This window comes from Arcticibacter tournemirensis, assembly GCF_006716645.1.
Classification (GTDB): domain Bacteria; phylum Bacteroidota; class Bacteroidia; order Sphingobacteriales; family Sphingobacteriaceae; genus Arcticibacter; species Arcticibacter tournemirensis.
Genome location: NZ_VFPL01000002.1, coordinates 288358 through 403700, shown reverse-complemented (window position 1 = coordinate 403700; position 115343 = coordinate 288358). Strand labels below are relative to the sequence as shown.

Sequence of the window (115343 nt, the reverse complement as noted above, 5' to 3'; positions counted from 1 at the left end):
AATTTCTACAAATATTATTATCCAAACGGGTCTAACATTCATGGCTTAGCGAAGTTAACGACCGATAAGGAAGCTGATTTGTTATATTGGGGGCGAATTACTAAAGAGAAGGGAGCAGAGGACTTTTTGCTTTTAGTCCGAAACCTTAAAGTAGACTTTCCCGATTTACGGACTAGCATTATTGGCCCGGTAGAAGCGGAGTACTTAAAACGTCTGAAGGAGCGAATAGTGGAGTTAGGTTGTGAAAGAAATATCACCATAAAAGGATTTATACGAAGCAGTGACGATTTATACGCAGAGGTACTAAGATCTAGAATTCTCGTAATTCCAACTTATAATGACCGGTTTCCAACAGTGTTACGTGAGGGCGTTTGTCTAAAATTAGCGGTTGTAGCCTATTCTACAGGTAGTATCCCCGAATTTAACAAAGCTGATGAAAGGATTTTGCTTGCCAACCCAGGAGATATTAAGCAAATGACAACGCATGTGAGTAAGCTATTGACAGATGAAAGATACTTTGAAGATTTGACTAATAAGGCATTTGATTATGGTATGAGTGAATTTAGTATAGAGAATAATTGTGATAAACTTATTAATGCCTATAAGGATATTTTGAACAGAGAAATTAAGCTTAAAAATAATGTATAAAATACCGCTTTTTGATTTGAACTTTGATAGCCGGGAAGAGCAGGCAGTGATAGATGTTCTTCGTTCAAAGTGGATATCGACGGGACCGAAAACTATAGAGTTCGAGGAACGGTTTGCGAAATTATTAAATGTGGAACATGCAGTCGCTGTAGCAAATTGCACTGTTGCACTGCACTTAGCCTTAAAGTTAATAGGCATCAAAAGTAATGATGAAATTATTTGTCCTGCGCTCACTTTTGTGGCCACTGTGAACGCTATAAGATATTGCAATGCCATTCCTGTATTTGCAGATATAAGCAGTCTTGAAAATTTGACTATATCTCCAGAGGATATTGAAAGAAAAATAACAGATAGAACGAAAGCCATAATCGTAATGCACTATGGTGGGTTTGCATGCAATATGAATCCAATAATGGGCCTCGCCAGAAAGCATAACTTAAAGATTGTAGAAGATGCATGTCATGCACCTTTGTCTGAGTTTAATGGAAAGAAGCTAGGAACTATTGGAGATATAGGATGTTTTAGCTTTTTTTCTAATAAAAACATTAGCACAGGAGAAGGAGGCATGTTAGTAACAAACTCTAGTGAATACTATAACGAAGCAAAGTTGCTACGTTCTCATGGTATGACTTCAATGTCATACGAGAGAGCCAAAGGTCACTCTTCTGAATACGACGTTATAGAATTAGGGTTTAACTATCGTATGGATGATTTGAGAGCTGCAATCGGAATAATTCAATTGCAGAAGATCAAGGAAGACTTAACAAAAAGAGAACAGATACGGCACGAGTATGTGTCTCAATTAAGTGCAGTTGAAAGTATTATAATACCTTTTAAAGATAATAAAGAATTTTCATCAAACTACATTTTTCCTATCGTCTTAAAAGACTCGAACTTTAAAAAAAGAAATATGATACGCGAACAGTTATCTCAAAAAGGAATTCAAACTAGCGTTCATTATCCCTCGGTTCACAAATTTTCTATTTATAAGGATTTTTATACTAAGCTTTCTATAACAGAATATGTAGCAGATAGTATTATTACCTTGCCTATGTACTCTAAGTTGAGTAAAGACGAGGTTAGTTTTATTACTACGACTCTTAAAGAGATTTTATGATAAAAGAGATAATACTAATAGGTGCCTTTCATGAAATTATTGAAATGGCTGAAGATTTGAATATAAAAATCCTTGGCTTGATAGATAATAGGAAGAACGGAGAATACCGGGGGTATCCTGTTCTAGCAACTGATATGAATGCTGATAGCTTATCTGAAGAATTTAAACAGACCCCCCTTGTTATAACGCCAGATCAGCCTTCGGTGAGAATGAAATTGAGTGCGGCTTATACACATTATGGCTACCATTTTACAACATTAATAGCTAAAGAATGTAGAATTTCTAAAAGTGCGGAGTTAGGGAAAGGGGTAATAGCTCAGTCTGGGGTTAATATATCTGCTCAGGCAAGAATAGCTGATTTTGTTAAACTAAATACTAGCTGTAATATTATGCACGACACTGTTATCGGTAAGTATAGTACAGTAGCACCTAACGCTGTGGTCTTGGGAAATGTTAACGTTGGTGAATCTTGCTATATAGGCTCAAATTCCACAATATTGCCCAATGTTTCTATCTGTAACAACGTTATTATTGGAGCTGGAGCGGTTGTTACTAAAGATATTGATGTTCCTGGTGTTTTCATTGGTTTGCCAGCAAGAAAAAGACAATAGGATTGCTCGGTTGTTAAATACCTCTGATCAAATGTAATGTAATACAATAAATTTAATAATGGAAGTATCGGAATCGTTAAAAGATATAGTAATCTCATCTAACAGTACTCTCTTGTTTTCTTTAAAAAAAATGGATGAGATAAGGAAAAAACTTCTCCTTGTTTTCGACCAAAATAAGTATCTCGGATTGCTGTCAATTGGAGATTTACAAAGATCAATAATTAGTAGTGTAGATCTAGGTACTCCGATACATAAAATAATTAGAAAAGACTATATTTCCGTTAAACCTAACACTTCGATAGAAGATGTAAAAAAATTAATGCTTTCGATTAGAGCCGAATTTATGCCTGTTGTCACTGACGGGGGAGAGCTTTTGGAAGTACATTTTTGGGAGGACCTATTTGGATCTTTTGAAGATGCTCCTGTTAAGCAATTTAAATTGCCAATCGTTATAATGGCGGGTGGATTCGGTACGCGGTTGAAACCATTGACGAATGTTTTACCTAAGCCGCTTCTGCCTATAGGTAAAAAAACAATATTAGAAGAGATCTTTGACCGATTTGGAAAACATGGTTGTGATCAGTTTTTTATCTCTGTTAATTATAAAGCGGACCTGATAGAGTATTATTTGAGAAGCCAGAATTTGCCTTATTCCTTGGAATTCTTTAAAGAGGAGAAACCATTAGGAACTGCCGGTAGCTTGACCTTATTAAAAGGTAAGATTGATCAAACTTTTGTCGTAAGTAATTGTGATATATTGATAGACCAAGACTATTCTGAAATTTTGGATTATCATAAGAACTGCGGGAATGAAATTACTATTATCGCTGCATTGAAACATTATCCAATTCCTTATGGGATTATTAAAACAGGGGAGAATGGCAAATTGATAGATTTAAAGGAGAAGCCGGAGTTGACATTCAAAATAAATAGTGGTATGTATATTTTAGAGTCACATTTATTAGATGAGATACCGGAAAACGAGTTCTTTCATATTACACAGTTGGTTGAAAAAATTAAAAATAGAAACGGTAATATCGGAGTTTTTCCGGTTACGGAGAAATCATGGAAAGACGTGGGGTTATTAAGTGAATATATAGATTTATTGAAGCAATGTTAGCTGTGATTCAGCGTCACAGGGAACAATAGATTTGTATCTTGAAAAGAATATCGGCATATCCATTAGCCTCTATATCAATAGGAAAAGTGTCCACAGGAAAAGTGTCCACGGATACGATGATTGCGTCTTGTATACTTCTCACTATTTTCTTTATTTCCGATGATACTGTGACTTTTGGCACAAATCGGAATCAAGCTTTTATTGTTTTTCGCTATATTGTTTATGTTATTCTTTCAATATTTTTATTTGCCCTTTTAAATTGTAGAAGACGAGTGGTTCTATATTCTAGAAAAGAACTGATCTCGATAGGCTTGTTATTGTCATCATTTTTAACCACTGTTGTAATCAATATTGATTTTAGACCCGGGTATTTGCTACAATTGTTAACAGTACTTTTCGCTATGTTGATTGTTAAATATCTGGAATTTGGGCGATTTATTACTTATTATAGTCTTATTATATATTTCTTATCGGTTATTTCTTTAATAGTCTTTGTCATATCCCTAATTTCTCCAGGTCTTTTAATGGTATTTCCAACAACTGTTAATTTTGGCGGGACGGAGTTTATTAATCTTTTTTTGTGTTCCGTATTTAAGGAAACTACGGTTTTTAGAAATACAAGTATCTTTAGAGAACCGGGAGTATATACTATATATCTTTTATTTGGCTTAATTATAGAGTTTTTTTTAAAGGAAAGGCCTGATAGAAAGCGCTTAACTGCTTGTTCTGCGGCCCTAATTACCACCTTTTCCACCTCTGGTATATTTGTTTTTGCGGTGGTTGCTATGGGTTTTATGTTTAAAGAGAATAAAATGAGGAATTATATATCAATATTGGTCTTTCTATCGCTGGTAGCAGGGGTACTTATATTAGTACCGGGTATATCAAATCAATTTTTTTCAAAACTCAGTCCTGATTCATCTGACTACTTTAGCACTATAGCACGGCTCTCCTCATTTATTATACCCCTTGAAATTTTTGTAAATAATCCTTTAGCTGGGGTGGGCCTTACTAACTTTGTTACGCTCTATTCAGTTTATTCAATGAAATTGTTTAATATATACATAGATCCTGCGAGTGCCTCCACTAATACAATTGTTAATACTTTTGCGATTTTTGGACTGTTTTATGGAGCTTTATTGATGTACTCAATGTTACAACTGTCTCGACGAATAGGTCGGGCTACGGGCTTAAACGTTATAGTTTTAATTGCATTTTTGATGATATTAAGTAGTCAGGATCTAAGGTATTCATTATTTATGAATGTTTTATTTATGTATGGGTTGCTGAATAGAAGTGTGTGGAGGTCATCTAGTTTATGACGCCAATTTTCTTAACGAGCCTGTTCCCAAACGAATTGAGAACAGAAATATTAAAGAACAGTAAGGGGCCTATTGCAAACGCAAATGATTCTTTGCAATGGGCATATTTGAAAGGAATTTCAGATTTTCACCAGGACTGCAGAGTGATAAGCTCTCCTAATATAGGTGCATTTCCTTTTAAATATAGGTCACCTTATTTTAAGGGTGGGGAGTTTGACGCTGGTTTTGTACGCTATGGAAGATGTGTAGGGTTTTTAAACTTAGTGGCAATAAAACATTTTAGTCGGTTTCTTAATATCAGGAGAGTATTGCATGGGTGGATAAAACAGACTAAAGGAGAGATGGTGATTGTAGTGTATGATTTACATCCACCTTTTTTGATGGCTGCCTTGTTGGCAAAGAAGTCTTACCCCAATGCAAAAATCTGTCTTATTGTTCCGGATTTGTATGATTTTACAGGTAACCCTAAGAATTTGTTGTATCATTTTTGGGGTGTGTTTGAGAAGTGGATGCTAAATATGTGTATTCCAAGTGTTGATGCCTACGTGTTGATTAGTAAGCATATGAAGGATAGGTTGCCTATAAACAAAAAACCTTATATTATTATAGAAGGTATTTACAATCCTCAGAAGGCAGAGGTGGTGGAGGTGGATAAAAAAGCAAAGGACATGAAAACAGTATTTTATTCAGGAGCACTTAATGCTCGCAACGGGATACTATTTCTGGTCAAGTCCTTCAAGTTAATTAAACAAGACAACTACCGATTACTGATTTGTGGAGACGGAGAGAGCCGAGAGGAAATTAAATCGGAAGCTTTAAAGGATAAAAGAATTATTTACAAAGGTCAGGTACCTAGGGGGGAGGCTATGAAGCTTCAAAGGAGTTCTACTTTGTTGGTTAGTCCCAGACTTCCAGATAACGAATTCACTAAATACTCGTTCCCTTCCAAGATAATAGAATATCTTGCTTCAGGCGTACCAACCTTAATGTATAAACTAGAAGGTATTCCTGATGAATATTACGACCATTGTTATTCCCTTGATGATACTTCTATTTCGTCGTTGGCAGACAAGATAGAAAGTATTTGTCAACAAAGTAAAGAAGTTCTGAGTGCTAAAGGAAGAAGTGCTCAAAAGTTCGTTTATCAAAATAAGAATCCTCATGTGCAAGTTGATAAAATGGTAAAAATGGTATATAAATTGTTTGAACAGTGATGAGAGTATTAATCAATGTTTCGAATTTACGTTTTGGGGGTGGAAAAACAGTCGGACTGAATATCTTAACTTATTATTTAAATAATAGCAAAATAAGACAGTTGCTGATTATTGCACCATCATCATGTGGATATGAGTATCTTAAAGACTCTTATCCTAAAGCCAGATTTGTGTTTTTATCAAGGATCTTTAATTGTTCATTTTTAAAGGTTTTAACAAATTATGTGATATTACCTTTTTTGTCGGTTACCTCTAAATGCGACTTTGTGCTGAGCTTAGGAAATATAGCGTTTCCAGTATTTAATAGGCCCCAATTTTTACTCATTCATCAATCATTTTTGGCATATCCAGATAGTTTGGTATGGGATCGAGTACGATTGGACGATAAATCATTTTACATTTATTTAAGGCGTATGATAAAGTTTATTAAGATAAATTTGAGATATGCATCTGTAATAGGAGTTCAAACTGAGACAATGCGATCAAGAATAAGTGGATTGTATGATATCCCCAAAGATCGTATTTTGGTCATTCCTAATGCCGTTTCCTTTAATTGTATGAAAAGTGATATAGTAAAGGAAGACACGCCTAGTAACCAAATACGTCTTCTCTTTTTAAGCAAGTATTACCCTCACAAAAATTTTGAGATATTATTTGAGCTGGCGAAAAGAGTGAAAGAGTTCAGTTTGCCTATTCATATTACGATTACAATTGAAAAAACTGAAAATTCAGGAAGTATGAGGTTTTTAGAGATGGTTGACAAACTGGATCTTAATTTTTTTATAACTAATATTGGTAATGTGGCAATAGACGATATCGAAAGAGTATATAAAGAGCACGATGGATTGTTTCTTCCTACGCTTTTGGAGTCGTTTTCAGGCACTTATATTGAATCAATGTTTTTTGGTAAACCGATATTCACGAGCAAGATGGATTTTGCTGTTGATGTTTGTAAGGATGCTGCATTCTATTTCGATCCATTCGATCCTCTAGATATCTTAAATGTTGTATCTGAAGCATTTGCCAATCCGGAATTAATTGATTTAAAAGTAGGGCTTGGTAGAGGGTATGCGATGGATGCAAAGTCGTGGAATGATATAGGGCACTTTATAGATGAAAGAATACTTAAATTGTAAGAGATAGACTTCAATTAAAATAATATGTTTCAAAATAAAATACTTCTAATTACAGGCGGCACGGGATCCTTTGGAAATGCTGTGCTAAATCGCTTCCTTCATACTGATCATTTCCGCGAAATCCGAATATTCAGCCGAGATGAGAAAAAGCAGGACGATATGCGTAACCAGCTTAGAAATGAAAAGGTCAAGTTCTATATTGGTGATGTTCGCGACTTTAACAGCATTAACAGCGCTATGAGTGGAGTGGATTACGTTTTTCACGCAGCAGCATTAAAACAGGTTCCCTCTTGTGAATTCTTTCCGTTGGAGGCTACTAAAACAAATGTTTTTGGCACCAAGAATACAATTGATGCTGCGATAGCAAACAACGTAAAGAAAGTAATTTGCTTAAGTACTGACAAGGCAGCTTACCCCATCAATGCGATGGGCATTTCTAAAGCACTAATGGAAAAAGTCGCCATCGCCTCATCTAGGAATATTGATAATGGAATCACGACTGTTTGCCTTACAAGATACGGGAATGTGATGGCCTCACGGGGCTCTGTCATTCCTCTGTTTCTTAAACAGATTAAAGAAGGAGACGTCATTACTGTTACTGATCCTAATATGACCCGCTTTCTGATGTCTTTGGAGGATGCAGTAGAATTAGTATTGTTTGCTTTTGAGAATGGAAGACAGGGAGATTTATTTGTGAACAAGGCTCCAGCGGGCACAATTGGTAATCTGGCTAAGGCAATTAAGGAATTGTGTAATGCGGACACAGAAGTTAAAGTTATTGGGACTCGACATGGTGAGAAATTATACGAAACGTTGTGTACGCGGGAAGAGATGCTGAGATCTGAAGATATGGGGTCCTTTTATAGGATACCAGCTGATAATCGCAATCTTAATTATAACAAGTATTTCTCTGAAGGCCAAACAGATATCTCAAAGATAGAGGACTATCATTCACATAATACCGTTAGACTGGATATAGATGGACTTAAGAAATTGTTATCTAAACTTCCACTAATAAGGGAGCAGGTATTCGGTGAAAGTAATGTTGTACAATATCCTCACTAATGAAGTTAATGTATCCCCAAATTATAGATGGAGGTTCGCATTCTGACAGCAGGGGCACCCTGTGGTTCGTTAACGATTTTCACATTGATGAGGTGAAAAGATTCTATATTATTGAACACAGCGATCCTTTTGTTGTCCGTGCGTGGCAGGGTCACAAGCGAGAGCAAAAGTGGTTTTATGTGTTGGCTGGGAGTTTTAAAATTGTTCTGACAAGACCAGATAACTGGGACCAGCCTTCTCCTGCTCTAGATGTAATGGAATATACCTTGTCGAGTGAAGAGAGTCGGGTCCTTTATGTGCCTGGTGGATATGCCAATGGATTGAAAGCGACTGCAGCTAATTCGAAAATGATTGTTTTTTCTGATTTCACATTGGAACAATCTGGGAATGATAACTATAAATTTGATGAAAATATGTGGTTTGACTGGCATAAATAGTATAATGATGACTGATGTTAATTTGATATAATCATGATGCGAATTGGAATAACTGGTCAGGAGGGATTCATTGGGCAGCATTTATATAACACTTTAGGTCTTTATCCAAAGGAGTTCCTCAGAGTCGAATACCATCGTGATTTTTTTGATAGTGAGGAGAAACTAAACAAGTTCGTTTCAGAATGCGATGTTGTGGTTCACCTAGCAGCATTGAACCGGCATAATGATGCTCAGTTTATTTATGACACCAATAAAAAATTGGTCGAAAAGCTGATATCTTCTTTGACGTTCACAAGAAGCAAAGCTCATGTTTTGTTTTCTTCATCGTCCCAGGAAGAACATGATAACTTGTATGGAAGAAGTAAGAAAGAAGGCCGTCAGCTTTTAAGTAATTGGGCAGAAAACAATGGAGGCTGCTTTACAGGAATGGTTATTCCAAATGTATTCGGCCCCTTTTGTAAGCCTAATTATAATTCTTTTATTGCAACGTTTTGCCATAAGTTGACCCACAATGAACTGCCTAATATTGAGGTTGATAGTGATGTGAAGCTCATTTATATTGATGATCTCGTTAGCTTTATTCTTAAAAAGATAAGAGCGCGCGATGGAGCGGAAGTGGTAACCGTTCCTTATACCGAGAGACGAAAAGTTTCTGAATTTTTGGTATTGCTTGAAGACTATAAAATACAATACTTTCAATTAGGTATTATTCCGGCGTTAAACACCCCTTTTGAAATTAATTTGTTTAATACGTTTAGGTCTTATATAGATCACGACAGACACTTTCCTATAAAGTTTGCACTCCACGCTGATCAAAGAGGTAAATTTGTTGAGATAGTCAGGTTAAAGTCCGGCGGCCAAGTCTCCTTTTCGACCACTTTTCCTGGAGTCGTAAGAGGTAACCATTTTCATACCCGTAAGATTGAAAGGTTTTCAGTAATTAAGGGGGAAGCCTTAATTCAATTGAGGCAGATTGGTACCAATGAGGTACTGGACTTTTTTCTTTCTGGTGAAGAGCCTGCCTATGTGGACATGCCAATATGGTATACGCATAATATAAAGAATATAGGCACGGACGAACTTTACACACTCTTTTGGATTAATGAGTGCTTTGATCCAGCCAATCCTGACACCTATATGGAAAACGTATAATGTTGAATAGAGAACAGTAATGTACCGAATATGAGATCTAAACTAAAAGTAATGACGGTTGTGGGCACACGACCCGAAATAATTCGTCTTTCCCGTGTAATGGCTAAGCTTGATGAATCTGAAGCCATTGAGCATGTTATTGTACATACTGGACAGAATTACGACTATGAATTAAATCAAATCTTTTTTGATGATTTGAAGATTCGTAAGCCTGATTTCTTTTTGAATGCTGCTGGCGCAACGGCGGTAGAGACGATTGGTCAGATTTTGATCAAAATAGATTCTCTACTTGCATCGGAGGGTCCGGATGCTTTTTTAGTGCTCGGGGATACAAATAGTTGTTTATGCGCCATTCCCGCTAAGAAACGGCATATCCCCATCTTTCACATGGAAGCTGGCAACCGTTGTTTCGATCAAAGGGTGCCTGAAGAAACAAACCGTAAAATAGTCGATCATATTTCTGATATTAACTTACCCTATAGTGATATAGCGCGAGAATATCTGTTGAGAGAAGGATTGTCTCCAGATAGAATTATTAAGACAGGCTCTCCCATGTTCGAAGTACTAAATCATTACATGCCAGAGATAAAATCTTCAGATATATTACACCGTTTGAATCTTAAGGAGAATAATTTTTTTGTTGTTTCTTCTCACAGGGAAGAGAACATAAATAATGAAAAGAATTTTCAAAATTTTATTGATAGTCTTAACGTGATTGCAGAAGTGTACAACTTTCCAATTATAGTAAGCACTCACCCCCGCACACGGAAAATGATTGAATCAAGAAACCTCAATGTTAGTGAAAGGGTACAGTTTCTAAAGCCAATGGGTTTTGTTGATTTTAACGCCCTGCAAATGAAGGCTTTTGCAGTAATATCAGACAGCGGTACAATTTCTGAAGAATCTTCTATTATGAATTTTCCAGCGCTAAATATTAGAGAGGCGCACGAGCGGCCAGAGGCAATGGAGGAAGCATGCGTTATGATGGTGGGGCTAAATAAAGAACGTATTATGCACGGATTGGTTCAAATAACAGGTTTGGATCGAAGTCAAAGGGTGTTCAATCTAGTGAAAGATTATAGTGTGCCAAATGTATCTGATAAGGTAGTTCGAATTATTATTAGTTATGTCGACTATATTAAAAGGGTTGTCTGGTCGGAATAGAGAATAGGATGAGAAAGAAAGTTCTTATACACAGTCTTGTATTTAGTCCAGACGGGGTGTCAACTGCGTATCTTTATAATGATATAGCTGAAAGGTTCGCCGAATCGGGTTATGAGGTGGTCGTGCTAACAACTACACCGCACTATAATTTAGTTAAGGAAGAGTTGGTAAAGCAACCGCTTATTAAAAAATGGTTTGGACTATTCTATGAGAGTGATTTTAAAGGTATAAAGGTTCTTCACGTACCACAGAGGAAATTTAACAATACTCTGCTTAGAATAATAGGCTTTGCATATTGGCACGCGTTATCTCTTTTACTGGGATTGCTACAGAGCAATATCAGCCTTATTATTTCACCTTCACCTCCTTTAACATTGGGAGCAGTTAACATAATTATTGGAAAAATTAAAGGAGCTAAGGTTATTTATAATGTTCAAGAGATATATCCTGACCTCTTGATTAATTATAGCAAACTAAAACTTAAGCCGGTTATAACTCTTCTAAAAAAGTTGGAGCGTTTTGTTTACAATTACTCGGATGCTGTTACTACTATAGATAAAATCTTTTATAACACGCTAGCGCCACGATTTAAAGAGCCTTCCAAGCTTGTTATAATCCCTAATTTCGTAGACGTTGATTTATATAAGCCGTTACCATCGAGTAGCTTGTCCCTTTTAAACAAAAACTTATTTCCCCAGGACGAAAGAATTTTAAAAGTAATGTATGCTGGAAACATCGGGCATGCTCAAGACTGGAAGCCGCTTATTGAAGTTGCAAAACTTCTTATTGGCGATCCAATTGAGTTTTGGATTATTGGAGAAGGGGTTATGAAGAACCAGTTGCAATCAGAAATATTAGAGAATAAACTTTTAAATATTCATCTTATTCCATATCAGCCGCGGGAATATATGCCCGCCTTAATAGCTTATGCAGACATCCATTTTATCTTTATGTCTCCTGAAATGGAAGGACAAGGCTTCCCCTCTAAAGTATATTCTATTATGGCCTGTGCAAAGCCTTTATTGATTATTTCTGGTAAAGATACTCCAATTTTCAACTTCCTAAATTTAGTAAATTGTGCATTCCTTGTAAATGAGGGCTCAATGGAAGAAAAATGTTCTGCAATAGTCTATTTCTTAAGATCCTCATATGAGGATAAGTCCCATTTAATAACTTTAGGGGCTAATGGGTTCAGGGAAATTCAAGGTTGCTATACTAAAGCTTCAGTAACAAAGCAGTATGTAGATCTATCAGATAAATTGTTAAATATATAAATAAGTACCGGAAATTATTTCGTCATCTCCTGTAGCCATTTCCCTCTCGCGTACGTATTACCCTATAGTTTATTATGTATGTTATAGATTTTTTTTTAATTTAGCACTGTGAACCTTGTCCGAAGATCTATGAACCTAAAACATTAACCATGATTACATTTTTACTAGTATTTACATTTAGTCTGTTGGTTGTTGCTGTTTCTATAAGTCCTCTTATCACGATTGCGATAAAAAAGCGCCTTTTTGATGCTCCTTCGGAGTCGAGAAAAATCCATAAACGGATTATACCGAACATTGGCGGGCTAGCAATTTTTTCTGGATTTCTGTTGGCGGTTTCTCTTTTCATCAAAACTACCGACTTTTGGAATGCTAATTATCTGCTTGCTTCGGGTATTGTGATTTTTATAACGGGGCTTAAGGATGACATTATCGGGGTTGACCCCATGAAGAAATTTGCGGCTCAGTTTGCTGCGGCGTTTTTGATCACTATTTTGGGTGATATCCGGATTATGAACCTGGATGGCTTGCTGGGATTTCATCAGCTGTCGTATGCTTTTAGTATTGGTCTGAGCGTGTTTGTGATTGTTGGGATGATCAATGCGTTTAACCTGGTCGACGGGATTGATGGGTTGGCTGGCTTCCTGGGATTGATGACTTCGCTTACCTATGCTTGCTTATTTTACGCGGCTGGGTATAATGAGTGGGCTTGCATGTGTCTCGCTCTGGCGGGCGCTATTACCGGGTTCCTGATTCATAATATTTCGCCTGCTAAAATATTTATGGGCGACTGCGGGTCGCTGGTGCTTGGCTTCCTGATTGCTGTTTCGACTATTCAGTTTATTAATGTGGGCGGAGGAAAAGTTATAGAATTGGGATCTCTTTCGATTACTTCTGTTCCTGCATTGGCACTGGCTATTGTGGCGCTTCCGATATTTGATACTTTACGTGTTTTTACCATTCGTATTGTGAATCATCAGTCTCCTTTCAAAGCGGACAAGAACCATATGCATCACCGCATGCTGGCTTTGGGAATGAATCATATGCAGGCTACTGCAACGTTGGTTAGTGTTTCTCTGGTGTTTGTTATTACTGCTTTCTCTTTACAAAACATAGGTAATAATCAATTGGTAGCTACTTTGGTGCTGATGGTGATTGTGATGAACAGCGGTCTTTCGCTTTATCTGTTTAGCAAGAGGGTTGAGCTGGATGCGCAGGCTGCGAAAGAGGCAATGCTGGCTAAAGCAGATGTTAAACATCCTGCGGTTGTTTCAAAGTTAACACCAGAAGGTAAGGAATTTGCTGAGGAGATTTTGAAAAAGGTAAGCCCTAATTAAATAGAAAAGATCAGCTCTGTACTCAAACTTCTACTCTTTCTTTGAGGATATATTCTGAAAGCTCTTTAATGGGGTGCGACAGTACTTTACCCAGCTTTATATGATGTTTCTTGCAGATTGTTTCTAGTGTATCCCGAAAATGCCATGCTACTGAGCCTACAAAGTGACACGGAAAATGGCGGTGATCCGGATAGGGAATCAAGTGGGTGCGAATGAAGCTCTCCAGTCCTTCATTGATAAGGCTTTCTGTAAAGGGGTCGCTCCTGTGTTTGCTCAAAAAGGGTGTAAATGACGATAGCCAGATATTTGCAAGCGGCCTTTGATACACATTCTTTATAACTACCTCTTTATCGATATTGTAGGTTTCCTTAAAGTCTTTCTTTAGTGTCTTAGGCATTTTTCCGAACAGATAGCCTGTAATTAACTTTTTACCAAACCATGCGCCTGATCCTTCGTCTCCTAAAATGAAGCCTAATCCGTGTTTTCCATACTGTACTTCTTCACCATCGTAAAATGCAATATTAGAACCGGTTCCAAGTACGCACGTGAAACCCTGGCTGTGTCCGCAGGTGGCGTAAGCGGAGCCTACGGCGTCGTTCTCTACATTAATAAAAGCGTTTTTGAAAATCTGAGAAAGTCCGTTTGAAACCATCTCCCGCTTGTCGGGATTCGAGCATCCTTCGCCAAAGAAATATACTTCTTTAGCTTGCTCTGCATATTTTTTTATTTCGGAGTCCTGCGAGAAAATCCTGGTTATTTCACGTTCGTTTATGAAAAAAGGATTAATTCCTTTGGTTGTGAACTCAAGGGTGCCGGAGTCGCTATTGGTGATAATCCAATCTGTTTTTGAAGATCCGCTGTCAGCAACTAATATCATTTTAAATCTCTTCCAATGCTCTTGCCGTTAGAGGTTTCCCTATAAACTGGGCAACAAGGTCATTGCTCTCCACCTTCTTTAGGTCGTTTGGGTCAAGAGACGAAGATAACATATAAATCTTTAAATCAGAATAAAATTCCTGCTTTATTTGATCGAGCTGTCTAATGAATTCAAAGCCATCCATGCCCGGCATTCTGATGTCAAGGAAGATTACTTCCGGGGGATTTTTTTTCTTGAAGGACTGTACTAAATATTCCATGGCCTTAAATGGTGAGTCAATTACCGTAATGCTTTCGGCGAAATTACTCCCCTCAAGGATCTTGCGATTGATGAGGTTATCTATGTAACTATCATCTATCAGTAATACCGACTTATATCTGAATTCTTCCATTTTTTGAGCTATAGGGCTATGGACTAATAGCAATCAGCCCAAAGTATACGAGATAAGCCCAAAAAAGGTTTCAAAAAAAGAGAAACTGATCAAAATATGTAAACTTTCACATCACAATTGCCTGTTTTTCTTATAGATCCAGGTTCCCGGCTAACTCTTTTAATGCGATTTCGGCTGCTTTGGCCTGATATTGTGCTCCTGTAAATCGCACATTGGCGTCGAGGTAATTTCGTTGTGCTTCACGGAACTCTACGGGTGTAACGCTTCCCAGCCTGAATTTAGCCAGCGTAATGTCCATATTCTGCTTTGCTACATCCTGATTGCTTTTTTCAAGCTTTACCAGCTCAAGGTTGGTTTGATATGTTTGATATGCCGATAGCAGCTGTGCATTTATATTCTGCTTCTGACGTTCATATTCGAGGTTGGCATTGTCAATCTGTATCTCCGCGTTCTTCTCGTAACGTCTTTGCAAAAAACCGTTAAATATATTTACAGAGGCTGTGACGCCATAAGTTAGTCCTCTGCCTCTCGAATCTCTCGCAAATCCGAGTTCGGAATGTGATCGTGAGAAGTTGTATCCCGTAGCTAAGCCTATTACCGGATAGCGGTTCGCCTTTACCTGTTTGAGATTAAGCCGGGCAATCCGTTCGTTGATGAAAGCTGTTTGTATTGCAGGGTTTTGCTGCGACGATAATTGTTGTAAGCGGTCATATTGAAGCTGATTGTCGACTGCAATGGTGTCGGTGACATCAAAGGGCGTATTGACGTCACGGGCCAGCAGCTCGTTTAACGTGATCTTTGCTGATCGCACATAGTCCCGCTGTCTCAGGAGATTCGTCGTGTCGGTGTTCAGGTCGACTGTTGCTGTTAGCACTTCAAGTTTTGCTGCCTTGCCTATTTTATAGCGGTTCTGAGCCGTGGTTAACCGCAGGCGGGAGATGGCAACCGCTGTGTCGGTAGCGCTGAGCTCCTGTTTAAGCCTGACCAGGTTATAGTAGTTGTTGATGACTTCGGATACTGTATTGAGTACCGTTGCCCTCATGTTTGTTTCGCCTAGCTTCTTAAGTTCTTTTAGTTCGTCGTAGATCGAGAACATAGCGAAGCCATCGAAGACCGTCCAGTTAAGGCTTACCCCATAGCTGGTACTTGAATTGCGGGCACGGTCTAATTCTCTTACAGATCCGTCGGCCTGCGTCTGGCTGCTGTTCTGTATGGACGAATTGTTATTCAGGTTTCCCGTTACGGCGGGAAGCATCCCCGCTTCGGCCAGGTTAACGTTATTCGCGCTGATTGCAGCGTTGTTTTTGGATAGCCGGATGTTGTAATTATTCTCAAGGGCGATCTTCACGGCATCCTCGAGGGTTAATAGTTGTTGTGCTTCTGTAGTCAGTCCAAAAAGCAGGAAGACTAAAAGTAAGCCGCTATATGTGAAATAGCTTTTGGCTGTTAGCAATTGGCAGTTGGCCATGTTTAATGTTTTATATTTTCTCAATTCTAATTGTACTAGTTGTTGGCTGTTAGTAATTGACTATTAGCATTCAGTTCCTAAATACCCAATTGCTAATAGCTAATCGCCAACAGCCAAAAATCAGAAGCTTGCTTCTGATTTTTCAAATGCTTCTATTTTCTCCTGCTCTTGGTTCGTTTTACGTTTCCTTGACCACATGGCATAAATGGCGGGAATCACAAATAATGTAAGGACGAGAGAGAAAATAGTTCCTCCTACAATCACGATCCCCATTCCCATCCGGCTCTGCGCAGCGGCGCCAAGGGCAAGGGCAATGGGTAATGCGCCTAATGCAATGGCAAGGCTTGTCATCAGGATAGGCCTTAACCGTGCTTCGGCTGCTTCGATAATAGCCGTCATTTTTGGTTTCCCTTGCTCGCGCAGCTTATTCGCAAATTCAACGATCAGGATCCCATTCTTGGTGACTAAACCAATGAGCATGATGGTACCTATCTGGCTGAATATATTCCATGTCTGACCGGTGAGCCATAGAGAAAGCATCGCTCCTGCTACAGCCATTGGAACTGTTAATATGATGATGAGTGGGTCGACGAAACTTTCAAACTGCGCTGCCAGAATAAGATAGATCAGCAGAAGCGCCAGTCCGAATGCAAACATTGTATTGGAGCCACTTTCAACGAAGTCGCGTGATTCGCCGCCAAGATCCGTTGAGAAGGTTTCATCTAAAACTTTATCAGCTATCCTTTCCATTGCTTCGATTCCGTCGCCCATACTTTTACCAGGCGCCAGTCCGGCCGAAACAGTGGCAGATAGGTACCGGTTATTATGATATAGCTGTGGCGGGCTGCTCTGCTCTTTCATGGTAACCAGGTTGTCCAGCTGGATGAGCTGGCCTGTATTGCTTCTGACGAAGATGGAAGTAAGGTCCAGCGGATCGTCCCTGTCGGCTTTATCGAACTGGCCTATCACCTGGTATTGCCGTCCGCTCATCATAAAGTAGGCGAACCTCTGACCGCTAAGCGACAGCTGCAGGGTTTGAGCTACATCGATAACCGACACTCCCAGGCTTTGGGCTTTGTCGCGGTCAATGGATATATTTATTTCCGGCCGGTTGAACTTCAGGTCGATATCACTTACTGTAAATGTTGGATCCTTAGAAACCTCGTCCATAAATTGGGGCACTTTCTGCTCTAGCTTTTGAAAGTTGGGCGCCTGGATAATGAACTGAACCGGAAGTCCCCCGCGCCGGTTTACCGAGATAGTTGGTTGCTGTGTGACGAGGATTTTTCCTTCACTAAACCGTCGGGTCATTTTTGTCAGTTTTTGAGCAATATCCTTTTGCGACATCTCGCGTTCATCGGGTTGTACAAGCCTTATCAGCATTCTGCCGCTATTGACGGATGCCGAGCCGAAGCCAGGAGACGTCATTATGAGGTTAATTCTTTTCTCGGGTATAGAATCATTTACGAGTTTAGTCAGCTCCTTCATGTAGCGGTCCATATACTCGAACGAAGCGCCTTCGGGAGCGCTGACAACGGTTCTTAAGTAGCTCCTGTCGTCATACGGCGCCGTTTCTTTCTGAAGGATTGTGTAGAACAGGCCAATGAGGCCGAGGCAACCTAACAGAATAGGAAAGCTAAGCCATTTTCTTTTCATGAATTTTTCAAGGGCGCGGGCATAGCCCTTGTTCATTTTTTCGAAATAAGGTTCTGTGATTTCGTAGAACCTTGATTTTTTATGCGTCCCGCCCTTCATGAGATAGGCATTCAGCATCGGTGTCAGCGTTAATGAAACGAATGCCGATATCAGCACCGCTGCTCCTATCACTACTCCAAACTCGCGGAACAGTCGCCCTACGAAGCCTTCAAGAAATATCACCGGAAGGAATACGGCTGCCAGCGTGATGGAAATAGAGATTACTGCCATGAAGATCTCATTGGAACCCTTAATGGCCGCTTCTATGGGCGACATGCCCTCTTCTACCTTTTTAAAGATATTCTCGGTCACCACAATCCCGTCGTCAACTACCAGTCCGGTTGCCAGCACGATGGCGAGCAGCGTCAGCACGTTCACTGAAAATCCCATCAGGTACATGATGAAGAAGGTTGCGATAAGCGACACCGGTATATCGATCAATGGCCTGAATGCGATGCCCCAGTCGCGGAAGAAGAGGTAAATGATGAGGATAACGAGTATCAGGGCTATCAGGATGGTTTCTGCTACTTCGGTTACCGACTGTTTGATGAACAGTGTATTGTCAATGGCTATATCCAGCTTAATGTCGTCGGGCAGCTCTTTTTTTAATTGCTCAAAGCGTTCTTTGAAAGCTGAAGCAATCTCAAGATAGTTAGTTCCCGGCTGCGGAATAACGGCAAGGCCTACCATTGGTTCGCCCGACTGGGTCATCTGGGTTTCCAGATTTTCAGGTCCCAGCGTGGCGTGGCCGATGTCGCTGAAACGAATGATCTTGTCACCCTGCGTGCGTACTATAAGGTTGTTAAACTGTTCAGCGCTCGATAGATTCCCCAGGGTTCTCACGCTCAGTTCGGTATTCGCACCCGTTACTTTGCCGGAAGGCAGTTCCACATTTTCCCGTGTCAGCGCAGTCCTGATGTCTGATACTGTAAGTCCGTAGGACGCCAGCTTCATCGGGTCGATCCAAAGCCGCATGGCATATCTCTTTTGTCCCCATATCTGCACACTGCTCACACCGGGTATCGTCTGGATCCTTTGAGATATGACGTTCTCCGCATAGTCACTCAAAGCAAGCTGGTCCCGTTTATTGCTCTGAACGGTCATTGTCATAATGGGATCAGAGTCGGCGTCAGCTTTTGAAACAACAGGAGGCGCGTCAATATCCTGCGGAAGACTTCTGGTTGCTTGCGATACTTTATCCCTTACATCATTTGCAGCTTCCTCAAGGTTCTTTTCGAGGTTAAACTCAATGCTGATATTGCTTGATCCCTGATTACTGGATGAGGTGATATTTCGTATTCCGTCAATTGAATTGATCGATTTTTCGAGTGGTTCTGTGATCTGCGACTCAATTATATCAGGATTCGCTCCCGAATAGCTGGTACGCACTGATATAATCGCCGGATCGATGGAAGGGTATTCCCGTACTCCCAAAAAAGTATATCCAATAATCCCAAATAAGATCAGGATCAGGTTCATTACGATTGTAAGGACCGGCCGTTTTATACTTGTTGTTGATAAACTCATAAGTTCCTCTTATTTCCGGCCGGTGATAACCTTTACCGGACTTCCTTCCTTTAATGTCATGATCCCTGTAGTAAGGACAGTATCGCCTTCTTTCAATCCTGTTGTTACCAGGATATCTTTCTCTGTCCGGGAGGAGGTTTCGATCACTACTTCTTTTGCTTTCCCGTTTTGAGAGGTAAATACTTTTTTGCCGTTCTGCACCGGAATAACGGATTGCGTAGGGATCAGGATGGCGTTCTCAATGGTATTGAGAGGCAGCTGAATATTGGCGAATGATCCCGGAATAAGCGATCCGTCGGGGTTAGCCGCTCTTGCCCGCAACTGAAGAGTGCGGGTGCTTGCTTCCACCTGTGGTTCTATTGCGTACACCGTTGCCGTATGTTTTTCGTTCGAACCTGATAATGTGAATGTTAGTTTGGTGTTGTTCCTCACCATGGTGGAGTACTTTTCGGGTACAGAAAAGGTGATCTTCACAGGGTTTATATTAACCAGACTGGTGACAACGGTTGTTGGTGTTAGATATTCTCCCTGTGATACAGATCGAAGGCCGATTTTACCACTGAAGGGCGCTCTGATCACGGTTTTAGCTAATTGCGCCCTGATCAACTGGGTTTGTGCTTTTAAAGCACGGTAATCGGCAAGCGCTACATCGTATTCCTCCCGGCTGATGGCTTCCTTTTCAAGCAGAAGCTGTGCCCGTCTTTCGGTTTCGGCGGCGAGGTTTTCTCTCGTCAGTGCCTGCGCAAGCTGAGCCCTGAGTTCCGAATCGTCTATTCTTAATAAAACCTGTCCTTTAGAAACGTTTGTTCCTTCTTTAAAAGAGATGCTTCGGATGATGCCCTGTACCTCACTTCTGATCTGTACCTGCTCGTTTGCGTCTACAGAACCTGTAACGGTAAGGCTGTTCGCGAATCGAACGGGGCTTACAACTATGCCATTGACGGTCATGGGCTTTTGCGATGCTCCTCCCTGAGGCGGACCACCAGCTGATTGTTCTACTCCGCTATTCTTTTTTATCCGATAGAATATGAGATAGCCAAGACCAATGATCAGTAAAGCATAAATAATATATTTTGTTTTCATTGTGATTTAAGTGGTTCGATCGTTTTATTACCGCCGGAAAGCCTGGTTCTGGTAACATAAAAAAAGACTTGCGTCTTATTTTAGAACTGCAAAAATACTATGTAAGTGTGTTTTTTAATAGGTGTATCAAGGATTTTACTATAGTAGCTGTCAGAAATCAGTCGTCAGTATTCTGTCATCTGCATTCAGAAATCAGTAATGGGCTTCTTTAAGTCCTGGTTTCTTTTAGCTAATAGCCGATTGCTGATTTCTAACGGCTTTTATCATCATTTTCATTTACTTTTGCGGCAGACTATGAACAGGTACTTTTGTTTTGCTTTGATTTTTATGATATCGTCGTTTAATGGGTTGATCGCTCAACCTGGAATCTCTTTTCAAATATCTTTTACCGAGCCACAGGCACATTATGCCGACGTGGAAATGCAGATTTCTGGTAATAAAAGTGATTTTATTGATTTGAAAATGCCGGTATGGGCTCCGGGGTCTTATCTGGTAAGGGAGTTTGCAAAGAACGTAGAGGGCTTTTATGCTAAGGGGGCGGATAATGCTCCTCTGAAAGTTCAGAAGCTTGATAAGAATACATGGCGAATTGCCGCAAAGGGTAAAGAGGGCATCAAAGCCGGGTATCGTGTGTATGCGTTTGAAATATCGGTAAGGACGAGCTTTATTGATGAGTCGCATGCCTTTTTGTCGCCCACAGGAATATTTATGTATGTTGACGGGCTTATTAATCAGCCGGCAACAGTAAGCATTAATCCTCATGTTGACTGGAAAAAAATATCTACCGGTCTTGATGCGGTAAAGGGAAAGAAGAATACGTTCTACGCCGAAAATTTTGATGTCCTGTACGACTCTCCTATTGAAGTTGGCAATCAGGATGTATTTGAGTTTGAGGCTGCCGGGGTGAAACATGAAGTGGCTATGTATGGCGGAGGTAACTACGACAAGGAAAAATTGTCGGCAGACATGGCTTTAATCATCGAAACGGAGACTGAGATTTTTAAGGAAAACCCGAATAAGCGGTATGTTTTTATTGTTCATAATTTTCAGAATGGAGGAGGTGGTTTAGAGCATCTTAATTCAACTGTTCTTGGCGCTTCACGTCTGGGATATAAATCAGAAAAGAGCTATAAGGGCTTTCTTGGTTTGGTAGCGCACGAATATTTTCACCTCTGGAACGTGAAGAGGCTGCGTCCGCAGGCCTTAGGGCCTTTTGACTACGACACTGAGAACTATACTACGGATCTGTGGATTGCCGAAGGGTTTACTGCCTATTACGATAACCTTATGCTCCGGAGAGCGGAGTTTTATTCTCCTGAAAAGTACCTGGAAGTACTTTGCGAAGATATTAAAGTGGTGGAGAATCAGCCGGGGAGTAAAATACAGCCAGTGAGTGAATCAAGCTTCGACGCCTGGATAAAGTATTACCGCCCCAACGAGAACTCAAGGAATTCTACTATATCGTACTATAATAAAGGGGCCCTGCTCGGCATGATACTCGACCTGGAGATATTGAACGCGACAAAAGCTGCTAAAGGCCTGGACGATGTTATGAAAGCTATGTACGACGAATACTATATCAGGCAAAAAAGGGGCTATACTGGCGACGAGTTCAAAGCGATGGCCGAGAAAATAGCAGGTATCTCTCTAGATAATTTTTACAGGGATTATGTACATGGCACTTCGCCTATTAACTATAATGTACATCTCGGACATGCCGGCTTAAGTCTTGTGAATGAGAACGCGGGAAGCAATGTGCCTTCTTTGGGTATCACTGCGTCGCAAAAAGAGGGCAAGTTAATAGTGAGTTCGGTAACAAGAGGAGGATCTGCCTGGATCGGCGGACTGAGTGTAAATGACGAAATAATTGCGGTTGACGGCTACCGGGTTAACGGCACTACTGATGCCTTACGTACTACCGACCTTGACAAGATCATTGCATCGGGAAAAGTTGGCGATAAGATCAGCGTTATTATTTCGCGGGATGGTCTATTGAAAACCATAGAGCTGACGTTGACTCCTGATACGAATGGCAAGTTCCGTATTGAAGCGGATAAGAATGCGACAGCAGAGCAACTGGCAGTCAGGAAGAAGTGGCTGAAGCTTTGACAATTGACAATTGAGAACGGACAGTTGAGGATGATGGCTTATACTGTCGAAAAATTGAATTCCGGTTAAAAACACCTAACTTCGCTATATGACAAAATTTGCTGAGGATTTTCAGGGAGCATCAGAGGAGAAAGCATTTGATCTGGATCATCGCCGTATCATTAATTTCAATATCGGAAGGTATCATACAGCGGTTGAGAGGGGTTTGTCAAAGCTTGTGAATCTTGAAGCATCGAAGAGGAAGGCGCATGTGATCAAGTGGAAGGTGATGGAAAACCTTGATAAGCTGCTGCCTGAATTTGAAGCAAACTTTCAGAGAAGAGGCGGGAAGGTTATCTGGGCCAATGATGCAGAAGAAGCTACAGAAGAGATCTTAAAGATTGTCCGCCGGTCTGGTGCAAAGACGGTTATAAAATCTAAATCGATGACTACAGAAGAAATTCATTTGAATGAATTTCTGGAAGAACATCACATTGAATCGATTGAAAGTGATTTGGGCGAGTATATCGTTCAGTTGCTTGGCCAGAAGCCATACCATATTGTTACTCCTGCTATGCATCTTAGCAAGGAAGATATCGCAAAACTTTTTCATGAGAAGTTTGGTACGCCTCCTGATGCAACTCCTGAGCAGCTTACGCTTAAAGCCAGGGAACTTCTGCGTGAAAAATATACCTCAGCAGATATAGGCATTACTGGTGCGAATTTTTTGATAGCCGATACAGGAAGTATTTCGTTGACAGAGAATGAAGGAAACGCGAGGCTCTCAACTACGTTCCCTAAGATACATATTGCCATAGCGGGGATAGAAAAACTCATTCCTTCTATTTCAGACCTCGACCTGTTCCTTCCTCTTTTATCGACTCATGGTACGGGACAGAATCTCACTGTTTATAACACCATACTGGGTGGACCGCGGCAGGAAGGTGAAACAGACGGCCCGGAAGAGATGTATGTGATCTTGCTCGATAACGGACGGACTGAGCTCTTAGCTCACAAAGAGCAACGGCAGGGTTTGTATTGTATACGTTGCGGCGCCTGCTTGAATGCCTGCCCGGTTTATAAAAATGTTGGAGGGCATACCTATCAGACTACCTATAGCGGCCCAATAGGCTCTGTTATTACTCCCCATTTTAAAGGGATGGAGGAGTTTAAACATCTTAGCTACGCTTCAAGCCTTTGCGGAAAGTGCACCGAAGTTTGCCCTGTCAAAATAGATATTCATAAAATGCTTCTTCTGAACCGCCGGGATGCTGTGAAGGAGGGACTTAGTCCCAAAGCGGAAACACTTGGTTGGAAAGGATGGAAGCGCGCCATGCTTAAAAGAAGCTGGATGGATATGGTAGGGGGTAAGATGAAAAACCTCATCTTAAAAACCTTTTTCAAAAAGAGCTGGGGTAAATACCGGGATATGCCTGAGGTTGCCGAAAAGTCCTTCAGCAAGCAGTGGAAAGAAGGAAGAGGAAAGAGGTGAGTTATGGGTTGCGGGTTGCAGGTTATGGGATGTGGGTTCAGAGTTGAGTGTTCTGGGTTATGAATTATGGGTTATGAATTAAAGCTAAGCGTCATAATGTATTGTTCTGCCTATATCGTTGAATATAGCCTGTATGTAAGCAAAGTTTCTCAGTTCGTTGAAAAAAATCTTGTAGCATAAGGAGAACAGTATTTATATTTGACGAAAATATAAATTAATATGAAAAAAGTTTTCCTAAGCCTCTCCTTGCTGTTCGTAATGGGAGCTGTATTCGGACAGGAAGTTAAGTACGGATTAAAAGCCGGTGTTAACTTTGCAAATCAAACATTTAGCAGCAGCGGAATGAGCGTTTCGCTATCTTCTCTCACCTCCTTTCATTTTCATGGCTTTGTAGATTATGGGGTTTCTCCTAATTTCTCAATTCAACCAGGTATTGGCGTTTCAGGAAAAGGATTTAAGAGTGATTCTGGCGAAGAGGAAGCTGAGGTCAACGTCATGTACCTTGATATTCCTGTTAATGCATTGGCAAAGTTTCCAGTTTCCTTTGGTAAAATATTTCTGGGTGGCGGGCCTTACGCAGGAGTAAAGCTTTCTGAGAAATATAAGCTGGACGGCGAGAGCCTGGATGAAGATGAGTCTTCTTTTAATACTGCAGATTTTGGCGTTAATTTTCTTGGAGGCTTAGAGTTTAGCAATGGCCTTACGCTTAATGCCAATTATGGACTTGGGCTTATTAATGTTATGAAGGAGTCTGAACTTGCTGATGTTACAGCCAAGAATAAAGTGTTCTCGATATCTGTAGGATTTCTATTCTAGGATACACAATGAATTATTCATATAAAGCAAAAAGGCTCCCCCAGGGAGCCTTTTTGCTTTATATGATATCTGGCTATTTTTAACGGACCTTTGCCTGTTTACTACCCTATATACGTCAACTCATAATCCATAACCCATAATTCCTAACGCACAACCTTCAACCTCGATCTTACAACCTTCAACATACAACCCGCAACAAGCCTCCTACAACCCGCAACACACATCCTGTATCCCACATCCTAATTAAACTTTATTTGCGCTTTCCTTATAGAATTGTAGTTTTGTTACTTCCCAATATAGATTATAATGGACAAATTAAATCGAAAGAAGGATGCCCTGGATTATCACTCCCAGGGGCGTCCTGGTAAGATCCAGGTATTACCAACTAAACCTACAAATTCTCAGCGCGACCTTACATTGGCTTACTCACCCGGAGTAGCTGAACCTTGTTTGAAAATTGCTGAAAATAAAGATGATGTTTATAAATATACCGCTAAAGGAAATCTCGTAGCAGTTATTAGTAATGGTACGGCTGTATTAGGCCTGGGCGACATAGGCCCTGAAGCTGGTAAGCCGGTAATGGAGGGCAAAGGACTTCTTTTTAAAATCTTTGCGGATATCGACGTATTCGATCTTGAGCTGAACACTAAGAGCGTCGACGAGTTCGTCACCATTGTAAAAGCTCTTGAGCCCACCTTCGGAGGTATTAACCTGGAGGATATTAAAGCGCCTGAATGCTTTGAAATTGAACGGCGGCTTAAAGAAGAGATGAGCATTCCGGTAATGCATGATGATCAGCATGGCACTGCCATTATCTCTGCCGCAGCATTGCTAAACGCCTGTGAGCTACAGAAGAAGAAGCTCGAGAAGGTTAAAATAGTAGTGAACGGAGCTGGTGCGGCTGCGATCTCTTGTTCCAGGTTGTATGTAAGCCTGGGGGCACGGAAAGAGAATATTGTCATGATCGACCGTACAGGTGTGATCAGGAGAGACAGGGCAAAACTGGATCCTTTAAAAGCTGAGTTTGCAACCGACAGAGATATATATACTCTGGATGAAGCAATGAAAGATGCCGACGTGTTTATCGGCCTTTCTGCTGCCGACGTTCTTTCGCCGGATTCTTTAAAGGGGATGGCAAAAAACCCTATTGTTTTTGCAATGGCTAACCCTAATCCTGAGATCGCTTACGAGCTTGCTATTGCGGCGCGTAAAGATATCATCATGGCTACGGGTCGCTCTGATTATCCCAACCAGGTAAACAACGTACTAGGCTTCCCTTATATCTTCAGGGGTGCGATGGATGTACGGGCTGTTACGATTAACGAGGAGATGAAGATTGCTGCGGTTAAAGCTATCGCAGACATGGCTAAGAAGCCTGTCCCTGAGGCTGTAATGCTTGCTTATAATTTGCAGAACTTGAAGTTTGGCAAGGAGTATATTATCCCTAAGCCTATGGATCCCCGTTTAATTACTTCGGTCTCCCCCGCAGTGGCAAGAGCAGCAATGGAGTCGGGAGTGGCACGCGCTGCAATAACCGACTGGGACGCCTATACAGAAGAACTCGGCAGAAGGTTGGGCGGTGAAGATGCCTTGCTCAGAACGTTAAGTAACAGGGCTAAATCTAATCCAAAGAAAGTGGTGTTCGCCGAGGCAGATCATCATAAAATATTGAAGGCAGTTCAGATCGTTAAAGAAGACGGTATCGCTATTCCTATCCTCCTTGGCAACAGGAAGAAAATACAGGATATAATTGAAGAGCACTCCCTCGACCTTAACGGAGTCCAGATTATAGATCCCCTGGAGGAAACGGAAATGCTGGATCAATACGCGAATTTCTTGTTCGAGAAAAGACAGAGAAAGGGCGTCACTATCGCTAAGGCCATGGGTATGGTGAAGGACCGTAATTATTTCGGAGCATGTATGGTGCAGTTTGGAGCTGCGGACGCTCTGATTTCGGGACTTACTAAAGATTATGGGTCGACAGTACGGCCTGCTCTCCATATTATCGGTACAGAACCTGATGTTAGCAAAGTTGCCGGAATGTATATGATGCTAACTAAAAAGGGTCCTATCTTCTTCGGTGATACCACTGTAAATAAGAATCCGAACGTTGATGAACTTGTTGCTATAACCACGCTGATCGATCATTCAGTAAGGAAGTTTAATGTTAATCCGAGGATTGCTATCCTGTCGTATTCTAACTTTGGTTCTACGAAAGGAGGGGTGCCGGAAAAAACACGGGAAGCTGTCCGCATACTTCATGAGCAATATCCTCACATAACGGTCGATGGTGAAATGCAGGCTAACTTCGCCATTAACGAGTGTTTGCTGAAGGATAACTTCCCTTTCAGTAAACTTAGCGGTAATCCGGCTAATACTTTGGTATTCCCTAATCTTGAGTCTGGTAATATTTCATATAAGCTGCTACAGGAACTTGGCGGAGCCGAAGCTGTAGGGCCGATTCTTCTGGGTTTGAACAAGCCGGTACATATCCTTCAGATCGGCAGCTCGGTCCGTGAGATTGTGAATATGGTGACTATTGCGGTTGTTGATGTGCAGACTAAGGAGGAAGAGGCTGCCTCGGCCAAGGAAAAGAAAGGTGTTTTCGGGCTGGTAATGAATTGATAATTAGATTATGGTAAGATCTGCTTAAAGAATATGTACGCATATATTGACGGAAAACTTGTTTTTAAATGTGCCGCATATGTGATAATCGATGCCGGAGGCATTGGTTATCACATTAATATTTCGCTTAATACATATTCGAAATTGCCTGGTACCGAGCGATGTAAGTTGTATACATGGCTTCATGTTAAAGAAGATGCCCATACATTATACGGATTTTCAGATGAAGGAGAACGTCGTTTATTCCTTCATCTGATTTCTGTTTCTGGTATCGGTCCCGGCACGGGCAGGATGATCCTCTCATCCATCACGCCTGAGGAAATACAGGTTGCTATTGTAAAAGGCGACCTTTCGCAGATTAAGAAGATTAAAGGTATTGGCCCCAAAACTGCTCAACGCCTTATTCTTGAATTGCAGGATAAATTAAAAAAGGAAGGAATTGAAACCTTGACTGACATTCCGCAGTATAACACTGCAAAAGAGGAAGCATTGTCAGCTCTCGTCATGCTTGGGTTTTCTAAGAACGTGGCAGAGAAAGCTTTGGATAACGTATCTCAAACTCAAAAGGAACAGGGAAATCTATCTGTAGAGCAATTGATAAAGTCCGCTTTGAAAAATTTATAGAGTTTATCAGGGGATGTGAGACGAATATCTGCTATTTTCATATTTAGTATCTGTAGTGTTTTGTGTTTGTTGCAGCTGAAAGGATTTGCACAGCGCAGGACCGACAGTCTTCGGATACCATACCCATTTAAAGATACCAAAACTCTGGATCTGGATCCCGCACCGGGGTTTTATTTACAAAAGCCATCTAATATAAAGCGTAGTGTAGAATTCGACCCTGCAAGCCGTCGCTACATTATCCGGGAAATGATCGGTGATCGCCTGTATCGCCCGCCTCAATACCTCACCATTGAAGAATACGAGCGTTATGAAACCGAGCAGCTAAAGCGTGACTATTGGCGGCAGCTAACTGATACAGCTACTGCGAGGATGCAGCAAAATGGCCTTATCCCCTCCATCACGGTAAACAGTCGTGCCTTTGAACGTATTTTTGGGGGGTCTACGATCGACATAAGACCCCAGGGCTCTGCAGACCTTACCCTTTCGGGGAGGATAAACAAAAATGAAAACCCTCTTTTCAACGAACGGCAGCGAAAGCAAACGAACTTCGACTTTGATCAGCGTATACAGATGAACGTCACTGGTCAGATCGGTAAGAATTTTAAGCTGGGTACTAACTATAACACGGAGGCTCAGTTTGATTTTGAAAACCAGATGAAGCTGGATTATGCCGGGCAGCCTGATGATATTATCCAAAAGATTGAAGCCGGGAACGTAAGTCTTCCGCTAAATTCGACTTTGATCAGCGGTAGCCAGGCTTTATTTGGTATAAAAACGCAGCTGCAGTTTGGCAAGCTGAATGTTACCAGTATTTTTTCTCAGCAGAAGTCGCAGCAAAAGGAGATTACCATTACTAACGGATCGCAGCAGAATGAATTCAGGATCAGCGCTGACAGCTACGAAGTGAACAAGCATTTTTTCCTGGCTCAATACTTCAGACAAAACTATAATCAGGCACTTCAAAGCCTGCCGCTTATCCGGTCGAACATCAATATCACCCAAATTGAGGTGTGGGTGACGAACAGAAATAATAGTACTACCGATTCGAGGGATGTGCTGGCGCTGATGGATTTAGGTGAGTCCAATCCATTTGATAACAGGCAGTTGAGAAGTGGCGGATCTGTCTTGCCCGCCGCCGGTCCGGTAGGTGATCCTGCTTTTCTTCAACAATCCAATAACCTGCTGCAGAACTTACTGAATTATTCAGCTCAGGTGCGCAACACCAATTCGAATGCGGTCACTGAATATTTTCAGGGCAATCGTGGAACCGACAATTATTCCAAGTTAACATATGCCCGTAAGCTTACCGACAGGGAGTTTACGTTAAACCCACGTCTCGGATATATCTCTTTGAACTTTGCGCTTAATGCTGATGAGGTCCTTGCAGTGGCGTTCAGATACAACTACAACGGCGTAGAATACCAGGTTGGAGAGTTTTCTTCCGATGTTCCGGTCGATCCGGCTAATCCAAGTATGCTGTTCGTAAAGCTTCTGAAAAACGAAATGCTTAAAACCAACCTGCCTACCTGGGACCTGATGATGAAGAATATTTACTCGTTGGGTGCTTACCAGATCAGCAGAAATGATTTTAATCTTAATATCTACAGACTTGATGAAAAGAGCGGTGTAGAAACTCCATCGGTGACAGAGGGCGTAAATACCAATGGGAAACGATGGCTCCAGTTAACTAATCTGGACAACCTGACCCAGAACGGGGATAAAGCCCCTGATGGTTATTTTGATTTTATAGAAGGCATCACAATAGATCCCCTGAACGGGAGGATCACATTTCCGCTGCTGGAGCCCTTCGGCTCTGATCTGGCGGCGAAATTCAATCCATCTGAAACGAACTTAAGAGATAAATATGTTTTCCAGCAGCTGTACGACCTTACAAGGGCTGACGCCCAGCAGTTATATCCTGGTCTCAACCGTTATATTATCCGCGGCACTTATCAATCGGAAGTAGGATCGGAGTTTCAGTTAAACGCGATTAATATTCCGGCGGGATCCGTGCAGGTAACAGCGGGAACCCTGCCTTTGGTGGAAGGTACAGACTTTACGGTGGATTACAATATTGGCCGTGTGCGGATACTCAATCAGGCTCTGCTCAATTCAGGTCAGCCTATTCGGATTAAGCTGGAAAATAGTGAACTTTTTGGCCTTCAGCAGCGGTCGCTTTTTGGAACTCACCTGGATTACAGGGTGAACAATAAGCTAAACCTGGGAGGTACAATCATGAACCTCACGGAGAAGCCACTGACAGCCAAGGTGAACATTGGAGAAGAGCCGATCTCGAATACCATGTGGGGGCTGGATGCCAATTACAGTTCCGACTCGCGACTGTTGACACGACTGGTAGATAAGATCCCTTTTATCGAAACGAAGGAACCCTCTTCTTTGACGTTTTCGGGTGAGTTTGCAAATCTTATTCCCGGACATCCCCGCTCGCTGAACTTCGCGGGCAGCAAGAATGGGGTGAGTTATCTGGATGATTTCGAGGGCAGCAGGTCGGTTATTGATCTAAAAAGTGCTGTCGCCTGGCAAATCTCGGGTACTCCCGTTACGTCGAACAATCTCTTTCCAGAGGCGGCATTAAGCAATGATCTTGCATACGGGTATAATCGTGCCCGGCTTGCATTCTATAATATAGATCCGATATTTTTTAACAGGAATAACTCGCTTGCTCCAGCCAACATTCGCAACAATCGCAATGAGCAGTCGAACCACTATGTACGTGAAGTGCTTGAGCAGGAGGTGTTTCCGTTGAAACAATCGGTTACCGGCCAGCCATTAACACTGCCTACTTTGGATCTTACTTATTATCCGAATGTAAGGGGGCCTTATAATTATACGACATCAGGAGTGAATCCCGATGGAACACTCTCTAATCCTAAGAATCGCTGGGGTGGAATATTTCGAAAGTTAGAGACGACCGATTTTGAAGCGCTCAATATTGAATTTATAGAGTTTTGGGTACTCGATCCGTTTATATATAAGCCTGACTCACCGGGAGGTGATCTGTATTTTAACCTTGGAAATATCTCGGAAGATATCTTAAAAGATGGCAGGAAATCGCTGGAGAACGGACTTGCTCCGGATGGCGACCCTTCGCGCACCGACGAGACCGTATGGGGCAGAGTGCCTAAGCTTCAGCCGGTAATTCAGGCTTTTGATAATAATCCGCAGTCCAGACAATTTCAGGATGCCGGACTTGAGGGTTTGACCGACGCCGACGAGCGCCAGCACTTTTCGGGTTTCCTTAACCAGGTACGGGGACAGCTTAGTTCGCAGGCTGCTGAAGAAATAAACAATGACCCGTCGTCTGATAACTATCGCTATTTCAGGGGAGGTGATATCGAAAATAGTAATGCGGGAATACTGAAGCGCTATGAAAGATATAACGGCACGGAATCTAACTCTAAAACTTCAGCTCAGTCGCTTGCCGAAACCGGCGTAGAAAATTCAGCAGCGACTCCTCTTCCTGATGGGGAGGACGTGAACCGTGATAATAATATGTCGCTTACCGACGAGTTTTACGAATATAAAGTCTCTATTCGTCCACGTGATATGGTTGTCGGTCAGAATTTTATCACCGATAAAGTTACCTCCAGCGTGAAGCTGGCGAATGGCAGCACCCAGCAGGTTTCATGGTATCAGTTAAGGATTCCTATATCGCAGTTCCAGGGAAAAATAGGCAACATTGAAGACTTTAAATCCATCCGGTTTATCAGGATGTTTATGACCAATTTCGCTGATACCGCAGTGCTTCGCATGGGCCGGCTTCAGTTGGTTAGAGGTGAGTGGCGGAGGTATAACGCTTCTAACCAGTCGCAGGATGTGATCGTTGATCCGGCTTTAGGATCCCGCACGCCGGATAATTCTACACTGGATGTTAGCGCTATCAATATTGAAGAGAATGGAAAAAGATCTCCCATTCCATATGTTGTTCCCCCCGGTATTGAAAGGGAGCGAGATCTGAGTAATTACAGGGGCGAAACGCAGCAAAACGAGCAATCACTCGCTGTGGCTGTTTCAAATCTTCGCGACGGTTATTCCCGTGCGGCGTTTAAGAATAGCTATAACGACTTCAGGTCGTATAAAAAGCTCGAAATGTTTATCCATGCTGAAGGGGAACAAATAAGAGACAATGATGTTCATGCAATCATCCGGCTTGGTGCCGATTCAAGGGATAATTATTATGAGTACGAAATTCCATTGAAAGTTACCAGTCCCGGTACGGCGGATCCCTATTCAATATGGCCGGATAAAAATAAGCTTGACCTTGAACTTAAAAAATTGCAGATGGCCAAGGCTGCAAGAAATGAGGCGATGTGGCCGGAGAACAAGCCCTTTGCATACAAGGATGGTGATAATACTATTTATGTAATGGGACAACCCGATCTGAGCAAAGTGCGCGTGTACATGCTTGGTGTTCGCAATCCTTTGCGTAATGACGCAACACCAGCCGGAGACGACGGACTTGATAAAAGTGCGCAGGTGTGGTTTAACGAGCTTCGGCTTACCGAGTTCGATGAACGCGGGGGATGGGCGGCAACAGCCCGGATGAATGCTAAGCTTGCTGATTTTGCCGATGTCACTGTTTCGGGTAGCAAAAGTACTGTGGGATTTGGTTCTATTGACAAACGGGTGAGCGAACGAAACCGTTCGGATGACCGCTTCTTTGATCTGTCGACTAATGTGGAACTGGGTAAGTTCTTTCCTGAACGGTCGGGGATAAAGATTCCGATGTTTTTTAACTTCTCTTCGCAGAGGAGTATCCCACAGTTTGATCCCCGCTCGCAGGATATTGAGCTGGAATACAGCCTGGCAAATCTTTCAAAAGCTAAACGGGATTCGATACATCATATAGTCGATGATTATACACAGCGGAGAAGTATCAATTTTACCAACGTGAGAAAGATTAGAACGGATCCAGAAGAAAAGAGTCATCTGTGGGATATAGAGAATTTCAGTGCGAGTTACGCTTTCACAGAGTATGATCACCGTGACTTTATCAATGAACTGTCATTGCAGAAAACTTACAGGGCCGGGCTCGCTTACAATTATAATGGAAAGCCTAAGAACTATGCACCTTTTGCAAAGATTATCAAGTCGAATGTTTTAGCATTGTTGCGTGACTTTAATTTTAACTTAATGCCTTCGGTGATCAATTTCAGGATTGATGTCGACAGGTTGTATTCTGAAAATACACTTCGTGATAACAGTCCTGACAACTTTATAAGAACGACCTATAATAAAAACTTCCAGATGAGTCGTCTTTATGGCATCAGCTGGAATCTCACACGTTCTATGCAAATTGATTTTAATGCTACCAATTACTCTGTGATAGACGAGCCGCAGGGAAAGATGGATAGACTTGCACGCGATACTGTATGGGAGAATCTGAAGAAACTGGGCCGTACGACAGATTACAGCCACAATCTTAATATAAACTATACACTTCCGATCAATAAGATCCCCGGGCTAAGCTGGACAAATGTAATTGCGAGATATGGTACTACCTTTAACTGGCGAACGGAACCGCTGGCAACGCTTAATGATCCAACTATTGATCTGGGCAACACTATTCAGAATACGCGCACCATTCAGCTGAATCCTACGCTGAATTTTACAAGCCTTTATAATAAATTCGGATTTGTAAGACGCGCAGGTGCTGACGGCAGTTCGTTTCTGGTAAATGCCTTAACCAGTATAAAAAGCATTACAGGAGCTTATACCCGCACGGAGGGGACCTTTTTGCCCGGGTATCTTCCGAAGACGAATTTGTTTGGATATGATTTCGATGCTGATGCTCCAGGCTGGGGATTTGTGTTCGGAAGCCAGAAAGATATTCGATGGAAGGCTATTGAAAGGGGCTGGATCAGCCGCGACAGCCTGCTGAACCAGTTATATATTACTACCAGAAAAGAAGATATTAACCTCCGCGGCAGAATTGAGCCGATACGTGATTTAACGATCGAGCTGACTGCTATGAAAAGCCAGAGTTTTAACTATTCGACCAATTTCAGGTTTAACGGTGAAAGTAGTGAATTTGAAAACCAGAGCCCGGTTACTACAGGCGACTTTAGCATTTCATATTTTTCGTTACGCACAGCATTTAAGGATTCGGGGGATGGCAAATCGAACCTTTTCAGAACCTTTGAACGGAACCGGCAGATCATATCGGAAAGGCTTGGGGCTATTAATCCCAACTCGAACGGAGAGCAGGATGGCTATGCCGATGGCTACGGGAAGAACTCTCAGGATGTCGTGGTTGCGTCGTTTATAGCCGCTTATTCAGGTCGCGATCCTCATACCATAAGTCTGAAACGTTTTCCGAAGATTCCGGTGCCTAACTGGAGGATTTCGTATAACGGACTTACGAAGTATGATCTCTTCAGCGACTTGTTCGCCTCTTTTGATATCACGCATACTTATCGATCTACATATAATGTAAACGGATTTAATTCATTGACGCGGTTCAGAGAAACCAATGGCTTTGTAAGCGTAAAAGACGCCAAGGGGAACTTTCTTCCGTATTATCAATTCTCGCAGGTGACGTTATTTGAACAGTTTGTTCCGCTATTTGGTGTAGATTTCAGGATGAAGAACAATGTTACTGCAAATTTTGAATACCGTAAAACGAGAGCTCTGAGCTTGAGTCTGGCAAATAGTCAGCTTGCCCAGCAAAGCGAAAACGGACTTGTATTCGGGCTTGGATACCGCACGAATCAGTTCCGCTTTCCATTCGGATTGTTCAACGGACGGAAGCTTAAGAACGACGTTAATTTTAAGGTCGATGTTGCCGTCGACGATCGCAAGACGGTGATCTACAGGGCTGATGTTGACGACGCAGAGGTATCATCGGGAGCTAAAAACATAACGCTTCGTCCTTCAGTAGATTATATTTTAAACCAGCGCTTGAACCTCCGCCTTTTCTATGACGGCAATATCACGAAGCCTTATACCTCTCAAACGTTTAACACTTCTTATAGTAACTTTGGTATTAACCTGAGGTTTATGATTCAGTAGGAGGTGTGTTGTGGGAAGTGAGTTGCGGGTTGCAGGAGGTGTGTTGCGGGAAAGTATCGGGTATCAAGATACAAGTATCAAGTATCAAGACACAAGTATCAAGACACAAGACACAAAGTGATCGCATGTGACAGGAGGTGAGTTGGGCAAGTATCAAGATACAAGTATCAGGTATCAAGACAAGTTGTGTGTTGCAGGATGTGAGTTGTGAGGGCAAGTATGAGGTAGCAAGATACAAGACACAGTTATCAAGACACAAAGTGGTTGAATGTGGCCGGAGGTGTGTTGCGGGCGAGTATCAGGTATTAAGACAAGTTGTGTGTTGCAGGTGTACTATGAGTAGTCTGCGAATTGTTGATTTCCAAAAGCTGACTGCTGATTGCTGACTGCTGAAAGCTTATTACGGCAAGTGCCGGATTTTCCTTGCTCAAATCCTTTGATAACAGTATTTTTGAAGCAAAAAGTATCATGAATTTTCCCCCTGACTTAAAGTATACCAAGGATCACGAATGGATCCGTTTAGAAGGCAGCGAAGCTTATGTTGGAATTACAGAGTTTGCCCAGCGCGAATTAGGCGATATTGTTTATATAGATATCAATACAGTGGGTCAGGAAGTGCCCCACAATGAGGTTTTTGGAACCGTTGAGGCCGTGAAGACAGTGTCTGACCTGTTTATGCCGGTAACAGGAACCATACTTGAAATCAATAGTCTTCTTGATTCTGCTCCGGAGCTGGTAAATCAGGACCCCTATGGAGATGGATGGATGGTAAAAGTATCGGTAAGCTCGGTATCTGATATTGAAACATTGCTGTCTGCAGAAGAATATAAAGCACAGGTAGGATTCTAATGACTAATACCTTAAAGCACCAGTACCTGACCATTATTTGGGCTGTTCTGGTGCTCATCCTATGCGATATACCTATGGATAGCACTGGTGGGGTACCGGTGTTTGAAGGTTTCGATAAGCTGGTTCATACTGGCTTCTTTTTTGTGTTGACGGTTTTCATGTTCTATGGCAAAATCAGGCAACAAAACAGCTATTCGTTTCGTATACTAAGTGTTTTGAAAATTTTCCTGATTGCAACGGCTTTCGGGGCGTTGATTGAATTGTTGCAATTGAAAGTATTTACCTATAGATCTGCTGATTGGTGGGATTTCTTTTGTGATGTCACGGGAGTTGGCATGGGAATCTTCAGTTATATTTTTCTACATAGAACACAAAATGCGAAATCTGTTTAAACTTTTAACGATCGCGATAATGCTGCTGGGCCTGGGTTCATGCGGAATATTTCGTAAAAAATGCAATTGTCCTCATTTTTATAAGTTTGAAGGTCTGCAGACACCTCAGGAGAAAGTGTATTTATAAATCCTTTTTCTTCACTGCTCTTATTTGGATTTATTACAAATAAGGGTTATCTTTGTGAAGTTTGAAAATTATGAAGCTATCACAACTGAGGCCAGGACAAACTGGGATTATTAAGGAATTTACTGATCTTGAAATGTCAATCAAATTAATGGAAATGGGTTGTCTCCCTGGAGAGTCTATTGTAGTTGAGCGCTTTGCTCCTCTGGGCGATCCAATGGCCATTACTGTTTCCGGTTATCAGTTGAGCCTCCGCAAGCTGGAAGCTTCGACAATTATATTACATTAGTGATAGGTGAACGGTGATCTGAAAGTTGCTTTAGTCGGAAATCCAAATACAGGGAAATCTACTTTATTCAATATTCTGACCGGTTTGAATCAGAAGATCGGGAATTTTCCCGGTATCACTGTTGATAAAAAAACCGGAAACTGCCGGCTTTCCGATGGACGGAATGCCGTGATCATCGACCTGCCCGGAACTTATAGCTTATATCCTAAAAGTAAAGACGAGACTATTGTATTCGAGGTTCTCGCCGACAAAAACAACGACGTTCATCCTGATCTTGTCATAATTGTATCCGACGCTTCTAATCTTAAACGAAACCTGTTGCTTTACACACAGGTTGCGGATATGAAGATTCCGGTGGTCATTGCGCTGAATATGATGGATCTGGCAAGGAAATCAGGCACTCATATCGATATAGATGCGCTCTCGACACGCCTGGGAGTACAGGTAGTTCCGATATCGGCACGTCAGGGTGAGAATATTGAAAAGTTGAAAGAAGCAATCCAGTTTTCTTCCGCAATCCCGCTTCAGAATGAAACGATAAAAGTGGAGTCGATAGCTCCTGGCCTGATTAGTAAAATACAGGAGGAGCTGCTGATTGACCATCCCTATGCCGCGCTTCAGCTTGCTCATCAGCATGAAAACCTTCGGTTCTTATCCAGTCAGGAAAGTGACCGGATTGAAGAGATAGAACAGGAGTTTTCTTTTCATTCTCAGAAAGCGCAGGCTTCTGAAACAATAGAAAGGTATAATTTTATTAACAGCGTACTTAAGGAGACGGTTAGGCAGGAGACGAATGCTGTAAGCGAAACAGTAAGTAACAAAATAGATAAAGTTCTTACGCATAAAGTATGGGGGTTCCTTATATTCTTCGTTTTATTGTTTGTGATATTTCAATCGATCTTTGCGTGGTCGGAATATCCAATGTCGTTAATTGAATCTCTTTTCGTTTGGCTTACCGAATCAGCTCATAATGTTCTGCCTCCTGGCGTACTTACCGACCTGCTTACCGATGGAGTTATTGCGGGTCTGAGTGGTGTGCTTGTTTTTATTCCGCAGATAGCTATCCTTTTTGCCTTTATATCTGTTTTGGAGGATACGGGGTATATGTCGAGAGTAACCTTTATGCTCGATAAGGTCATGCGTAAGGTTGGCCTGAGCGGAAAGTCTGTTGTTCCTATGATTGGGGGGCTGGCATGTGCTGTGCCTTCGATTATGAGTACGCGGAATATTGAGAACTGGAAAGACAGGATGATAACGATCATGGTTACTCCCCTGGTAAGTTGTTCGGCAAGGCTTCCAATCTATACCGTACTAATCTCTCTTGTAGTACCGGATAAGAAGGTGGCCGGACTAATCAATCTGCAAGGTGTTGCCTTAATGGCAATGTATGTTATCAGTATAATAACGGCCATTTTTGTAGCCTGGGTGATGAAATATCTGTTGCGGGCGCGCGAGAAGGGTTATTTTATTATGGAGCTCCCTGTGTATCGGTTGCCGCGCTGGGATAACGTATTACTTACCATGTATGAAAAGGTTAAAACCTTTGTTGTCGAGGCAGGAAAGGTGATTATCGCCATCTCAATTGTTCTGTGGGTACTGGCAACATATGGTCCGCCGGGAAAACATGCTGCCATCGAAAAGAAATATAGTTCTGCTGAATACATTAATAAGTATAGTCCGGATGAACTCGAGCTGCATCGTTCTTCAGAACTGCTCGAGACGTCATTCGCCGGTGTAATAGGGAAAGCTATTGAACCTGCCATAGTGCCGCTTGGTTATGACTGGAAGATCGGCATCGCCCTTATAACCTCTTTTGCTGCACGCGAAGTATTTGTAGGTACCATGGCAACAATTTATAGTGTAAATAATGATGATTCGCATATTTCGTCGGTGACAGATAAGATGAGGCAGGCCAGAAACCCTGAAACAGGGTTGCCCGTATTTACCCTTGCTTCCTCCTTTTCGTTAATGATTTTTTATGCATTTGCCATGCAATGCATGAGTACTCTGGCTGTGGTTTACCGGGAAACAAAAAGCTGGAAATGGCCTCTTATTCAGTTTGCTTATATGACCGCCCTCGCTTATATTGCAAGCTTTATAGTCTTTAACCTTCTAAAGTAATTCTGCTTTTTATGGATAAAGTGAAGATTCTTTCAAAATATCTTCCGGACGGTGCGGCGCCCTTAATTTCGCGTTGGATAGACTATTTTAAATGTGATTTTAAGATATCGAAGGCGAGAAATACAAGATTTGGTGATTACAGGCCACCGCAAAAGGGAGAGGGGCATCGCATATCAGTTAATTATGATCTTAATCCCTATGCATTCCTTGTCACTACAGTGCATGAATTTGCTCATCTTTTAACGTGGAAGGAACATCAGGGGCGGGTGAAGCCGCATGGTACTGAATGGAAGAAGAACTTTAAAAGGATGATGCAGCCGTTCTTCGATAGTCACATTTTTCCTGAAGATCTCAGGTTCGCTATCGTATCCTATCTTGAAAATCCTTCCGCGTCCAGCTGTAGTAATATTACTCTTTTGAGAGCATTGAAAAAATACGACAAAGAAAGTGCCTCGAGCACTGTAGAGAGCCTTCCCTTTAAGACGGTATTCAGGTTAAAGGACGGCAGAACGTTCCAGAAGGAAACGCTTCTGAGGAAACGTTACCGTTGCCTCGAGATACATACCGGAAGACTATACCTTTTTAATCCAATGGCCGAAGTTTACCCTTTGCAGGCTTAATCCCGTTTTATACGGCCGTTTACGTAAACCATTTCATCATCGTTATTCGTCGTCCAGTCGATATCAAGCTTAGAGCCGGTATATCTTGAAGGATTGCTTGATAGCTCGCGGATGAAGTCGTCAGTTTTTATCACACGAATAACTGCACGATATGCGTTATACTCATTTTTGCTCATTATTAAATACCGTGCTTTGGGGTATTCTGTGATACCATCAAATACCAGATCGAATTTACCTTTTTGCTTTAACGCATCTTCCATGTGTTTGAGATCGCTGTACAACTCTTTGTGTTGGGGTTCAGCCTTTTTGAAGGCGGCAGTTTTTAGTGTGGCTTCCGAACTTGCCTTTTTTTGTTCCGCATAAAAAGCAATATTATTCCTGAAATAAATATTAGTGAGAGTGATGGGCTCCGAATTTGAATGTGTTGTTTTATTCATCTCAGAATAAAGGAGGAGCTTGCCGTCCTTAATATAGAACATCTTTTCAATAATTCCCGACTCTCCATTTCTCCCCTTTTCGACGAATAAAAGTGGTTTTCCGTTCTCCGTATATTTAGCTACCTGAAATGAATAATCCCGTAATGAATAGACCAGGCTTTCCTGCTTTTCAAGTTGCGGAAGAAGAAGATTCACAGAATCGGCATACGCCTGAATGTCAGTTGCACTTAATGTCTTCTCCCCAGGCATCTCGATACTTGCCTGCGGGTGGTCCGACTTGAGCTTATCACATGAAATTATAAAGAGAATAATTGCTATAATGGCTCCCAGCACTATTCCTGTCTTTTTCATATCGTAGAATATCTACTTAGATAAATAAATTCCGTGCCACGAATAAGCGCGGGGCGGACTGACGGGTTTTACCTGTAAAACAGGACACCGCTGTATAGTAAAAAGTTCATACTGTGCGTTCTGGCTCAATTTAGTATAACTCTAGTGTAAATATTAACGCTTTTTAACTAAAATAATATTAGATTGAGTTTTATGCGCCTGATAAACTTTGTAAGTTTGAGGATAGAAAATATAATATGAAATACCTGATCTGCTCGTTGTTACTGACATGTTCGTTTAATCTGCTTAATGCGCAAAGCTATTACCTCATGCCTGGCGGATTTTTTCCTGAAAAGGGGCAGATGACAGATGTTGGAGTTTTTTACGGGAAAGGGTTCGACACCGTTAAAGCGAAGAAATTACCTGTCTCACAGCTTGCTGACGCATCTTTATATGCCGGTGGAAAACCCATAAACCTTCTTTCTGCGAATAAGGACGCCGAGAGCCATTTATCGGTTCAGCTGAACAACTCTGGATTATGTATGGTGACCGCAAAAAAGGAATTATCCGAATCTGAAATAGATAGAGAAGATGTTATCAGGCAACTATCAGATGAAGGGTTTCCAGAGCTGTCTGGAAAAGTGAGTGATAAAGAGGAGATGAGTATAAACAACATATTCGCTTTGAAGACCTTATTGATGGCAGCAAAGCCTTCGGGTAATGAATATAGTGAAAAAACGGGACACGATCTGGAACTTGTGCTGCTTCAGAACCCGTATAAATTGAAATATGGAGAGGATTTGACTGCGCAGATATTGTTTAAAGGGAAACCTTTAGCTAAGATCAGGGCCGAAGTATACACCAAGACACTTAATGGTACTGTTTTTCCGTCTGAAAGCATCAGCGACGAAGACGGCAAGATTTATATTAAGCTTAACCGCTCTGGCGACTGGATGATAAAGGTTATTAACATAGCGCCGGCGGAAAAGGCAGATTACAATCGCTGGTGCTCTACGTACACCTTTGGTTTCAGAAGCGAATAACGCGAAAATTTATATCTTTACCCGTATCTGTCATCTTTAACACACAATTTACTCATGATAAGACCCTTCTTTTATGCAGTGCTTGTTACTTGTACGGTGCTGCTTTCATGCAAAAGCAAAAAAAATATCGCTGATAGTTCAGTTGCTTCGCAGCCTGCAAGTGATGTTCAGTATGATGCCTATCGTAATAAACTTCCCAATACCCAGGTTGTAAGATCTGAACAGAGTATAAAAGTCACTTTTGATTCAGAGATTCTTTTTCCGACTAATTCATCCTATCTTACAGAGAAGGCGAAGGCAGATATTAAGAAGTTGGCTGAGGTGATCAAGCAGCAGGGAGACGTTAAAATAGTGATAGAAGGACATTCTGATAAAACTGGAACCCCGGAGTATAATAAATGGCTTTCCGAAAAAAGAGCCGTATCTGTAAAAGCAACATTAGTAAGCCATGGTCTTACGGAAAGCAGTATAAGTACAACCGGATACGGCGATACAAAGCCTATTGCCGACAATCGTACTCCTGAAGGCCGTGCAAAAAACAGAAGGGTAGAACTTACTATTACGCCTGTACAGTAAAATTAGCCTCCCATTATTTTGAGGATCATCCCCGGCTTAACAGCTGAGGCATGTTTGAGCTGATTGATCACCCTGATCTCTTCTTCAGTGGCTCCGTCAAACTTTTGCGCTATTGAGGAAAGTGTGTCGCCCTGCTTTACTTCATAAGTAATGTAACCATTGCCGGTAGTGCTCTCTTTCTTCACAACAGAGGGAGTGATCTTAGGGGATAATATTTTTATAACCTGTCCGGGTACAACTGCAGATGTCTTTAGATTGTTCCAAACTTTTATGTCCTGGACTTCTGTGCCGTATTGATTGGCGACATCCAGAATTGTTTCACCGGGTTTTACTTTATGACTTATTTGTCCGCCACGGCTCCCCTCAGCACTATATGAAGCGTTCATAACGCTTGCTTTGCCATCCCAGGCACCGTTCAGTACTTCATATAAAGTGTTATACGAAAGTTGCTTCGTAACGGGGATAATGAGGTTTTTGGGATCTTTTACGCTGCCGTTGATGATCGGTTTTTTTAAAGAGGGATTCAGAATACTTAGCTCTTCCTCACTAATATTAGCAGCCCTGGCTATATCTTTTAGCGAAACGGCGGCGTTCACTGTAATAACGTCGGTGTTAATGTTAAAATCAGGCTCCGACGGATTAATATTGTGCTTCCAGTAATTAGTCATTACATAAGCCGTAGCAATAAACGCCGGTACATAATTGCGCGTTTCTACCGGAAGATACTCCCGTATGGCCCAAAAGTCTTTTTTACCGCCTGCCTTTGCTATCGCCCATTTTATATTATTTCGACCGCAGTTGTAGGATGCAATAGCGAGAAGCCAGTCGTCATACAAGAAGTAAGAGTCGAGGAAGTAGCTGGCAGCGGCATTACATGCCTTTACAGGATCTTTACGCTCATCTACCCAATCATCTATTGTCAGGCCGTAGATTTTTCCAGTCCCGTACATAAATTGCCATGGGCCGGTTGCTCCCACTCTCGAGACGGCATCGGGATTAAGCGATGATTCAATTACCGAAATATATTTTAATTCCTCAGGAACATTCCGTTCCTTGAATACTTTTTCATAAATGGGGAAGTAATATTTAGAAAGTCCCAGCATTTTTGAAAACCGCGCCTTTTGCGAAGTGGTATAGCTGTCTATGAACCTTTGAACGTACTCATTATACGTAAGCGGAATTTTATTCTGAATAATTTGGAGGGATTGTTTATAATTTAGTGAGTCAGTATTGTTTCCCGTTGTTTGTGATAGCTGTTTGCTGCCGGTAGCTGCCATGCTTGTCGATGAGAACGATATTGTGATCATCCCAGCGAGCAAAAACAGGGCCGAGGCCGTAGTTTTTCTCATCATACTAATTCTTTTGCCCGAAGGCAGGTTAAAATGATTTCCCCTTTTATACTAAATTACTGATTTTTAGTTACATCTATAAGGTAATTTGAAAAAGCCAGCAATTCCGGCTCGCCAAATCGTTTTCCAATCAGTTGTATTCCTAACGGCAGATCCTGGGTATTATTGCCTAATGGAAGTGAGATCGCAGGAATTCCGGCAAGCGACGCCTGTACCGTGAAGATATCTGCCAGATACATAACTACAGGATCATCTGTTTTTTCACCTAATCCAAAAGCTGGCCCGGGAGAGGTAGGTAATATGATAAAATCGTAATCATTCAGAATTTCTTCTGTCTTCTCACGTATAAGTCGCCTCACGCGCTGAGCTTTGCCGTAAAAGGCATCGTAATGGCCGGCGCTTAAAACAAAAGCGCCCAGCATAACGCGGCGTTTAACTTCTGCTCCAAAGCCCTCCGATCTCGACTTTTTGTAGGTTGATTCAAGGTCGACGGCGTTCGGACTTCTATAGCCATAATGTACCCCGTCGTACCGTGCGAGGTTTGAAGAAGCTTCTGCCATGGTAATAATGTAATACGTGGGCACTACATAATCCAGATACGGAAATGAAACAGGTTCAACGATATGTCCTTCGTCTTTTAGTTTCTGTATAGTCGCTTCAGTCAGCGCCCTTACCTCCGGATCCAGGCCCTCACTTTGCAGGGTCTCCGGAAGGTAGGCAATTCGCTTTTTGCCAGTAAAGTTGAGATTCTTTGAATAGGCGGGTACCGGTAAAGTAGAAGAAGTACTGTCGTAGTCGTCGTGCCCCGCGATAACTTCCAGAATAAGTGCCGCATCCTCAACAGAGTGGGTCAGTGGGCCCACCTGGTCGAACGATGACGCATAGGCCACAATACCATGTCGTGATACGCGGCCATAGGTAGGTTTTAAGCCTACAACACCACAAAAAGAGGCTGGCTGACGTACCGATCCGCCGGTATCAGTGCCTAATGCGGCCATGCAAAGACCGGCCTGAACAGCAACTGCAGAGCCGCCCGACGAACCACCAGAAACCTTGGTATTGTCGGCATGGTTTTTTACTGGCCCGAACCAGGAGTTTTCGTTCGATCCTCCCATGGCAAATTCGTCGCAGTTCAGTCTTCCTATAATAATGGCATCTTCTTTTAACAGGCGTTCAACGACAGTGGATGAAAATACCGAAACATAATCTTTAAGTATTCGGGATCCGGCAGAAACACCATGCTGACGATAGCAGATCAAATCCTTTATTCCTATAATTAAGCCAGCCAGCTTTCCACCTTTACCAGCAAGGATCTTTTCCTGTATTTCAGAAGCTTTTTGCAGTACCTCATCATTAAATACTTCAATAAACGCATTTAAATGCTTTAGCTCCTCAATCCTTTGCAGGTATTCTTCCGCAAGGTTTCTTAAGTTAAGTTTACCCTCTCTGATTCCTGCCTGTACAACGCTTAGGGACGAATGATGTTCCATGCCGTGAAGGTACATATTTCTGTGAAATGGAAAAACCCCATACAGTGCAAAATCGCAATGTATGGGGCTTAATAGATTATTTAAAAACTAGTTTTCAGAAGAGTACTACTCGCGTCGATCGCCTTCTTTATAAGAATCACCGTCTTTGGCATCCTTAAATTCCTTCACGCCGCGTCCTAGTCCGCGCATCAGTTCCGGAATCTTACGTCCCCCAAATAATAGCAGGATAACAACGAGAATAATAATGATTTCAGGAGCTCCTAACCCTGCTATAAGTAAAATGCTATTTAACATATTTATGAATTTATATGTGATTGTTCAGTTTCGTTTTTCTGGGCCTCTGAAGGCTTACTATCAAGATCAACACTGAGATCGTCATTTACTGCGTTGATATTGCGATTTATTTCACGTTTCACACCTTCTGATGCGTCTTTGAATTCGCGCATACCCTTTCCAAGACCTCTGGCCAACTCCGGTAACTTTTTGCCGCCGAACAACAACAGGATGGCAAATAATACCACCATCATTTCCGGTCCACCCATATTCAGAAATAACAATATTGAATCCAACATCGACTTGCTATTAAGTTAATCAATACAAATATAAGTATTTAAAACGCTAATGGTTGAATATTATTTTATCGGATATCCATAAACTCAATTCGCCAGCCAGCCTTCGGGATTCATCGGCAACGCGCCCTTCCGCACTTCAAAATGCAGCTGAGTTGTGCCATCTACCGGGTCGGTAATTACTGTGCCTATGGATTGCTTCACGGCTACTTTCTGGCCTTTCGATACGCTCACTGTCCGTAAGTTAGAGTATACTGTAAAATACTCACCATGACGGATAAGCACTGCATATTGGCCTCCAATGTTATAAACAGACCGAACCTCCCCTGAAAATACTGCCCTTACGGTAGCTCCTTCGCTGGTTTTAATATCCACGCCGTTATTTTCAACCGTAACGTTTACGCCATATCCGTGATTTCCAAAGCGTTCAACAATAGTCCCGACACTTACAGGCCATGGCAGTCGTCCACGGTTACTAAGGAAATCAGAGGAGAGACGAGCTGCTTCAGGCGTAGCTGCAAGAACACCCGATCCGCTCGCAACAGGTTTAGCCGTTGTTCCGCTTCTTTCTGCAGCTTCTTTGGCCGCAGCCTCAGCTCTTCGCCGTTCTTCTTCAATTTCTTTATTGATGGCGTTTTGGATAGCCCGGTTTAGGCGCGCCACTTCTTTTTGCTTTTGCAGTAGTTCCTGTCTCAGTTGCTTTTCCTGTTTGCTTAACCGGCTTAACTGAACCGACTGATTGTTCTTTTCTTTACCCAGCGTTGACTTTTCATTTTGCTGATCGCTAAGCAAGGTGCTTTTTTCCCGTTTGTTATGATCAAGTTCTACAATTTTGGCTCCAAGTGATTTTTGTGTTTGTTCAATATACTGAGCCTGTTTCTGCCTGTAATCCCCGAATTGCTGAAGATATTTTAGCCGCTTATAAGCCTGGTTGAAATCCTTTGAAGCAAAAATAAACATCAGTTTGCTGTAGGCGCTCTGGTTTCTAAAAGCGAAAAGCACCATCGCAGCGTATTCCTTCTTTAGTTTTTTTAACTGGCTCTGAAGTGATCTAACCGTATTCGTGTTCTCTGAAATCTGATTGTCGAGCAACCTTATTTCTGAATTAATGGTTCGGATCTTTTCTTCTCTTAATCTGATCTGTGCATTGAGCGCATTAATTTGTTTTAGCGACAGACGCTTGCTGCTGGCAACCTTACTCTGCGATCGCCTCAGCATCTCAATCTCTCTGGTCAATGCCTCCTTGCGCCGTTTAAGCTCCGAACTGCTTTGTGCAAAAACGCTTCCGCCAATAATCAGGAATGCAAAACAAAGAAATAGCCTAATCAAACTCATGGAGACAAACTTAGATAAAAATACCGAAAACTGATTTCCGAATTCTCAATTCAGCCCGGCGCGCCGGTTAGTTTACTTGAAATCTTTTGGGAACACTGAAAGGGAATTCAATAGTCTCGTTCATTGATACAGAATTGTATTTAAGCTCTATAAGAACGCTCTTATTCTGTGCCGCAGAGCTAAGTCTGACACTGGAAGGGACCTTCATTCCTGCAATAACCTGAAAATTGCTGTACCCGGCTAAGAGTTCCTTGCCAGTGGCCGAATCTTTCAGGTTGTTCTCAACAAGTTTGTTGTCGGGATTGAAGGTAAGCTTATAAAGTATGCCCGACAGGTTGCCGCTTAGCCGTACCTGGTTTCCCAGGATCTCGGCGTCTGAGCGATCCGACACTGTCCCTGGAATGGCATTCCCAACGAGCAGGGCCTGTAATGCCTTGAAGTCAATTTGCCTGTTTGCATATTGATAAATATAGCTAAACGGTTTTGCCGTATAAATTCCCTCGAGACGATTCATTACCTTAATGCTGTCGGGAGTAATAAGCGCCCGTGCGACTTCCAGTCCGGCAATAGCTGTTATCGACACCCAGATTGTTTCATCTTTTCGGATCCGGATATTCATGCCGACATCGTTGTTATTGTTTCCGATACTCAATTCAGCCCTGGCTTTTAAAGAAAGAGTTTTAAAGTCGAACTGACCCGTTGAAATATTCTTCAATACTGTTTCGGTTGCCGACACTGGTTTAGCTGAGCTTACAGTCTCCTTTGGCGAAGGGATAGGGGCTGCTTCCTTTCTGGCCTTACAGCCGAATACCACAACAATTCCTGCGATGATGATTATTTTATTCAAAAAACTTTTTCTCATTGATCTTTTTTTCAAGGGTTACTGATTTGATGCCTTTACCTTTTGCCTTTTCCCATTGCTCTACGGCGAAATCCTTTTCTCCCAGGTGGAACAAAATATCCCCATAATGTTCGTATTGAATACCGCTACTACTATTGTTCTTTATAGCTTTTTCTATCCATATCCGCGCTTCGGCATATTTCTTTTGCATAAATAATACCCAGGCATAAGTGTCTTCAAAGGATGCGTTATCAGGCTTGAGCTCATTTGACCGGAGCGACATTTCTGCAGCCTTATCGAGCCCTTCTCCTCTTAACGATAAATAATAGGCATAATTGTTTAAAGTGTAGACATTGTCGGGATTTAGCTGTAGTGACTTTTCAAAGGCTTCGTCCGATTCTTTATATTTCTTTAAGCTGTGTAAGGAATTTCCAAGGCTTGAATAAATATCCGATTCTTGTATCCATTTTTTGGGGTTCAGGTTTAAGGCGTTCTTTAAATAAGCAACTGCCTTTTCGTGATTATTACTCTGTGCATAGGCTGTGGCCGAAAAGAAATAGAGGTCAGGCTCATTAGGGAACAAAGCTATTGCACTCTCTCCATCATCAATCACTTCTTTAAATTTGTTCTGCGCAGTCTCAAGCTGTAGCAACTGGGCCCATATGAGATAAACGTTCCTGTTGAGTGTCAGCGCTTTCTTATAAGATTGTTTGGCTTCCTCAAGTTTTTGTCCCTGAAATAACACATCTCCATAAAGGGCATGTGCTTTTGCATCGTCGGGATGAGCCTCAGTGGTAATTAATGCAAGCTCTGTAACGCCCGAAAGTACTGCAGGGTCCTTAATGCGATTAAAATAGGAAAGGATTATTTGTACTTTTATGTCTATCGGTAAATGATTGTCTGCAAAAGCTCTCTTTATTTCTGAGAATGCTTCCGCTGTTTTTCCCTCAGACTGGTAAACATCCGAAAGCAGAAGATGAACGAAAGAGTTGTCCGGATCTTCCTTCTGCGCCTTCTTTAACAAATCATGGGCTTTTCCGGGCTTCCCCGTTTTAATATAAAGTTCAGCGAGAGTGAGATAGTTATTTATATCTTTTGGCTCTTTCTTTATCGATTTTTCCAGTCTCGTGATAGCAGTTGAAGGGTCCTCTTTTTTAAGCGATAACCTTTTACGTTCCTCATCCAATACAGCCGACGGTCCAAACCGGGTTTCTATTTCCTGATAAACGGCTTCGGCTTCGGTACTTTTATTAAGCAAGGATAAAGCGTTGGCTTTATCGAAATAGTAGTTTTCCTTTTCGGGTTCGAGTCTTATAAGTTCGTCAAACACGGGTACCAGTTTTTTTACGTCCGAGTTTTTCTTATAAATGTCCGAAAGAAGAAGCCAGTACCATTTGTTTTCGGAATTTACAGTAACAGCCCTAAGGGCAAAGTCTTCAGCTTCGGTTTCTTTATTTTGAGCATGATATAAAGCCCCGAGCTCATAAAGAGCGGCATCATTGTGAGGCTCCGTTTCTATAACATTCAGAAATAAATCAGCCGCCTGCTCGATGTTTCCGGTTGTTTTTTTCTGAAGTGCTGAATAAAAATTCTTTTTAACATTGCTGCTGTCAACCTGGGTTAATGCACCTCCGGTTACAGTAACGACCTTATTCTCCTGCCCCATAACGGTGACAGAAATTGGCAGCAATAATAAAATAAGAATTCTTTTAAACATTTTTAAACTCCTGTATGTCCATAACCGCCAGTACCTCTGGTTGTTTCATTTAAAATTTCAGCCTGTACCCATTCTGCCTGTTCATGTTTGGCTATGATCATCTGCGCAATCCGGTCGCCGTTCTGTACCATGAAATCCGTATCTGACAAATTTATCAGGAGGATTTTTACCTCACCCCTATAATCTGCGTCGATAGTTCCCGGCGAGTTGAGTACAGTGATTCCATTTTTTAACGCTAAACCACTGCGTGGTCGTATCTGTGCTTCGTAACCCTCGGGCAATTCGATGTATAAACCAGTGGGAATGAGCACCCGTTGAAATGGCTTAATACAAACTTCCTCATTTACAGAAGCCCTGATATCCATTCCTGCTGCATGTATCGTTTCGTATGCAGGCATTGGGTTGTCCGAACGATTAATTACTTTAATATTCATGTGTTATTTTAGATGGGTGTGCGTTGTGTTAACTACGTTCATTGCCTTTCCCCATAATTTGCAAAAGTTCCTTTCGCTCTTTAAAAAATGCTATTGCAGCAAAAATCACCAGAAGAACGTTTCCTGCGATGATGTTCCTCTGAAATACGTTGAAGGATAACACTACCGTCAGTATGGCTAATATAAGATATAGCAACGCTTTTTTTAAATTATATGGTATAGGATAATTCTTTTGTCCCAGGATGTACGACAGTACCATCATGGTGAAGTAGGTGAAAAGCGAAATCCATGCCGAAGCAATATAGCTGTACTTCGGAATGAAAATAACGTTGAGAACAATGGTCAGTATCGCTCCGATACCCGAAATATATAAACCGTATCTCGTTTGATCAGAAAGCTTGTACCAGATAGATAAGTTCATGTAAATGCCCAGGCTTACATAGCCAAACAGCAATACCGGTACTACCTGTAATCCCGACCAATATAAAATGCGCTGATCAGGATCATGCGAACGAATGAAATATTTTAACAGGTCTATATTGGCTACAAGGGCAACAAAGATCAGTGAGATGGCTATTATAAAGTAATGCATTATTTTGGCATACGTTTCACCAGCATTGCGGTTTTTAGCGTAGCTGAAGAAAAAGGGTTCGGCTCCAAGTCTGAATGCCTGTATAAAAATACTGAGGAAGATGGCGATTTTGCTGCAGGCGCCGTATATACCCACCTGCGTACTGGCGACATCGCCGGGTAGTAATTTTTCCAGAAAAAGCTTGTCAGAATTCTCATTAATTATGAATGACAGATTAGCAATAAGTACCGGAAAGCTGTATAGGAACATTTCACTGATAAGCCTGGTGTCGATGTCAAAAGTCAGCTGAAGCAGTTCCGGCAACAACAGCAGCAGTGTGACAATACTTGCTACCAGGTTAGCAATAAACACATACCCGACCCATGCATGCCTGAACCATTGCTCAAAGAAGGATGAGAGAGGCCATCCGTTCTTAATGGCCAGCGGTACTATAAAAAGGAAGAACAGGTTTATCCCTACAAAGCACGAAATATTAATAAGCTTTATGGTGGCATATTTTATTGGCCTACCGTCGGCCCTTAATTTCGCAAAAGGAATAACAGACAGCGCGTCAATACAAAGTATCCAGATGAAAAGCTTTATAAATATCTTGTAATCTTCCAGGCTGGCTACATTTTCACGGTACATCCACCGCGCAATACCCTGTGATGCAAAGAGAGCTATTATTGTAAAGGCCACTGCCACAACGGCTACAGTAAAAAAAGTGTTGCTGTATACCTTTCGCTTATTGCCATGTTTGTTTAAAAATCTAAAAAACGTGGTTTCCATGCCAAAGGATAGGATAGCGTTAAGAATGGAAGCCCAGCTAAATAAAGTTGTGAGTATCCCATACACCTTTGCCGGATATAGACCGACATATATAGGGGTAAGAATAAAGTTTAAAAATCTGGATATAACGGTACTGATTCCGTAGATCGCCGTTTGTCCGGCAAATTTCTTTAAAGTTGACAATTTAACGATTGTTATTTATTCGCATGCAGCTGTTTAGCCTGCTATCCTCTTTACCACTTCAAAATTACGATAGTTTTTTAGCTCACCCTCTACCACCTCGACTTTTTCGATCACCGCTTTATCGGGACCTTCGTTACACCATTCGATCATGTAATTTAATGAAAAGGAATCACCTTCAGCTTCTATATAAACTGTGCCGTCCGGTTGATTGATAATCAATCCTTTTATCGAAAGCTGATCCGCAATAGCTTTTGTTGCAGCCCTGAACGAAACGCCTTGCACTTTCCCGCTTATAGTAATATTCAAATGCTTCACTTTACTACACTTCTTCTTTAATGGTTGTAAAACTATAAGAATTGACCGCAGACCTTGCAGGTAATATAATTGCAAAATTAACTAAAATAGTGATATCTCAGCTGTTGGCTTTGGGTTTGGCAGTTGAGCAGTTGGCTTTTGGCAATTACACTTCAGTAATTAGCTTTATATAACAACCCCCAGCTTAACGTACACATATATAACTTTCAACTCTCCACTCTTCACTTTTAACTCTAGTTCCCTAAACCAATTTCGTTACTTCTGATTCCGGAGTCAGCGACAACCCATTCATTTTAGTTATCAGGTTTAGTCCGGGTTTTTTCCCTTTTTCCAGGCTCCCTAAGTTTTCGTCAACCTCAAGGAATCTTGCACCGTTTATTGTGGCCCACTTGATAGTTTCTGTAAGTTCGAGAGATGGAAAAGCCGCATGAAGGGTCTTTAGTTCCGAAAGGATGCATAAATTATCATTCGAAGCAAGGCTGTCTGTGCCTAGAGTGAGGTTGAAATCGTTGTGAAGAAACATTTCTATTTTAGGCAATCGCTTTTCAATATGAAGATTGGCATTTGGGCAAAAACAAAAAGTAACCTCCCGCTCCGATCGCTTAATAAAGTAAATATCTTTGAGGCTGGTATAGGTGTTGTGTACAAGCAACAGCTTCTGCTTTTCAGGAAGCAGCGGAATAAAGCTTTGTACAGAGTTCCTGGCCTGAGCTTTGAAAAAACTAATATCAATATTCAAATCCCTGTAAAAATCCAGGAAATCTCCGCTTTTATACCTGAAAAGCTTGTTCTCTTCTTCGCTCTCCTGATTGTGTATAGACAAAAGACTTCCTGTTTCCCAACAGAACTTACTCATAAATCTGAATAGTCTTCGCGAAACAGAATATGGAGCATGCGGCACAACAGAAGCTTTTAATGGCTTAAACTCTTCAAAAAGGTCAGCTCCGGCTCTAAATATGTCTTTGGCCCGGTCGGGCTCAAATCCTATCAGCTCAACAAATGTATGATAGTATATAGGGCTTTTTTGCTTTACCGCCTTTGAGTCAATCACATTTGAAATATCGCCTACAGCAACTATTCCGTTTTTATACATCATCCTGTCGGCTCTTTCCATTGCCTCAGCGGGATCCTCCTCAGGCGGTTTTCTTCTGGTCTTTACCACCTCTTTTATGAAGGGGATTAGTCCCGAACCTTTAGGGGTCTTGTTATGGAGCCACGATAATTCGAGATGACAATGGCAGTTAACAAAGCCAGGAACAATAACTCCCTGTAATCGCTGCACTTGTTTATCAGCCAGAGCAGGACTGTTTTCTTCATATATTTCAAGTATAGAACCTTTCTTAACTGCAATCGTTCCGTTCTTGACTGGTGACCCCGTAACTGGCAGAATGTAATCTGCGGAATAATAGTTTACCATAATTGAAATTTCCAAAACCCATCATCCCCTGTTAGTCAAACCTAAAAAAAATTTAGTTTTTACCGAAACAATATTTTACGCTGTTTTGTTTACCCTTTTTTGTTTGGTCGTGTATGTGACACTATCTCCCTCAGTCAGACGGGTAAGCAAAATAATATAAGACATACATCACATCCTCCCAACGACTTTTTAATATCTGTATATTGTAAAAGAGGGCGACTTCTGCGTCTTTCAGAATAATAATAATTACCTTTGAGCTGTGAATGAGGTTGTTGAAAAAAAGAATATACGAAACCTTTCAGTTGAAGAGCTAAAGAAGTTTTTAATTGCTGCAGGCGAACCTGGCTTCAGGGCAAAGCAGGTATCCGACTGGTTGTGGATGAAATCGGCGAGAGACTTCGACGAAATGAGCAATTTACCTAAAGCCTTGCGGGAGAAGCTGAAAGAGCAGTTTACGGTTAATGCAGCGACTGTGCACCAGTCCCAATATAGTTCCGATAAAACGATAAAAAATACATTTAAGCTTTCAGATGGAAATATCATTGAGGGCGTTTTGATACCAGCACCCGATCGAATGACCGCCTGTGTGAGTTCCCAGGTAGGGTGCAGCTTAACCTGCAAATTTTGTGCTACCGGATATATGGAACGGAAACGTAATCTCGACCCGGGCGAAATTTACGATCAGGTAGTGCTTATTGACAAGCAGGCACGCGAAAATTACGGCATTCCGCTATCGAATATAGTATATATGGGCATGGGCGAACCGTTGCTCAATTATGCTAACGTACTGAAGTCCGTTGATCGTATTACTTCAGAAGATGGCCTGAACATGTCGGCAAAACGGATTACCGTGTCGACCGCCGGCATCGCTAAGATGATCAAAAAGCTTGGCGACGATCAGGTAAAATTCAATCTCGCTCTTTCATTGCATGCTGCAAATGATACAAAACGTAATGAAATAATGCCTATCAATGAACAAAATACATTGAAATCTCTTGCCGAGGCCCTTAAGTACTATTTCATAAAAACGAAAAACCCGGTTACATATGAATATATTATTTTCGATGGTTTTAACGATGGATTACAGGACGCAGCAGAACTGGCTAAGTTTTGTAAGCACCTGCCCTGTAAAGTAAATATCATTGAATATAATCCTATTTCGTTTGCTTCTTTCCAAAATGCCGGAGAAGATAAGACAGAAGCTTTTGCAGTATATTTAAGGAAGCAGGGGATTATTACCAACGTGAGGCGAAGCAGGGGAAAAGATATTGATGCCGCATGTGGTCAGCTGGCCATTAAAGAGAAAGCATGACATGTAATTAATGAATGTAGTATTGAATTACGCGGGCGACTTCGTCTCGCTGTTCTTTCCTGAATTATGCCCGGCCTGTGGTCGGGGGCTAGTTAAAAATGAATCGGTCGTATGTACAGAATGCCGTTTCCATTTACCCTACACCAATTCCCATTTACAGCCTGATAATTCAATAGCACGACAATTCTGGGGAAGATTTCCGTTCGAATATGCAATGGCGTGCCTGTACTTTTATCAGAACTCTAAAGTTCAGAAATTGATTCATCAGCTAAAATACAATCATAAGCCGGAGGTTGGACATTGGCTGGGGCAGACTTATGGGAACCAGATCAGAGACTTTATCAGTATCGATCCTCCGGATATTATAGTGCCTGTCCCCTTACATAAGAGCAGGGAGAGAAAGAGAGGGTACAATCAAAGTGAACGTATTGCAAGCGGTTTGTCGACAGTATTAGGTATTCCTGTCGATTCTGAATCGCTATTGCGAAATCTTGCAACCAGTACTCAAACCAAAAAATCAAGATTTTTCAGATCGGAGAATATGACGAGTGCCTTTAATATCGTAAGGCCGGAGAACTTACAAGGGAAGCACTTACTGATCGTAGATGACGTAATAACAACGGGAGCAACGGTTGAAGCTTGTGCACTTACCTTACTGTCTGTTCCGGGAGTGAGGATCAGTATTGCCGCAATAGCCTTTACTATGTAAAAAGTATTTGGTTGTATATCAGTGTATTGTGAAATTTTTAAACTTTTTATTAAAATAAAGTAACTTTTTTTGAGTTTAACAGTATAAGTAATTGAGAGCGTTAATTTAGATAGAAAGAGCCGGCATACCCCCACGGTAACCGGCTTTTTCTTTTCTAAGCATCATCACGATATTCCTGTATTTTCAAAGTTCCTTGTAAAGTATAGATCCCAGCTTAGCGAAGAGTTCGGCGGGGGCAAACGGCTTTGATATATAATCATTCATCCCCGAATCAATAATTTCCTCGATTTGCTGGTTTGCTACAGTAGCGGTTAAAGCGATAATTGGAAGATCTTTAAACTCGCCATTGTTCATTCCCCGGATGATTCGGGTAGCCTTGATGCCGTCCAGAATTGGCATTTGAATATCCATAAATACGACGTCGTACCGCGCATTTTTTATTTTTTCAATCGCAATTTCACCATTTTCAGCAAAGTCGCTTGTGATTCCCCACTTGTTTAAAAGTTTTTTCATCACAAACCGGTTTATCTCATTGTCTTCAGCAATAAGTACATTTCCGGAAAGTTGTTTGTCGGGGTCAGTTTGTAAGGGCATCCTTTTAAAAGTGGTTAGTATTAAGAAAAGAGGTATTAGTTCCGGATTCAGAGCCTCCAAATCCGGAACTGTATGGTAAAAGTTTATTTATATAAAGGGAAGTCGGACATCATTGACTTTACTTCGTTTCTGATGCTTTCAAGCTTGCTGCTATTATTGGCGTCGGTGATAACCGAGTCGATAAATTCAACGATTTTTACCATATGCTCTTCCTTAAGACCCCTGGTAGTTATTGCCGCAGTACCAACACGTATCCCTGAGGTAATGAAAGGTGACTTATCATCAAATGGAACCATGTTTTTGTTCACGGTAATATGCGCCTGCTGAAGGGCAGCTTCGGCCACTTTCCCAGTTATATTTTTATTTCTCAGATCTATCAGCATCAGATGATTATCTGTGCCGCCCGAAATAATTTGATAGTCTCTTTCGGTAAGCGCTTTTGCCATTGCTGCAGCATTCTTTTTCACCTGAAGCGCGTATTCTCCGTATTCATCACTCAGTGCTTCGCCGAAAGCTACAGCCTTTGCTGCAATGATGTGCTCGAGCGGCCCGCCCTGCGTACCAGGAAATACCGCCATATCAAGCAGCGATGACATCATACGGGTCTCTCCCTTGGGAGTTTTGAGCCCGAAAGGATTTTCGAAATCTTTGCCCAGCATGATCATACCTCCCCGCGGCCCCCTGAGTGTCTTGTGAGTAGTGGTGGTAACTACGTGGCAATGCGGAAGAGGATTGTCCAAAAGTCCCTTCGCAATCAATCCTGCGGGATGAGAAATATCGGCAAGTACAAGCGCGCCTACCTTATCAGCCACTTCCCTAATGAATTTATAATCCCATTCTCTTGAGTATGCCGATGCACCGCATATAATCAGTTTAGGCTTTTCAGTTAAAGCAACTTCTTCGAGTTTCTTATAATCAATCAAGCCCGTTTCTTTACTTACGCCATAAAAGTGAGGAGAGTAAAGTTTGCCTGATGAATTTACTGCAGAGCCATGCGTTAGGTGACCTCCATGCGAAAGGTCAAATCCGAGGATTTTATCGCCCGGCTTCAGGAGTGCAAGAAAAACTGCGGAGTTTGCCTGTGCGCCGGCATGTGGCTGCACGTTTGCCCACTCAGCGCCAAATAATTTTTTCGCACGTTCTATAGCTATAGTTTCAACCTCATCAACTATTTCACAACCTCCATAATAACGTTTGCCGGGCAAACCCTCTGCATACTTGTTTGTAAGCACCGATCCGGCGGCTTCCATTACTTGTTTGCTTACAAAATTCTCTGATGCAATTAATTCAATGCCGCTTTCCTGGCGTTCCTGCTCTTGTTCGATGAGTTTAAAAACAACGTTGTCTTTGTTCATTAGTATTTGATTGTTAAAATTATTCAAATGCCGGTTCCGGTTTTTCTGTTACCCAAAAGTTATTAAATCCAAGACCTGTCTGTATGGATATCAGCTGTTGCTGCAGCATTTCCAGAACTGCAAGGAAGTTGTATATAAAATGTACTCTATTCTCCGAATTTTTTACGATCTCTGAAAAATCCATTTTTTTATTAAGCCTGAGCATTTCAGAAATGATTCGTTTCTGCTGTTCGATAGTATATGGATACTGTACTACGGTATGCGTAGCATCGGTACTACGCTGTTTATATCGGGATATTGCTTTATCATAGATGAGCATCAGGCGGTATAACCCTATAGTTGAGAGTTCTTCACCCGGCTCGGAGGTTTCAGCAATAAGTTCAAGATCCGATGCTATATTTCCCCGTTTTTCTTGTTTAAACCGCATGTCCTCAAGTATTCGAAACTCTTCCGAAACTGCTTTAAACTTTTTATATTCTAACAGTTTTTGAACAAGGTCGCGTTTCAGGTCCATCTCGTTCCCGTTTTCATCCATATCTGGTCTGGGAAGTAGCATCCTTGCCTTGATACGCATTAAAGTAGCAGCAACAAAAATGAACTCACTGGCGAGTTCAATATTTAATGCGTTCATTTGTTGGATATAAGCGAGGAAATCGTCGGTGATCTTTGCTATCGGAATAGAATGAATATCAAGCTCATCCCGCTCAATAAAGAACAGAAGGAGGTCAAATGGGCCTTCAAACTGGGGTAGTCTGATGTCGAAAGTATCATTCTGTATCACAAGTGGCTCAAAAATAAAGATTTAATTTCATCTATAAAACTGTTCTTCGAAGGCATTGAGATAAGCTGACATTTTACTGTGATTATTACCGGTTCAGATAGTTTGAATGGTAGAAAAGCTGCTTCTCAAGCACGGAAATTATTCGTATATTGATTTTGTAACAGGAATATTAAATAAAAGAGTAGCAAACAATATTTTCTAAATATTATTGAGTTACTTTGTGGTTTTAAATTTTACGCTGCTACAGTATGGAAGTAAAGGCGGGCGAACTGTTAGAAAACATTAACTACCCATCTGATTTAAAGAAACTTAGTGAGGCCGATCTGGAACGACTTTGCAAAGAATTGCGTCAGTATATTATTGACGTGGTTTCTGTAAATGGAGGTCACTTTGGTGCCAGCCTTGGCGTTGTAGAGCTGTCGGTGGCCTTGCACTACGTTCTCAATACTCCATACGACCAGCTCGTTTGGGATGTAGGCCATCAGGCTTACGGTCATAAAATTCTGACGGGGCGGCGTTCTGTTTTTCATACTAATAGAGTATATAAAGGAATCAGCGGCTTTCCTAAGCGCGGTGAAAGCGAATATGACACGTTTGGTGTAGGGCATTCTTCTACTTCGATATCGGCTGCATTAGGGATGGCCGTAGCTTCGAATCATAACGGCGAAAAAGACAGGCAGCATGTTGCAGTGATTGGCGACGGCGCAATGACGGCAGGGCTGGCATTTGAAGCGCTTAATCATGCAGGCATCGAGAACTCCAATCTTTTGGTGATACTCAATGATAACTGTATGTCTATAGATCCAAACGTAGGTGCCTTGAAAGAGTACCTTACTGCTATCACAACTTCCAGGCAGTATAACCGGTTCCGTGATGATATCGGGCATGTGCTTGCAAAGCTTTCCGAACTAGGCCCGAATGCCCTTCAGGTAGTCAAGAAAATAGAAAAAAGCATCAAGGGAACTTTACTGAAGGAGAGCAATCTTTTCGAAGCTCTTAATTTCCGTTATTTCGGCCCAATAGACGGACATGATGTAAAGCAATTGGTCAAAGTCTTAAAAGACCTTCGCAACATTCCGGGACCCAAGCTGCTACACTGCGTAACCGTTAAAGGTAAAGGTTTTGCTCTTGCGGAAAAGGATCAGACCAAATGGCACGCACCGGGACTTTTCGACAAGATCACTGGTGAAATTAAGAAGGTTAAAGCTGAAAAGCCTCAGCCTCCTAAGTACCAGGACGTTTTTGGCCACACGCTAGTGGAACTTGCCGAGAAGAATCCTGCAATAATGGGTGTAACGCCCGCAATGCCGAGTGGAAGTTCTCTAAACATTATGATGAAGGCCATGCCCGATCGCGCCTTTGATGTCGGCATTGCCGAACAGCATGCCGTTACATTTTCGGCTGGTTTAGCTACCAGAGGGAAGCTGCCCTTTTGCAATATCTATTCCAGCTTCATGCAAAGAGCCTATGATCAGGTGATACATGATGTGGCGATACAAAACCTGAATGTCGTCTTTTGCCTGGACAGGGCCGGAATGGCCGGGGCCGACGGCGCAACCCACCATGGTGCTTACGACCTCGCCTACATGCGATGCATTCCCAATATGATCGTTTCGGCTCCAATGAATGAAGAAGAACTGCGGAACCTGATGTTTACAGCTCAGCAGGACAATATGGGGCCTTTTTCTATCCGCTATCCAAGAGGGACAGGTGTTATGCCTGACTGGAGAAGGCCGATGAAAGTGGTTCCTGTAGGAAAAGGCAGGAAGGTGTGTGATGGCGAAGAGCTAGCCATCCTTACGATAGGGCATATTGGGAATGAAGCAGTAAAGGCCTGCCATGAATTAAACGCAGAGGGCATTCATCCGGCACATTATGATCTGCGTTACTTAAAGCCACTTGACGAAGAACTCTTGCATGAGGTGTTCGCTAACTTTAAAAAGGTTATCACGGTTGAAGATGGATGTATCCAGGGAGGAATGGGAAGCGCAGTGCTGGAGTTTATGGCGGATAATGATTATACAGCCAGGGTGATAAGGTTAGGAATCCCTGATAAAATAATAGAACACGGTGAGCAACCTGAGTTGTGGGCAGAATGCGGATACGATTCATTTTCTATTGTAAATGCAGTTAAAAAAATAGTTGTCGGTGTGACCACGAGAACCATGGCATCCTAAGTTTATTTTTACTTGAATAAGTGATATTCGGATCCAATTAATGATTTGAAAAATTTGCTTTTTTAAGATTGTAGATATATCTTCGTACCATTACGGCAAGACTATTCCGCATATGCAGGTGTAGTCTTGTTTGTTTTTTATACACTTCTATTAAATTAATTGAGATATGGCAGAGATAACTTATTATAGTAAAGAAGGATTAGAAAAATTAAAAGAGGAACTACATTTTTTAAAGACACAGGGGCGTGCTCAGATTGCAAAAGCCATAGCTGAGGCGCGTGATAAAGGCGATCTTTCCGAAAATGCCGAGTACGATGCAGCCAAGGAAGCACAGGGTCACCATGAATCAAAAATAGCTAAACTTGAGAATACGCTGGCTAATGCAAGATTAATTGACGAATCGAAACTCGACACGTCAAAGGTACTTGCCCTTTCCATTGTAAAGATCAAAAATACCAGGAACGGAGCAACGATGACTTATCAGCTCGTATCTGAAACGGAAGCAGATCTAAAGTCGGGTAAAATCTCTGTAAAGTCGCCGATTGCGCAGGGCCTGCTTGGAAAGTCTGTTGGTGATAAAGCGGAAATTGCAGTACCGGCAGGTAAGATGGAATTTGAAGTTTTAGAAATATCACGATAATTTAAAGGAAATGGCTTCACTTTTTTCAAAGATCGTAGCAGGAGAGATTCCCGCACATAAGGTGGCCGAAGATGAAAGCTTCCTGGCTTTTCTCGATATTAATCCTCTCGTTGAGGGCCATGTACTCGTTATTCCCAAGAAGGAGGAAGATTATATCTTCGATCTCGACGATGATACATACCTCGGCCTGCATGCTTTCGCCAAGAGAGTAGCAGTTGCAATACGTAAAGCAATCCCCTGCAAAAGGGTAGGCGTAGCAGTTATTGGCCTGGAAATACCTCATGCCCATATTCATCTTGTTCCGATGAATCAGATGGACGATATAAATTTCTCCAGACCCAAGCTTCATCCTTCAGGGGAAGAACTAAGGGAAACTGCCGAAAAGATCCGGGCAGCCTTTTAAACACACAAACACATAATAATCCGAAAAGCAGAAGGAATGCAGGTGCAAAGTTTGCGTCGGCATTCCCTCTGCTTTTTGTTGTTACCCTGAGGTAGCCTCGTATTTATGCTTGCAGGTAAGCACTTGATTTCCGGAATGTAATTTTGAGAAGCGACGATTTGCCTCTACTTTCAGATCTTTCCTTTTATTTTTTTAGGATTGTCCTTAACGTATGTTTCCCATCCCGAATAAGTCTTTTGATCGCTGGTGCCCGTTATTTTCTGAAAAGAATGACACACCGCCACAGCGAGGCCGTCGGTAGCATCCAAAAACTCGGGAGTTTCCTTAAACTTGAGGAGTGTCTGCAGCATGGCAGCAACCTGTTCCTTTGATGCGTTCCCGTTTCCCGTAATAGACTGCTTGATTTTACGGGGAGAATACTCGAAAATGGGAATGTCGCGTGAGAGGGCTGCTGCAATAGCTATGCCTTGTGCCCGGCCAAGCTTAAGCATTACCTGGATGTTTTTCCCGTAAAACGGAGCTTCAATAGCCAGGCAGTCAGGGTGGTATTCGTCAATAAGAGCAATCGTTTTTTCAAAAATGCGCTTGAGCTTGAGAGAATGATCGGCAAGATGGTCCATTTTAACCACCCCAAGGCTGATCATCTCCGTCCTGGTTTTTATCTCCTTCACAAGGCCGTATCCCATTACTGCTGTTCCCGGGTCTATCCCGAGAATGATTCGTTCGTTCGACTTTTCACTTTGCATCCAATGACAATATTACGCTTTTTCCGTCGGAAGGGTGATATGTTGTGTGTTGCAGGTTGCAGGTTGTAAGTTGTGTGTTGCAGGTTGTGGGCTGCGAGATGCAGGTTGTGTGTCGCGAGATGCGGGTTTCGGACTGTTAGATGTGAGTTGAAGGTTGCGGATGGTATGCCTGCAGACGCTAAAAAGAACGAGGCTGCCTCAAAGTATTTTTAACCAGCAAAATGATGAAATCTGTTCAATGAAAAGAAGGTTACAGGTGTAATTTTTCATTAGAGATTTTCATTGAAATTTTAACAATAAAAAGAGGCTGAACTCACTTTTGAGACAGCCTCGTCTTTAATAAACTTAAATCTTTATGTTTGAGTGTGTAGCCTTACAACCCACAACCCACAACCCACAACCCACAATTCAAAACACCAATATCATCATCTGGGCCATAAGTATCCTTAATATCATCGTTAAAGGATACACTGTGGCGTATGTTATAGCAGGAGCATCAGAGCCTGCAGAGTAGGTTGCAAAGGCGAGCGCAGGAGGATCAGTGGAAGCGCCCGACAGTAACCCACAGATCTCAAAATAACTGCATTTAAATACCAGTTTTGCCACAAAACCCATAATAAGTAAGGGAATAAGCGTGATCATTACTCCGTAAGACATCCAATAAAGCCCGTCACCATTCACAAGTATTTCGACAAAGTGCTCGCCGCTTGATAACCCAACACTAGCTAAGAACAGCACGATCCCGATCTCACGAAGCATTAAGTTAGCTCCTTGTGTAACGTATGGGGTCAAATATAATTTAGGGCCGAAGCGGCTCATAAGAATAGCAACAATCAGAGGTCCGCCGGCGAGACCGATTTTTACAGGAGCAGGAATGCCCGGTACAGCAAATGGGATGCTGCCAAATAACACACCGATTACAATTCCGAAGAAGATAGGTGCGAGATTAGGGTGATCCAGTCGTTTTAGTGAGTTTCCAAGCACTTTAGCGAATAAAGTTACAGCCTCTTCACGGCCAACCGCGGTAACAATATCACCTATCTGGAAGATAGTATCCGTCGTAGCGACGAACTCAATACCGGCGCGGCTAATTCTTGTGATGGTGAAGTCCTGATTGTTAATGAAACGCTGACTTCCGATCGTCTTGTAGGTCACCTCTTCCTTTGTAACCACAATCCGCCTTGAAATAATGTTACTCTTCATTTTGATCAGGTCAACTTCACTTTCCTTACCCACCAGTATCTTTAACTTACCAAAATCTTCTTTAGGAGCTACCGCCAGAATAATATCACCCTCGTGAAGTATAGTTTCGGAATCAGGTGTGCTGATCTCACCATCATGGTAAATACGTGAAATGACAATCTTGGTATTGATGATCGATTTGATAACCTTCAACGGTTGATTGAACAATTGTGGGTTGTCAATCTCAAGATTAATTGTTGAAGGAGCCGGCATGCCCTGAAGCAGGCGCTCCTTATGAGCGGCCTTTTCCTTTGAAAGGTCAACTTTAAAAATATATCGCAGAAAGATCAGTACCAGAATGATCCCGATAACACCAAAAGGGTAAGCTACAGCGTAGCCTAAACCCAGATTTGGGGTCTCTACATTCAGCCCTGAAGCTTTCATATCTGCTAAAGCCTGTTGCGCAGCACCTAAGCCAGGAGTATTGGTCACCGCACCCGACATAATACCCGCCATTACTGCGATAGGTGTATTGGTAATGTAATGAATGGTTACAGTTACCAGAACGCCCGTTAGTACTACGCCTGCTGCGAGGATATTCAAAGAAAGTCCCTGCTTTTTTAGCGAAGAGACAAATCCGGGTCCCACCTGCAAGCCGATACTATATACAAACAATATCAAGCCAAATTCTCTCGCGAAGTGTTCTACTTCCTTATTGATTAAAAGATGAAAGTGTGATGCGATAATTCCGACAAACAGTACCCATGTAATTCCTAACGAAATGTTGAAGATTTTAACCTTCCCAAGTGTCACTCCTATGGCAATTACTAGTCCATAGATAAGAACAGCATGTGCAACCGAGTCTTTTGTAAATAATTCTAAAAGCCAATTCATGTTCGCTTTATTCTGTATAAAAATGTTATATAATTAAATAGTTAATTTGATCTAAGCGCCAACTGCTGCTAAATCTTTATGTTATTTTGCTTTTATTGATTAATGAAAAAAAATGAAACATTGGTTAAATTGTTAATTTGTCTTTTAATTAGTTAATTCTGCAGGAGCTGACATGATATTTGTCATATTTTCATCGAAAATGCGCAAGAGGAATTGTCTGATGTAATCTGAATCCACCTTTCTGCCGCTTTCCTGCTGTAAATCTTAGAAATGAAAACGGACTGCAAAATGACAAACGTCACTTTAATAAATGATAAAACACATCGGGCCTGATCGTGGTTTACTTATACTTTAATCGGGAATTTCCCCTGATTCTACTAATAAATGCCCTATGGAAAATTTGCAGAATGAAGATGGAATTATGGAGGCGCTTAAAGCGCCCCTGGTATTAATTGAACAACTTCACCGCTTTTGCGTAACATTGCACCAAACTTAGAACAGCTTGAATCAAAAAAGTAAAAAAGTTGTCAGTATTCTGGTTAAGGTGGCGGTATTGGTTCTGGCCACTGTATTTATTGTTTATAAGTTAAATAATAATACTAACCTCCATAATTTCAATATGCTGATCGGCAATTTGACAGCAGAGAAGGTGTATTTTACTTTGGTTGGGATCTTTCTTTTGATGCTGCTCAACTGGTTCCTTGAAGCGTTAAAGTGGAAGTACCTTGTGCGGCAGATAGAAAAGATCAGTGTGGCGAAAGCAGTAGAATCGGTGTTTTGTGGACTGACCTGGGCTATTTTTACTCCTAACCGCATCGGCGAATACGGGGGGCGCGTATTTTTCCTTTCTCCGCGGAGACGTGTATTCGGCGCCATAGCAATGGGTATAGGGGCTATAGGGCAAATGGTTATTACCAATGTTTTGGGAGCAATCGCTGTGCTATGGTTTATAAGGACTTTTCTCGTTATAAGTACGGAGCTTTATTATATCCTTTTTGTCGCAACCCTGATCTTTTGCCTGTTCTTCTTGCTGTTCTATTTCAATATAAGGTGGCTCAACAGGGTTCTTAATAAAATTGCTTTCTTGAAAAGATTCCGGAAATTTTTCATGATACTTGCCAGCTATCGGAGAGGCAACCTTTTAGTGGTTTTTAATTTTTGTATTGCACGTTTTATTGTTTTTACTTCGCAATACTATTTAATAATTAATATGCTGTTGCCGGAGCTTCCGGTATTCTCCATGATCATGATGATATTTATTTTGTTTTTTATACAGTCGGCTTTACCCTCGCTTGATCTTCTCGATGTTGGAGTAAGAACTATGACTGCAACTTATTTTTTCAGTTTCATCACCCAGCAGGAAGTCGCAATTATGGCATCAACCGCTTGCATTTGGTTAATTAACCTCATTGTTCCTGCTATTATCGGTATTCCGTTTGTTTTTAAGCTTAATTTCTTTGGTACTAATCGTAGTTAATGTTTTATCAGCTCTGCTTACATTAATATATGTAACAGTTGTTTTGTTCTTCAGAAGAGGATGGCTCCGGATCCTGCATTTTAAAAATGGCGACTCCAAGCCTGTTACTAAAGTGAGCATTCTGATTGCCGCAAGGAATGAAGAATCGAAAATTGCTCATACTATTCAGGATATTCTGGAGCAAACATATCCTTCTGAATTGTGGGAGTTGATTGTTGTCGATGACCATTCTACAGATAAGACTCCTGATATTGTACAATCTTTTGCCGACAGGGGCGTGAAGCTTTTAAAGCTCAATGAAAAGGAGAAGCTTAATTCGTACAAGAAGAAAGCCATTTCCGAGGCTATTCAGATGGCGGAAGGAGAGCTGATTGTTACAACGGATGCCGACTGTCGGATGAATAAAGATTGGCTCACAACCATTGTAAGTTATTACAACGAAAATAACTTGAAATTGGTCTCATCACCTGTAATATACAATGAAGAGAAAAGCTTTTTTGAGCGGCTTCAGACGCTTGAGTTCTTATACCTGATCGGCCTGGGCGCTTCCTCCATCGGTAACCGCATTCCATCCACTTGTAACGGTGCCAATCTTGCTTATAGAAAGGACGTCTTTAACGAGTTAGGTGGCTTCAGGGGAATAGATGATCTGGCCTCGGGCGACGACGAGCTTTTTTTGCATAAAGTGGCTTCGCGCTACCCTGATGGTATAGGTTTTTGTAAGTCCGCTGAAGCGGTGGTATATACCGACGCAAAAGCTAATCTGAAAGAATTTATCCGCCAGCGAAAACGCTGGGCTTCTAAAAGCACCCGCTATAAAAATAAAAATATTGTTCTGTTGGGCATATCCATCTGGGCTTTCAACCTTATAATCTTAGTAAACTTACTTTTAGGTATTTATAATTCCCTTTACTTACTCTCTGCGCTCCTCTCCTTGTTATTAAAGCTGATTGCAGAATGGATGTTTTTATCACCGGTGACAGCATTTGCAAAAAGAAGAGAATTATTATGGTATCTTCCGCTACTTACTGTTATTCATATTGTTTATATTATATATATTGGCATTGCCGGCAATTCGGGTAAATATGTATGGAAAGGACGATTGGTAAGATAAACGTTGGAATTGAAGGGATTGGCTACCTGTAAATTGGGTTTAAGCGAATATTTAGTTTAATTTTGCCCGGGAAGTATCATTTTGAGATTAGATAGAGATATAAATAAACAGCCTTCGGAAAGTGACCTGGTTCAGCTCCTGCTCAAGCGGCAGGCCGAGTTGAATGCTTTGCTGGAAGTAACCTTGGCAATCAACAAAAACAGTGCTGCCTCTGTACTTTTTGAAATGCTCGAAGTTATCCTTCGGGTAAATTTGAAAGTGGGAAGGATGAGACTTCTTGTAAAAGAGGGAGGGCAGTTTGGCTGTGTTACAGGTTTTGGAAGCTATACAGAAAAGCCGGAAGATTATCAAAAGATATGTAGTCTTCTCGGACCACTCAAGACGATATCTTCTTTAAGTGGTTACTCCGACAATCTTCTCGGCGGCTACGATTTTTTTGTCCCTGTCAGGCATAAAAATAATACCCTTGCGTTTGTTCTGATAGGAGATTTCAACACGGTTCCCGAACTGTTGAGTCACGAGCTTAACTACATCCAAACGCTGATCAATATAATAGTGGTGGCACTCGAAAATAAAAAGCTCTTTCACGAACGAGTGCAGCGCGAACGTTTCCAACGCGACATTGAGCTCGCCGGAGAAGTTCAGAATATGCTTGTGCCTCTGCGCCTGCCAAAGAGCGAAAAGTTTGAAATAGCGGCCACGTATCTTCCCCATCAAAATATAGGAGGCGACTACTTCGATTTTATTCGTCTGAATGAGCATGAGTTTTTATGGTGTATTGGTGATGTTTCCGGAAAAGGCATTTCCGCTGCTCTTCTGATGGCTAATCTCCAGGCAAGCCTGAGGGCCTGGGCGTCGGTAGAGAGCAACCTCGATCATCTTATCCGGAAGCTGAATGACGTGGTTACAAAAAATACGAAGGGAGAGCGCTTTATCACGCTGTTTCTGGGCCGATATAATGAGGTAACGCGCGAAGTAGAATACGTGAACGCTGGTCATAACGCCCCAATCCTTATCGCAAATTGTAAACCGACCTTTCTAAAGGATGGATCAACTATGTTAGGCGTGTTTGACGATCTTCCCTTTGTTCGTACCGGGCGGCTTTCTGTCCCCGAAAATGCCCTTATCTTTAATTACACCGATGGCCTGATAGAAAGCGCCGATGAGGATGTGTTCGTAACCGAAGATGAACTGGTGAAATACCTGACAGATCACTGCGACTTGCACTCAAATCAGATTAATAAAGGAATCCTCTCCGAAATTCAAACAGCGAAAAATGCACAGATGCATTCCGATGACATCACGCTGCTCACCCTGAAGATCTACTAGCATGTTCAGTAGCAAGTAGCAAGATGATAGTATCAAGTATATCTCAGTATCAAGTAGCTAGTATCAAGTATCAAGATAAAGTTTCTGATGTTTAGGGCCTGCCTTTATTGAACGTAAGGTTATGCGATGTAGGATTGACTTTAGGAGAAGTGTTTTATGTAAATGGTGTAGAAGCACGCTAATATGCATTATGTCTTGATACTTGATACTAGTTACTTGATACTTATTTACTAATTGTTATTTTTGAAAGATGCTTTTCTCGTATTATCAGGAAGAATTTATTGAAGCGGGCTGCGACGAAGCGGGAAGAGGATGTCTCGCCGGGCCGGTGTTTGCTGCTGCAGTGATATTGCCGCGCGATTTCACGCATGAGCAGCTTACTGATTCCAAGCAGCTCTGTGAAGAGGATCGTTATGAGCTTCGCAAGATCATTGAGAATAAAGCAATCGCTTACGCCGTTGCACAGGTTGATCATGATGAGATAGACCGGATAAATATCCTAAATGCTTCATTTCTTGCCATGCATAAAGCGCTGGATATGCTCCACATCCGCCCTGGCTTTGTGCTGATTGACGGCAACCGGTTTAAAAAGTATCAGGAAGTTCCCCATGCCTGTATTGTCAAGGGTGATGGGAAGTATTTTTCTATCGCAGCGGCCTCAATCCTTGCTAAAACATACCGCGACGACTTTATGAAAGAACTGGCCATCCTCCATCCCGAGTACGACTGGTGCAGTAATAAAGGATATCCCACCATAAAACACCGTAATGCTGTGCTGCGATATGGATTTTCACCTTACCACCGCCGAACGTTCAGGGTTACTGATCCACAGCTGGCGTTAGAGCTGATTTGATTTTTCTCCTCAAAGCCCTGAAACCTGTCGTAATCAGAAAGTTTTTCTGGTGAACCGTGCCGCTAGAGGATATTTTCAGGAAATAGACTTACCGGTCCACATCATTCTCAAATAAAACGTATTTTTGGCAGTAATCCTCAATACAAACAATGAAAAATACAGCATTAACCGACATACATATTTCTCTCGGTGCTAAAATGGTTCCTTTTGCAGGATACAATATGCCCGTGCAATATGAAGGAATCAACGCCGAACATCTTACGGTAAGAACCGGAGTGGGAGTTTTCGACGTCAGCCATATGGGAGAGTTTATTCTTAAAGGAGAAAAAGCGCTCGATCTGATTCAAAAGGTTACTTCTAATGACGCATCAAAGCTGGTAGATGGTAAAGTGCAATATTCCTGTCTTCCAAATGAAACCGGAGGCATCGTCGATGATCTTTTAGTTTACCGTATTGATGAGAAAACCTATATGCTGGTTGTTAATGCCTCAAACACTGAAAAAGACTGGAACTGGATTTCAAAATATAACAACTACGGCGTGGAGATGAAAGATATTTCTGACCGTACTTCTTTACTTGCAGTGCAAGGTCCTAAAGCGACAGAAGTTCTGCAAAAGCTGACCGAAACGGATCTTTCCTCCATGGAATACTATTCCTTTAAAAAAGGGACTTTCGCAGGTATAGAGAATGTGCTAATATCAGCAACGGGGTATACAGGTGCTGGCGGCTTTGAAATCTATGTAGATAACGCTCATGCTCAGCATATCTGGGATGCGATTTTTATCGCGGGGACAGATGCAGGAATTAAGCCAATAGGGTTGGGGGCCCGCGACACGCTTCGTCTGGAAATGGGCTTCTGTCTCTACGGAAATGACATTGATGATACCACGTCGCCACTTGAGGCCGGACTGGGTTGGATAACGAAGTTTACAAAAGACTTTGTGAATTCAGACAAGCTTGCAGAACAAAAGAAGAATGGAGTGGAACGTAAGCTTGTGGGTTTTGAAATGATTGAAAGAGGCATTCCGAGGCACGATTATGAAATAGTTGATGCAGAAGGAAATACCATAGGAAAGGTTACTTCCGGAACCCAGTCGCCATCGCTTCAGAAAGCCGTTGGAATGGGATATGTCAAAACAGCTTTCTCCACTCCCGGAACCGAAGTATTTATTAAGATCCGGAATGCCTCTGTAAAGGCATGCGTTGTGAAACTACCTTTCTATAAAGCATAAGAGTTGAAAGTAGTACAATTAACATCCCCGGAACAATTAAAGATCGAAGTTTGTCTTACACCGGCCTTGTTGCCTTTGTATGATATAGAGAATAGCATCGTTGTTGTAATCGACATTTTCCGAGCTACTTCTTCTATCTGTTATGGCATAGAAAACGGAGCAGCAGCAATTATCCCGGTATCAAAAGTAGAAGAGTGCGCGGCTTATCACGGTACCGAATGTTTGCTTGCGGCGGAGCGCGACGGCGAAGTAGTGGAAGGCTTTGACTTCGGTAACTCTCCCTTTGCTTATACCGCCGAAAAAGTGGCCGGGAAGACGGTGGTACTTACCACTACTAACGGTACGCACGCCATCCACCTCTCACGGCAGGCAAAGAAGATTGCAATAGGATCGTTCTTTAACCTTACTTCTTTGTCCGAATGGCTCATCAGTCAGCAGGAAAATGTTCTTTTAGTCTGTGCGGGATGGAAGAATAAGTTTAATCTTGAAGATACCATATTTGCAGGCGCCGTTGTAAGCCAGTTACAGTCCTCAGGCTATAAGCCAGATGACTCTTCAATCGCAGCCCTCGATTTATACGACCTCGCGAAAGACGACCTGCGGGCTTACCTTAAGAAAACTTCGCATAGCGAGCGGTTGAAAAAGTTAGGCATAGAAGCAGATATCGCCTTTTGTCTGAATGTGGATATCACCCGGGCTATACCGGTGCTCGAAGGGGATAAGCTGGTGAAGTTATAACACGGGAGTTCGGATAGAGATCTGCCGGCTCCTGATTTTACATTAGCTTTTCGTTGTTTTTATGACGGTCAGCATCACGGATGCTCTTTTTTTTCAGGTTCTTTTCCAGCGCTTCAGTCAGGTTTATTCCTGTTTGATTTGCCAGACAGATCAGTACAAAAAGCACATCGGCCATCTCATCTCCCAGATCAACTTTTTTATCCGATTCTTTGAATGACTGTTCGCCGTACCTGCGTGACATAATGCGCGCGACTTCGCCCACTTCCTCCATTAAAATAGCGGTATTGGTGAGTTCGTTGAAATACCTTATGCCTGTGGTCTTAATCCAGTTGTCAACCAGCGTTTGTGCTTCATCAATAGTCATAATAGCTCTTTGCTTTGTTGTCGTAAAGTTGCCGATTATATCCCTTATTTCCTATGCGGATAACACAGGGAGAGGAAATCTACAGGGCGGTCTCAGCAGGTATTTTACATGCTGGAGTACTTCGGCAACGATGTGTTGCGGGAAGCAATGTAGCCTAAAGGGAAGAAAGTTCCCAAAGAGGCATGATCCCCGACAACGAAAAAAGGCAACCATCAATGATATTTCTTCCTTGAAGGGGCGAGGGGTGAGGTTAGAGGGGATGCAGAGAGTAAACGACTGGCGCTCGCTATAGGTTTCTTATTCCTTATTCTTTGTATCTACGAGGATTGTTACAGGACCGTCGTTAAGCAGCTCGATTTTCATGTCGGCTCCAAAAATGCCTGCAGCAGTTTTTTTACCGGTCAGCAGATTGAGTTCTGCAAGCATCTGTTCATAAAGCGGGATTGCTTGTTCTGGTTTCGCCGCGCGTGTAAACCCGGGCCGGTTGCCCTTTTTCGTTTGGGCGAACAGGGTAAATTGCGAAATGAGGAGGATGCCTCCATCCACGTCCATGAGCGACTTGTTCATTAGTCCATTATCGTCGCTGAAGATTCTCATGTTCACCATCTTTTGTGCAAGCCATTTAATGTCCTCATGGCCGTCGCTGTCCTCAATTCCAAGAAGAACAAGCAAGCCGGTCCGGATTTGTCCGGTTATTTTTCCATCAACCTTACAGGATGCTTCGGTCACTCGTTGTATAACTGCTCTCATGGATTTGATTGCAAGATAAATAAAATGGAGCTTAAGACGGGTTATTTTCTATCAAATACTAAAATCCAGTCGTTGCCGAACTCTGAACTCGGGGGGGAGAATTGCCGATGGACCTCTGGTCTCACTTTTTTTGTTTTCGATCGGCTCCCATTTCTGGGATCGTACCACCAAAAGAGGAGTTTTTTGCTTTTGAGAAGATTTATGTTAAGGTCGGCAGTTTGTCCCGTTGAAAGATAAACAAGGGCAAAGGAGTTATCCTGAGCTCTGGCAGCTCTGATATGAGTACTATCTTCCGGGTTCTCTCCTCTTATAAACTCCTGAAACGGTACTATTTGAGAAAAAGGTCTTAATGTAAATAGTTTCTTAACATGCTGCATGTCATAGGCTCCGGGACTGCCAAGTGCTTCTTCCCAATCTGTTAAACATGGGATGGTATAAGGAGCTCCTTTTTTAAACATCTGCCACACTGCATTATTTCCATAGGTGTAACCGCATGCTCCGGCAAGAAAGTTCCAATAGGCGTGTACCCTTACATCATAATCTGTAAAGAAGCCCTTTTTAAAATGGCTTCTATCAATTAGCAGGCTATCGGCGTTTAAGATGCTATCCGGTACTTTTTTGACGTTTTTCCAGTCTATGAAATTCCAGAACTGAACGGGTATATCTTCATAGGCCGGTTCGGCTTCAAGAAACGGTTTTACCGGCAACTTGGAATAATCGTCCCCGGCAAACTTGTATACTTTCATAAAACGGCTGGCATGGCCGCTCTGATACATGTTAAAATCCAGCCACTCCTCGTTCTGAAACCATTGAGACGAAGAAGCTTCTCCGGCCGGATGATATGTGATAAGGTGATTGCCGTTGTCCCCTTTACTTAAGCCTCTTGCCATGGAGCGCCAAATGTTCATAACTTCGTCGTTTTCTATGTTTCTGTCACCTCCTAATACCCAAATTACAGGTTTCTCTCTGTACCGCCTTCCGAGGAATTCCCCGAAGATACCGGAATTTAACTCGTTAAATACCACAGGGCCCGGCCCTGGGCGGTTGGAGAATACTTTATCTCCCCAGGTGGGTAGCATTGCGATGAATAAACCCAGTTCTTCCGCTTTGTTTATGATATAGTCAACATGTTCGAAATATTTTTCGTTTGGATATTCCGGAGACAGATTATTCAATGGAAGATCGCCGTAAGCATTTGGAGTCCTCAAGCCATCGTTTTCAGCCAATATAACTGCTTGTACGACAGTGAAGCCCTGCTGTGCTCTTTTGCTTAAATAAATGTCTGCTTCTTCCCGGGTTAGTTTATGAAATAACTCCCAGGCCGTGTCGCCTATCCATAAAAAGGGCTTTTTATTCTGTGTTTCTATATAGCGCTTGCTCGCGCTGATTTTAAGATGCTGAGCATATCCGTTTAGAAGGAGTAACAGGAAGGTAGACGTCAGTATACTTTTCTTAATCATTTGATCTGTCCTTGAAAAATGTTTAGAGGATAATCAAAAGTAAATATTGCAGATGAGGATGATCAAAGTGGGATAAGATAGGATAGCAAAATGATTAAAAAGTACCAGAGACGGCTTATTATTTCAAGTATAGATCTCGGGGAGGAGCGTTTTGTACGCGGCGATTCGGTTGTGTAGCTCTTATCAGAAGATAATTTATTCATATCATAAGCTATAAAAGTATTATAGGTACACATGGCTGCAGCCCTATCTTTGACCATATCAATACAAAGCCTTCAAAACTATTAAAATTAAGAGTATGATGTTTCGATTTATATTAACAGCACTGTTGATAAGTGGGTTATTTCAGGGCAGCATGGCGCAGCAGTCTGACTTGCCTTTCGGTATAAACCTCGCAGGAGCAGAATTTGCCCACGATAAAATACCTGGGATTTATAATAAAAACTATATCTATCCAACTACGGCGGAATTGGATTATTTTAAATCGAAAGGCCTTACTCTTTTTAGGTTGCCATTTTTATGGGAGCGGATTCAGCCTCAGTTGAACGGCAGCCTGGATGTGGAGGAGTTGAAACGAATGAAGACTTTTGTTGATAATGCTAAAGAGAGAGGACTTTGGGTTATTCTCGACATGCATAATTATTGTCGCAGGTACGAAAACGGAACCAGACACATAATTGGTTCGCCCGAAGTCAGTATCGCCCATGTGGCAGATGCCTGGGCTAAGCTGGCGGGGGAGTTCAGGTCGTATTCGAACATTTGGGGTTATGGTATAATGAATGAGCCTCACGATCTTTTAGAAAACACACCTTGGTTTAATATTGCCCAGGGGATTATTACTCAGATAAGAAGCGTTGACACCAGAACTCCTATTATTGTTGCCGGCGATAGCTGGAGCTCTGCGGAACGATGGCCAGTGATGAGCGGAAATCTGAAGAATTTAAAAGATCCTTCAAGGAATCTGATATATGAAGGACATATTTATTTTGATGAAGACGCCTCCGGCTCATACAGAAATACCTATGAAAAGGAGATGGCGACTCCAAGTACTGGTATTGTACGAGCTGTGCCGTTTGTCAATTGGCTGAAAAAAAACAATTTGAGAGGATTTATTGGTGAATATGGCGTGCCCGACAATGATCCAAGGTGGCTGGTTACTCTTGATAACTTCCTTGCCTATTTAAAAAAGAATGACATAAATGGTACTTACTGGGCTGCCGGACCAATGTGGGGAAAGTATAAATTGGCCGTGGAACCGGTGAACGGACAGGACAGGCCTCAAATGAAAGTTCTGGAAAAATACAAGACAGCAGACAAGAAATAAATGTCTCTGAAACTTGATGGGTTTTGGTAAACACTGGACCGTTTAATTTCTATTACATGAAAGTCTGTATCCTCTCATTCGCTACTGTTTTTTTTGCTTCGGCGACGTTTGCAGATATTCGTCTGCCTGTATTGTTTGGTAACAATATGGTTTTACAGCGTGACCAGCCCATACCTGTTTGGGGCTGGGCTGATAAAGGTGAAAAGATTACAGTCAAGTTTCGCAATCAACTGAAGACTACAACGACTGGTAAAGACGGGAAATGGAGGCTTGAGCTAGATGCTGAAAAGGCCGGAGGCCCCTATTCTCTTACTGTTAAAGGTAAGAACATGATTACTCTTTCAGATATATTGATGGGCGATGTGTGGGTGTGTTCTGGTCAATCAAATATGGAGTTTGCCGTAAGCAGCAGCCAAAATGCAACTTCTGAAATTAGAGATGCTAAGTATAATGAGATACGCCATTTGGAAGTGCCTAAAGCAATGGCTTATCATCCAAAAAGCGATTTAGACAGGTCTGTTTCATGGAAAATAGCAGACGGGGAGGACGTAGCAAGGTTTTCTGCCGTAGGATATTTTTACGCCAGGGAGCTATATAAAGAGCTTCATGTTCCTATTGGCTTAGTTCATTCCTCATGGGGCGGGACTGATATAGAAACCTGGATTAGTCAGACGTCATTAGAGAAAAGTGATTTGTTTAAAGATGGAACTGTCGCAACAAAGAAAGACGCTGATCTTCAATTGCTGATAAAACAGCGGAAAGAGCAGGTGATTAAACGAATCAAAGAACTTCAGGGTGGCTTTCCCGGCATAGGAAGTACCACAACATGGAAGGAGTTATCATTCAATGATGGAGAATGGCATCAAGCGAAGCTTCCCGGTTTGTGGGAGCAATCCATAGAGAATTTCGATGGCGTAGTGTGGTTTCGGAAAACGATAGTGCTTTCTGCAGATGATGCAGGGAAACCGGCGATTCTTGAACTTGCACGTATCGATGATTCTGATGTTACCTACGTAAACGGAATAGAGGTGGGACAGATGCATGACAAATATAACGAAAGACGTGTCTATCCCATTTCAGCCGTAGTGTTGAAAGAAGGGAAAAACGTGATAGCTGTCCGCATAGAGGATAACGGAGGAGGAGGTGGTGTTTACGGAACAAGTGATGAATTGAAAATTACAATTTCAGACAAGATGTATCCTTTATCGGGAGAATGGAAATATCAAGTTGAGGAGGTATATGAGAACTCGGGCACGAATACGGGAACTGTTGGCAATCCTAACGATTTCCCCACTCTGTTATTCAACGCAATGATAAACCCATTAACTGATTTCGCCATAAAAGGAGTGATCTGGTATCAGGGTGAGAACAATGCCAATCGCGCTTTCCAATACAGGACCACTTTTCCGTTGCTGATTAACGATTGGCGGCATCATTGGCATCAGGGCGACTTTCCTTTCTACTTTGTTCAGCTTTCGAGCTGGAAGGGTGCAAACGGGAATAGCAACAACGGAAGTTCCTGGGCTGAACTGCGTGAAGCCCAGTCCGCTGCGTTGGCGCTGCCAAATACCGGCATGGCAGTAACCATTGATATAGGCGATGTCAATGATATTCATCCCAGAAACAAACAGGATGTTGGGAAGCGCCTCGCTGCTGTTGCTTTAAATAAAACTTATAAAAAACCAGTTGCTTTTTCAGGTCCAGTTTTTAAATCCATACAAATTAGGGATAACCAGGCGATTCTGAGCTTTAAGTACGCGGAAGGCGGTTTGTGGGCGAAAGATAAATACGGATATGTAAAAGGGTTTGAAATTGCCGGCTCTGACCAAAAATTCTATTATGCAAAAGTTACAATAGATGGTGATAAAGTAGTTGTCGCTCATAGTAAGGTTCCGAATCCTGTAGCCGTAAGGTATGGATGGGCCGACGACGCCAGTGATGGAAATCTTTATAATGAAGCGGGATTGCCTGCTGCTCCTTTCCGCACCGACCACTGGAATGGAATCACAGATCGGGTGAAATATTCTATTCGATAGGGGTAAGCTGCTGAGTCGGGAGGCTGTATCTGAATAGCTATAAATCAATAGTAATTATGAATAAAGTGATATCGGTTTTGTTAATAGCCGCGATGATCGGGATTCTATCTTGCCGTAAAGATAAGGTGAATACTGCCGTAAAGCCGGTAGAGGAAGGCGAGATTGTTAGTATAGAGCCCCAGCCCTTCGGCACGAATTTGTCTGGCGCAGAGTTTGGTTCTAATGTTCCCGGACAATATCGACAGGATTACAGTTATCCCCTTGTTACCGACCTTGATTATTTCAAATCAAAGAATATGCGCCTTGTCAGGTTGCCGTTTTTATGGGAACGGTTGCAACCAGCCTTAAATGGTCCTTTGGATCCCGTAGAACTGAAAAGGCTTACTGATTTTATAGATGCAGCTGCGGCACGGGATATTTTGATTATCCCTGATGTCCACAATTTTGCGAGGAGGATGGTAAATGGGAATAAAGAAATAATAGGGAGCCCGACGTTACCAACTGCTGCCTTCGTCGATTTTTGGGGAAAACTTGCCGGGGTATTTAAAGATAGGGAAAACATTTGGGCTTATGGTGTAATGAATGAGCCTTTTAATATGCCATCGCCGACATCGTGGTTCAATATTATCCAGCCTGTTATAGAAAAAATAAGAACTATAGATACGGAAACACCTATCCTCGTTGCTGGCGATAGTTATAGTTCGGCAGAGCGTTGGCCTCGTGTCAGCGATAATCTAAAGAACCTAACTGACCCTTCGCAGAAGTTGATCTATGAAGCTCACATTTATTTTGATGACACTTCTGCAGGAACTTATGATGGTAGTTATGACGAGGAGAAGGCAAATGCTCAAACTGGCGTAAATCGAATAAAACCCTTTGTTGATTGGCTAACGGCCAATAAGAAGAGAGGCTTTATTGGCGAGTATGGTATTCCTGATGATGATTCCCGATGGCTCCCGGTATTGGATAATATGTTAAAATATATGAAAGCCAATTGTATAAACGGAACCTACTGGTCGGCAGGGCCGAGATGGGGAAGCTACAGACTGGCTATTCAACCACGAGGCGGAGTTGACAGACCGCAAATGCAGGTGCTTAAAAACTATATATCGACAGATCCACAAAGCTGCAGGTAAACCATCAGCAGTCGGGTGTCTGGGTTAGACAGGGTGCTGACGAGTCACTACAGTCACATCCTTTATTAAGGTTGCTATATGAAAACCCTGTTCCCCGAATAGTTCTCTCTGAATTCTTTTGGTGTACAGCTTTTTTTCTTCTTAAACAGCCTGTTGAAGTTCGAAATATTGTTAAAGCCACAGTGATATGATATTTCAGTAATAGAGTGGGTTGTATCAATAAGCATCCGGGAAGCGTGTCCTAATCTTATTTCGTTTAATGTGTTAATGAATGTGTTGCCGGTTCGCTTTTTAATGAACCTGCTGAAGGACTCTTCCGTCATTCCTATTAAGTTTGCTATGTCTTTAAGAGATATTTCCTTGTGGTAATTGTTATTCATAAACTCAAATACCTTCTCTAATCGCCGGCTGTTGTAATTGAAGTTTTGATTGTTAACAAATGTAGAATCAGAAAGGGTTAACATATTTCTTGATGTCGACAGGTCATGTAGTAAGTTGATCAGATCCATCACAGAATCAAAGCCATTTCGCTGACTTAACGAAAGAATTCTTGGTAACACTGATTGAATTGTTTCTTTAGTAAATGAGATGCCTCTTACGCTTTGTTCGAACATTTTCCTGATAAAGGAGAGTTGATTTCTTTTAAGGAGTTTTTCGTCAAATAAATCCTTGTGCCATTGTATTGTCAGCTCTGTTATAGCCTCGCTTGTGCATTTATGGGTGAACCAGGCGTGTGGTAAATTGGGCCCGACCAATACCAGTTCAAGGTCGTCTATCACAGAAATATGGTCTCCTACAATCCGCTTTGCGCCACTCGCATTCATAATTAAGTTTAACTCATATTCTTCGTGAAAATGAAGCGGGAAATTGAATTCTTTTTTAACACGGGAGAAGATGGTGAAACAGTCATTCGGCGTTAAAGGAGTAATTTCTTTCATTAATTTGTTCATGGCCTTACAATGGTTATTAGTATAGACAAGAGATGCTTTGTCATCTATAAGTTGCCGACAAAAACATCACAGCTAAAGATAAGCTTATAGTTGATTAAAAAAAAGAAGTAGTCAAAGTGCTAAAAAAGTATTAGTATCTTTTAGTGTATTTAGAAATGCATTCTATTTGCGATTTGAATTTGAATCCATTCGAACATTTACCTGCCTTTTAAGTGCGTATAGCGCATTCCTTGTTTGGGTATCTATCGAAATAATGCCCGTTGTCCAATACCAGAGAGTCGGCTGAAAGTAGAACGTCACAGTATTATATAAGGTTTAGCTAAAAAAGTATTAGTGCTTTACCGGAACGATGTGGAGATTTACAATTAAATAAACCGCCTCCACTACTATATGAATCTGACGATTTTCCGATAGTACGAGAGGTATATTTTGGCAAGTAGATTTTAACCAGTAATAGAGAAAAGGAATGGAGAATGTCAGCTTTGAAAAGCGATTATATGAATTACAGCGGGCCTATAAGGAGTTAACAAGAAGAGAAAATGTTCAAGACAACCTTGGTAACGGGATTTATGAGCGATATCAATATCCGGTCCTCACAGCGGCACACGTGCCTTTGGAATGGCGGTATGACCTGAATTATGAAAAGAATCCTTTTTTACTGGAGCGTTTTGGTATAAATGCCACTTTCAATTCGGGAGCTATAAAGTTCAGAGGAAAGTATGTGATCGTAGCCAGAGTGGAAGGTCTCGACAGGAAGTCATTTTTTGCAGTGGCTGAAAGTGATAATGGCATCGATAATTTCAGGTTTTGGGAATATCCTATCGTTATGCCTCAAACCGATACCCCGGATACCAACGTGTACGATATGCGCCTGGTAAAACACGAAGACGGATGGATATATGGCTTGTTCTGTACCGAACGCCGTGATCTATTCGCCCCTGAAGGAGATCAGTCAGCAGCAGTGGCACAATGTGGGATTGCCCGGACAACAGATCTAGTAAAATGGGAGAGACTGCCGGATCTTAAAACCCCTTCACCGCAGCAAAGGAACGTCGTGTTACATCCTGAATTTGTAGATGGGAAATACGCCTTTTATACCCGTCCGCAGGATAGTTTTATTGACGCGGGTAAAGGGGGAGGAATTGGTTTCGGCTTATGCGATAGTATTGAGAATGCCTTCATCGAAGAGGAAACGGTGATCGACAGGAAAATGTATCATACCGTTTACGAGGCAAAGAATGGGCTGGGCCCAGCTCCGATTAAGACACCGCATGGATGGTTGCATCTAGCTCATGGCGTGCGCAATACTGCTGCGGGCCTGCGGTATGTGCTTTATATGTTTATGACGAGTCTAAACGACCTGACAGCGGTTATTCACAAACCAGCAGGTTACTTTATGGCCCCGGAAGGCGATGAAAGAGTGGGCGATGTGTCAAATGTTTTATTTAGTAACGGGTGGATTGCTGATGAAGACGGAGCAGTATATATCTATTATGCATCGTCAGATACCCGTCAGCACGTAGCAACATCCAGTATAGATCGGCTGGTAGACTATGTAATAAATACGCCCGAAGATCAGTACCGCTCAGCGAAATCAGCTGAAATGGTATGTAACATTATTGATAGTAATAAGGGCGTCGTAATGAGTGCCTTTTGAAGAATACGTATACGTGACTATTTTAAACCAATTATATTAATTTTTACAATGGATTACCACTAAGTTATTGCGGAAAGGTTATTTGCCGGTTACTCAGTATAAACCAATAACCGGCTATCAAAAGGGATTTAAGATTTACTAATCAATTAAAAGATGAGAGTTTTTACCAAATTATTCAGATGTTTTCATTTGATTCAAATGGAGCATCAAAAGAGGTTAAAAGTGGCCGCCCTTGTTTTAATAGTATCGTTCTTTACTGATACTGTTCATGGACAGGTGCCGGCGACTTCTGCCTCATCATTTACAGTTAATGGTGTTGTCAGAGACGGCAAGGGAGAGTCGCTTCCGGGCGTGACGGTCAGGGTCAAAAACACGAAGGCCGCGGTTGTAACGGATGTTAAAGGCGCCTACAGCCTACGAGTGAATGGCAGTCAGAATGTTCTTGTATTTCACTACATAGGGTTTGAGACCAAAGAAGTTCTGGTGGGCAATAACAGAATAATTAACGTAGTGTTGAAGGAGTCGAACAGCCAGTTGGATGAGGTGGTAGTTCAGATAGGATATGGAACATCTAAACGGAAGGATCTTACAGGATCGGTTGAGCAGGTTAAAATGAAGGAGCTGGTTCAGGCCCCTGTTAAGTCATTTGACGAAGCGTTAGCTGGTAGAGTTGCCGGGGTTTCTGTAGCTGCTAACGATGGTCAGCCTGGTTCGAACAACAATATTGTTATCCGCGGTGCGGGTACACTTACTCAGAATGCATCTCCATTATATGTTATCGATGGCTTTCCTTCCGAAGACGCGAACAGCAATTCCATTAATTCTTCGGATATCGAATCAATGGAAGTCCTTAAAGATGCTTCAGCCACGGCAATTTATGGTGCTCGTGGTGCTAACGGCGTAATTATCATTACCACTAAGAAGGGTAAGATCGGTGCGCCTGTTATAAATTATAACGGTTATTACGGGTTTTCTAAGAATCCGAAGCAGATCGATATGATGAACGCCTATGAATTTGTGAAGTATCAGGCTGAGCTTGAGCCGGTTTATGCACAGAATGCATATTTAAATAAAATGCCTTTGGAAGATTACCGGAATGTAGAAACCATTAACGTCCAGGATGAGATCTATCAAAGTTCTCCTTCCCATAACCATGAAATATCCATTAGGGGAGGTGCCAATAACACTATTTATTCTATATCCGGAAACGTATTGGATCAAACCGGGCTTATCCTTAACTCAGGATTCCGGAGATACCAGGGTAGGTTTAGCCTTGATCAAACACTTAGTAAGGCGGTTAAGATAGGGGCCAACGCCAACTATAGTGCAACCGAAACGTATGGATCAATAGCATCAGAGACCGCCTATAAATATACTTACAGTAGTCTTGCGCTTATGTATAATGTTTGGGGCTTCAGGCCGGTCGCTGCAAGCGGAGAATCGTTAATAGAGGAGTTTTTTGATCCTGAGGCAGTTGCGGGAGACTTTCGTGTTAATCCTATCATTTCAGCCAAAAATGAGATCCGGGAAACTTATGTAAATAATTTAAGTGCTAACGCATGGGTCTCCATTAACCTGATGCCTGGTCTGACTTTCCGTTCTTCGGGAGGTATAAACAGTATGGAGGTGCAAAGGAATATCTTCAATAATTCATTAACTGCCAATGGGAATTACCGGCGAGTGGAGGGCGTGAATGGTTCGGTTACCCACAATCCGATTAATACCTGGTTAAACGAGAACATTCTTACCTATCAAAAAACGTTCAACAAACTTCATAATTTAAACGTGGTAGGCGGGTTTATTATCCAAAAACAAACGAATGAAAACTATGGTCTTGAAGCCCAGCAGGTATTAAACGAATCCTTAGGTATAGACGGTCTGGACGAGGCTCTGACAAATATTAACTATTCTTCAAGGTCGCGCTGGACAATGGCATCGTTCCTCGGCCGGGTTAATTATAATTACAAGTCTAAATATTACCTGACCTCATCCCTTCGTTATGATGGTTCTTCTAAGTTCGCGCCAGGCAGTCGCTGGGCTTTCTTTCCCTCAGCAGCGCTCTCCTGGAGGATGAAAGAAGAAGCATTCCTGAAGGATGCAGATGTTGTTACGGATGCTAAACTGCGTGTTAGTTATGGTTCAACCGGTAACAACAGGGTTTCTGACTTTCCGTATGTAACGCAGCTTCAGATACCTTTATTTGGTGGGTATTCCTTTAATAACAGTGCCAGTCCAAGCCGGGGTTCCGTTTTAGCAAGTTATGGTAATCCGGATTTAAAATGGGAGACGACCGTACAGGCTAATATAGGATATGATCTGGCTCTGCTGAAAAATCGTGTACAACTTACAGCGGATGTATACAGAAAAACTACTAAGGACCTTCTTATCGAAGCCAACCTGCCTTATTCTACAGGGCTCCTGAATCTTTATAACCGTGCCGTGGCTTATAAGAATGTTGGTAAGCTGCAGAACCAGGGACTTGAGCTTACCCTTAATACCGTCAATGTCGACAAGCCGAACTTTAAGTGGAACACCAACTTTAATATTAGCTTTAATAAGAATAAGATTCTTGAACTGTATGAGGATATCTCATCTATTTCAAGCCAGGTTGCCTTTGATAGCGATTTCTCGAGTGTGCCATCGTATATCTCACCAGTGGGGCAGTCGGCCGGCCAAATGCATGGTTTGATCTGGGATGGGGTGTATCAGTATGAAGATTTCGATCTTAATTTGCAGCAACAGTATATCCTTAAAGATAATATTCCATCAAATGGGCAGGCAAGGGCAACTATACAACCTGGTGATATTAAATATAGGGATATTAACGGGGATCTTAAAGTAGATTTAAACGATTTTACTGTGATCGGGCGCGGTACCCCTATACATACAGGAGGCTTTAACAACAATTTTAATTATAAGGGCTTTGATTTGAACGTCTTCTTTCAATGGTCATATGGCAACGATATTGTTAATGCCAACAAGCTAATATTTGAAGGTAACGCCAAGCGCACAAGAGCTTTAAACCAGTATGCGAGCTATACAAACCGCTGGCAGCCAGATAATCCGAGTAATACAATGTTCCGCACAGGTGGTCAGAGAGATGCTTACTTTTCTAGTCGCGTTGTAGAAGATGGTTCATTCCTGCGACTGAAAACCGTTTCTCTTGGTTACAATTTTGACGCGTCGTTACTGAGAAGCATGAAGCTTAAGACGCTTCGGGCGTATGTATCGGCGCAAAATCTGCACACATGGACAAAGTATTCAGGCTCAAATCCGGATGTTTCTACGCGGCATTCTGTTCTGACCCCTGGATTCGACTTTGCGTCCTATCCTTTAGCGCGGACAATAGTTTTTGGAGTTAGTACATCATTATAAATCCTGAAGACATGAAAAAATATTTGATGATAATAATAGTGGTACTGTTAGGCAGTACTTCGTGTAATAAGTTTCTCGACACAGAGCCGACGAATTTTATTTCCCCGGACTATAAAACTATAGCCCAGCTTGAAACAGGCCTGGCTGGAGTTTATGATGACCTTGGAATGGTATACCAGGATGTGTGGCCCTATTGGATCAATGCCACCACCGATGTAGAGTATGACAGAACAGGGTCGTCTAACTCTACCATATACGTATATAGCCCCGCCGATGTGTACATAACCAATTTTTGGAAATTCTTATACCAGGGGATTTACCGGGCAAATAGTGTGCTTGCTGGAACAGATAATCCGGGACTCGATGAAACGCCGAGGGACAGGATCAAAGGTCAGGCTTTGTTCCTGAGGGCATACTTCTATTTCCTGCTTGTGAGCAATTTCGGCGATGTTCCGCTGATGCTTGACGCTAATCCGTCGATCACTAATTTAAATGTACCGCGGACTCCAATGAAGGAAGTGTACGATAAAATTGTAACCGACATGATCGAGGCCGAAGGCTTAGTTGATGAGGCCGGAGAAGGAGGTGCAACGTTTGGAGGCAGGGTGTCAAAGTCGGCCGTTAGAGGGATCCTTGCACGGGTTTATTTAAAAATGGCAGGACATCCCCTGAATGATAAGTCGAAGTATGAAGAATCATTAAAATGGGCGCTTAAAGTGAAGGATTCGGGCAAACACTCATTGGAACCTGATTACAGGGAGATCTTTAAAAGATACGCCCGCGACGAATACGATTTGAATGAGAGTATCTGGGAGGTTGAATATAATGGAAATGGCACAGGAAACAATCAGGAATATACCTACTATATAGGTGCGAGGTGCGGTATTTTATGTGTTGATCTTGAGAAGGGAAAGAGTGGCGGATTACTGATGGCATCGAAAAAACTGTATAATTTGTATGGAGAGGAGGCACTAAGCTCAACTTCTCCAAAGGCGTCACAGGATATACGCCGCGACTGGAATATCGCTACATATAGTTGGGGAAATCAACCAAAGGCGGTTTATACGCCTGTAACAGATCTATTCCGGAGATATGCCGGTAAGTGGAGGCGGGAATACGAGACACTTACACCAAAAGGTAATAATATATCGGGACAAAACTTCCCCGTGCTGCGGTATTCAGATGTATTACTGATGATCGCCGAAGCTGAAAATGAGCTAAGGGGACCTGGCGGAGCATATGAGTATGTTAACCAGGTAAGAAGAAGGGGACATGGGATTCTATATGGTAATCGTTTAAGGGCGATTGTTGTTACGAATCAAGGAAGTAATTATACATCTGTGCCGACAGTTACGATCAGTGGCGGAGCTACTGCAACAGCAATGATAAATGGCGGTAAGGTGGTGGCAATAACCCTTGATGAACCGGCGAAATTGACGAAAACAGGCCCTTATTACACTGTGTCGCCTACGGTTACCATTAGTGGCGGAGGGGGAAGCGGCGCTACTGCCGTGGCTGCAATAACATCAGCAGACGGTGCTGATCTTACAGCGGATCAAACCTCTTCGAAAGAGGCGTTGTTCCAGGCCATAAAAGATGAGAGGGCCAGGGAGTTATGTTTCGAAACCTCACGTCGGCCCGACCTTATTCGCTGGGGCAACTTTGAGGCTGTAATTAAGCAGTACGCAGTAGAAGGAAAAGCAATGGGAATGACAGACCCTATGGTAGCATGGACAAATAATGTTAGTTTCCGTACTGAACTTCTGCCTATTCCAATTTATGATATGACCTTGAATAAAGCGCTTGTTCAAAATCCAGGTTATTAAAAAAAAGATGATTATGAAATACATATATATCGTATTACTGGCATTTACCATAGTGTCTTGCAGTAAAGAGATGGATGTTAAAGCGCCTGATTTTGACGTTCAGTTGGAAAAATTGACCTACAAGGTCGGCGATACAGTCCGATTCAATTTTTCAGGAAAGGCGGAGAATATAACGTTTTACTCCGGGATGCCCGGGGCTGACTATGAATATAGAGACAGAACACAGGTTGAAGGTGGAGTTCCTCAAATAGAAGTTGTTACGCAGTATGGCGGCGGAGGGACGCAGATAAATTCGCTTAGACTGATGGTAACAACGGAGTTAGATCAGTTAACCAAAGAGGCGGTTCTGGCAGCGAACTGGACAGATATAACAAGCAGGGCAGTCATTGCAAAAAATGCCACTGTTACTCAGTCGGGGCCGATTGATGTTTCAGACATTTTACAACCAGGTAAGTCATTATTTTTTGCGCTTAAGTTTGTGGGAGCCCAGGATCCCAACAATGCTGGCGGAAACTGGATTATTCCGGGATTTAACGCAAAGTATATATTAGCCGATGGGACTCCTCTGCCGATTGCTAACCTGCAAAATGCGGGATGGCAGCCTTTTGATGTTATAAATTCAGCGAATACATGGTATTCACGGGGGACTCCCATTCTTGACTTGGTTATAATCGGTGGAGGCAAGAATGCACCAGTGAGTGAAGACTGGTATGTCACTCGTCCTCTCAATTTTACCAAAGTTTCTCCCGATGTGGGACTACCCATACAATATATTGCAGGTAACTCTTTAAGCCGTTATGATTTTGCTGGCTATACGCGGCCAGGTACATATAAGGTGACTTTTGTTGGGACAAATGTTAATGTCGACGCTCAAAAGTCTGTTGTAAGGCAATTGGAAATAACGATAACGCCTTAAAGGACTGAAGATTAGAGAGAAGCCCGTCATGAGAAGATCGATAATATGAAACCAAGTGCAGTTCGTTGGATTATTCTGGGATTAGTATTCATAGCGACAGGCCTGAATTTTTTAGACCGTCAGATACTGTCAATAACTATCATCAAGATTCAGAAAGAGTTTAAGCTTTCGGATGTTCAGTATGGAATGATAAACACCAGCTTTCTTGTTAGTTATGCTTTGATGTTTACTATCGGAGGCCGTTTGACAGACCGGTTCGGCGCGAAACTTGGACTGGCATTCTCAGTTGGTTTGTGGTCGATTGCCAGCGGCTTACATGGTTTTATGAATAATTTTTTTCAACTGATACTGTTCAGATTCTTATTAGGGGTCGGGGAAGGAGGATGCTTCCCCGCCGCTGCCAAGACCGTGAACGAATTATTTGAAAGGAAGGAACGAGGACTGGCAAATGGAATTGCAATAGGCGGTTCGGCGATGGGTGCGGTACTTGCCCCTCCCCTTGTTATCTGGATTTCTAATGATATGGGATGGCGATGGAGCTTTATTATTCCAGGTGTAATCGGGATAGTATGGTTCGTTGTGTGGGTGTTAATTCCCTGGAAGAAAAAGGTTGCAAATACAGAAATTGTGGCGGCAGAAATGAAAGGGAAGACAGTGCCGTTCTTAAAGATCCTTGGGAACAGAAATGCAATCGTTTTTTTAATTCTTCGTTTTTTGCTTGACCCGGTATTTTATTTCATAATGTTCTGGATCCCGAAATATCTTAACGAGCAAAGAAATGTGTCGTTTGATGAGGTTGGACGCTTGTTGTGGATTCCCTTCCTTGCTTTAGGTTTATCAAATATGCTGGGAGGTTATTTTTCAGATAAGCTGATAAAAAGGAATTTTACGGTGAACACAGCAAGGAAAACTGTGATGGGCGTTGCAGCATTCCTCACTTTAGGTGCGATGTTTATTCAGGGGGTAAGTTCTGTGGCCTGGGCAATTGCATTAATGTCGTTATTGATGTTCGCTCATGGCTTTTGGATCACTAATTATATCACGGCCATTTCAGATGTTTTCGGAAATAACGCGACATCTACAGTTGTTGGACTAACGGGAACTGCCGGAGCTATAGCCGGTATTATTGTAAATCCCTTGATCGGGCTTGTTGTTCAGAACTTCTCTTACGATCCACTTTGGATTCTTTGTGGGTTAATGTATCCGCTTGCATTTATTATTCTGGTAGTTTTTATCCCTCAAATCAAGCCATTGTTTCAGAAAGAAGGAGAGTTTTAAAAAGTTAGATGAGCCCTGGTTGGGGTTACTGTTGTACTTGTTTAGTTGAGTTAATTCGTTTTAAATAAATCATAATAACAGGAAAATGACGAATCAAATAATAGAACCAATTATGAATAGGCCGACAAGTGGGTTTGAAACGGATTCGCGAATTAAAAAACGCAGCAACACGGTTCCGCGCATTGGCGTGTTTGGTGTTGGATATTCGAAATACTGGCCTCAGTTTGAGGGGCTTTATCAACAGATGTTGGATAAGCAGGAAGTGTTTGTTAACAAGGTTAAAAAGAATGAGGTAGAGGTATTTGATTTTGGAATGGTAGACGATGTGAAGAGTGCTTATGATGTACTGCCGAAATTGAAGGCCGCCAATCTGGACCTGATTTTTTGCGACATGCTAACCTATGCTACATCCAGTACTTTCGGCATTATAATTAAAAGCATGGATGTGCCTATTGTGTTAGTCGCCCTGCAACCTGATAAGGCTTTGAATTATGAACAGGCTTCAACCTATAAGCAACTATACAATGATGATATTTGCTCTCTACCTGAGTTTACAGGAGTTGCGGTTAGGATGGGCAGGAAGGCTCCGGATGTGATTGTAGGTACGCTTCATGATGACCGTGATTCGGAGGACGAGATTGCAGAGTATTGCAATATTGCAAGGGTTCTTCATGATTTAAAAAATGCCAGAATAGGACATATAGGGCATCCTATAGAGGCGATGCTTGACATGCATTCGGACGCGACCATGCTGACTGCGCATTTTGGTTTACATATCGTTCAATGTGAAGAAAACGAAATTGTAAGTAAATATGAGAAGGCCAATTCGGCAGATATAGAAGCGGAGAAGAAACGCATACTGGATTTCTTTGATACTCCCGACCCCGTGTCGGATCCAATTTCTGAAAAATTAAAACCAGAAGATCTGGAAGTGGCGGCACGTGTTTCAGTTGCGCTTGAAGCGTTCGTGAAGGAGAAGGATTTAACAGGTTTAGCATACTACTATGAGGGAGCGGAAGAAAGTATCACCCGTCGGGTAATGACTAATCTTATTGTTGGAAATTCAATGTTAACAGGAGCGGGATTCCCGATGTGCGGTGAATCTGACCTTAAATGCTGTATCGCTATGCTGATCATGGAACGCCTCGGCATCGGAGGTAGTTTTGCTGAGTTCCATCCAATAGATTTTGATGAGAATTTTATTCTCGTAGGCCATGATGGTCCACATAACATTACTATTGCTCAAGGGAAGCCTGTTTTGAGAAGTTTAAAAAAATACCATGGTAAGCCGGGATCGGGTGCTGGTGTGGAATTCAAAATTAAAGAAGGACCGATCACTATGCTGAGCATCACCTCGACCTATGATGGCAAATTTAAATTTGTTATTGCTGAGGGTACTTCAGTTGAGGGTCCGATTCCGCCTACTGGTAATACAAACACCCGCGGGTATTTCAAGCCTGATGTCAGAACGTTCCTGAAGAAATGGGTAAAAGAAGGTCCAACGCATCATTTTGCATTGGGAGTTGGGCATCATGCTGCTATCATAAAGAAAATTGGCGATTATCTTAATATTGAAGCAGTTATAGTCGAATAGAAGTTTATTGCAGTTGTTGCAATTACAAAAAGGTATGTCTCTTTTATGGAGCAGTACCTTTAATAAAATAATGAAATGAAGTCAAAATACTTAAAATATTTGTTTCTGTTAAGTGTCGTGGTTTACAGCTGTAATAGCGTTAAACAGATGGTCGTTGTGCCGCCTGATAGCAGAAATATAAGGGGCGTTCCTTTTCAGAATATTACATTGGAGGCATCTTTAAAACCTTTCAAAAAGAATGATAAGGAAGATATAAGAAAGGTTGCTGCCGAAATGTTTATGCAGTGGAGTTCACTGCTCCGGCATGCCGATACTATTTCTATTATGCTTTGGACTTCTGACGGATCTGAGATTCTGGATTACACCGGCGACCTTAATCAACGCCTGGAGTGGGCAAAGTATATAGGAAATCCTAATACCGAACATGAGGTAGGTTCAGGTCCCAAATCCTTGTCGCTCCATGAACGTGCCTATTTATATATGGATAATCCACCTGATTATACATATGGTGATCTTAAGTTTATTATACAGGCGTTGAAAGAAGCCGGCACAGCACTAACAGGCAAACCAGTAAAGGTAGGCGCTACTTTTGATCCGGGACCTGAGTTTGCGAAATCAGATTTTAAGTACAAGAAGCATCCTGAAATACTGGAAGGCAGTGCAATGGGGCATAAGAGCTTCGTGTTTAGTTATGCGACGTTGAACGCCGGCAAGGACAAATATGCAGGTTTTCCAAAAGGGATTCCAGCAAACACCTCGTTTGGTACTTTCTTTGGACGTCAAAGTCAGCATTTCCTTAAAGACCTGGGATATGACTATATCTGGTTCAGTAATGGATTTGGCTTCGGCATGGAGCCCTGGGCCTCGACGGGCGTGATTTTTACCGGTACCGGCTTTAATAAAGACCGCCTGGGTGAAACAAAGGAGAAAATTATCAAATTTTGGAGCTTATTCAGGAAAGAGTGCCCGGATTTTAGAATCGAGACCCGCGGTACTAATTTGTCTACCGGGATTGACCTTGCAAAAGACGGGGTTGATTTAAGGGCAATTTATAAGGGAGGCTTTAACATTCTGCCTCCACCGAATTCGCCCTGGGCTGCTTTGGATGGCGATTTTGGGTTAGAAATGATAGGTTATATGTCGCGTATGGCGGAATTGCCAGACGACCGGTATATCTTCAGGTACTATACCCATGATCCCTGGTGGCTAAACAGTCCCTGGCTAGACCGTTATGGCAGTGAGCCCCACGATATTTATCTTCCCATGTCGGTTGCCCGGATTAATTCGAAAGGGAAAGTGGCATTGCCAACGCATCTGAATTTTTTAACAATCGACGATTCTTTTGGGAATATGCCGACACAGGTTCCTGACGAGGTGATTCCGCATATCCTTAAAGCCCGATACAACAGTCCCACGGCTCCTGGTCCCCTGGTTTGGGTTTATCCCTTTGACGAATATCACAACTGGGCATCCGGTCAGCAAGGCCGGTTGAACGAAGTTTACTATGGTGACTGGTTTATTCGTCAGGCGATCAATAACGGATTACCTTTAAATACCGTTGTTTCTACAACGTCACTTCAGTCTGCCTTGCAGAACAATCCTAAGCTGTTTAGCCAGTCTGTACTTATAGGAATAGTTCCTGATGCCGGGTCAGAATACGAGTCGGCTCTGATGAGATTTGTAAAAGCAGGCGGACAATTCATAATTTACGGGCCTGCAGATAATGCTAGTAAAGAATTTCTGGAGTTCCTCAATCTTCAAAATGCAGAAGCGCTGGAAGGTGACTTTCAAATTTCCGGGAACTATATTCCTGATGAACTGGAGCGAAAATATCCTGATAAAATACGACACAAGGCGCTGTTCTCTGGCGGAGGACTTAGCACCAAAGTTAAGGATCCTAAAGATGCAAACACAAAGGTTCTGATGAGAATGGTTCAATCTGAAAATACCCGTGATGCAGTATGGGTTAGGTCACTACCAGAGTGGCAGGGGGGGAAGGTCGTTTACGTGAGAGGAACAAATTCGAGTCATTTTGAAGGTGGCCGTTTACTACAGCCCGACGATCCGGATAAATACTTTACGGGTCCCCTTTACCTAAGATATGTTCTTAAAGAGTTCGGCATAGAATATACGATAGGAAAGCAAAGTCCTGACATCAAAAACCCGGTATTAGGAATCGCAAGAAGTAATAACGGATATTTCTTTTCAGGATATGTGCCTAACACTTCGGTTAAGCACAACTTTAAATTTCCCCAAGGGGCGCCAGTCTTAATTGGATACGATACGAAGCTGAATAAGGGAAAAGCAACATATTCTTTTCCAACAGCATGGCACAGGGAGGGGCGGGTGTTTGTAGAACAGGCTGACGGAATTGTATCGTGCAAAGAGATGCACTCCGGAGAACTTGGCATTTCGAGACGCCTGCAAATTTCTGGTCTAAAGAATGCCACTGTACGGGTGTTTCCTAACGATAACACGACAGAAAGTTCCATACATTTTTATCTGAATACTACCTATCCATGGAAGGATGGAAAGCTGCCGTTTTCAAAAGGGGAGGAGCAGTTTGGGAATAACTATATGGTGAAAGATGTGACAGGCGAATTAGTGGTATCGTGGTAAACCGACATTAAGGAGATGAAACAAATAGCATTTTTAACATTTGGGATTTTACTGTCTTTGGCGATAGCAGCTCAAGACCGGCAGATTCCTTCAACCTCAGAATACTTATCGGGGGTTAAGAAAGAACTTAAGACAGTTTTTCCTAAAAATCGTACGATTAATCTTGTCTTCCATGGACATTCTGTGCCGTCGGGATACTGGGCAGAATCTAAAGTACACACCTTAGATTCATATCCCAACTTATTGTTGGGGAAGCTGAAGGGGATTTATCCGTATGCTGTAATTAACATCATATTAACATCTATCGGGGGAGAGTGGAGTGAAAAAGGACAAACGCGATTTACCACTGATGTTCTTCCTCATAAGCCCGATGTGTTATTTATTGATTATGCGTTAAATGATATGGGCATCGGACTGGAAAGAGCAAAAGTAGCATGGAGCAAGATGATAGAGGAAGCGTTATCCAGAAATATCAAAGTGGTTTTGGTCACTCCCTCACCCGACCAGCGACAGGATATAACTGATCCCAAAAGCGAGCTGGCATTACATGCTGCACAGATAAGAGACTTAGCTGCAAAGTATAAGGTGGGACTGGCGGATCCCTTCGCTGAATTTAAAAAAATAGCAGTTAATAAGGGCTCAGTCAAGGAGCTAATGTCGCATGTCAACCACCCCAACCAGAAGGGACACAATGTGATCGCTGAAGAAATATTTCGTTGGTTTCGTTAGTAGTCACAGATTAAAAATTATAAACAGCAAAAAGCAAAAATGAGAGGAAAGTCAATAATAGTTCTGTTTTTATTAACAGGTGTTATAAGCTACTGTTTTGGGCAGAACAGAGAAGATTCGTTTTTTAAGAATGGCGACAAGGTTAATTTTATAGGGAATAGTATCACACATAGCGGTGACTTCCATCATTACATTCTGATGTATTACGCCACCCGTTTTCCGAACCAGAAGGTAGCGTTTTATAATTGCGGTATTAAAGGCGATAACGCCAACAGCTTCCTTCGCCGGATGGACGCAGATATCTTGCCCCGCAAGGCAAACTGGTCTGTTGTTATGGCAGGAATGAATGACGTGAACAGGAGTTTATATGCACCAGCTTTGCAATCTCAGCCCGAAACAGAGGAAAGAAAACGAAGGGCATTAAGTGATTATGAGGGATATTTAGAATCTGTAATCCAACGACTGCAGAAATCTAAAACGAAAATTATTCTCCAAAAACCAAGTATCTATGACCAGACGGGTGATTTGCCGGCTCCTAATCTGGTAGGCGTTAATGACGCCCTGAAAAAATGCACACAGATAATAGATGGTTTAGCGAAAAAGTATAAGCTTCAGGTTATTGATTATTATACGATCATGAATGATCTGAATACCAGACTTCAGATCAAAGATCCAAAAGCAACCATTATTGGTAATGATCGGGTACATCCGGGGCCTGTTGGAAATATGATCATGGCCTATCAATTTCTGAAATCCACAAATGCACCAAAATACGTTTCTTTGGTAGAGATAGAAAACGGCGCCTTGAAGCATTTTGAAAATTGCGCTCTCAGCGACCTCAATGTAAGCAAGGATAACATTGGATTCAAGCTAAAAGAGCAAAGTCTGCCTTTTCCGGTGCCGGCAGAGGCTGAACAGGCCTTATCACTTGTCCCATTTGCTGAAGAGCTCAATGTACAGTTACTGAAAGTAAATGCTCTTGCTGAGGGGAAATATACTCTTACTATTGACGGCGTTTTCATAGGTAATTTTACTAGCCAGCAATTGGCAAATGGTTTAAATATAGCGGGGATAAAAAGCACCCCTCAATATAAGCAAGCATTAAAAGTAATGCAGCAGGCGATACAATACCGCAATGTTCAACGTAAACTAAGAGATCTCAAATTTATTGAATTCAGTTATCTGCCTGAAAAGTTATGGAACGCGGATTTTACAGAAATAAAGAAGTTTTCGGAAAACTATCTGGCCTTTCTGCAATCTGCAAACGATGCAAGATATCCTGCTATGAAGACCCAGTTTGATGCCTACCTGGACAAGAAGCCGGAAGAAAAAGAGCTCGAGCAGCAAGCTATAGCACTTCCTGATTCTATTTTCGCTGCCAGCAAGCTTACTGAACACACTTATCAGATCAGTAAAGCCGATCTGGCAATGCCCGACCGCAATGTAGCGCCGTTTGGCACCAATGCTTCGGGAGCTGAATTTGCTCCTCATACTTCTCCCGGAATTTATAATAAAAATTATACCTATCCTACCGTTGTGCAGCTCGATTATTTTAAGTCAAAGGGTCTTACTTTGTTCAGGATGCCGTTTTTATGGGAAAGGATTCAGAATGAACTGGGGGGAGAATTGAATAAAGATGAACTATCGAGGATGATGGCCTTTGTTGATGCTGCCCGTGAAAGAAATCTTTGGGTTATTCTGGATATGCACAACTATGGACGACGACATATCAATGGCAACAATGAGCTCATTGGGTCTCCTCTGGTTTCGATTGACCATGTGGCTGACGCATGGGCGAAAATTGTACGCGAATTTAAATCAAAAGAAAACATCTGGGCTTATGGTATAATGAACGAGCCGCATGATATGTTGCCCGCTACTCCATGGTTTCAGATTGCCCAGAGTATTATAACTAAGATCAGATCTGTTGATTCAAAAACACCAATAATGGTTGGAGGAGACAGCTGGAGTTCGGCAGAAAGATGGCCGCTTTTCAGCGATAATTTAAAGAACCTTGTTGATCCTTCTAACAATTTAATATTTGAATCGCATATTTATTTTGATAAAGATGCTTCGGGGGCATATAAGCGTTCTTACGATGAAGAAGGGACAACTCCATCGACAGGGATTACGAGAGCAGAACCGTTTGTAAAATGGTTGAAGATGAACAAACTGAGAGGGTTTGTAGGTGAATACGGGGTGCCTGATGATGATCCCCGCTGGTTAGTGACACTTGATAACTTTCTGAATTATCTGAAATCTAATTGTATCGGTGGCGCATATTGGTCTGCAGGACCATGGTGGCATAAATATAAGCTGGCAATAGAGCCAGTAAATGGTATTGACAGGCCTCAGATGCCTGTTTTGGTTAAATATCAAACTGCAGATAGCGGATGTAAATAAGGGAATTTCCAGACGCTTGCACATCGCGTTGCAGGCATCTGGAAATCTTTATCTTCTATTATTTAGAATATTTGAATTTACCCTGCATCACATTCCTGAAAAATATGCCCTGATCTGTTGGCTCATAATTCCAGCTCTTAATCATCTGAGGCACCCAAACCGGATCAAAAACCCAGACTACCCAGGATATCCCTTTTTTGTGAAAATAATTCATGATCGAGGGACCGTAAACTCCGTCATCTACCAGGTTTTTGTCTTCGTCGTCTTTCATGAATCCAATTTCTGTTGCTATCACCGGGTATTTATCTGCAACAAATCCAAAGTCCTCTTCCCACTTTGGCTCTCTCGGCACAGCTCTTTTGCCAGGGTAAGGATGAGTGACATATGCTATCCCTTCTCTGGCAATTGGATTATTTCTTACCGGAGTTAGATCGTATGCCCAGTTGAAGCCGGCCACTAACGGAATCTTGTTCCTGTCATGCGCATATATAATGTCGATCACTTGTTCCATGAGTAGTTTCCATTCATCCCAGGTGCAGGTGCCATACTGCCCGTCGTAGGTTGTAGGTTCATTAAAGAGTTCGTAGAATGCTACTGTCGAATTGCCTTTATAATGGGCTGCAATTGTACGCCAGAAGTTAAAGGTCTCCTTTTGGGTAGTGTTATGCATGTCATGAGCCAGGACTTCTGTGTGAAGGTTACCAATAGAATGCCAGTCAATTATGACGTAAATATTTAGATCGGTGCACCAGGTAACAGCTTCGTCCAGTATTTTTACATACTCTTCTATGCCGCGCTGATGCAATGCTATTGGATGTACCGGGATCCTGATAATGTTTGCGCCCCAGCTTTTGATTACCTCAAAATGCCTTTTGTTCCAGTGTCCGTCCTTTATCAGTTTATCAGGGTCTGAAATCGAAACACCCTTGAATACAATAACATTGCCACTCTCATCTACAAACGAGTTTCCTTTCACTTTGACCGTACTTAGTTTTTTTGATTTCAGGTCAGTTGAATACGGTTTTATCTTATTTATATGCCACCATTCTTTTTTGACCTCGTTACTTCGGAGACCCGGTTGACCATTTACAGTGTTTGTAATAGCGAAGATTAGTACCAACAGGGGGTACAGTACATTTTTTTTCATATCATGTGTTTGGTTTATGCAAAGAAACTTGATTCAGATATCGTAATGTAGGACTTTCTTATCTGTTTATAATATTCGATTACCCTTCAATGACGTGTTCAATGGGAATCAGTATGCTATAATAAGGCTGGTAATTTTGAGCGTTGGAATCATAACTGCCGGAAAATGTATATGAATCAGTTAAAAAAGTATTAGTGGGGGTATTGTTTAAATATGAAATTTACAGCATTCATTTCCCGGGGAAGGAAGAGCAAGAAAGGTAAAGTTCCTTCGGGAAAATCAAGATAAACCTCATATATGGAAGAAGTAAAATTAAGAGAGAAAGTGGCCTATGGCTTTGGTGATGCAGCTTCATCAATGTTCTGGAAACTATTTACTATGTACCTGTTGTTCTTTTACACCGATGTTTTTGGGATAGAAGCAGCACTAGTAGGTACGATGTTCCTGATTACCCGCATCTGGGACTCCTTGCTTGATCCTTTTATAGGAGTAGTGACAGACAGAACAAAGTCGCGGTGGGGCAAATTCAGGCCTTATCTTCTGTATGTAGCGATTCCCTTCGGAATCATCGGGGTCTTTACATTTACAACGCCGAGCCTTGGAGCTTCGGGCAAGCTTATTTATGCATACGTGAGTTACTCCCTGATGATGATGATCTATTCGTTGATCAATGTGCCGTATGCTTCGCTACTTGGCGTGATGTCTGCTGATCCGAAAGTAAGAACTGAACTGTCTTCTTTCCGGATGATATTCGCCTTTATCGGAAGCATTGTTGTTCTCCTGTTGGTTGAACCCCTTGTTGAGTTTTTTAGCAAGCAGAAGAATGCGCTTGTTCCTGACTTGGCATTCGGCTGGCAAATGGCGGCAATCGTTTTTGCGGCAATAGCTGTGAGTCTTTTTATTCTTTGTTTTGCCTGGACAAAAGAACGGGTAAAGCCCCTTCTCCATGAAAGTGGTTCTTTAAAGCAGGACATCAGCGATCTTTTTAAGAATAAACCGTGGTGGATACTTCTTGTGGCCGGCATTGCCACATTGATATTTAACTCGGTGAGAGATGGCGCAGCTGTTTATTATTTTAAGTACTATGTTGCCGACGCCGCAGTCGTTCAGCTGGGCTTCGCTGATGTGTCTCTAACACTAACTACGTTGTATTTCGTTCTCGGACAGGCAGCCAATATCGTTGGGATAATTCTTGTAAATCCTGTCTCAAGAAGGATAGGGAAGAAGAAGAGTTTCTTGTTCGCTATGCTTTTTGCTACGGTATTTAATACGATGTTTTACTTCATGGGTAGTAATGATATTACATGGATTATGACGTTGCAGGTTTTAGTTAGCATTTGCGCCGGCAGCGTTACTCCCTTGTTGTGGTCAATGTATGCAGACATAGCTGATTTTTCTGAGTGGAGAACAGGCCGGCGTGCAACAGGCTTAATCTTCTCGTCGTCTTCCATGTCTCAGAAGTTTGGATGGTCATTGGGCGGGGCTCTGGCAGGCTGGTTGCTTGGATATTTCGGATTTAAGGCAAACGTTGTTCAAACAGAGGAAGTGCAGCATGGTCTTCGTTTAATGCTTAGTTTCTTTCCTGCAGCGGCAACAATACTCTCAGTTTTATTTATTTCATGGTATCCATTAAGTGAAGGAAAAATAGCTGAAGTGACAAGCGACCTGGAGCTTAGAAGGAAGAACGCTTTGATGGCTGAAAACTGATATCAGTCTCAGCTTCTTGTATCATTACCGTGATAAATACTAAGATAGCTTTCGTATCTGGAAAGGTTGATACTCCCTTCGTTGACTGCTTCTACCACTGCGCAGCCGGGTTCGTTGATGTGGCGGCAGTTGTTGAAGCGGCATTGATTCATGAGTTGGCGCATTTCGGGAAAGAAATGGCCGAGCTCCTGTTTTTCTATATCGATGACACCAAGTTCGCGGATACCTGGAGTGTCTATCAGGTAACCGCCCTGGGGCAGCGGATGCATTTCGGCAAAGGTTGTAGTATGCTGGCCTTTATCGCTCCATTCGGATACTTCTCCGGTCTTCAATTCAATTTCTGGAATCAGTTTGTTGATCAGAGTTGATTTTCCGACACCGGAATGGCCGGAAATCAATGTTACCTTGTCTTTTAATACATCGGTAATCTGCTCCAGATTGGTTCCTTCGAGCGCTGAAACTTCGTAACATGGATATCCTATGCTGGTATATATTTCTTCGTACTCTGCCAGTATTTCAAGTCCTTCATCGCTGAACAGATCCAGCTTGTTGAATATTATTCCTGCCGGAACGTCGTATGCTTCGGCAGTAACGAGAAAACGGTCGACGAAACCCAGTGAGGTGCGCGGGGAAGCAAGGGTAACCACAAGGAGCGCCTGATCCAAATTAGCGGCGATGATCTGTGCCTGTTTCGAAAGGTTAACCGACTTCCGGATAATGTAATTCTTTCGCTCTTTCAGCTTGTTTATAATCCCGGTGTCCTGGTCGGGCTCCAACTCTATCTCCACACGATCACCAACAGCTATCGGATTAGTTGTTTTAATGTCTTTTGTTCTGAATATACCTTTAATGCGGCAATCCAAAACAGTTCCATCCTCTGTTTCCACCTGATACCAACTACCTGTCGACTTTATAACTAATCCCTGCATGAATTGGTAAAATTAAAAATATTGCAATAAGTTTTGCGATTTTCAAATTTAACTGCTTATTTTAGTGACGAAATAAAACAATGATTAAAAATATTTATACCATTATTACAACGATTACAACCACCGGGACAGCGGGCTCAGGAGGAAGATCGAATATGGTATAACCTTAAAAATATAAGAAACCATACAACGCCTTCCTCCATCAAGGGAAGGCGTTTTTTTTTAAAATTAATTTATGGAAACATCATGCGGACTTGCACTAGTTTACACACCGGGTCGGATAAAGGGCTCCATGATGCTTTCGTTATCCTTAAAATCAAACAATTCTAAATGAAAATCTTAAAATTTGGAGGCACGTCCGTCGGTTCCGTTAAAAGTATCAGTACTATAATCGAAATCCTTAAAAATGAATCTTCTTCAGGTGAGAATCCCGTTGTGGTATTGTCTGCAATGGGAGGGGTGACGAACCTTCTTTCGACCATGGCTAATAAAGCTGCTGCGGGCGAAGATTTTTCGGCCTACGTCACAGAATTGGAAAGCCGCCATTTTGAGGTGATCAAAGCGTTGCTCGATGTTCATCAGCAAAACCCGGTATTTACGAGGTTGAAGATCCTGTTCAACCAGCTGGAAGATATTTTGCAGGGGATTTCGAGTTTAAGGGAGATCACACCAAAAACATACGACCTGGTATTAAGCTTTGGCGAACGCTGTTCGACATTTCTTGTCAGCAAAATTGCAGAGCAGTCTCTCGGCCCGGTAGAATATGTGAATGCTTGCGATGTCATTAAAACCGACAGCAGCTTCGGTCAGGCGAAGGTTCAGACTGAACTGACTGATATGCTGATCAGGGATTTCTACGAAGCGAATAAAGGAAAAATGCTGTTTGTTACAGGCTTTATCGCCAGTAACGAGGAGGGACGTGTCACGACGCTCGGCCGTGGAGGAAGTGATTATACTGCTGCAATATTCGGTTCTGCCCTGAATGCTGAGGAAATTGAAATATGGACCGACGTCAACGGAATGATGACAGCCGATCCGCGTATGGTGAAGAAGGCGTTCCCGCTGAAAGAGCTATCGTATATAGAAGCAATGGAGCTTTCCTATTTCGGCGCCAAAGTGATCTATCCGCCTACGATGATCCCGGCGTTCATGAAGAGGATTCCTATTGTAATCCGCAATACTTTTGAGCCTTCATTCCCCGGCACAGTAATAAGTCATGAAAGCCGCCCTTCAGAACATAGTGTTAAAGGAATCTCTTCAATTAATGAGATCAGTATCATTAACCTTGAAGGAAGCGGCATGGTAGGTAAGGCTGGCTTTAGCGGCCGGCTGTTCTCTCTTCTCGCGCGTGAGCAGATCAATGTGATTCTTATTACCCAGTCGTCGTCGGAACACAGCATCACATTTGCGGTAAATCCGCTTGATGCCGTGAAGGCGAAGCTGCTTATTGAACAGGAATTTGAACTGGAGCTGGAAGCGAAGAAGATAGAGGTTCCTGAGATTGAAGAAGGCCTTTCTATTCTTGCCATTGTTGGTGAGAATATGAAGAAAACTTCAGGCGTTTCGGGTACACTCTTTCATGCTCTGGGCAGGAACGGGGTGAATGTTCGTGCTATAGCTCAGGGATCTTCAGAGTACAATATCTCCGTGATTATTTCGCGGGTTGACCTTGCCAAAGCACTAAATGCGGTTCACGATGCATTCTATACGGACCTTAAAAAGACCCTCAATGTTTTTTGTCTGGGAACAGGCAATATCGGAAAGACGCTTTTTAAGCAATTGGAGCAACATCGCGATTTTCTGCAAAGACAAAATGGGATCCTGGTGAACGTTATTGGCATCAGCAATACGCGTAAAATGGTATTTGAGGAGGGTGGCCTTGCACTGCAGAACTGGCAGGAGACACTTGATTCGTCGGGAGAACCGGCCGATCTCGACGCTTTTATAGCAAGAATGAGGGAGATGAACCTTCCGAATGCCGTTTTTGTTGATAACACCGCCAGTCAGGTACCTATTGCCTACTATGAAGAGGTTTTTCGCTCTAATATTTCTGTGGTTACCTGTAATAAGATCGGCAATTCGGCTTCCTATCAGCAATATCGTAAGTTCAGTGACCTCGCCAGAAAGCATGGTGTAGACTTTTATTACGAAACAAATGTAGGCGCTGGTCTTCCTATAATCCGCACCCTGAAAGATCTGATGATGAGTGGCGACAGGGTGATCAGGATAGAGGCTATTTTGTCGGGTACGATCTCTTTTATTTTTAATAATTTTAAAGGCGATACCTCATTTTACGACATCGTTAAGCAGGCTCAGGAGAAGGGTTTTACGGAGCCTGATCCCAGGGATGATCTTCGTGGGACTGACTTTATGCGGAAGATGCTGATCCTGGCTCGTGATGCCGGGTATACCCTGGAGCCCGAAGATGTGAAGATCGAGAACATGCTTCCGCAGTCGTGCCTTGATGCAGGGTCAGTAGAAGAGTTTTATGAGCAGCTGAAAGTCAATAATGATTATTTCGAGGGACTGAAAACAGAGGCCGAAAGCGCCGGAAAAGTTTTGCGGTACATCGGTAAACTGGAAAATGGAGATGTATCCATTGCGCTGGAAATGGTAGACGACGCTCATCCGTTTTATATGCTGTCTGGAAGTGATAACATTATCTCTTTTACCACCGAGCGGTATAAAGAGCGTCCTTTGGTAGTTAAAGGTCCGGGGGCTGGCGCTGAGGTGACTGCAGCGGGGGTGTTTGCAGACATTGTAAATGTAGGGGCGTAGGGGGAGTTATGAATTATGGGTTATGGGTTGTGAGTTGAAGGTTGTGAGTTATGGGTTGAAGGTTGAGGGTTGAGACGGGTTAAAAAGTTGAAGTAAAAAATTAGAAGTAATGTCCGCGACGCGGATTTAAATATGAAAGATACAATAAGAGTTTTTGCTCCTGCTACCGTGGCGAATGTAGTTTGCGGTTTTGATATTCTTGGTTTTGCTGTTGATGCTCCGGGTGATGAGGTAATTATGAGAAGGAAGGCTGAACCGGGTGTTACAATTACAAAAATTACGGGGGATGAAGGCCGTTTGCCGATGGACGCTGCGAAAAATACCGTAAGCGCAAGCGTTCAGCACTATCTCAAACACATTGAGAGAACAGATATCGGAGTTGAAATAGAACTTCATAAAAAAATGCCTATCGGAAGTGGCCTCGGTTCCAGCTCAGCAAGTACGGTTGCCGGCTTATTTGCAATCAATACCATGCTGGACGAGCCGTTGACCCGCGACGAGCTTGTTCCGTTTGCAATGAAAGGAGAGGAACTTGCCTGTGGTTCCGGGCATGCCGACAATGTGGCACCCGCATTGCTGGGCGGATTTGTCCTGATCAGAAGTTACGAGCCTCTTGACTTAATTAAACTTCCGTATCCCGAATCTTTATACTGCGCGATTGTCTTTCCGGACGTCGACGTCCCTACCCGGGATGCACGACAAATGATCCGCAGTAAGGTGCTTCTGAAAGACGCTGTTATTCAGTGGGGAAACGTTGCCGGTTTGGTTTCAGGCTTGTTTATGAAGGATATTGACCTTATTGGAAGAAGCATGAAAGATGTACTGGTTGAACCGGTGCGTTCTATTCTCATCCCCGACTTTTACAAGCTTAGAGAAACGGCCATGGAAGCAGGTGCTGTTAGCTTTGGTATTTCTGGCTCAGGTCCTTCGGTTTTTTCTTTTGCTAGAGACGAGGAGACTGCTAACAGAATCACCAGTCGCATTCAGAAGCATTTATCAGAGCGGCAGATTGGAAGCCTGACCTACGTTTCGCCTGTAAATGGTGAAGGACCGAAGGTGCTGGGATAACATATAATAACAAATACAACACGAATGAAACTTTATAGTACAAATACCCCTGGAGTAACAGTTGATTTTAAAGAGGCAGTTTTCAATAGTATGCCTCAGGACAAGGGGCTTTATATGCCTGTCGGCATTCCTGTGCTCGATAGAGATTTTATTGAAAATATCGAGATGTACTCTCTTAGTGAAATAGCCTTTAAGGTGGCTGACAGTATTTTGCAGGGAGCTATCCCGAAGAATGAACTCAAAGCTATTATAGAGGACGCAATTAACTTTCCGGCTCCGGTAATAAAGCTCGATGATCGAACTTATGTGCTTGAACTTTTTCATGGCCCTTCACTTGCTTTTAAAGATTTTGGTGCAAGGTTTATGAGCAGGGTAATGAGCTATTTCATGACAGAAGGCGAAAAGACCCTCAATGTTCTGGTGGCGACGTCGGGGGATACCGGGGGCGCAGTAGCTTTGGGATTTTTAGGAGTACCGAATACCCAGGTCACTATTCTTTATCCTAAAGGAAAAGTGAGTGCAATCCAGGAGCTGCAGCTCACAACTAATGGACAAAACATTCGTGCCGTTGAAGTTAATGGAACCTTCGACGATTGTCAGGCCTTGGTGAAGCAGGCGTTTACCGATAAGGAACTCAATGAGAAATTCAGACTTACTTCGGCCAATTCGATTAATATAGCACGTCTTATACCGCAAACTTTTTACTATTTCAACGCTTACGCTCAGTTAAAAAGAGCAGGAAAGACGGAGGTGGTGTTTTCGGTTCCCAGCGGAAACTTTGGAAACATTGGCGCCGGTTTACTTGCATGGAAAATGGGCTTGCCGGTAAAGCAGTTTATCGCTGCCACCAATGTTAACGATACAGTCCCGGCATTTTTCAGATCGGGACTGTATGAGCCGAAGCCGTCGGTAGCTACCCTTTCAAACGCCATGGATGTAGGTAATCCGAGTAACTGGGTCCGCATCATGAACTTGTTTAATAACGATTTAGATGAACTGCGTAAAATTGTGAGCACTGGAAGTTATACCGATATTCAAACAGGTGAAGCCGTGCAGACGATTTTTGATGAATACGACTACGTTGTTTGTCCGCATACCGCCATTGCCTGGGCTGCAATCAACGATTACAGAAAGTCGTCAGGTGATGACAACAGTACTGCTGTATTTCTGTCAACTGCGCATCCATGTAAGTTTCCGGACGTTTATGAAGGTGAAATGGCGGGCAAAATTACTATTCCTGAACAGGTGAAAACTCTTCTCGGGAAACCTAAACAGTCAGTGGAATTGGGAGTTGATTTTGCTGGTTTTAAGGAGTATTTAATGGGTAGTGAGTTGTAGGTCGTAAGTTGTAAGTCGCGGGTGCAGGTTGCGGGTCTCAGAATGCAGGGCGATACTCGAGAGGCTGCGCAGGATGATAGTTTAATTTCCAGGGGTTATATTAAAATAAGTTGTGGTATAATGGAGAGGGTTTTATGGCGTTTTTAGAAAGCCTACAACCCGGAACATGCAACTCACAACGTATAACTCACAACTATTAATGTTATGATTAAAGCAATAATATTTGATTTAGGAGCAGTGCTGATTGACTGGCACCCTAAGCATCTTTACAAAAAGATCTTCAGCAACGAAGCTGATATAGATTATTTTCTGGAAAATGTTTGTACATCAGCATGGAATGAGGAACAGGATGGAGGGCGTTCTCTGAAGGAGGCGACGGAGTTACTGGTTGCAGAGTTTCCCCATCAGGAGGAGAATATAAGGGCGTATTATGGCCGTTGGGAAGAAATGCTGGCGGGAGCCATTGACGGGACAGTAGAGATATTTAAGCGATTGAAGGACTCAGGAAATTATAAGATCTATGCTCTCAGCAACTGGTCGGCCGAAACCTATCCAATCGCCGTAAAGCGTTTTGAGTTCCTGAACTGGTTTGATGGCGTGGTGGTTTCGGGTGCCGAGAAGCTTAGGAAACCTTTCCCTGAGTTCTACCAGTTACTACTCGATCGCTATAACCTAAAGGCGGAAGAGGCCCTGTTTATAGACGATAACCTGCGCAATGTCGAAGCCGCGCGAAGTCTTGGTATAGAGAGTATTCATTTCCAGTCGCCGGAGCAACTGGAAATGGATTTGAAACAGTATTCAGTTTTGTAATTGAGTAACCACAGAGTGCAGATGGCGCTGGTCAAGCGATGGAATCTTTCCCCAATAATATCGGTTGGCGTAATACATACTTAAAAAACTTCCTTCGCGATCCTGTATGTCGGTTCGGGATTGCCCATGGTGTAGAAGTGCAAAACCGGAGCGCCGAATTCTATCAGTTCTTTGCATTGGTGTATCATCCATTCGATGCCTGCATCTTTTACATCTTTTTCTGTCTTACAACCCGACACTGCTTCGCTCAATTCCAGGGGTATGTCGATATGAAAGATCTTTGGAAGGTTGATAAGCTGCTTTGAGGTGGTGATGGGCTTTAATCCCGGGATGATGGGCACATTGATGCCATTTTCCCTGCAGCGATTCACAAAGCTGAAGTATTTCTGATTGTCGAAAAACATCTGGGTCACTATAAAATCGGCTCCCATATCGACCTTTTGCTTGAGGTATTTAAAATCCGTTTCCGGGTTGGGCGACTCGAAGTGCTTTTCCGGGTATGCGGCCACCCCGATGCAAAAGTTAGTCTTGTTGGAGTCGTGGTCTTCATGCAGGTATTTTCCGTTATTCATATTTACCACCTGCTGCAAAAGTTCGCATGCATATGAATGTCCGCCCGGAGTTGGCATAAACGCAGGATCGGCTTTGCGGGCATCACCACGCAGTACGAGGACATTGTCGATGCCTAAGAACTGAAGGTCGATGAGTGCGTTTTCCGTTTCATCTTTTGTGAAGCCTCCGCAAATGAGGTGTGGAACAGCATCTACTTTATAACGATTTATAATAGCAGCACAAATAGCCACTGTACCAGGCCTTTTTCTGTACGTGACTTTCTCAAGCAAACCCGTTGGATGTTGTTTATAGATGTAATCCTCTCGGTGGTATGTAACGTCTATAAACGGAGGTTTGAATTCCATCAAAGGATCTATGGCATTATAGATCTGCTGTATGCTCTGCCCTTTAACGGGCGGAAGTAATTCGAATGAAAAAAGTGCTTTGCCGTTTGCTCCGGCGATATGTTCGGTGATTTTCATTTATTCTAGTAGCAAGTATCAAGATACAAGTATCAAGACATGGTGATTAATTTATATTGAGGCTTTTGTGAAATGCATAGATCATTTTTTGAATTTCTGATAACTTATTCTTAATTAGAATATGCTCGTCCTCCGTGATATACGAAAATTCAAGCGCCAGAATAAACTGTGTTTCAAGCTCAAATGCCGACCCCATGCTTATTTGTAAGAAATGGCCCAATTCTTTATTGGTTCCTCTTCCGCATCCTTCAGCAATATTCGAGGGTATGGAGATGGAAGATCTCATTATCTGAGAAGTTAAAACATATTTTTCCTCTGCTGGAAATCCTTTGACAAGATAATGTACCTGTTTGCAAAGCTCCATACTTTGCTTCCAGACTTTTAGATCATTAAAATGATGCATTTAGAACTTATGTTTTACAAATATAATCTTGATACCTGATACCAGATACTTGATACTGAATTTTAATACGCCAGATTCGGTCCCAGCCATCTCTCTACAAGTTCTACGGGTTCGTTACGGCGGCGGGCATAGTCTTCTACCTGGTCTTTTGTTATTTTACCTAAGCCGAAATAACGTGACTGAGGATGTGAGAAGTAGAAGCCGCTTACCGATGCTGCCGGGTACATGGCGAGACTCTCTGTAAGGTGCATACCTGCATTGTCTTCAGCATTTAACAGGCTGAACAGGGTGCGCTTTTCGGTATGATCGGGACAGGCAGGATATCCGGGTGCCGGCCGTATACCCTGGTACTTCTCTTTTACCAGTTCTTCGTTGCTTAACTTCTCATCTTGAGCATAACCCCAATAATCGGTACGTACTAATTCATGCATTTTCTCGGCAAATGCTTCGGCCAGACGGTCGGCAAGTGCCTTCGCCATAATGCTGTTATAGTCGTCGTGATCCTTCTCGAAGCGGGCAACCAACTCGTCGCATCCAATGCCAGCTGTAACCGCGAAGCCTCCAAAATAATCCTGTATTCCCGATTCTTTTGGTGCGATAAAATCGGAAAGAGCGTAATAAGGCTCTCCCTTTACTTTTTCTGTCTGCTGCCGGAGGGTATGGATGATGACTGGCTGCGAGTTGTGGGTTGTGGAATCCTCAACAAATAACTCAATATCGTCGCCTACTGAGCTGGCGGGCCAGAAGCCGATAACGCCTTTAGCTGTAAGAAGTTTTTCTTCTACTATCCGAGCAAGCAATGCCCGGGCGTCGTCGTAGAGTTTCTGCGCTTCGTTGCCCACTACCGGATCGTTGAATATTTTCGGATAGCTACCTCTGAGCTCCCAGGTGTGAAAAAAGGGAGTCCAGTCGATATACGGAACAAGTTCTTCAAGTGGAAAGTTATCAAAGGTCTTTGTGCCAAGGAACGAAGGCGGGGTTGGAACTACATCATCCAGGTTGATCTGAAAGCGGTTATCCCTGGCTTCATCAATGCTCTTATAGCGTTTGTCGGAACGCTTGTTCAAATGCGCCTCCCTGGCTTTTGCATACTCCTCTTTTATGCCCTTAATATATGAGTCGCGGGTTTCGGAATTCATCAGATTGCTGCAAACAGTTACACTTCTTGATGCATCCAGAACATGTATCGCTGCTCCTGAATAATTCGGGTCGATCTTTACTGCGGCATGAATACGGGATGTGGTGGCTCCGCCAATCAGCAGCGGCAGGGTGAATCCTTCACGCTCCATCTCTTTCGCGAAATGAACCATTTCATCCAGAGACGGAGTAATTAGTCCGCTTAACCCAATGATATCAACATTCTCTTCTTTTGCTCGCTGGATAATGTTTTGCGCCGGTACCATTACTCCCATGTCGATCACTTCGAAGTTATTGCAGGCGAGTACTACCCCAACGATGTTCTTTCCAATGTCATGTACATCGCCTTTTACAGTGGCCATCAATACCTTTCCAGCCGAGCTGGAGCTGGTATCCAATGGATTCTTAAGCTTCTCCGCTTCAATGAATGGCAGCAGATAGGCCACGGCTTTTTTCATCACACGAGCCGACTTAACAACCTGGGGCAGGAACATCTTACCCGCACCAAAGAGGTCGCCAACGATGTTCATGCCATCCATCAGCGGGCCTTCTATTACCTGGAGCGGACGATCGTATTTTAGTCTGGCTTCTTCGACGTCGTCGTCGAGGTATTCTATGAGGCCTTTAACCAGCGAGTGGGATAATCTTTCTTCGACGCTGCCATTCCTCCATTCTTCGTTCTTTACAATTTCTTTCCCCTTGGTTTTTACCGTTTCGGCAAAATCAACGAGTCTTTCGGTTGCATCAGCTCTTCTGTTAAGGAGCACGTCTTCTACCCTTTCGAGAAGCTCTTTGGGTATTTCTTCATACACTTCAAGCATTCCGGCATTAACGATGCCCATGTCCAAACCCGCCTTAATAGCGTGATAGAGGAAGGCAGAATGCATTGCCTCGCGAACTACATTATTTCCCCTGAAGGAGAAGGAAATGTTCGAAACACCGCCGCTTACCTTCGCATAGGGAAGATTTTGTTTTATCCAGCGGGTGGCTTTTATAAAATCGACTGCGTAATTATTGTGCTCCTCGAGCCCGGTAGCTACTGTAAGAATGTTGGGGTCGAAAATAATATCCTGCGGCGGGAATCCAACTTCATTAACAAGAATATCATAAGTTCGCTTGCAAATCTCTATACGACGCTCATAGTTGTCGGCCTGTCCCTGTTCGTCAAAGGCCATTACCACAACCGCTGCTCCGTACTGCATTATCTTTCGGGCGTGAGCAATAAAGTTCTCTTCGCCTTCCTTAAGAGAGATAGAGTTTACGATACCTTTCCCCTGAAGGCACTTTAGCCCCGCTTCGATGACACTCCATTTGGAGGAGTCGACCATGATTGGAAGTTTTGCAATGTCAGGTTCTGACGCTATCAGATGAAGAAATTTAGTCATGGCTGCTTCCGAGTCGAGCATGCCTTCGTCCATATTTACGTCAATAACCTGTGCTCCGCCTTCAACCTGCTGCCGTGCCACTGCCAGTGCAGCCTCGTAGTCGCCGTTCAGGATCAACTTTGAAAATTTAGGGGAGCCCGTAATGTTTGTCCGTTCACCTACATTAATAAAATTGGTTTCCGGAGTAACTGTCACTGGCTCAAGACCACTCAGCCGGAGGAAGGGTTCAACTTCAGGAATCTTCCTTGGAGGATATTTTGCTGCTTTCTCCGCAATACAACCTATGTGATCGGGGGTGGTACCGCAACAGCCTCCCACGATATTGATAAAGCCACTCGAAATGAAATCTTCGAGGAGATGTGCTGTCTCGTGGGGTACTTCGTCATATGCGCCGAATTCGTTAGGAAGTCCGGCGTTAGGATATGCTGAAATAAAGCATGGAGCTTTCACTGAAAGTTCCTCAATATGCGGACGCATTTCTTTAGCTCCGAGTGCACAGTTAAGACCAATACTTAAGAGACCTGCATGGCTTAAGGAATTGAGGAATGCCTCTACTGTCTGCCCCGACAAAGTACGGCCGCTCGCATCTGTAATGGTGCCCGAAATCATGATCTCAAGCTTCCTTTTGATCACTTTTTCATATTCTTTAATTGCAAAAATGGCTGCTTTTGCATTTAGTGTATCGAAAATAGTTTCGATCAGGAGGACGTCAGCTCCGCCGTCTACCAAGCCCCTTACCTGCTCATCATACGCTTCGACCAGATCGTCGAATGATACAGCACGGTAGCCCGGATCATTAACATCGGGCGACATGGATGCAGTACGGTTTGTAGGGCCAATGGCTCCCGCTACGAATCGTGGCTTGTTGGGGTTAGCAGCAGTAAATTCTGCAGCGGCAGATTTTGCGATACGGGCGCCCTCATAACTAAGTTCATAGGAAAGATGCTCCATCTGGTAGTCAGCCATGGATATACGCTGCGTGCTGAATGTGTTGGTTTCAATAATGTCAGCACCTGCCTTTAAATATTCTGCATGGATTTCCCTGATCACATCAGGCCTGGTCAGATTGAGCAAGTCGTTGTTGCCTTTCACATCGCAGGGATGATCTTTGAACCGTTCTCCACGGAAATCTTCTTCGGTAAGCTGATAGCGCTGGATCATCGTTCCCATAGCGCCATCAATCACGAGAATTCGTTTTTGTAATTCTTTCCTAATGTCCATTTGAATCAAGTATCAGGTATCAAGTATCAAGATATGGCTTTTAGATAGTATCAGAATGGGAGGTGGTTTTAATGCTTTTGGCGTAACCTTCTCCTGATACTAATATCTTGCTACTTGCTACTAATGGCTTATCGAAAATCCTCCGGATTCTGACTTTAACTTATCTTCTCTTTACCTGAATAGTGTTGGCAAAGAATAGAATTTAGCACCTTGTAAGCACAGGTTGCTAAGACTTCGCAGGGTCTACTCCCTCCGTCTTTCTCAATAAGCATTACAAAAATGCGATATAATTTGATGAAATGCAAATTATGGCAGCCAGGCCCGGCCTCCGGACATGGCTATGCAACGTTTGCTATCTGATGTCTGGTTTTTGAACTGTTCAGTACAGTCTCTTCATTAGTTGTTCTTCTACTTTTTTAAATAGCTGAACAGGCTTAAGATTTCGCCATATGATATTATCAAGTTCTCCGCCGAAGTTGATGTAGTAATCGATGTTGCTTCTTTTAAACTCGTCTATAACATGGTCCCTGAAGTTTATGGCTGCAATCCAGCCGTCTTCGACGTCCTGGAACCATTCTTCATAATACAGGTCGTCGGAAGAGTGAAAGTTTAAGATGTTTTCGCCCAGCAGGATGAATTTATTAATCCCTTCCTTTATCATGAGTTCTATGATCTCACGTTTGAGGAGCATAATGTCGTTGTAAATGGTGTCATTCCATTCGCCGATAAATTCTATAATGGCATACTGTTTATCGTAATCGGCATAAAGGATTTTTAAGTAAAGTGTTTGGGATCCAAAATAATCCCACTGGGGATGGATATAGTAGTTGTAAATCATTTTATCGAACTCAAACTCACTATACTCTGTCTGATAGAAGGGAGACCGGTCATCTTCCGCAGCTACATAATCATCACGCCATCGATAAAAAGGTTCTATTTCATGCATATCTAAATACAAAGTTAAAGAGAAACCTATGGATAAATTATTCTCGTGCTCTTTTTTCTTTATTTTAATCACGGCAGCAAGTGCCGGAGTGTATAATTAGTTAACTATTTATACATTATTTTGTTGCCTCCCCACGTTATAAAAAACAGCGCGCATGTAAATGTAAAAAATACAGTCTATTTGTTTTTTATTTGCATTTTTCATCTATTAATGACTGTAGTTATAGTAATTTAGCAACAGAAATAAACAAGGCTTTGTCGACGAGGAATAATCTATTAATAGCGGGCTGTTATGCAGGAACATTAGTGCTGGGAATGATCCTGGGTCCGAAATTTCAAAAGGAAAACAGTAATTCGCGAAACGGGACGTTCATTCCATTCCTAACAGGTGGCCGGGACGGAAAAGTAGAAAAGGTAATTAGCCTGATCAGAGATAATTATGTTGATCCCGTGAATGTTGATTCCTTGCAGGACTTGACGATAAATGAGCTCTTGAAAAACCTTGATCCTCATTCTGCCTACTTGCCGCCTGTTGATGCACGTCTGTTTTCCGAGGATCTTGAAGGGAACTACAATGGCATCGGGATTGAATATCATCTTTTGAACGACACGCTATTGGTAACTGGTGTGAATAAGAATGGGCCGGCTGCAAAAGCAGGTTTGAGCGAAGGCGATCGCGTGATTCAGATCGACGGCAACAATATTGCAGGAAAAGATATCACAAACAAAAAGATAGTCGAACTTATCCGGGGCAGACGCGGCACTGCCGTGCGGCTTACTATCAGAAGAGCAGGCTTGAAAGCCTATAAGACTGTTTCGGTGATAAGGGATAAGATAAGCGTTAGCAGCATAGATGTTGCCTACTTGCTTACCAAGGATGTTGGCTACGTGAAGATCAGCAGGTTCGGTGCGCATACCGACGACGATTTCATTGCCGAACTCGAAAGACTGAAGAAGGAAGGAATGAAGAGTCTTGTGCTGGATCTGCGCGAAAATGGTGGCGGATATCTCAGCGCTGCTACTGCTTTGTCTGATCAGTTCCTTGGAGAAAAAAAACTAATAGTTTATACCAGGGGTGCACATGAACCACGAACCGATTATTTTGCCACGCCCGAAGGGAAATTTGAAAAAGGTAAATTAGTTGTACTTATTAACGAGAATACAGCATCAGCAAGTGAAATAGTTGCAGGCGCAGTACAGGATCTTGACAGGGGAACTATCGTGGGACGAAGATCTTTTGGAAAGGGACTCGTGCAGGAGCAGTTTAATTTTGGTGATGGCTCGGCGCTGAATTTAACTGTAGCCCGTTATTATACACCTTCCGGACGTTCTATACAAAGGCCATATGATGAGGGGCCGGGTCCTTATTTTGAGGAAGTATGGAACAGGCACAAGAACGGCGAACTAAATTCCGATCGAAAACACCTTATGGACAGCCTTTATAAGAAAGGGCGTATTTATAAAACAGCCTCTGGCAGGCTGATGTACGGAGGAGGAGGTATAATGCCCGATGTTTACGTTCCTATCGATACGTTGGGATACAATGAGATGTATTTTGCGCTTAACGCTAAGGGAGTACTGAATGATTTTCTATATAATTCTCTTATTAGAGAACATGCCCCCGATTCGCTCGACGAATTTGTAAAGACATTTACATTAAGTCCCGGGCATTATCAACAAATCCTTGCTCTTGCTTCTGCCAAAGGTATCAAGTATAACCCTGGGCTTTTTAAGGTTGCTGAAAGGCATATTAATATAGACATGAAAGCAATGCTCGCACGTTATTATTTCGGCGAGCTGGGATTCTATAAGGTGCTTAATTCAACAGATAATGTAGTGTCACGGTCACTCGCTTTGTTGAAGTGACCGTGATATAAGATATTTACTTGTTTTTACTTCCTGTTGCGGTGTTGTCTTCTGTGAGCGTGTCTACACTATCCAGACTGCTGGCCGATGTGTCGGCATTCAGTTCATTCTGAAGCATAGAATCTGCAGACCGTACAGCCTCAATTGAATCTTTGTCGTCAGTTTCTTCACGGTTGCCCCCGCATGCTGTAATAGATACAGAAACGGCAAGTGCAAGGATTATTAAATTCGTTTTCATATGATAATTGTTACTTCTGGCGGAAATATACCTGAATAGGAACACCGCTAAAGTCAAAATGTTCTCTTAGTTTGTTTTCAAGAAATCTTTTGTAGGGCTCCTTAATGTACTGGGGGAGATTACAGAAAAACGCAAAAATGGGAGAGGAACCACTCAGCTGGGTGATGTACTTAATCTTTACATACTTACCCTTAAGTGATGGCGGAGGATAACTTTCAATCAATGGCAGCATGACATCATTAAGCTTAGAAGTAGGGATCTTCTTGTTTTTGTTTTCATAAACCTTAGATGCGGCCTCTATTGCTTTAAAAATCCTCTGCTTTTCGGTTACCGATGTAAAGACGATCGGAACATCTGTGAACGGCGCAATTTTCTCCCGTATCTGCTCTTCGAAAGCTTTGGTGGTTTTATGAGTTTTCTCGATCAGATCCCATTTGTTGATCAGAATCACTATTCCCTTTTTATTCTTTTCAGCAAGGTGGAAAATGTTAATGTCCTGCGATTCTATTCCCTCCACGGCATCAATCATCAGGATGCTTACGTCAGCTTCTTCAAGGGCTTTAATCGTTCGCATTACCGAATAGAATTCGATATTCTCCTTTACCTTGGTTTTTTTCCGCAGTCCGGCAGTGTCAATCAGCATAAAATCATGACCGAACTGGTTGTAATGGATATGGATGGAATCGCGGGTGGTACCGGCGATAGGAGTTACAATATTACGGTCTTTACCTATAAGAGCGTTGATAAGCGACGACTTCCCAACGTTCGGCCGGCCCACAATTGCGTATTTCGGCAACGTCGAAACTTCAGGTTCCTCCTCATTGAAATGCTTTATTGTTTCATCAAGTAATTCCCCGGTTCCTGATCCCGTCATAGACGAGATGCCATAAATTTCACCGAGCCCCAGGCTGTAGAACTGATGTGTCTCATTCAGAAGCTGGTTATTGTCTACCTTGTTTGCGACTATCAGCACAGGTTTTTTACTTCTGCGCAAAAGATCAGCAATGCTATCGTCAAGATCGGTTACTCCTGTAGTAACATCAACCATGAACAGGATAACGGTTGCTTCTTCTATCGCAATCAGCACCTGCTCGCGGATGGCAATTTCAAATAAATCTTCGGAACCGGCCACGTAACCCCCTGTATCTACCACAGTAAATGTTTTACCTGTCCATTCCGCTAATCCGTAATGGCGGTCGCGGGTTACTCCGCTCATGTCGTCTACAATCGCTTTCCTTGTTTCGGTAAGACGGTTATATAAAGTGGATTTCCCTACGTTAGGCCGTCCTACTATTGCTACTATGTTACTCATAATTATTATCAGATCAATTGTTATAGGACAGGAGCGGGCGTAACATCAGATGTCTGTTCCCTTAATGCTGCTTCGCCTATGGGTTTTATTTTTTTCTCGTTTCTTAATTCTTGCTTCTATGAGTCGTACCCAAACTGTTTCAGATAATTTTTCCTGTTCCGCCAATCGGGTATAACCTTAACAAACATTTCAAGGAATATTTTTCTCTGAAGAAACTCTTCCATGTCTTTACGGGCATAGGTTCCAACCTTTTTAAGCATCTCGCCTCCTTTGCCAATGAGGATGTTCTTTTGGGAGTCGCGCTCAACTATAATTTCTGCGCTGATCCTGGTTATCTTGTCTTCTTCTTTAAAAGCGGTTATGATAACTTCTGTGCTGTATGGAATTTCTTTCTGGTAGAGCTTAAATATTTTCTCCCTGATCATTTCTGAAACAAAGAACCGCTCGTTCCTATCGGTAAGTGTGTCTTTATCGTAATATGGAGGATGCTCGGGGAGGTAGTCTATAATGAACTCCATTACCGATTTTACGTTGTGATCGTGCAAAGCCGATACCGCAAAAACTGCCTTTGGATTAAGCTGTTCTTTCCAGAATTCTATTTTAGCAAAAACGTTTTCCTGTGAGGACGTGTCGATTTTATTAATAACAACAGCAACCGGCGAGAGGGTATTTTTAAGTTTCTCGATCACATCTGCCTCGTCGTAGCGTTCGTTAATGTCGGTTACAAGCAGTATAATATCGGCGTCGACAAGCGATTCGTCTACAGCGTCCATCATGCTTTCCTGAAGTCCGTACGCAGGTTTAATCACGCCTGGCGTATCAGAGAACACGATTTGATAGTCGTCTTCATTTACTATTCCGAGGATACGGTGGCGTGTTGTTTGGGCCTTTGGGGTAATGATAGACATCTTCTCTCCAACAAGAGAATTCATCAGGGTTGATTTACCTGCATTTGGCTTACCTACGATG

At 42.4% G+C, this 115343-nt stretch carries 90 protein-coding genes and 1 riboswitch (2 of these 91 only partly in view); of the genes, 55 read left to right on the top strand and 35 right to left on the bottom strand.

Annotation, left to right across the window (positions count from 1 at the left end; genetic code table 11):
- From BDE36_RS23205 to BDE36_RS23145, 13 genes are all read left to right on the top strand, one after another.
- Window positions 1–648 carry the 3' portion of a glycosyltransferase family 4 protein gene (locus BDE36_RS23205; protein ID WP_141816897.1) on the top strand. The gene continues 606 nt to the left of window position 1, outside the view, so only the last 648 of its 1254 coding nucleotides appear in the window; its start codon lies off the left edge, out of view; its stop codon occupies window positions 646–648.
- Entirely contained in the window at window positions 641–1765 is a 1125-nt protein-coding gene (locus BDE36_RS23200; protein WP_202618115.1) for a DegT/DnrJ/EryC1/StrS family aminotransferase, read from the top strand. Before BDE36_RS23205 ends, BDE36_RS23200 begins: the two co-directional genes overlap by 8 nt.
- On the top strand, window positions 1762–2376 hold the full coding sequence (locus BDE36_RS23195) for a NeuD/PglB/VioB family sugar acetyltransferase (protein ID WP_141816895.1): 615 nt from the start codon (window positions 1762–1764) through the stop codon (window positions 2374–2376). The genes BDE36_RS23200 and BDE36_RS23195 overlap by 4 nt, the downstream gene beginning before the upstream one ends.
- Before the next feature lie 58 nt (window positions 2377–2434).
- Window positions 2435–3496 (top strand): nucleotidyltransferase family protein, encoded by a 1062-nt coding sequence (locus BDE36_RS23190; protein WP_202618116.1) that lies wholly within the window; start codon window positions 2435–2437, stop codon window positions 3494–3496.
- A gap of 38 nt (window positions 3497–3534) precedes the next feature.
- A complete protein-coding gene (locus tag BDE36_RS23185; protein WP_141816894.1) occupies window positions 3535–4818 on the top strand; it encodes a hypothetical protein in 1284 nt (427 codons plus the stop codon).
- Window positions 4819–4853: 35 nt separating this feature from the next.
- Window positions 4854–6032, top strand: a complete 1179-nt coding sequence (locus BDE36_RS23180; protein ID WP_161987790.1) for a glycosyltransferase — start codon at window positions 4854–4856, stop codon at window positions 6030–6032.
- Window positions 6032–7168 carry a glycosyltransferase gene (locus tag BDE36_RS23175; protein ID WP_141816892.1) on the top strand — a complete coding sequence of 379 codons (1137 nt, stop codon included), beginning with the start codon at window positions 6032–6034 and terminating at the stop codon, window positions 7166–7168. Before BDE36_RS23180 ends, BDE36_RS23175 begins: the two co-directional genes overlap by 1 nt.
- 24 nt (window positions 7169–7192) lie before the next feature.
- On the top strand, window positions 7193–8233 hold the full coding sequence (locus tag BDE36_RS23170) for a polysaccharide biosynthesis protein (RefSeq protein WP_141816891.1): 1041 nt from the start codon (window positions 7193–7195) through the stop codon (window positions 8231–8233).
- A gap of 8 nt (window positions 8234–8241) precedes the next feature.
- Window positions 8242–8670 (top strand): cupin domain-containing protein, encoded by a 429-nt coding sequence (locus tag BDE36_RS23165; protein WP_141816890.1) that lies wholly within the window; start codon window positions 8242–8244, stop codon window positions 8668–8670.
- A 33-nt stretch (window positions 8671–8703) separates the two neighbouring features.
- On the top strand, window positions 8704–9822 hold the full coding sequence (locus tag BDE36_RS23160; RefSeq protein ID WP_141816889.1) for a polysaccharide biosynthesis C-terminal domain-containing protein: 1119 nt from the start codon (window positions 8704–8706) through the stop codon (window positions 9820–9822).
- Window positions 9823–9852: 30 nt separating this feature from the next.
- Window positions 9853–10986: a non-hydrolyzing UDP-N-acetylglucosamine 2-epimerase gene (wecB, locus tag BDE36_RS23155; protein ID WP_141816888.1), complete on the top strand. Its 1134-nt coding sequence runs from the start codon at window positions 9853–9855 to the stop codon at window positions 10984–10986.
- An 8-nt stretch (window positions 10987–10994) separates the two neighbouring features.
- Window positions 10995–12260, top strand: a complete 1266-nt coding sequence (locus tag BDE36_RS23150) for a glycosyltransferase family 4 protein (RefSeq protein WP_141816887.1) — start codon at window positions 10995–10997, stop codon at window positions 12258–12260.
- 149 nt (window positions 12261–12409) lie between these two features.
- Window positions 12410–13594: an MraY family glycosyltransferase gene (locus BDE36_RS23145; RefSeq protein ID WP_141816886.1), complete on the top strand. Its 1185-nt coding sequence runs from the start codon at window positions 12410–12412 to the stop codon at window positions 13592–13594.
- Window positions 13595–13616: 22 nt separating this feature from the next.
- Here BDE36_RS23145 and BDE36_RS23140 read toward each other — a convergent pair whose 3' ends face one another.
- The 5 genes from BDE36_RS23140 to BDE36_RS23120 all read right to left on the bottom strand — a co-directional run bounded on the left by BDE36_RS23140 (window position 13617) and on the right by BDE36_RS23120 (window position 20635).
- Complete coding sequence (locus BDE36_RS23140; protein ID WP_141816885.1) at window positions 13617–14471, bottom strand: N-acetylglucosamine kinase; 855 nt, start codon at window positions 14469–14471, stop codon at window positions 13617–13619.
- Between the two features lies 1 nt (window position 14472).
- Window positions 14473–14862: a response regulator gene (locus BDE36_RS23135; RefSeq protein WP_128769941.1), complete on the bottom strand. Its 390-nt coding sequence runs from the start codon at window positions 14860–14862 to the stop codon at window positions 14473–14475.
- A 130-nt stretch (window positions 14863–14992) separates the two neighbouring features.
- Window positions 14993–16330, bottom strand: a complete 1338-nt coding sequence (locus tag BDE36_RS23130; RefSeq protein WP_141816884.1) for a TolC family protein — start codon at window positions 16328–16330, stop codon at window positions 14993–14995.
- A 120-nt stretch (window positions 16331–16450) separates the two neighbouring features.
- Entirely contained in the window at window positions 16451–19552 is a 3102-nt protein-coding gene (locus tag BDE36_RS23125; RefSeq protein ID WP_141816883.1) for an efflux RND transporter permease subunit, read from the bottom strand.
- A 9-nt stretch (window positions 19553–19561) separates the two neighbouring features.
- Complete coding sequence (locus BDE36_RS23120; RefSeq protein WP_141816882.1) at window positions 19562–20635, bottom strand: efflux RND transporter periplasmic adaptor subunit; 1074 nt, start codon at window positions 20633–20635, stop codon at window positions 19562–19564.
- A 327-nt stretch (window positions 20636–20962) separates the two neighbouring features.
- Between BDE36_RS23120 and BDE36_RS23115 the strand changes: the two genes are divergently transcribed.
- The 11 genes from BDE36_RS23115 (at window position 20963) to BDE36_RS23065 (ending at window position 39707) form a co-directional block, all read left to right on the top strand.
- On the top strand, window positions 20963–22744 hold the full coding sequence (locus BDE36_RS23115; protein WP_235904250.1) for a M61 family metallopeptidase: 1782 nt from the start codon (window positions 20963–20965) through the stop codon (window positions 22742–22744).
- A gap of 88 nt (window positions 22745–22832) precedes the next feature.
- Window positions 22833–24215: a LutB/LldF family L-lactate oxidation iron-sulfur protein gene (locus BDE36_RS23110; RefSeq protein ID WP_141816880.1), complete on the top strand. Its 1383-nt coding sequence runs from the start codon at window positions 22833–22835 to the stop codon at window positions 24213–24215.
- 219 nt (window positions 24216–24434) lie between these two features.
- Window positions 24435–25031, top strand: a complete 597-nt coding sequence (locus tag BDE36_RS23105) for a porin family protein (RefSeq protein ID WP_141816879.1) — start codon at window positions 24435–24437, stop codon at window positions 25029–25031.
- Window positions 25032–25337: 306 nt separating this feature from the next.
- On the top strand, window positions 25338–27656 hold the full coding sequence (locus BDE36_RS23100) for an NADP-dependent malic enzyme (protein ID WP_141816878.1): 2319 nt from the start codon (window positions 25338–25340) through the stop codon (window positions 27654–27656).
- A gap of 33 nt (window positions 27657–27689) precedes the next feature.
- On the top strand, window positions 27690–28280 hold the full coding sequence (ruvA, locus tag BDE36_RS23095) for a Holliday junction branch migration protein RuvA (protein WP_128769949.1): 591 nt from the start codon (window positions 27690–27692) through the stop codon (window positions 28278–28280).
- A 39-nt stretch (window positions 28281–28319) separates the two neighbouring features.
- A complete protein-coding gene (sov, locus tag BDE36_RS23090) occupies window positions 28320–35312 on the top strand; it encodes a T9SS outer membrane translocon Sov/SprA (RefSeq protein WP_455550272.1) in 6993 nt (2330 codons plus the stop codon).
- Between the two features lie 468 nt (window positions 35313–35780).
- Window positions 35781–36161 (top strand): glycine cleavage system protein GcvH, encoded by a 381-nt coding sequence (gene gcvH, locus BDE36_RS23085; protein ID WP_141816876.1) that lies wholly within the window; start codon window positions 35781–35783, stop codon window positions 36159–36161.
- On the top strand, window positions 36161–36553 hold the full coding sequence (locus BDE36_RS23080; protein ID WP_141816875.1) for a VanZ family protein: 393 nt from the start codon (window positions 36161–36163) through the stop codon (window positions 36551–36553). The genes gcvH and BDE36_RS23080 overlap by 1 nt, the downstream gene beginning before the upstream one ends.
- 197 nt (window positions 36554–36750) lie before the next feature.
- Entirely contained in the window at window positions 36751–36966 is a 216-nt protein-coding gene (locus tag BDE36_RS23075) for a FeoA family protein (protein WP_141816874.1), read from the top strand.
- 6 nt (window positions 36967–36972) lie between these two features.
- Window positions 36973–39087 (top strand): ferrous iron transport protein B, encoded by a 2115-nt coding sequence (gene feoB, locus BDE36_RS23070; RefSeq protein ID WP_170205943.1) that lies wholly within the window; start codon window positions 36973–36975, stop codon window positions 39085–39087.
- Window positions 39088–39098: 11 nt separating this feature from the next.
- The gene (locus tag BDE36_RS23065; protein ID WP_141816873.1) at window positions 39099–39707 is read left to right on the top strand and encodes a SprT-like domain-containing protein; all 609 of its coding nucleotides are present in this window, start codon (window positions 39099–39101) and stop codon (window positions 39705–39707) included.
- Here BDE36_RS23065 and BDE36_RS23060 read toward each other — a convergent pair.
- A complete protein-coding gene (locus BDE36_RS23060; RefSeq protein ID WP_141816872.1) occupies window positions 39704–40495 on the bottom strand; it encodes a hypothetical protein in 792 nt (263 codons plus the stop codon). The genes BDE36_RS23065 and BDE36_RS23060 overlap by 4 nt on opposite strands.
- A gap of 236 nt (window positions 40496–40731) precedes the next feature.
- Here BDE36_RS23060 and BDE36_RS23055 point away from each other — a divergent pair, with 236 nt between their 5' ends.
- Complete coding sequence (locus BDE36_RS23055) at window positions 40732–41517, top strand: DUF4198 domain-containing protein (protein WP_141816871.1); 786 nt, start codon at window positions 40732–40734, stop codon at window positions 41515–41517.
- 54 nt (window positions 41518–41571) lie between these two features.
- Complete coding sequence (locus tag BDE36_RS23050; protein ID WP_141816870.1) at window positions 41572–42093, top strand: OmpA family protein; 522 nt, start codon at window positions 41572–41574, stop codon at window positions 42091–42093.
- 2 nt (window positions 42094–42095) lie between these two features.
- Here BDE36_RS23050 and BDE36_RS23045 read toward each other — a convergent pair whose 3' ends face one another.
- The 11 genes from BDE36_RS23045 to BDE36_RS22995 all read right to left on the bottom strand — a co-directional run bounded on the left by BDE36_RS23045 (window position 42096) and on the right by BDE36_RS22995 (window position 53103).
- Entirely contained in the window at window positions 42096–43445 is a 1350-nt protein-coding gene (locus BDE36_RS23045) for a LysM peptidoglycan-binding domain-containing protein (protein ID WP_235904251.1), read from the bottom strand.
- Between the two features lie 53 nt (window positions 43446–43498).
- Window positions 43499–44932, bottom strand: a complete 1434-nt coding sequence (gatA, locus tag BDE36_RS23040; RefSeq protein ID WP_141816869.1) for an Asp-tRNA(Asn)/Glu-tRNA(Gln) amidotransferase subunit GatA — start codon at window positions 44930–44932, stop codon at window positions 43499–43501.
- 105 nt (window positions 44933–45037) lie between these two features.
- A complete protein-coding gene (tatA, locus tag BDE36_RS23035) occupies window positions 45038–45226 on the bottom strand; it encodes a twin-arginine translocase TatA/TatE family subunit (protein ID WP_141816868.1) in 189 nt (62 codons plus the stop codon).
- Window positions 45227–45228: 2 nt separating this feature from the next.
- Entirely contained in the window at window positions 45229–45504 is a 276-nt protein-coding gene (locus BDE36_RS23030) for a Sec-independent protein translocase subunit TatA/TatB (RefSeq protein ID WP_141816867.1), read from the bottom strand.
- 84 nt (window positions 45505–45588) lie between these two features.
- Window positions 45589–46836, bottom strand: a complete 1248-nt coding sequence (locus BDE36_RS23025; protein WP_141816866.1) for a murein hydrolase activator EnvC family protein — start codon at window positions 46834–46836, stop codon at window positions 45589–45591.
- A 67-nt stretch (window positions 46837–46903) separates the two neighbouring features.
- Entirely contained in the window at window positions 46904–47698 is a 795-nt protein-coding gene (lolB1, locus tag BDE36_RS23020; RefSeq protein WP_141816865.1) for a lipoprotein insertase outer membrane protein LolB1, read from the bottom strand.
- A complete protein-coding gene (locus BDE36_RS23015; protein ID WP_141816864.1) occupies window positions 47676–49394 on the bottom strand; it encodes a tetratricopeptide repeat protein in 1719 nt (572 codons plus the stop codon). The genes lolB1 and BDE36_RS23015 overlap by 23 nt, the downstream gene beginning before the upstream one ends.
- 2 nt (window positions 49395–49396) lie before the next feature.
- A complete protein-coding gene (gene dut, locus BDE36_RS23010; protein WP_141816863.1) occupies window positions 49397–49828 on the bottom strand; it encodes a dUTP diphosphatase in 432 nt (143 codons plus the stop codon).
- A 28-nt stretch (window positions 49829–49856) separates the two neighbouring features.
- Complete coding sequence (locus tag BDE36_RS23005) at window positions 49857–51371, bottom strand: oligosaccharide flippase family protein (RefSeq protein ID WP_141816862.1); 1515 nt, start codon at window positions 51369–51371, stop codon at window positions 49857–49859.
- A gap of 33 nt (window positions 51372–51404) precedes the next feature.
- Window positions 51405–51686, bottom strand: a complete 282-nt coding sequence (locus BDE36_RS23000; RefSeq protein WP_128769966.1) for an acylphosphatase — start codon at window positions 51684–51686, stop codon at window positions 51405–51407.
- A gap of 241 nt (window positions 51687–51927) precedes the next feature.
- Window positions 51928–53103 (bottom strand): amidohydrolase family protein, encoded by a 1176-nt coding sequence (locus BDE36_RS22995; protein WP_141816861.1) that lies wholly within the window; start codon window positions 53101–53103, stop codon window positions 51928–51930.
- A 259-nt stretch (window positions 53104–53362) separates the two neighbouring features.
- Here BDE36_RS22995 and rlmN point away from each other — a divergent pair, with 259 nt between their 5' ends.
- Both rlmN and BDE36_RS22985 read left to right on the top strand, forming a co-directional pair.
- The gene (rlmN, locus tag BDE36_RS22990) at window positions 53363–54415 is read left to right on the top strand and encodes a dual-specificity RNA methyltransferase RlmN (protein WP_141816860.1); all 1053 of its coding nucleotides are present in this window, start codon (window positions 53363–53365) and stop codon (window positions 54413–54415) included.
- 10 nt (window positions 54416–54425) lie between these two features.
- Entirely contained in the window at window positions 54426–55124 is a 699-nt protein-coding gene (locus BDE36_RS22985) for a ComF family protein (RefSeq protein ID WP_141816859.1), read from the top strand.
- Between the two features lie 183 nt (window positions 55125–55307).
- On the opposite strand, the gene BDE36_RS22980 is transcribed toward BDE36_RS22985, so the two are convergent.
- The 3 genes from BDE36_RS22980 to BDE36_RS22970 all read right to left on the bottom strand — a co-directional run bounded on the left by BDE36_RS22980 (window position 55308) and on the right by BDE36_RS22970 (window position 57854).
- Window positions 55308–55718, bottom strand: coding sequence for a response regulator (locus BDE36_RS22980; RefSeq protein WP_141816858.1), 411 nt, complete (start codon window positions 55716–55718; stop codon window positions 55308–55310).
- Between the two features lie 83 nt (window positions 55719–55801).
- A complete protein-coding gene (gene glyA / locus BDE36_RS22975) occupies window positions 55802–57073 on the bottom strand; it encodes a serine hydroxymethyltransferase (protein WP_141816857.1) in 1272 nt (423 codons plus the stop codon).
- A 19-nt stretch (window positions 57074–57092) separates the two neighbouring features.
- Window positions 57093–57854, bottom strand: coding sequence for a segregation and condensation protein A (locus BDE36_RS22970; protein ID WP_170205942.1), 762 nt, complete (start codon window positions 57852–57854; stop codon window positions 57093–57095).
- 248 nt (window positions 57855–58102) lie between these two features.
- On the opposite strand from BDE36_RS22970, the gene dxs reads away from it, so the two are divergent.
- The 3 genes from dxs (at window position 58103) to BDE36_RS22955 (ending at window position 61074) form a co-directional block, all read left to right on the top strand.
- Window positions 58103–60031 carry a 1-deoxy-D-xylulose-5-phosphate synthase gene (gene dxs / locus BDE36_RS22965; protein WP_141816856.1) on the top strand — a complete coding sequence of 643 codons (1929 nt, stop codon included), beginning with the start codon at window positions 58103–58105 and terminating at the stop codon, window positions 60029–60031.
- 166 nt (window positions 60032–60197) lie between these two features.
- Window positions 60198–60671, top strand: a complete 474-nt coding sequence (gene greA / locus BDE36_RS22960) for a transcription elongation factor GreA (RefSeq protein WP_141816855.1) — start codon at window positions 60198–60200, stop codon at window positions 60669–60671.
- 10 nt (window positions 60672–60681) lie between these two features.
- Window positions 60682–61074 carry an HIT family protein gene (locus BDE36_RS22955; RefSeq protein ID WP_141816854.1) on the top strand — a complete coding sequence of 131 codons (393 nt, stop codon included), beginning with the start codon at window positions 60682–60684 and terminating at the stop codon, window positions 61072–61074.
- Window positions 61075–61244: 170 nt separating this feature from the next.
- Here the strand turns inward: BDE36_RS22955 and ruvC are convergent, their stop codons facing one another.
- A complete protein-coding gene (gene ruvC / locus BDE36_RS22950; RefSeq protein ID WP_141816853.1) occupies window positions 61245–61820 on the bottom strand; it encodes a crossover junction endodeoxyribonuclease RuvC in 576 nt (191 codons plus the stop codon).
- 408 nt (window positions 61821–62228) lie between these two features.
- Window positions 62229–63896 carry a putative transporter gene (locus BDE36_RS22945; protein ID WP_141816852.1) on the bottom strand — a complete coding sequence of 556 codons (1668 nt, stop codon included), beginning with the start codon at window positions 63894–63896 and terminating at the stop codon, window positions 62229–62231.
- A gap of 502 nt (window positions 63897–64398) precedes the next feature.
- Here BDE36_RS22945 and BDE36_RS22940 point away from each other — a divergent pair.
- The 6 genes from BDE36_RS22940 to BDE36_RS22915 all read left to right on the top strand — a co-directional run bounded on the left by BDE36_RS22940 (window position 64399) and on the right by BDE36_RS22915 (window position 70639).
- Complete coding sequence (locus BDE36_RS22940) at window positions 64399–65373, top strand: lysylphosphatidylglycerol synthase domain-containing protein (protein WP_141816851.1); 975 nt, start codon at window positions 64399–64401, stop codon at window positions 65371–65373.
- Window positions 65354–66487 carry a glycosyltransferase family 2 protein gene (locus BDE36_RS22935; RefSeq protein WP_235904252.1) on the top strand — a complete coding sequence of 378 codons (1134 nt, stop codon included), beginning with the start codon at window positions 65354–65356 and terminating at the stop codon, window positions 66485–66487. Before BDE36_RS22940 ends, BDE36_RS22935 begins: the two co-directional genes overlap by 20 nt.
- Before the next feature lie 81 nt (window positions 66488–66568).
- The gene (locus BDE36_RS22930; RefSeq protein WP_235904253.1) at window positions 66569–67816 is read left to right on the top strand and encodes a PP2C family protein-serine/threonine phosphatase; all 1248 of its coding nucleotides are present in this window, start codon (window positions 66569–66571) and stop codon (window positions 67814–67816) included.
- A 250-nt stretch (window positions 67817–68066) separates the two neighbouring features.
- On the top strand, window positions 68067–68669 hold the full coding sequence (locus BDE36_RS22925; RefSeq protein WP_141816849.1) for a ribonuclease HII: 603 nt from the start codon (window positions 68067–68069) through the stop codon (window positions 68667–68669).
- 149 nt (window positions 68670–68818) lie between these two features.
- The gene (gcvT, locus tag BDE36_RS22920) at window positions 68819–69901 is read left to right on the top strand and encodes a glycine cleavage system aminomethyltransferase GcvT (RefSeq protein WP_141816848.1); all 1083 of its coding nucleotides are present in this window, start codon (window positions 68819–68821) and stop codon (window positions 69899–69901) included.
- A 3-nt stretch (window positions 69902–69904) separates the two neighbouring features.
- A complete protein-coding gene (locus BDE36_RS22915) occupies window positions 69905–70639 on the top strand; it encodes a 2-phosphosulfolactate phosphatase (RefSeq protein ID WP_128769981.1) in 735 nt (244 codons plus the stop codon).
- Window positions 70640–70676: 37 nt separating this feature from the next.
- On the opposite strand, the gene BDE36_RS22910 is transcribed toward BDE36_RS22915, so the two are convergent.
- From BDE36_RS22910 to BDE36_RS22900, 3 genes are all read right to left on the bottom strand, one after another.
- A complete protein-coding gene (locus tag BDE36_RS22910; RefSeq protein ID WP_141816847.1) occupies window positions 70677–71003 on the bottom strand; it encodes a nucleotide pyrophosphohydrolase in 327 nt (108 codons plus the stop codon).
- Between the two features lie 297 nt (window positions 71004–71300).
- Complete coding sequence (dtd, locus tag BDE36_RS22905; protein WP_141816846.1) at window positions 71301–71753, bottom strand: D-aminoacyl-tRNA deacylase; 453 nt, start codon at window positions 71751–71753, stop codon at window positions 71301–71303.
- Window positions 71754–71794: 41 nt separating this feature from the next.
- Window positions 71795–73213: a glycoside hydrolase family 140 protein gene (locus BDE36_RS22900; protein ID WP_202618117.1), complete on the bottom strand. Its 1419-nt coding sequence runs from the start codon at window positions 73211–73213 to the stop codon at window positions 71795–71797.
- A 298-nt stretch (window positions 73214–73511) separates the two neighbouring features.
- Here BDE36_RS22900 and BDE36_RS22895 point away from each other — a divergent pair, with 298 nt between their 5' ends.
- The 3 genes from BDE36_RS22895 to BDE36_RS22885 are packed head-to-tail and all read left to right on the top strand — an operon-like array spanning window position 73512 to window position 77709.
- Window positions 73512–74537 (top strand): glycoside hydrolase family 5 protein, encoded by a 1026-nt coding sequence (locus tag BDE36_RS22895; RefSeq protein ID WP_202618118.1) that lies wholly within the window; start codon window positions 73512–73514, stop codon window positions 74535–74537.
- 56 nt (window positions 74538–74593) lie between these two features.
- Window positions 74594–76573 carry a sialate O-acetylesterase gene (locus tag BDE36_RS22890; RefSeq protein ID WP_141816844.1) on the top strand — a complete coding sequence of 660 codons (1980 nt, stop codon included), beginning with the start codon at window positions 74594–74596 and terminating at the stop codon, window positions 76571–76573.
- A gap of 56 nt (window positions 76574–76629) precedes the next feature.
- Entirely contained in the window at window positions 76630–77709 is a 1080-nt protein-coding gene (locus BDE36_RS22885) for a glycoside hydrolase family 5 protein (protein WP_141816843.1), read from the top strand.
- A gap of 74 nt (window positions 77710–77783) precedes the next feature.
- Here the strand turns inward: BDE36_RS22885 and BDE36_RS22880 are convergent, their stop codons facing one another.
- On the bottom strand, window positions 77784–78659 hold the full coding sequence (locus tag BDE36_RS22880; RefSeq protein WP_141816842.1) for an AraC family transcriptional regulator: 876 nt from the start codon (window positions 78657–78659) through the stop codon (window positions 77784–77786).
- Window positions 78660–79125: 466 nt separating this feature from the next.
- Here BDE36_RS22880 and BDE36_RS22875 point away from each other — a divergent pair, with 466 nt between their 5' ends.
- The 9 genes from BDE36_RS22875 to BDE36_RS22835 all read left to right on the top strand — a co-directional run bounded on the left by BDE36_RS22875 (window position 79126) and on the right by BDE36_RS22835 (window position 95056).
- Window positions 79126–80316 carry a glycoside hydrolase family 130 protein gene (locus tag BDE36_RS22875; RefSeq protein WP_141816841.1) on the top strand — a complete coding sequence of 397 codons (1191 nt, stop codon included), beginning with the start codon at window positions 79126–79128 and terminating at the stop codon, window positions 80314–80316.
- A 198-nt stretch (window positions 80317–80514) separates the two neighbouring features.
- A complete protein-coding gene (locus BDE36_RS22870; protein WP_141816840.1) occupies window positions 80515–83691 on the top strand; it encodes a SusC/RagA family TonB-linked outer membrane protein in 3177 nt (1058 codons plus the stop codon).
- A gap of 11 nt (window positions 83692–83702) precedes the next feature.
- Window positions 83703–85517 (top strand): RagB/SusD family nutrient uptake outer membrane protein, encoded by a 1815-nt coding sequence (locus tag BDE36_RS22865; RefSeq protein ID WP_141816839.1) that lies wholly within the window; start codon window positions 83703–83705, stop codon window positions 85515–85517.
- Between the two features lie 13 nt (window positions 85518–85530).
- On the top strand, window positions 85531–86433 hold the full coding sequence (locus tag BDE36_RS22860) for a DUF5017 domain-containing protein (RefSeq protein ID WP_161987788.1): 903 nt from the start codon (window positions 85531–85533) through the stop codon (window positions 86431–86433).
- Between the two features lie 45 nt (window positions 86434–86478).
- The gene (locus tag BDE36_RS22855) at window positions 86479–87711 is read left to right on the top strand and encodes an MFS transporter (protein ID WP_141816837.1); all 1233 of its coding nucleotides are present in this window, start codon (window positions 86479–86481) and stop codon (window positions 87709–87711) included.
- A gap of 112 nt (window positions 87712–87823) precedes the next feature.
- Window positions 87824–89305 carry an L-fucose/L-arabinose isomerase family protein gene (locus BDE36_RS22850; RefSeq protein ID WP_141816836.1) on the top strand — a complete coding sequence of 494 codons (1482 nt, stop codon included), beginning with the start codon at window positions 87824–87826 and terminating at the stop codon, window positions 89303–89305.
- 75 nt (window positions 89306–89380) lie between these two features.
- A complete protein-coding gene (locus tag BDE36_RS22845) occupies window positions 89381–91924 on the top strand; it encodes a hypothetical protein (protein WP_141816835.1) in 2544 nt (847 codons plus the stop codon).
- A gap of 15 nt (window positions 91925–91939) precedes the next feature.
- Window positions 91940–92653: an SGNH/GDSL hydrolase family protein gene (locus BDE36_RS22840; RefSeq protein WP_141816834.1), complete on the top strand. Its 714-nt coding sequence runs from the start codon at window positions 91940–91942 to the stop codon at window positions 92651–92653.
- 39 nt (window positions 92654–92692) lie between these two features.
- The gene (locus BDE36_RS22835; protein ID WP_141816833.1) at window positions 92693–95056 is read left to right on the top strand and encodes a cellulase family glycosylhydrolase; all 2364 of its coding nucleotides are present in this window, start codon (window positions 92693–92695) and stop codon (window positions 95054–95056) included.
- Between the two features lie 58 nt (window positions 95057–95114).
- Here BDE36_RS22835 and BDE36_RS22830 read toward each other — a convergent pair whose 3' ends face one another.
- Entirely contained in the window at window positions 95115–96203 is a 1089-nt protein-coding gene (locus tag BDE36_RS22830) for a glycoside hydrolase family 5 protein (RefSeq protein WP_141816832.1), read from the bottom strand.
- 297 nt (window positions 96204–96500) lie between these two features.
- On the opposite strand from BDE36_RS22830, the gene BDE36_RS22825 reads away from it, so the two are divergent.
- Complete coding sequence (locus BDE36_RS22825; RefSeq protein WP_141816831.1) at window positions 96501–97910, top strand: MFS transporter; 1410 nt, start codon at window positions 96501–96503, stop codon at window positions 97908–97910.
- Window positions 97911–97918: 8 nt separating this feature from the next.
- On the opposite strand, the gene rsgA is transcribed toward BDE36_RS22825, so the two are convergent.
- Window positions 97919–98839: a ribosome small subunit-dependent GTPase A gene (gene rsgA / locus BDE36_RS22820; RefSeq protein ID WP_141816830.1), complete on the bottom strand. Its 921-nt coding sequence runs from the start codon at window positions 98837–98839 to the stop codon at window positions 97919–97921.
- A gap of 330 nt (window positions 98840–99169) precedes the next feature.
- Here rsgA and thrA point away from each other — a divergent pair, with 330 nt between their 5' ends.
- The 4 genes from thrA (at window position 99170) to BDE36_RS22800 (ending at window position 104833) form a co-directional block, all read left to right on the top strand.
- Window positions 99170–101617, top strand: a complete 2448-nt coding sequence (thrA, locus tag BDE36_RS22815; RefSeq protein ID WP_141816829.1) for a bifunctional aspartate kinase/homoserine dehydrogenase I — start codon at window positions 99170–99172, stop codon at window positions 101615–101617.
- A 132-nt stretch (window positions 101618–101749) separates the two neighbouring features.
- Entirely contained in the window at window positions 101750–102685 is a 936-nt protein-coding gene (locus tag BDE36_RS22810; RefSeq protein ID WP_141816828.1) for a homoserine kinase, read from the top strand.
- 24 nt (window positions 102686–102709) lie between these two features.
- Window positions 102710–104023 carry a threonine synthase gene (thrC, locus tag BDE36_RS22805; RefSeq protein WP_141816827.1) on the top strand — a complete coding sequence of 438 codons (1314 nt, stop codon included), beginning with the start codon at window positions 102710–102712 and terminating at the stop codon, window positions 104021–104023.
- A gap of 204 nt (window positions 104024–104227) precedes the next feature.
- Window positions 104228–104833 carry an HAD family hydrolase gene (locus tag BDE36_RS22800; RefSeq protein WP_141816826.1) on the top strand — a complete coding sequence of 202 codons (606 nt, stop codon included), beginning with the start codon at window positions 104228–104230 and terminating at the stop codon, window positions 104831–104833.
- Window positions 104834–104913: 80 nt separating this feature from the next.
- On the opposite strand, the gene metF is transcribed toward BDE36_RS22800, so the two are convergent.
- The 4 genes from metF to BDE36_RS22780 all read right to left on the bottom strand — a co-directional run bounded on the left by metF (window position 104914) and on the right by BDE36_RS22780 (window position 110959).
- A complete protein-coding gene (metF, locus tag BDE36_RS22795) occupies window positions 104914–105867 on the bottom strand; it encodes a methylenetetrahydrofolate reductase [NAD(P)H] (protein ID WP_141816825.1) in 954 nt (317 codons plus the stop codon).
- A gap of 46 nt (window positions 105868–105913) precedes the next feature.
- A complete protein-coding gene (locus BDE36_RS22790; RefSeq protein ID WP_141816824.1) occupies window positions 105914–106270 on the bottom strand; it encodes a four helix bundle protein in 357 nt (118 codons plus the stop codon).
- A 62-nt stretch (window positions 106271–106332) separates the two neighbouring features.
- Window positions 106333–110013 (bottom strand): methionine synthase, encoded by a 3681-nt coding sequence (gene metH, locus BDE36_RS22785; RefSeq protein WP_141816823.1) that lies wholly within the window; start codon window positions 110011–110013, stop codon window positions 106333–106335.
- A 157-nt stretch (window positions 110014–110170) separates the two neighbouring features.
- Window positions 110171–110284: riboswitch (SAM riboswitch) on the bottom strand.
- A 108-nt stretch (window positions 110285–110392) separates the two neighbouring features.
- Complete coding sequence (locus tag BDE36_RS22780) at window positions 110393–110959, bottom strand: hypothetical protein (RefSeq protein WP_128770003.1); 567 nt, start codon at window positions 110957–110959, stop codon at window positions 110393–110395.
- Window positions 110960–111213: 254 nt separating this feature from the next.
- On the opposite strand from BDE36_RS22780, the gene BDE36_RS22775 reads away from it, so the two are divergent.
- On the top strand, window positions 111214–112824 hold the full coding sequence (locus tag BDE36_RS22775) for a S41 family peptidase (protein ID WP_235904254.1): 1611 nt from the start codon (window positions 111214–111216) through the stop codon (window positions 112822–112824).
- A 16-nt stretch (window positions 112825–112840) separates the two neighbouring features.
- On the opposite strand, the gene BDE36_RS22770 is transcribed toward BDE36_RS22775, so the two are convergent.
- The 3 genes from BDE36_RS22770 to era all read right to left on the bottom strand — a co-directional run.
- A complete protein-coding gene (locus tag BDE36_RS22770; protein ID WP_141816822.1) occupies window positions 112841–113062 on the bottom strand; it encodes a hypothetical protein in 222 nt (73 codons plus the stop codon).
- A gap of 10 nt (window positions 113063–113072) precedes the next feature.
- The gene (gene der / locus BDE36_RS22765) at window positions 113073–114374 is read right to left on the bottom strand and encodes a ribosome biogenesis GTPase Der (protein ID WP_141816821.1); all 1302 of its coding nucleotides are present in this window, start codon (window positions 114372–114374) and stop codon (window positions 113073–113075) included.
- Window positions 114375–114490: 116 nt separating this feature from the next.
- A protein-coding gene (era, locus tag BDE36_RS22760) for a GTPase Era (protein WP_141816820.1) crosses the window boundary here: on the bottom strand, window positions 114491–115343 show its 3' portion. It continues 26 nt past the right edge of the window; the window shows 853 of its 879 coding nt (coding positions 27–879); its start codon lies off the right edge, out of view — the gene reads right to left on this strand; its stop codon occupies window positions 114491–114493.

Bases quoted from the DNA above. Each gene is read 5' to 3' on its own strand.
- BDE36_RS22860 (WP_161987788.1), top strand. From the start codon at position 85,531: ATGAAATACATATATATCGTATTACTGGCATTTACCATAGTGTCTTGC.
- ruvA (WP_128769949.1), top strand. From the start codon at position 27,690: ATGTACGCATATATTGACGGAAAACTTGTTTTTAAATGTGCCGCATAT.
- glyA (WP_141816857.1), bottom strand. From the start codon at position 57,073: ATGAACAAAGACAACGTTGTTTTTAAACTCATCGAACAAGAGCAGGAA.
- BDE36_RS23145 (WP_141816886.1), top strand. From the start codon at position 12,410: ATGATTACATTTTTACTAGTATTTACATTTAGTCTGTTGGTTGTTGCT.
- BDE36_RS22955 (WP_141816854.1), top strand. From the start codon at position 60,682: ATGGCTTCACTTTTTTCAAAGATCGTAGCAGGAGAGATTCCCGCACAT.
- BDE36_RS22925 (WP_141816849.1), top strand. From the start codon at position 68,067: ATGCTTTTCTCGTATTATCAGGAAGAATTTATTGAAGCGGGCTGCGAC.
- BDE36_RS22780 (WP_128770003.1), bottom strand. From the start codon at position 110,959: ATGCATGAAATAGAACCTTTTTATCGATGGCGTGATGATTATGTAGCT.
- BDE36_RS23140 (WP_141816885.1), bottom strand. From the start codon at position 14,471: ATGATATTAGTTGCTGACAGCGGATCTTCAAAAACAGATTGGATTATC.
- BDE36_RS22835 (WP_141816833.1), top strand. From the start codon at position 92,693: ATGAGAGGAAAGTCAATAATAGTTCTGTTTTTATTAACAGGTGTTATA.
- BDE36_RS23100 (WP_141816878.1), top strand. From the start codon at position 25,338: ATGGACAAATTAAATCGAAAGAAGGATGCCCTGGATTATCACTCCCAG.
- BDE36_RS23015 (WP_141816864.1), bottom strand. From the start codon at position 49,394: ATGTTTAAAAGAATTCTTATTTTATTATTGCTGCCAATTTCTGTCACC.
- BDE36_RS22900 (WP_202618117.1), bottom strand. From the start codon at position 73,213: ATGATTAAGAAAAGTATACTGACGTCTACCTTCCTGTTACTCCTTCTA.
- BDE36_RS22770 (WP_141816822.1), bottom strand. From the start codon at position 113,062: ATGAAAACGAATTTAATAATCCTTGCACTTGCCGTTTCTGTATCTATT.
- BDE36_RS22890 (WP_141816844.1), top strand. From the start codon at position 74,594: ATGAAAGTCTGTATCCTCTCATTCGCTACTGTTTTTTTTGCTTCGGCG.
- BDE36_RS23125 (WP_141816883.1), bottom strand. From the start codon at position 19,552: ATGAGTTTATCAACAACAAGTATAAAACGGCCGGTCCTTACAATCGTA.
- BDE36_RS22895 (WP_202618118.1), top strand. From the start codon at position 73,512: ATGATGTTTCGATTTATATTAACAGCACTGTTGATAAGTGGGTTATTT.
- BDE36_RS23195 (WP_141816895.1), top strand. From the start codon at position 1,762: ATGATAAAAGAGATAATACTAATAGGTGCCTTTCATGAAATTATTGAA.
- BDE36_RS22885 (WP_141816843.1), top strand. From the start codon at position 76,630: ATGAATAAAGTGATATCGGTTTTGTTAATAGCCGCGATGATCGGGATT.
- BDE36_RS23165 (WP_141816890.1), top strand. From the start codon at position 8,242: ATGTATCCCCAAATTATAGATGGAGGTTCGCATTCTGACAGCAGGGGC.
- thrC (WP_141816827.1), top strand. From the start codon at position 102,710: ATGAAACTTTATAGTACAAATACCCCTGGAGTAACAGTTGATTTTAAA.
- gcvH (WP_141816876.1), top strand. From the start codon at position 35,781: ATGAATTTTCCCCCTGACTTAAAGTATACCAAGGATCACGAATGGATC.
- BDE36_RS22880 (WP_141816842.1), bottom strand. From the start codon at position 78,659: ATGAACAAATTAATGAAAGAAATTACTCCTTTAACGCCGAATGACTGT.
- BDE36_RS23075 (WP_141816874.1), top strand. From the start codon at position 36,751: ATGAAGCTATCACAACTGAGGCCAGGACAAACTGGGATTATTAAGGAA.
- BDE36_RS22830 (WP_141816832.1), bottom strand. From the start codon at position 96,203: ATGAAAAAAAATGTACTGTACCCCCTGTTGGTACTAATCTTCGCTATT.
- tatA (WP_141816868.1), bottom strand. From the start codon at position 45,226: ATGTTAAATAGCATTTTACTTATAGCAGGGTTAGGAGCTCCTGAAATC.
- BDE36_RS23025 (WP_141816866.1), bottom strand. From the start codon at position 46,836: ATGAGTTTGATTAGGCTATTTCTTTGTTTTGCATTCCTGATTATTGGC.
- wecB (WP_141816888.1), top strand. From the start codon at position 9,853: ATGAGATCTAAACTAAAAGTAATGACGGTTGTGGGCACACGACCCGAA.
- BDE36_RS23080 (WP_141816875.1), top strand. From the start codon at position 36,161: ATGACTAATACCTTAAAGCACCAGTACCTGACCATTATTTGGGCTGTT.
- thrA (WP_141816829.1), top strand. From the start codon at position 99,170: ATGAAAATCTTAAAATTTGGAGGCACGTCCGTCGGTTCCGTTAAAAGT.
- lolB1 (WP_141816865.1), bottom strand. From the start codon at position 47,698: ATGAGAAAAAGTTTTTTGAATAAAATAATCATCATCGCAGGAATTGTT.
- BDE36_RS23130 (WP_141816884.1), bottom strand. From the start codon at position 16,330: ATGGCCAACTGCCAATTGCTAACAGCCAAAAGCTATTTCACATATAGC.
- BDE36_RS22985 (WP_141816859.1), top strand. From the start codon at position 54,426: ATGAATGTAGTATTGAATTACGCGGGCGACTTCGTCTCGCTGTTCTTT.
- BDE36_RS22790 (WP_141816824.1), bottom strand. From the start codon at position 106,270: ATGCATCATTTTAATGATCTAAAAGTCTGGAAGCAAAGTATGGAGCTT.
- BDE36_RS23065 (WP_141816873.1), top strand. From the start codon at position 39,099: ATGGATAAAGTGAAGATTCTTTCAAAATATCTTCCGGACGGTGCGGCG.
- greA (WP_141816855.1), top strand. From the start codon at position 60,198: ATGGCAGAGATAACTTATTATAGTAAAGAAGGATTAGAAAAATTAAAA.
- BDE36_RS23110 (WP_141816880.1), top strand. From the start codon at position 22,833: ATGACAAAATTTGCTGAGGATTTTCAGGGAGCATCAGAGGAGAAAGCA.
- BDE36_RS23055 (WP_141816871.1), top strand. From the start codon at position 40,732: ATGAAATACCTGATCTGCTCGTTGTTACTGACATGTTCGTTTAATCTG.
- dut (WP_141816863.1), bottom strand. From the start codon at position 49,828: ATGAATATTAAAGTAATTAATCGTTCGGACAACCCAATGCCTGCATAC.
- BDE36_RS22980 (WP_141816858.1), bottom strand. From the start codon at position 55,718: ATGCCCTTACAAACTGACCCCGACAAACAACTTTCCGGAAATGTACTT.
- BDE36_RS22810 (WP_141816828.1), top strand. From the start codon at position 101,750: ATGAAAGATACAATAAGAGTTTTTGCTCCTGCTACCGTGGCGAATGTA.
- BDE36_RS23190 (WP_202618116.1), top strand. From the start codon at position 2,435: ATGGAAGTATCGGAATCGTTAAAAGATATAGTAATCTCATCTAACAGT.
- BDE36_RS22840 (WP_141816834.1), top strand. From the start codon at position 91,940: ATGAAACAAATAGCATTTTTAACATTTGGGATTTTACTGTCTTTGGCG.
- dtd (WP_141816846.1), bottom strand. From the start codon at position 71,753: ATGAGAGCAGTTATACAACGAGTGACCGAAGCATCCTGTAAGGTTGAT.
- BDE36_RS23060 (WP_141816872.1), bottom strand. From the start codon at position 40,495: ATGAAAAAGACAGGAATAGTGCTGGGAGCCATTATAGCAATTATTCTC.
- BDE36_RS22800 (WP_141816826.1), top strand. From the start codon at position 104,228: ATGATTAAAGCAATAATATTTGATTTAGGAGCAGTGCTGATTGACTGG.
- BDE36_RS23175 (WP_141816892.1), top strand. From the start codon at position 6,032: ATGAGAGTATTAATCAATGTTTCGAATTTACGTTTTGGGGGTGGAAAA.
- BDE36_RS23150 (WP_141816887.1), top strand. From the start codon at position 10,995: ATGAGAAAGAAAGTTCTTATACACAGTCTTGTATTTAGTCCAGACGGG.
- BDE36_RS23200 (WP_202618115.1), top strand. From the start codon at position 641: ATGTATAAAATACCGCTTTTTGATTTGAACTTTGATAGCCGGGAAGAG.
- BDE36_RS23045 (WP_235904251.1), bottom strand. From the start codon at position 43,445: ATGATGAGAAAAACTACGGCCTCGGCCCTGTTTTTGCTCGCTGGGATG.
- BDE36_RS23030 (WP_141816867.1), bottom strand. From the start codon at position 45,504: ATGTTGGATTCAATATTGTTATTTCTGAATATGGGTGGACCGGAAATG.
- BDE36_RS23050 (WP_141816870.1), top strand. From the start codon at position 41,572: ATGATAAGACCCTTCTTTTATGCAGTGCTTGTTACTTGTACGGTGCTG.
- BDE36_RS22875 (WP_141816841.1), top strand. From the start codon at position 79,126: ATGGAGAATGTCAGCTTTGAAAAGCGATTATATGAATTACAGCGGGCC.
- BDE36_RS22850 (WP_141816836.1), top strand. From the start codon at position 87,824: ATGAATAGGCCGACAAGTGGGTTTGAAACGGATTCGCGAATTAAAAAA.
- BDE36_RS23105 (WP_141816879.1), top strand. From the start codon at position 24,435: ATGAAAAAAGTTTTCCTAAGCCTCTCCTTGCTGTTCGTAATGGGAGCT.
- BDE36_RS22825 (WP_141816831.1), top strand. From the start codon at position 96,501: ATGGAAGAAGTAAAATTAAGAGAGAAAGTGGCCTATGGCTTTGGTGAT.
- BDE36_RS22845 (WP_141816835.1), top strand. From the start codon at position 89,381: ATGAAGTCAAAATACTTAAAATATTTGTTTCTGTTAAGTGTCGTGGTT.
- metF (WP_141816825.1), bottom strand. From the start codon at position 105,867: ATGAAAATCACCGAACATATCGCCGGAGCAAACGGCAAAGCACTTTTT.
- BDE36_RS22870 (WP_141816840.1), top strand. From the start codon at position 80,515: ATGGAGCATCAAAAGAGGTTAAAAGTGGCCGCCCTTGTTTTAATAGTA.
- BDE36_RS23120 (WP_141816882.1), bottom strand. From the start codon at position 20,635: ATGAAAACAAAATATATTATTTATGCTTTACTGATCATTGGTCTTGGC.
- BDE36_RS23115 (WP_235904250.1), top strand. From the start codon at position 20,963: ATGATATCGTCGTTTAATGGGTTGATCGCTCAACCTGGAATCTCTTTT.
- BDE36_RS22865 (WP_141816839.1), top strand. From the start codon at position 83,703: ATGAAAAAATATTTGATGATAATAATAGTGGTACTGTTAGGCAGTACT.
- gatA (WP_141816869.1), bottom strand. From the start codon at position 44,932: ATGGAACATCATTCGTCCCTAAGCGTTGTACAGGCAGGAATCAGAGAG.
- BDE36_RS23160 (WP_141816889.1), top strand. From the start codon at position 8,704: ATGATGCGAATTGGAATAACTGGTCAGGAGGGATTCATTGGGCAGCAT.
- gcvT (WP_141816848.1), top strand. From the start codon at position 68,819: ATGAAAAATACAGCATTAACCGACATACATATTTCTCTCGGTGCTAAA.
- der (WP_141816821.1), bottom strand. From the start codon at position 114,374: ATGAGTAACATAGTAGCAATAGTAGGACGGCCTAACGTAGGGAAATCC.
- metH (WP_141816823.1), bottom strand. From the start codon at position 110,013: ATGGACATTAGGAAAGAATTACAAAAACGAATTCTCGTGATTGATGGC.
- BDE36_RS23170 (WP_141816891.1), top strand. From the start codon at position 7,193: ATGTTTCAAAATAAAATACTTCTAATTACAGGCGGCACGGGATCCTTT.
- BDE36_RS23135 (WP_128769941.1), bottom strand. From the start codon at position 14,862: ATGGAAGAATTCAGATATAAGTCGGTATTACTGATAGATGATAGTTAC.
- BDE36_RS22995 (WP_141816861.1), bottom strand. From the start codon at position 53,103: ATGGTAAACTATTATTCCGCAGATTACATTCTGCCAGTTACGGGGTCA.
- BDE36_RS22855 (WP_141816837.1), top strand. From the start codon at position 86,479: ATGAAACCAAGTGCAGTTCGTTGGATTATTCTGGGATTAGTATTCATA.
- dxs (WP_141816856.1), top strand. From the start codon at position 58,103: ATGGAAGTAAAGGCGGGCGAACTGTTAGAAAACATTAACTACCCATCT.
- BDE36_RS22945 (WP_141816852.1), bottom strand. From the start codon at position 63,896: ATGAATTGGCTTTTAGAATTATTTACAAAAGACTCGGTTGCACATGCT.
- BDE36_RS22910 (WP_141816847.1), bottom strand. From the start codon at position 71,003: ATGACTATTGATGAAGCACAAACGCTGGTTGACAACTGGATTAAGACC.
- rsgA (WP_141816830.1), bottom strand. From the start codon at position 98,839: ATGCAGGGATTAGTTATAAAGTCGACAGGTAGTTGGTATCAGGTGGAA.
- ruvC (WP_141816853.1), bottom strand. From the start codon at position 61,820: ATGCAAAGTGAAAAGTCGAACGAACGAATCATTCTCGGGATAGACCCG.